The 115,343-nt window shown below is 44.3% G+C and carries 109 protein-coding genes (2 of these 109 only partly in view); 61 read left to right on the forward strand and 48 right to left on the reverse strand.

Annotated elements, in window-relative coordinates:
- The 3 genes in view from K5609_RS15260 to nrdR are tightly spaced (each overlapping or abutting the next) and all read right to left on the reverse strand, a layout consistent with a single transcriptional unit that may run on beyond the window.
- On the reverse strand, positions 1-619 hold the 5' portion of the coding sequence (locus K5609_RS15260) for a riboflavin synthase (RefSeq protein WP_221074394.1). The gene continues 38 nt to the left of window position 1, outside the view; only the first 619 of its 657 coding nucleotides appear in the window; the start codon lies at positions 617-619; its stop codon lies beyond the left edge, outside the window.
- A complete protein-coding gene (gene ribD, locus K5609_RS15265; RefSeq protein ID WP_246611868.1) occupies positions 619-1,752 on the reverse strand; it encodes a bifunctional diaminohydroxyphosphoribosylaminopyrimidine deaminase/5-amino-6-(5-phosphoribosylamino)uracil reductase RibD in 1,134 nt (377 codons plus the stop codon). Before ribD ends, K5609_RS15260 begins: the two co-directional genes overlap by 1 nt.
- Entirely contained in the window at positions 1,753-2,202 is a 450-nt protein-coding gene (gene nrdR / locus K5609_RS15270; protein ID WP_016402688.1) for a transcriptional regulator NrdR, read from the reverse strand.
- 354 nt (positions 2,203-2,556) lie between these two features.
- On the opposite strand from nrdR, the gene K5609_RS15275 reads away from it, so the two are divergent.
- Both K5609_RS15275 and K5609_RS15280 read left to right on the forward strand, forming a co-directional pair.
- A complete protein-coding gene (locus K5609_RS15275; protein ID WP_221074395.1) occupies positions 2,557-3,117 on the forward strand; it encodes a DJ-1/PfpI family protein in 561 nt (186 codons plus the stop codon).
- A 74-nt stretch (positions 3,118-3,191) separates the two neighbouring features.
- Positions 3,192-3,524, forward strand: a complete 333-nt coding sequence (locus K5609_RS15280) for a ribbon-helix-helix domain-containing protein (RefSeq protein WP_221074396.1) — start codon at positions 3,192-3,194, stop codon at positions 3,522-3,524.
- Positions 3,525-3,877: 353 nt separating this feature from the next.
- Here the strand turns inward: K5609_RS15280 and glyA are convergent, their stop codons facing one another.
- Positions 3,878-5,131 (reverse strand): serine hydroxymethyltransferase, encoded by a 1,254-nt coding sequence (gene glyA / locus K5609_RS15285; RefSeq protein WP_016402684.1) that lies wholly within the window; start codon positions 5,129-5,131, stop codon positions 3,878-3,880.
- Positions 5,132-5,434: 303 nt separating this feature from the next.
- Between glyA and K5609_RS15290 the strand changes: the two genes are divergently transcribed.
- Both K5609_RS15290 and K5609_RS15295 read left to right on the forward strand, forming a co-directional pair.
- Complete coding sequence (locus K5609_RS15290) at positions 5,435-6,430, forward strand: ChaN family lipoprotein (RefSeq protein ID WP_221074397.1); 996 nt, start codon at positions 5,435-5,437, stop codon at positions 6,428-6,430.
- A 248-nt stretch (positions 6,431-6,678) separates the two neighbouring features.
- Complete coding sequence (locus K5609_RS15295) at positions 6,679-6,945, forward strand: Lpp/OprI family alanine-zipper lipoprotein (RefSeq protein ID WP_016402681.1); 267 nt, start codon at positions 6,679-6,681, stop codon at positions 6,943-6,945.
- A gap of 46 nt (positions 6,946-6,991) precedes the next feature.
- Here K5609_RS15295 and K5609_RS15300 read toward each other — a convergent pair whose 3' ends face one another.
- Complete coding sequence (locus K5609_RS15300; protein WP_221074398.1) at positions 6,992-7,903, reverse strand: L,D-transpeptidase family protein; 912 nt, start codon at positions 7,901-7,903, stop codon at positions 6,992-6,994.
- Between the two features lie 275 nt (positions 7,904-8,178).
- Between K5609_RS15300 and ettA the strand changes: the two genes are divergently transcribed.
- Complete coding sequence (gene ettA, locus K5609_RS15305; RefSeq protein ID WP_221074399.1) at positions 8,179-9,843, forward strand: energy-dependent translational throttle protein EttA; 1,665 nt, start codon at positions 8,179-8,181, stop codon at positions 9,841-9,843.
- Positions 9,844-9,897: 54 nt separating this feature from the next.
- Here the strand turns inward: ettA and K5609_RS15310 are convergent, their stop codons facing one another.
- The 5 genes from K5609_RS15310 to K5609_RS15330 all read right to left on the reverse strand — a co-directional run bounded on the left by K5609_RS15310 (position 9,898) and on the right by K5609_RS15330 (position 15,927).
- Positions 9,898-12,690 (reverse strand): tetratricopeptide repeat protein, encoded by a 2,793-nt coding sequence (locus tag K5609_RS15310; protein ID WP_221074400.1) that lies wholly within the window; start codon positions 12,688-12,690, stop codon positions 9,898-9,900.
- Positions 12,691-12,835: 145 nt separating this feature from the next.
- Entirely contained in the window at positions 12,836-13,591 is a 756-nt protein-coding gene (gene xdp1, locus K5609_RS15315; RefSeq protein WP_221074401.1) for an exosortase-dependent surface protein XDP1, read from the reverse strand.
- A gap of 242 nt (positions 13,592-13,833) precedes the next feature.
- Positions 13,834-14,571, reverse strand: coding sequence for a ferredoxin--NADP reductase (locus K5609_RS15320; RefSeq protein ID WP_221074402.1), 738 nt, complete (start codon positions 14,569-14,571; stop codon positions 13,834-13,836).
- 25 nt (positions 14,572-14,596) lie between these two features.
- Positions 14,597-15,136 carry a lipocalin family protein gene (locus K5609_RS15325; RefSeq protein ID WP_221074403.1) on the reverse strand — a complete coding sequence of 180 codons (540 nt, stop codon included), beginning with the start codon at positions 15,134-15,136 and terminating at the stop codon, positions 14,597-14,599.
- Between the two features lie 32 nt (positions 15,137-15,168).
- Complete coding sequence (locus K5609_RS15330) at positions 15,169-15,927, reverse strand: sulfite exporter TauE/SafE family protein (protein ID WP_221074404.1); 759 nt, start codon at positions 15,925-15,927, stop codon at positions 15,169-15,171.
- 154 nt (positions 15,928-16,081) lie between these two features.
- Here K5609_RS15330 and lhgO point away from each other — a divergent pair, with 154 nt between their 5' ends.
- From lhgO to K5609_RS15355, 5 genes are all read left to right on the forward strand, one after another.
- Positions 16,082-17,287: an L-2-hydroxyglutarate oxidase gene (lhgO, locus tag K5609_RS15335; protein WP_221074405.1), complete on the forward strand. Its 1,206-nt coding sequence runs from the start codon at positions 16,082-16,084 to the stop codon at positions 17,285-17,287.
- A gap of 289 nt (positions 17,288-17,576) precedes the next feature.
- Positions 17,577-18,050 carry a peroxiredoxin gene (locus tag K5609_RS15340; protein ID WP_221074406.1) on the forward strand — a complete coding sequence of 158 codons (474 nt, stop codon included), beginning with the start codon at positions 17,577-17,579 and terminating at the stop codon, positions 18,048-18,050.
- A 116-nt stretch (positions 18,051-18,166) separates the two neighbouring features.
- Positions 18,167-18,865 (forward strand): S1/P1 nuclease, encoded by a 699-nt coding sequence (locus K5609_RS15345; protein WP_221074407.1) that lies wholly within the window; start codon positions 18,167-18,169, stop codon positions 18,863-18,865.
- Positions 18,866-18,937: 72 nt separating this feature from the next.
- On the forward strand, positions 18,938-19,897 hold the full coding sequence (locus tag K5609_RS15350) for a YbgA family protein (protein ID WP_221074408.1): 960 nt from the start codon (positions 18,938-18,940) through the stop codon (positions 19,895-19,897).
- 210 nt (positions 19,898-20,107) lie between these two features.
- Positions 20,108-21,082 carry a DUF4382 domain-containing protein gene (locus K5609_RS15355; RefSeq protein ID WP_221074409.1) on the forward strand — a complete coding sequence of 325 codons (975 nt, stop codon included), beginning with the start codon at positions 20,108-20,110 and terminating at the stop codon, positions 21,080-21,082.
- Between the two features lie 82 nt (positions 21,083-21,164).
- Here the strand turns inward: K5609_RS15355 and K5609_RS15360 are convergent, their stop codons facing one another.
- Entirely contained in the window at positions 21,165-22,067 is a 903-nt protein-coding gene (locus tag K5609_RS15360) for a carbohydrate kinase family protein (protein WP_221074410.1), read from the reverse strand.
- Positions 22,068-22,268: 201 nt separating this feature from the next.
- Here K5609_RS15360 and sigZ point away from each other — a divergent pair, with 201 nt between their 5' ends.
- From sigZ to K5609_RS15380, 4 genes are all read left to right on the forward strand, one after another.
- Positions 22,269-22,808, forward strand: coding sequence for an RNA polymerase sigma factor SigZ (gene sigZ, locus K5609_RS15365; protein ID WP_221074411.1), 540 nt, complete (start codon positions 22,269-22,271; stop codon positions 22,806-22,808).
- A gap of 72 nt (positions 22,809-22,880) precedes the next feature.
- Complete coding sequence (locus K5609_RS15370; RefSeq protein ID WP_221074412.1) at positions 22,881-24,371, forward strand: glutathione synthase; 1,491 nt, start codon at positions 22,881-22,883, stop codon at positions 24,369-24,371.
- Between the two features lie 186 nt (positions 24,372-24,557).
- Positions 24,558-25,616, forward strand: a complete 1,059-nt coding sequence (locus K5609_RS15375) for a MalY/PatB family protein (RefSeq protein ID WP_246611869.1) — start codon at positions 24,558-24,560, stop codon at positions 25,614-25,616.
- A 221-nt stretch (positions 25,617-25,837) separates the two neighbouring features.
- Positions 25,838-26,533, forward strand: coding sequence for a hypothetical protein (locus tag K5609_RS15380; RefSeq protein WP_221074413.1), 696 nt, complete (start codon positions 25,838-25,840; stop codon positions 26,531-26,533).
- Positions 26,534-26,633: 100 nt separating this feature from the next.
- Here the strand turns inward: K5609_RS15380 and K5609_RS15385 are convergent, their stop codons facing one another.
- The 3 genes from K5609_RS15385 to K5609_RS15395 form a co-directional block, all read right to left on the reverse strand.
- On the reverse strand, positions 26,634-27,470 hold the full coding sequence (locus tag K5609_RS15385) for a CvfB family protein (protein ID WP_221074414.1): 837 nt from the start codon (positions 27,468-27,470) through the stop codon (positions 26,634-26,636).
- 90 nt (positions 27,471-27,560) lie between these two features.
- Positions 27,561-29,477, reverse strand: coding sequence for a methyl-accepting chemotaxis protein (locus tag K5609_RS15390; protein ID WP_221074415.1), 1,917 nt, complete (start codon positions 29,475-29,477; stop codon positions 27,561-27,563).
- Positions 29,478-29,659: 182 nt separating this feature from the next.
- Positions 29,660-30,553 (reverse strand): AraC family transcriptional regulator, encoded by an 894-nt coding sequence (locus tag K5609_RS15395; RefSeq protein WP_221074416.1) that lies wholly within the window; start codon positions 30,551-30,553, stop codon positions 29,660-29,662.
- Positions 30,554-30,682: 129 nt separating this feature from the next.
- Here K5609_RS15395 and K5609_RS15400 point away from each other — a divergent pair, with 129 nt between their 5' ends.
- The gene (locus K5609_RS15400; protein WP_221074417.1) at positions 30,683-31,846 is read left to right on the forward strand and encodes an aminotransferase-like domain-containing protein; all 1,164 of its coding nucleotides are present in this window, start codon (positions 30,683-30,685) and stop codon (positions 31,844-31,846) included.
- A gap of 72 nt (positions 31,847-31,918) precedes the next feature.
- Here K5609_RS15400 and olsF read toward each other — a convergent pair whose 3' ends face one another.
- Complete coding sequence (gene olsF / locus K5609_RS15405) at positions 31,919-33,646, reverse strand: bifunctional ornithine lipid synthase OlsF (RefSeq protein ID WP_221074418.1); 1,728 nt, start codon at positions 33,644-33,646, stop codon at positions 31,919-31,921.
- Between the two features lie 120 nt (positions 33,647-33,766).
- Here olsF and K5609_RS15410 point away from each other — a divergent pair, with 120 nt between their 5' ends.
- Complete coding sequence (locus K5609_RS15410; RefSeq protein ID WP_221074419.1) at positions 33,767-34,213, forward strand: DUF6942 family protein; 447 nt, start codon at positions 33,767-33,769, stop codon at positions 34,211-34,213.
- Between the two features lie 207 nt (positions 34,214-34,420).
- Entirely contained in the window at positions 34,421-34,972 is a 552-nt protein-coding gene (locus K5609_RS15415) for an acyl-homoserine-lactone synthase (protein WP_221074420.1), read from the forward strand.
- Here K5609_RS15415 and K5609_RS15420 read toward each other — a convergent pair.
- Positions 34,969-35,415 (reverse strand): DUF4902 domain-containing protein, encoded by a 447-nt coding sequence (locus K5609_RS15420; protein WP_221074421.1) that lies wholly within the window; start codon positions 35,413-35,415, stop codon positions 34,969-34,971. The two genes, K5609_RS15415 and K5609_RS15420, sit on opposite strands and share 4 nt — an antisense overlap.
- 155 nt (positions 35,416-35,570) lie before the next feature.
- Here K5609_RS15420 and K5609_RS15425 point away from each other — a divergent pair, with 155 nt between their 5' ends.
- Together K5609_RS15425 and K5609_RS15430 are read left to right on the forward strand one after the other, a co-directional pair.
- A complete protein-coding gene (locus K5609_RS15425; protein WP_016402653.1) occupies positions 35,571-36,275 on the forward strand; it encodes an autoinducer binding domain-containing protein in 705 nt (234 codons plus the stop codon).
- A 91-nt stretch (positions 36,276-36,366) separates the two neighbouring features.
- Positions 36,367-37,038 carry a trimeric intracellular cation channel family protein gene (locus K5609_RS15430; protein WP_221074422.1) on the forward strand — a complete coding sequence of 224 codons (672 nt, stop codon included), beginning with the start codon at positions 36,367-36,369 and terminating at the stop codon, positions 37,036-37,038.
- Here the strand turns inward: K5609_RS15430 and K5609_RS15435 are convergent.
- Both K5609_RS15435 and K5609_RS15440 read right to left on the reverse strand, forming a co-directional pair.
- The gene (locus K5609_RS15435; protein WP_221074423.1) at positions 37,035-38,213 is read right to left on the reverse strand and encodes a 3-phosphoglycerate dehydrogenase family protein; all 1,179 of its coding nucleotides are present in this window, start codon (positions 38,211-38,213) and stop codon (positions 37,035-37,037) included. The genes K5609_RS15430 and K5609_RS15435 overlap by 4 nt on opposite strands.
- An 81-nt stretch (positions 38,214-38,294) precedes the next feature.
- The gene (locus tag K5609_RS15440) at positions 38,295-39,410 is read right to left on the reverse strand and encodes a phosphoserine transaminase (RefSeq protein ID WP_221074424.1); all 1,116 of its coding nucleotides are present in this window, start codon (positions 39,408-39,410) and stop codon (positions 38,295-38,297) included.
- A gap of 414 nt (positions 39,411-39,824) precedes the next feature.
- Here K5609_RS15440 and K5609_RS15445 point away from each other — a divergent pair, with 414 nt between their 5' ends.
- From K5609_RS15445 to glgC (K5609_RS15470), 6 genes are all read left to right on the forward strand, one after another.
- Positions 39,825-40,232: an NUDIX hydrolase gene (locus K5609_RS15445; protein WP_221074425.1), complete on the forward strand. Its 408-nt coding sequence runs from the start codon at positions 39,825-39,827 to the stop codon at positions 40,230-40,232.
- A gap of 132 nt (positions 40,233-40,364) precedes the next feature.
- On the forward strand, positions 40,365-41,831 hold the full coding sequence (locus K5609_RS15450) for a multiheme c-type cytochrome (protein WP_221074426.1): 1,467 nt from the start codon (positions 40,365-40,367) through the stop codon (positions 41,829-41,831).
- Positions 41,832-41,880: 49 nt separating this feature from the next.
- Positions 41,881-42,447 (forward strand): NapC/NirT family cytochrome c, encoded by a 567-nt coding sequence (locus K5609_RS15455; RefSeq protein WP_221074427.1) that lies wholly within the window; start codon positions 41,881-41,883, stop codon positions 42,445-42,447.
- 118 nt (positions 42,448-42,565) lie between these two features.
- Positions 42,566-43,108 (forward strand): acyl-CoA thioesterase, encoded by a 543-nt coding sequence (locus K5609_RS15460; RefSeq protein WP_016402645.1) that lies wholly within the window; start codon positions 42,566-42,568, stop codon positions 43,106-43,108.
- Between the two features lie 108 nt (positions 43,109-43,216).
- Positions 43,217-43,942: a substrate-binding periplasmic protein gene (locus tag K5609_RS15465; protein WP_221074428.1), complete on the forward strand. Its 726-nt coding sequence runs from the start codon at positions 43,217-43,219 to the stop codon at positions 43,940-43,942.
- A gap of 321 nt (positions 43,943-44,263) precedes the next feature.
- Positions 44,264-45,517 (forward strand): glucose-1-phosphate adenylyltransferase, encoded by a 1,254-nt coding sequence (glgC, locus tag K5609_RS15470; protein ID WP_221074429.1) that lies wholly within the window; start codon positions 44,264-44,266, stop codon positions 45,515-45,517.
- A 27-nt stretch (positions 45,518-45,544) separates the two neighbouring features.
- On the opposite strand, the gene K5609_RS15475 is transcribed toward glgC (K5609_RS15470), so the two are convergent.
- The 5 genes from K5609_RS15475 to K5609_RS15495 all read right to left on the reverse strand — a co-directional run bounded on the left by K5609_RS15475 (position 45,545) and on the right by K5609_RS15495 (position 51,500).
- Positions 45,545-46,789 carry an EAL domain-containing protein gene (locus K5609_RS15475; protein WP_221074430.1) on the reverse strand — a complete coding sequence of 415 codons (1,245 nt, stop codon included), beginning with the start codon at positions 46,787-46,789 and terminating at the stop codon, positions 45,545-45,547.
- Between the two features lie 88 nt (positions 46,790-46,877).
- Positions 46,878-49,544 carry a nitrate reductase gene (locus K5609_RS15480; protein ID WP_343212480.1) on the reverse strand — a complete coding sequence of 889 codons (2,667 nt, stop codon included), beginning with the start codon at positions 49,542-49,544 and terminating at the stop codon, positions 46,878-46,880.
- Positions 49,545-49,919: 375 nt separating this feature from the next.
- Complete coding sequence (locus K5609_RS15485; RefSeq protein WP_221074432.1) at positions 49,920-50,282, reverse strand: hypothetical protein; 363 nt, start codon at positions 50,280-50,282, stop codon at positions 49,920-49,922.
- 3 nt (positions 50,283-50,285) lie between these two features.
- Positions 50,286-51,056: a ribonuclease H family protein gene (locus K5609_RS15490; RefSeq protein WP_221074433.1), complete on the reverse strand. Its 771-nt coding sequence runs from the start codon at positions 51,054-51,056 to the stop codon at positions 50,286-50,288.
- 210 nt (positions 51,057-51,266) lie between these two features.
- On the reverse strand, positions 51,267-51,500 hold the full coding sequence (locus K5609_RS15495) for an HP1242/YdcH family protein (RefSeq protein WP_016403794.1): 234 nt from the start codon (positions 51,498-51,500) through the stop codon (positions 51,267-51,269).
- 289 nt (positions 51,501-51,789) lie between these two features.
- Here K5609_RS15495 and K5609_RS15500 point away from each other — a divergent pair, with 289 nt between their 5' ends.
- From K5609_RS15500 to arsJ, 5 genes are all read left to right on the forward strand, one after another.
- A complete protein-coding gene (locus tag K5609_RS15500) occupies positions 51,790-53,019 on the forward strand; it encodes a putative glycoside hydrolase family 15 protein (protein WP_221074434.1) in 1,230 nt (409 codons plus the stop codon).
- Between the two features lie 218 nt (positions 53,020-53,237).
- Positions 53,238-54,032 carry a metalloregulator ArsR/SmtB family transcription factor gene (locus tag K5609_RS15505; protein WP_221074435.1) on the forward strand — a complete coding sequence of 265 codons (795 nt, stop codon included), beginning with the start codon at positions 53,238-53,240 and terminating at the stop codon, positions 54,030-54,032.
- A 9-nt stretch (positions 54,033-54,041) separates the two neighbouring features.
- On the forward strand, positions 54,042-54,536 hold the full coding sequence (locus K5609_RS15510; RefSeq protein ID WP_221074436.1) for a phosphatase domain-containing putative toxin: 495 nt from the start codon (positions 54,042-54,044) through the stop codon (positions 54,534-54,536).
- A gap of 11 nt (positions 54,537-54,547) precedes the next feature.
- On the forward strand, positions 54,548-55,558 hold the full coding sequence (locus K5609_RS15515; RefSeq protein WP_221074437.1) for an ArsJ-associated glyceraldehyde-3-phosphate dehydrogenase: 1,011 nt from the start codon (positions 54,548-54,550) through the stop codon (positions 55,556-55,558).
- 270 nt (positions 55,559-55,828) lie between these two features.
- Complete coding sequence (gene arsJ / locus K5609_RS15520; protein WP_221074438.1) at positions 55,829-57,034, forward strand: organoarsenical effux MFS transporter ArsJ; 1,206 nt, start codon at positions 55,829-55,831, stop codon at positions 57,032-57,034.
- 65 nt (positions 57,035-57,099) lie between these two features.
- On the opposite strand, the gene K5609_RS15525 is transcribed toward arsJ, so the two are convergent.
- The 4 genes from K5609_RS15525 to K5609_RS15540 all read right to left on the reverse strand — a co-directional run bounded on the left by K5609_RS15525 (position 57,100) and on the right by K5609_RS15540 (position 62,025).
- Positions 57,100-57,843, reverse strand: a complete 744-nt coding sequence (locus K5609_RS15525) for a metallophosphoesterase family protein (protein WP_221074439.1) — start codon at positions 57,841-57,843, stop codon at positions 57,100-57,102.
- Between the two features lie 167 nt (positions 57,844-58,010).
- Positions 58,011-58,886, reverse strand: a complete 876-nt coding sequence (locus tag K5609_RS15530) for a carboxypeptidase-like regulatory domain-containing protein (RefSeq protein WP_221074440.1) — start codon at positions 58,884-58,886, stop codon at positions 58,011-58,013.
- Positions 58,887-59,579: 693 nt separating this feature from the next.
- The gene (locus K5609_RS15535; RefSeq protein WP_221074441.1) at positions 59,580-60,593 is read right to left on the reverse strand and encodes a linear amide C-N hydrolase; all 1,014 of its coding nucleotides are present in this window, start codon (positions 60,591-60,593) and stop codon (positions 59,580-59,582) included.
- A gap of 163 nt (positions 60,594-60,756) precedes the next feature.
- On the reverse strand, positions 60,757-62,025 hold the full coding sequence (locus K5609_RS15540) for a DEAD/DEAH box helicase (protein ID WP_221074442.1): 1,269 nt from the start codon (positions 62,023-62,025) through the stop codon (positions 60,757-60,759).
- 244 nt (positions 62,026-62,269) lie between these two features.
- On the opposite strand from K5609_RS15540, the gene K5609_RS15545 reads away from it, so the two are divergent.
- Positions 62,270-64,720, forward strand: coding sequence for an EAL domain-containing protein (locus tag K5609_RS15545; RefSeq protein ID WP_221074443.1), 2,451 nt, complete (start codon positions 62,270-62,272; stop codon positions 64,718-64,720).
- 88 nt (positions 64,721-64,808) lie between these two features.
- Positions 64,809-65,579 (forward strand): class I SAM-dependent methyltransferase, encoded by a 771-nt coding sequence (locus tag K5609_RS15550; RefSeq protein ID WP_221074444.1) that lies wholly within the window; start codon positions 64,809-64,811, stop codon positions 65,577-65,579.
- Between the two features lie 61 nt (positions 65,580-65,640).
- Here the strand turns inward: K5609_RS15550 and K5609_RS15555 are convergent, their stop codons facing one another.
- A complete protein-coding gene (locus K5609_RS15555) occupies positions 65,641-68,625 on the reverse strand; it encodes an ExeM/NucH family extracellular endonuclease (RefSeq protein ID WP_221074445.1) in 2,985 nt (994 codons plus the stop codon).
- Positions 68,626-69,107: 482 nt separating this feature from the next.
- Between K5609_RS15555 and K5609_RS15560 the strand changes: the two genes are divergently transcribed.
- The gene (locus K5609_RS15560; protein ID WP_221074446.1) at positions 69,108-69,638 is read left to right on the forward strand and encodes an SHOCT domain-containing protein; all 531 of its coding nucleotides are present in this window, start codon (positions 69,108-69,110) and stop codon (positions 69,636-69,638) included.
- An 11-nt stretch (positions 69,639-69,649) separates the two neighbouring features.
- Here the strand turns inward: K5609_RS15560 and K5609_RS15565 are convergent, their stop codons facing one another.
- Positions 69,650-70,867, reverse strand: coding sequence for an MFS transporter (locus K5609_RS15565; protein ID WP_221074447.1), 1,218 nt, complete (start codon positions 70,865-70,867; stop codon positions 69,650-69,652).
- 104 nt (positions 70,868-70,971) lie between these two features.
- Here K5609_RS15565 and K5609_RS15570 point away from each other — a divergent pair, with 104 nt between their 5' ends.
- The 4 genes from K5609_RS15570 (at position 70,972) to K5609_RS15585 (ending at position 74,095) form a co-directional block, all read left to right on the forward strand.
- Positions 70,972-71,856, forward strand: a complete 885-nt coding sequence (locus tag K5609_RS15570) for a LysR family transcriptional regulator (RefSeq protein WP_221074448.1) — start codon at positions 70,972-70,974, stop codon at positions 71,854-71,856.
- A gap of 83 nt (positions 71,857-71,939) precedes the next feature.
- Complete coding sequence (locus tag K5609_RS15575) at positions 71,940-72,773, forward strand: ion transporter (RefSeq protein ID WP_221074449.1); 834 nt, start codon at positions 71,940-71,942, stop codon at positions 72,771-72,773.
- A gap of 67 nt (positions 72,774-72,840) precedes the next feature.
- Positions 72,841-73,548, forward strand: a complete 708-nt coding sequence (locus K5609_RS15580; protein WP_221074450.1) for a glycerophosphodiester phosphodiesterase family protein — start codon at positions 72,841-72,843, stop codon at positions 73,546-73,548.
- Positions 73,549-73,597: 49 nt separating this feature from the next.
- The gene (locus tag K5609_RS15585) at positions 73,598-74,095 is read left to right on the forward strand and encodes a TetR/AcrR family transcriptional regulator (RefSeq protein ID WP_221074451.1); all 498 of its coding nucleotides are present in this window, start codon (positions 73,598-73,600) and stop codon (positions 74,093-74,095) included.
- A gap of 8 nt (positions 74,096-74,103) precedes the next feature.
- On the opposite strand, the gene K5609_RS15590 is transcribed toward K5609_RS15585, so the two are convergent.
- Entirely contained in the window at positions 74,104-74,640 is a 537-nt protein-coding gene (locus K5609_RS15590; RefSeq protein WP_221074452.1) for a GNAT family N-acetyltransferase, read from the reverse strand.
- Between the two features lie 6 nt (positions 74,641-74,646).
- Positions 74,647-74,991: a DUF2956 domain-containing protein gene (locus tag K5609_RS15595; RefSeq protein WP_221074453.1), complete on the reverse strand. Its 345-nt coding sequence runs from the start codon at positions 74,989-74,991 to the stop codon at positions 74,647-74,649.
- A 171-nt stretch (positions 74,992-75,162) separates the two neighbouring features.
- Here K5609_RS15595 and K5609_RS15600 point away from each other — a divergent pair, with 171 nt between their 5' ends.
- Positions 75,163-76,383: a uracil-xanthine permease family protein gene (locus tag K5609_RS15600; RefSeq protein WP_221074454.1), complete on the forward strand. Its 1,221-nt coding sequence runs from the start codon at positions 75,163-75,165 to the stop codon at positions 76,381-76,383.
- 62 nt (positions 76,384-76,445) lie between these two features.
- Here the strand turns inward: K5609_RS15600 and K5609_RS15605 are convergent, their stop codons facing one another.
- The 3 genes from K5609_RS15605 to K5609_RS15615 all read right to left on the reverse strand — a co-directional run bounded on the left by K5609_RS15605 (position 76,446) and on the right by K5609_RS15615 (position 80,635).
- The gene (locus K5609_RS15605; RefSeq protein ID WP_221074455.1) at positions 76,446-77,792 is read right to left on the reverse strand and encodes a DUF1501 domain-containing protein; all 1,347 of its coding nucleotides are present in this window, start codon (positions 77,790-77,792) and stop codon (positions 76,446-76,448) included.
- Positions 77,793-77,801: 9 nt separating this feature from the next.
- Positions 77,802-79,691, reverse strand: coding sequence for a DUF1800 domain-containing protein (locus K5609_RS15610; RefSeq protein ID WP_246611870.1), 1,890 nt, complete (start codon positions 79,689-79,691; stop codon positions 77,802-77,804).
- A gap of 350 nt (positions 79,692-80,041) precedes the next feature.
- Entirely contained in the window at positions 80,042-80,635 is a 594-nt protein-coding gene (locus K5609_RS15615) for a LysE family translocator (RefSeq protein ID WP_016403820.1), read from the reverse strand.
- 119 nt (positions 80,636-80,754) lie between these two features.
- On the opposite strand from K5609_RS15615, the gene K5609_RS15620 reads away from it, so the two are divergent.
- The 6 genes from K5609_RS15620 to K5609_RS15645 all read left to right on the forward strand — a co-directional run bounded on the left by K5609_RS15620 (position 80,755) and on the right by K5609_RS15645 (position 85,548).
- A complete protein-coding gene (locus K5609_RS15620; RefSeq protein ID WP_221074457.1) occupies positions 80,755-82,140 on the forward strand; it encodes an aminotransferase-like domain-containing protein in 1,386 nt (461 codons plus the stop codon).
- Positions 82,141-82,248: 108 nt separating this feature from the next.
- Positions 82,249-83,091 (forward strand): 23S rRNA (adenine(2030)-N(6))-methyltransferase RlmJ, encoded by an 843-nt coding sequence (locus K5609_RS15625; protein WP_221074458.1) that lies wholly within the window; start codon positions 82,249-82,251, stop codon positions 83,089-83,091.
- 206 nt (positions 83,092-83,297) lie between these two features.
- Positions 83,298-83,438, forward strand: coding sequence for a hypothetical protein (locus K5609_RS15630; RefSeq protein WP_221074459.1), 141 nt, complete (start codon positions 83,298-83,300; stop codon positions 83,436-83,438).
- A 252-nt stretch (positions 83,439-83,690) separates the two neighbouring features.
- Entirely contained in the window at positions 83,691-84,185 is a 495-nt protein-coding gene (locus K5609_RS15635) for a DUF2798 domain-containing protein (protein ID WP_221074460.1), read from the forward strand.
- A gap of 65 nt (positions 84,186-84,250) precedes the next feature.
- Positions 84,251-84,565, forward strand: coding sequence for a DUF3861 domain-containing protein (locus tag K5609_RS15640; RefSeq protein WP_221074461.1), 315 nt, complete (start codon positions 84,251-84,253; stop codon positions 84,563-84,565).
- A gap of 137 nt (positions 84,566-84,702) precedes the next feature.
- Positions 84,703-85,548, forward strand: a complete 846-nt coding sequence (locus K5609_RS15645; RefSeq protein WP_221074462.1) for an SDR family oxidoreductase — start codon at positions 84,703-84,705, stop codon at positions 85,546-85,548.
- Here K5609_RS15645 and K5609_RS15650 read toward each other — a convergent pair.
- Complete coding sequence (locus K5609_RS15650) at positions 85,545-86,354, reverse strand: phosphotransferase (protein WP_221074463.1); 810 nt, start codon at positions 86,352-86,354, stop codon at positions 85,545-85,547. The two genes, K5609_RS15645 and K5609_RS15650, sit on opposite strands and share 4 nt — an antisense overlap.
- Positions 86,355-86,400: 46 nt before the next feature.
- Here K5609_RS15650 and thiB point away from each other — a divergent pair, with 46 nt between their 5' ends.
- The 4 genes from thiB to K5609_RS15670 all read left to right on the forward strand — a co-directional run bounded on the left by thiB (position 86,401) and on the right by K5609_RS15670 (position 90,069).
- Positions 86,401-87,384 carry a thiamine ABC transporter substrate binding subunit gene (thiB, locus tag K5609_RS15655; protein WP_221074464.1) on the forward strand — a complete coding sequence of 328 codons (984 nt, stop codon included), beginning with the start codon at positions 86,401-86,403 and terminating at the stop codon, positions 87,382-87,384.
- A gap of 3 nt (positions 87,385-87,387) precedes the next feature.
- Positions 87,388-88,962 carry an ABC transporter permease family protein gene (locus K5609_RS15660; protein WP_221074465.1) on the forward strand — a complete coding sequence of 525 codons (1,575 nt, stop codon included), beginning with the start codon at positions 87,388-87,390 and terminating at the stop codon, positions 88,960-88,962.
- Positions 88,946-89,647 (forward strand): thiamine ABC transporter ATP-binding protein, encoded by a 702-nt coding sequence (gene thiQ, locus K5609_RS15665; protein WP_221074466.1) that lies wholly within the window; start codon positions 88,946-88,948, stop codon positions 89,645-89,647. Before K5609_RS15660 ends, thiQ begins: the two co-directional genes overlap by 17 nt.
- Before the next feature lie 83 nt (positions 89,648-89,730).
- Positions 89,731-90,069: a hypothetical protein gene (locus tag K5609_RS15670; RefSeq protein WP_221074467.1), complete on the forward strand. Its 339-nt coding sequence runs from the start codon at positions 89,731-89,733 to the stop codon at positions 90,067-90,069.
- A 3-nt stretch (positions 90,070-90,072) separates the two neighbouring features.
- Here K5609_RS15670 and K5609_RS15675 read toward each other — a convergent pair whose 3' ends face one another.
- Positions 90,073-90,831, reverse strand: a complete 759-nt coding sequence (locus tag K5609_RS15675) for a type 2 periplasmic-binding domain-containing protein (RefSeq protein WP_221074468.1) — start codon at positions 90,829-90,831, stop codon at positions 90,073-90,075.
- A gap of 254 nt (positions 90,832-91,085) precedes the next feature.
- Here K5609_RS15675 and K5609_RS15680 point away from each other — a divergent pair, with 254 nt between their 5' ends.
- The gene (locus K5609_RS15680; protein WP_221074469.1) at positions 91,086-92,582 is read left to right on the forward strand and encodes a hypothetical protein; all 1,497 of its coding nucleotides are present in this window, start codon (positions 91,086-91,088) and stop codon (positions 92,580-92,582) included.
- Between the two features lie 54 nt (positions 92,583-92,636).
- On the opposite strand, the gene K5609_RS15685 is transcribed toward K5609_RS15680, so the two are convergent.
- The gene (locus tag K5609_RS15685) at positions 92,637-93,413 is read right to left on the reverse strand and encodes a GGDEF domain-containing protein (protein ID WP_221074470.1); all 777 of its coding nucleotides are present in this window, start codon (positions 93,411-93,413) and stop codon (positions 92,637-92,639) included.
- A 146-nt stretch (positions 93,414-93,559) separates the two neighbouring features.
- The gene (dapA, locus tag K5609_RS15690; protein WP_221074471.1) at positions 93,560-94,432 is read right to left on the reverse strand and encodes a 4-hydroxy-tetrahydrodipicolinate synthase; all 873 of its coding nucleotides are present in this window, start codon (positions 94,430-94,432) and stop codon (positions 93,560-93,562) included.
- Between the two features lie 316 nt (positions 94,433-94,748).
- On the opposite strand from dapA, the gene rsmC reads away from it, so the two are divergent.
- The 4 genes from rsmC (at position 94,749) to K5609_RS15710 (ending at position 99,065) form a co-directional block, all read left to right on the forward strand.
- A complete protein-coding gene (rsmC, locus tag K5609_RS15695) occupies positions 94,749-95,780 on the forward strand; it encodes a 16S rRNA (guanine(1207)-N(2))-methyltransferase RsmC (protein ID WP_221074472.1) in 1,032 nt (343 codons plus the stop codon).
- A 116-nt stretch (positions 95,781-95,896) separates the two neighbouring features.
- Positions 95,897-97,138: a glucose-1-phosphate adenylyltransferase gene (gene glgC / locus K5609_RS15700; RefSeq protein ID WP_281423349.1), complete on the forward strand. Its 1,242-nt coding sequence runs from the start codon at positions 95,897-95,899 to the stop codon at positions 97,136-97,138.
- Between the two features lie 92 nt (positions 97,139-97,230).
- Complete coding sequence (glgA, locus tag K5609_RS15705) at positions 97,231-98,709, forward strand: glycogen synthase GlgA (RefSeq protein WP_221074474.1); 1,479 nt, start codon at positions 97,231-97,233, stop codon at positions 98,707-98,709.
- Positions 98,710-98,786: 77 nt separating this feature from the next.
- A complete protein-coding gene (locus K5609_RS15710; protein WP_221074475.1) occupies positions 98,787-99,065 on the forward strand; it encodes a late competence development ComFB family protein in 279 nt (92 codons plus the stop codon).
- A gap of 163 nt (positions 99,066-99,228) precedes the next feature.
- Here the strand turns inward: K5609_RS15710 and K5609_RS15715 are convergent, their stop codons facing one another.
- On the reverse strand, positions 99,229-99,441 hold the full coding sequence (locus K5609_RS15715) for a hypothetical protein (RefSeq protein ID WP_221074476.1): 213 nt from the start codon (positions 99,439-99,441) through the stop codon (positions 99,229-99,231).
- A gap of 328 nt (positions 99,442-99,769) precedes the next feature.
- A complete protein-coding gene (locus K5609_RS15720) occupies positions 99,770-100,657 on the reverse strand; it encodes an EamA family transporter (RefSeq protein WP_221074477.1) in 888 nt (295 codons plus the stop codon).
- A gap of 276 nt (positions 100,658-100,933) precedes the next feature.
- Here K5609_RS15720 and K5609_RS15725 point away from each other — a divergent pair, with 276 nt between their 5' ends.
- Positions 100,934-101,947, forward strand: coding sequence for an AraC family transcriptional regulator (locus tag K5609_RS15725; RefSeq protein WP_221074478.1), 1,014 nt, complete (start codon positions 100,934-100,936; stop codon positions 101,945-101,947).
- Positions 101,948-101,950: 3 nt separating this feature from the next.
- On the opposite strand, the gene K5609_RS15730 is transcribed toward K5609_RS15725, so the two are convergent.
- Positions 101,951-102,358: a GFA family protein gene (locus K5609_RS15730; RefSeq protein WP_221074479.1), complete on the reverse strand. Its 408-nt coding sequence runs from the start codon at positions 102,356-102,358 to the stop codon at positions 101,951-101,953.
- 141 nt (positions 102,359-102,499) lie between these two features.
- On the opposite strand from K5609_RS15730, the gene K5609_RS15735 reads away from it, so the two are divergent.
- Together K5609_RS15735 and K5609_RS15740 are read left to right on the forward strand one after the other, a co-directional pair.
- Complete coding sequence (locus K5609_RS15735) at positions 102,500-102,970, forward strand: WbuC family cupin fold metalloprotein (protein ID WP_221074480.1); 471 nt, start codon at positions 102,500-102,502, stop codon at positions 102,968-102,970.
- A 138-nt stretch (positions 102,971-103,108) separates the two neighbouring features.
- Positions 103,109-104,236 (forward strand): DUF481 domain-containing protein, encoded by a 1,128-nt coding sequence (locus tag K5609_RS15740; RefSeq protein ID WP_221074481.1) that lies wholly within the window; start codon positions 103,109-103,111, stop codon positions 104,234-104,236.
- Positions 104,237-104,285: 49 nt separating this feature from the next.
- On the opposite strand, the gene K5609_RS15745 is transcribed toward K5609_RS15740, so the two are convergent.
- The gene (locus tag K5609_RS15745; protein ID WP_221074482.1) at positions 104,286-106,484 is read right to left on the reverse strand and encodes a malate synthase G; all 2,199 of its coding nucleotides are present in this window, start codon (positions 106,482-106,484) and stop codon (positions 104,286-104,288) included.
- Positions 106,485-106,780: 296 nt separating this feature from the next.
- Between K5609_RS15745 and K5609_RS15750 the strand changes: the two genes are divergently transcribed.
- Together K5609_RS15750 and K5609_RS15755 are read left to right on the forward strand one after the other, a co-directional pair.
- Positions 106,781-107,698, forward strand: a complete 918-nt coding sequence (locus tag K5609_RS15750) for a hypothetical protein (protein ID WP_221074483.1) — start codon at positions 106,781-106,783, stop codon at positions 107,696-107,698.
- A 38-nt stretch (positions 107,699-107,736) separates the two neighbouring features.
- A complete protein-coding gene (locus tag K5609_RS15755) occupies positions 107,737-108,042 on the forward strand; it encodes a 4a-hydroxytetrahydrobiopterin dehydratase (protein WP_221074484.1) in 306 nt (101 codons plus the stop codon).
- A gap of 34 nt (positions 108,043-108,076) precedes the next feature.
- Here the strand turns inward: K5609_RS15755 and K5609_RS15760 are convergent, their stop codons facing one another.
- The gene (locus K5609_RS15760) at positions 108,077-108,556 is read right to left on the reverse strand and encodes a YHS domain-containing (seleno)protein (protein WP_425514825.1); all 480 of its coding nucleotides are present in this window, start codon (positions 108,554-108,556) and stop codon (positions 108,077-108,079) included.
- A 107-nt stretch (positions 108,557-108,663) separates the two neighbouring features.
- Between K5609_RS15760 and K5609_RS15765 the strand changes: the two genes are divergently transcribed.
- Positions 108,664-109,494 (forward strand): AraC family transcriptional regulator, encoded by an 831-nt coding sequence (locus K5609_RS15765; RefSeq protein WP_221074486.1) that lies wholly within the window; start codon positions 108,664-108,666, stop codon positions 109,492-109,494.
- A 4-nt stretch (positions 109,495-109,498) separates the two neighbouring features.
- Here K5609_RS15765 and K5609_RS15770 read toward each other — a convergent pair whose 3' ends face one another.
- Positions 109,499-110,095: a uracil-DNA glycosylase family protein gene (locus K5609_RS15770; protein WP_246611871.1), complete on the reverse strand. Its 597-nt coding sequence runs from the start codon at positions 110,093-110,095 to the stop codon at positions 109,499-109,501.
- Between the two features lie 11 nt (positions 110,096-110,106).
- On the reverse strand, positions 110,107-111,147 hold the full coding sequence (locus K5609_RS15775) for an NADP(H)-dependent aldo-keto reductase (protein WP_221077283.1): 1,041 nt from the start codon (positions 111,145-111,147) through the stop codon (positions 110,107-110,109).
- Positions 111,148-111,362: 215 nt separating this feature from the next.
- Between K5609_RS15775 and K5609_RS15780 the strand changes: the two genes are divergently transcribed.
- Both K5609_RS15780 and K5609_RS15785 read left to right on the forward strand, forming a co-directional pair.
- Positions 111,363-112,724, forward strand: a complete 1,362-nt coding sequence (locus K5609_RS15780; protein WP_016402940.1) for a pullulanase-associated domain-containing protein — start codon at positions 111,363-111,365, stop codon at positions 112,722-112,724.
- A 117-nt stretch (positions 112,725-112,841) separates the two neighbouring features.
- The gene (locus tag K5609_RS15785; RefSeq protein WP_221074488.1) at positions 112,842-113,504 is read left to right on the forward strand and encodes an HAD family hydrolase; all 663 of its coding nucleotides are present in this window, start codon (positions 112,842-112,844) and stop codon (positions 113,502-113,504) included.
- A gap of 199 nt (positions 113,505-113,703) precedes the next feature.
- Here the strand turns inward: K5609_RS15785 and bfr (K5609_RS15790) are convergent, their stop codons facing one another.
- The 3 genes from bfr (K5609_RS15790) to mtgA form a co-directional block, all read right to left on the reverse strand.
- Positions 113,704-114,171, reverse strand: coding sequence for a bacterioferritin (bfr, locus tag K5609_RS15790; RefSeq protein ID WP_221074489.1), 468 nt, complete (start codon positions 114,169-114,171; stop codon positions 113,704-113,706).
- Positions 114,171-114,650: a bacterioferritin gene (bfr, locus tag K5609_RS15795; RefSeq protein WP_163130670.1), complete on the reverse strand. Its 480-nt coding sequence runs from the start codon at positions 114,648-114,650 to the stop codon at positions 114,171-114,173. The genes bfr (K5609_RS15790) and bfr (K5609_RS15795) overlap by 1 nt, the downstream gene beginning before the upstream one ends.
- A 450-nt stretch (positions 114,651-115,100) precedes the next feature.
- A protein-coding gene (gene mtgA / locus K5609_RS15800; RefSeq protein ID WP_246611872.1) for a monofunctional biosynthetic peptidoglycan transglycosylase crosses the window boundary here: on the reverse strand, positions 115,101-115,343 show its final stretch. The gene runs 417 nt beyond the window's last position; only the last 243 of its 660 coding nucleotides appear in the window; its start codon lies beyond the right edge, outside the window — the gene reads right to left on this strand; it ends in the stop codon at positions 115,101-115,103.

The raw sequence follows: 115,343 nt of genomic DNA on the forward strand, positions 1-115,343 counted from the left end.
TTATTTTTGAATCGTTAGTGTTCTCATCAGCATAGCCGATTAAACGCTCCACATAGCGAGCGATAACATCAACTTCTACGTTAATTTTTTGCCCAGGCGACCAAGCACCAATGGTTGTTTGCTGGGCAGTATGGGGAATAATGGTTAAACGTAGCTGTTGCTGCTGTACTTCGTTCACCGTTAAGCTAATGCCATCTACGGTTACGGATCCTTTATGGGCTATGTAACGCGCCAGATCATTAGGAACCTTTAGCCAAATATTAATCGCACGAGCGCTGGGGCTAATGCTTACTACCTCTGCTAAGCCATCAACATGGCCACTGACAATATGACCACCAAAGCGATTAGTCGCAAGCATGGCTTTTTCAAGGTTAACCTTGTCACCTTGTTTGCATTTAGCCAGTGAAGTTAAACTTAACGTTTCGGTAGATACATCGGCGCAAAAGTGCTCATTGCTGAAGTCGACCACGGTTAAACATATACCATTTACCGCGATGCTATCGCCAAGCCTTACATCCGACATATCTAGACCAGTGCTGGCGATGTTTAATCGTACGTCACCGCTGCGTTTTTCAATGCGAGAAATCTTGCCTAGGGCTTCAATTATTCCAGTAAACATTAGTGTGTGCCCTGTGCTTGCGGGATCCAGATAGTTTTAATGTCGGGGCCAATTCGGCGAGTTTCAAGGCATTGCCAAGAATTTAACGCACTCATCGACTGATACCCCTCTAAGCCCACCAAACTGTATGCATCGGCTCCCATCAATAAACCCGCTTGATAACAAATAAGTTGATCAACTAAGTTGGCTTGAATTAGAGCCGCAGCAAAGTTTGCCCCAGCCTCAACCCAAATATCATTTACTTCTGCTTCAGCTAGCTGCTGCATTAATTGCGGCAAAAAGCTTGGCGTGTCTTCAATCACCAGCTGTTTTGCGGCTGGCAGTTGCGTTTGTGATTGATGGCCAGCCAACCACAAAGACTCACTATTTTTAAAAATATTAAGGTCTTGAGCAGCTTCTGCTAAGCGTTGTTTACGGTCAATAATCACCCGTAATGGCTGACGCAGCAGTGTTTCATCAAGTTGCTCTGCAAGGCTGCCCAGCTCATTAAATCTCACGTTTAGGCTGGCATTATCGCGAATAACCGTAGTAGCGGTGGATAAAATAGCATGACTGGCTGCTCGCTCTCGTTGCACATCGCTGCGAGACTGAGCGGAGGTAATCCACTTACTTTCACCATTGGCCAAGGCTGTTTTAGCGTCTATGGAACCCGCAAGTTTTAAGCGTACAAAAGGACGCTTGCGCTCTACACGACTGAGAAACCCTGGGTTAAGTGCGCGCGCAGCCTGCTCCATAAGACCAGTTCTAACCTCAATACCAGCCTCCGCTAAGCGCTTAATGCCACGCCCAGCAACCTGTGGATTGGGATCTACCATAGCAATAACTACTTCGGCCACTTGCTGCTCAACTAACATAGTGGCGCAAGCTGGCGTTCTGCCTACATGGCTGCAGGGCTCAAGGGTGACATAACAAGTTGCCCCTAAGAGGCTAAAACCGCGTTGCTTAGCGTCTGCCACAGCATTCACTTCAGCGTGCCCTTCGCCGGCTTTACGGTGAAAGCCTTCACCGATAATCTGACCGTCTTTCACCAATACACAACCCACATTTGGATTCGGTGCCGTGGTATATCTTCCGCGCTTGGCAAGAGCAATGGCCTTTGCCATAAACTGGCAATCTTGAACACTAAAGCTCACTTACTTTTCCAACTTAGCAATTTCGTCACTAAATTCTTTGATATCCTCAAAGGAGTGATAAACCGAAGCAAAGCGCACATAGGCAACTTTATCTAAGCCAATCAATTGCTCCATTACAATTTTCCCAATGAACTTAGTGGCGACTTCGCGTTCGCCAGTCGCCCGCAATTGCGATTTGATTTTATTCACAGCCTGTTCTACTTGATCCACACTCACTGGGCGTTTTTCCAATGCTCGCATCATGCCTGCACGCATTTTCTCTTCGTTAAAGGGTTCTCTAATGCCGTTGCCTTTAATCACTCTTGGCATCACCAACTCAGCTACTTCAAAAGAGGTGAAACGCTCATGGCATTCTAAGCATTCACGACGCCTTCTTACTTGATGACCATCGGCAACCAAACGCGAGTCAATAACCTTGGTTTCATGAGCAGAACAAAATGGACAATGCATGGGCGATCCCTTATTCGAATATCCGGCAATTTTATCTGCTAAACCGCCAGAGGTACAGGTTAGCTAAAGCGTAACTATCGAAAATACCAATAATTCCCTTGATAGAATGGGGTCTTGGCCAAAGAGAATAGCGCCAGCTCAGTGAAGGGAGAAAAAATGAGAAATAGCTCTCACTTTAGCCACAACGCCAAATACTTATCGTTTGGCAATTAGCCTGTTAAGCGCCTGATTAGATTAACCTTAAGCTCATTATATCAATCTACAGCGCTTGCGTAGTAACCAATTACTACCGCTTAGCTCACAGCTCAAGTTAGGCTGCACTTTAAATGTAAATAACTTGTTAAGGAAAGCATCATGGCGAAGGTACTAATTATTGCAGGTGATTTTGTTGAAGATTATGAATTAATGGTGCCCTTTCAAGCACTGCAAATGGTAGGTCATGAAGTTATCGCTACTTGCCCAGAGAAACGCTGCGGTGAACAAATTAAAACAGCCATTCATGACTTTGAAGGCGATCAAACCTATACCGAAAAACCGGGGCACAACTTCACCCTAAATGGCAATTTTGCTGACATCGATACCGAGAAGTTTGACGCGCTATTATTGCCCGGCGGACGGGCCCCGGAATACTTACGCTTAAATGCTAAGGTATTAGAAATAATTCAAGCCTTTGCCGCTAAACAACAGCCGATAGCGGCAATATGCCATGGCGCACAACTATTAACAGCGGCAGGTATTGCCTCTGGCAGACACATTTCTGCCTACCCGGCTTGTGCGCCTGAAGTGACAGCCGCTGGCGGCGACTATGCCGATATAGCCGTTGACCAAGCCCTTACCGATGGGAACTTGGTCACCGCGCCAGCTTGGCCTGCCCACCCGCAATGGCTGGCTCAATTTAATAAGTTACTGGCTTAATACTAAAGTGAAACGGCAAAAGTTGATTTTATATACCATGATTAGACTTCGGTTTAATCATGGTGGGATTGGCTATGTGTGAAATTTATTCTGGCACCGAAGCAGAGCTGTTTGAATTGAAATCTCGTTCAGTGCGTTTAGATGGGGTAGTCACCAGTATTCGCTTAGAAGCTATTTTTTGGCAACTACTGGAACAAATAGCCGAAGAGGCCAACCTTAGTTTGGCAGGCTTTTTAACTCAAATTTACCATGAGGTATTACAACGAGAAGAAAAGGTAGGTAATTTTACATCTTTACTAAGAGTGGCTTGCACCACCCACCTTAATCAAGGCAAGCGATTATCATTAACTAAGCCCTCACTTAATCAAGCAGATTCAGGCAAATCCGTTGCCCATAGTTTTGTTTAATGCGCGCAAACTAAGCAATGATGAACAACATAAAACTGCCCCATATTACAAACTGCATTATCATCAATCTTTTTGCACTAGCCACAGGATTCATATCCATGGTGATTCTCTCTTGTTAGTAATTACCTTCTACCGCTGGTAATTTGACTTATCAATTAGGTCTTAAAAGCTGAGCAATTTCAGTACCAACTGTATATTTCTCATGCTAAGACCTAGCCTATCCCTCCCTGGTTTGTGTTCCTATTCACATTTAGTCTTAAATATCCGTAGTTTGACTAGCAAGCAAATACAAAAAAGGAGGCTTAAAGCCTCCTTTCTATTATTCCGTCAATCCCTGACTTTTACATGCTTACTTAAGCGTAGACCGGGAAACGTTGGCAAAGTTCTAACACTTGGCCTTTAACACGCTCGATTACCGCTTCGTCTTGTAAATTATCTAATACATCACAAATCCAGCCAGCTAACTCTTTAGAAGCAGCTACATCTAAGCCACGACGAGTAATCGCTGGAGTACCGATACGTAAGCCACTGGTTACGAATGGTGAACGCGGATCGTTTGGAACCGAGTTTTTGTTCACGGTGATGTTAGCGCGGCCTAAGGCTGCGTCAGCGTCTTTACCAGTAATGTCTTTGTCGATTAAATCAACCAAGAACAAGTGGTTTTCAGTACCATTAGATACAATTTTGTAACCACGCTCTTGAAGCACAGCTACCATTGCTTTGGCATTGTCTAATACGTTTTGCTGGTATTGCTTGAATTCTGGCTCCATAGCTTCTTTGAACGCTACTGCTTTAGCAGCAATAACATGCATTAAAGGACCACCTTGACCACCAGGGAATACCGCAGAGTTAAGTTTCTTCTCTACTTCTTCGTTGGCACGCGCCAAAATCAAACCACCGCGTGGACCAGCTAGGGTTTTGTGTGTGGTAGTTGTTACTACATCGGCAACAGGCACTGGGTTAGGATACAAACCAGCAGCCACTAAACCGGCAATGTGGGCCATATCTACGAACAGGTAAGCACCTACTTCGTCTGCGATATCGCGGAAGCGCTGCCAATCAACCACACCAGAGTACGCTGAGAAACCAGCAATAATCATTTTAGGTTTGTGTTCTTTAGCTAAACGCTCTACTTCTGCATAATCTAGCTCACCAGTTTCAGGGTTAATCCCGTACTGAACGGCGTTGTAGATTTTACCTGAGAAGCTAACGCTTGCACCGTGAGTTAAGTGACCACCGTGGGCTAAGCTCATGCCTAGTACCGTGTCACCTGCTTTCAACAAAGCCATGAAAACAGCAGAGTTAGCTTGCGAACCAGCGTGTGGTTGCACGTTTGCGTAGTCGGCACCAAATAGTTGCTTGGCACGCTCAATGGCTAGCACTTCTGCTTTATCTACATACTCACAACCACCATAGTAACGCTTACCTGGGTATCCTTCGGCGTACTTATTAGTAAGGTAAGAGCCTTGCGCTTCCATTACTCGTGGGCTGGCATAGTTCTCAGAAGCAATCAGCTCAATGTGCTCTTCTTGACGAACTTCTTCTTTAGTAATGGCTTGCCATAATTCGGCATCGTAATCGGCGATATTCATATCACGCTTTAACATCAGTATCTCCTGACTCTTTTGTTACATGTTGGTGGGTGATTTTTCGAAGGCGCATTCTAACCTGAGTCCTTTTCAGATCACAGCAAAATTTTTCACCATTAACACTATTCAAATGAACAAATGTAACAATAAAACGCTAGCTGCCTTGGAGGCTGTAGTGTGCGTTTAGCCTATTAAATTTGCAATTTTCTCACTAGCTGCTTTGATCTTTATGAAATAAATTCACGTTAATTTAAGCATTACATCTCAGCCCAACAAAGGTTAAGATGATAATGATTATCATCTACAATTAGAGTTTATATTATGTCACTTCGCCTCTCAGGCCTCATGTTGTCACTTTTCTTTCTATCGGCTTGCAGCGCTACTCCACCTATAGAGCAAACAACGCCATCTGCAGATATTCAATTGCAGACTTACTATGACTACGCATTGTACAACCCAAACGACCAACAAATTGTTGAAAACACCCAATCACTTGCCAAGCAACTGGCTGATTCTCAGGTGATACTGTTTGGCGAATACCACAGTCACCCCGCGATCCACTTAGCGCAGCTGCGTTTATTGGAAGCCCTATATCAGCAACAAAACCAAATTAGCTTATCGATGGAGCAATTTAATCGCAGCCAACAAGCTTTATTAGATAGCTACCTAGCCAACGAAATAGGTGAAGAATGGCTTATCAAACAAACTAAAGCCTGGGATAACTACCGCTCTGATTATCGGCCGCTAGTTGAATTTGCCAAAGATAAACAACTTACGGTAGTAGCAGCCAATGCGCCTCGCGAGCATGTTCGCTGTATTGGTCAGCAAGGCTTAGGCTATTTAGAGGGCTTAGAAAAATCTGAACGCAGCAAACTTGCCCAAGACTTTACAACTAACGATCCAGCTTACCAACAGCGACTGTTTGGCAACGCCCACCATGGTGATAGCGAACAAAGCAAAAATCACTTTTTTGCCATGTTAGCTTGGGACGAAACAATGGCAGAATCTATCGCTCTACAACTGCAGTCTCAAACAACTCAACAGGTGATGCACACTGTGGGCAACTTTCATATTGAACAACGACAAGGCACCTACTCAAGAGTAGAACAACGCCTCGAAGGTAAAAAAGTTAGTTCTTTAGTGGCGATAAACCACAGTGAGTTTGTTGAGTTAAGCGAGCAACAAAAACAAGCATTGGGTGACTACTTAATTGTGGTAAAAAGCCTGCCTGTGCGTTATCAAAACAAAGCCAATCAGCAAGCAGAATTTAAACATATTAAGAAACAATCTAGTAAGCAGTGTAAAAGCGCTAACTAACAATTAGCTAGCGGTTATTTTAAATGTCTCTAGGCGGCGACGCCATTTGTTAAATAAATGTTAACAAATCAACTTAAATAACTGTATTCGCCTTATTTTTTTTTGGTTTTACTAACAAACGCTTGCAGCTTGCTCATATTGAGCCATAATCATACCAGCGGCTCACTCAATTGCAGTGAATAGCTTTGCTTAAACGAATCAACGATTGCTAACAATCGTTAGAATTGAATATAAAGGACGGACTTACCATGAATAAGTTTTTAGTTGCAGGCGCTATTGCTTCTACCATTTTACTAGCGGGTTGTTCTTCAAACACTACCGCTTTAGAAAACAACGTACAATCTCTAAGCGACAAAGTTGATGCACTATCAAACGAAGTTGCAGCTCTTCGTGCAGAGCAAAGCTCTTTGAGTGGCGACATTAAGTCAGCTCAAATGAGTGCTGACCAAGCTAAAGCTGAAGCGATGCGCGCTAACGAACGTATCGACAACATTGCATCTTCTTACACTAAGTAAGTTTAAAGCGATGTGAAAAAAGGTGATGCTAAGCATCACCTTTTTTTTATCCTTGTTTTTCTCCTACCGACAAAGCAATGCCTTGCTGGTTTTTCAGCGCTTGATTCACCACCGACGAGTCAACCCCTGCTTGAGTAATAAACTTAATATCATCACGACTCAATTGTAAGGTAGTTGCTTGGGTCACTTCTTCTTCAGAGCGATTAAGCGGCTGGTGCACTTCTAACAAGTACTCCCCACTAGGTTCAAGCGAATGTTTAATCGATTGATTAATGATCCTCACTGGCGTTTTCAGATTAACCTGCGAAAACAGGTATTCGATATCATCGGGAAACAAGCGTATGCAACCAGAGCTAACACGCAGGCCAACACCAAACTCTTTATTGGTGCCATGAATTAAATACTCACCATTACCGTAAGCCAAACGCAGGGCATATTCACCCAGTGGATTTTCTGGCCCTGCCTGTACAACCGGTGGCAAAACAATCCCCTTAGCTGCATATTCATTACGAATATTTTGAGTAGGTGTCCAAGTAGGTTGCTCACGTTTTTGACTAATGTAAGTGCTCATCTCTGGCGTTTCGCGGCCAATTCGGCCAATGCCAATGGGTAACACATCTACTTCGGTGCTATTTGGTCGGAAGTAATACAAACGCAATTCCGCAAGATTTACCACCACCCCTTTGCGCTCCACATCGGGCAGCAAAATTTGAGTGGGAATAAGCAGCTCGGTATCTTCTTCTGGTAAGAAAGGGTCTACCCCTTTATTCGCCGCCATTACCGCTAAAAAACCTACACCATAACGCTCGGCGATAAGCGCAATAGTTTCGCCTTTTTGCACTCTGTGCCATTGGTTTCCGCCCAGCAGGCGACTTCCATCTTCGGGTAAATCGTAAGTTAAGGCTGAAACTGAAAATGCCATAGATAAGGCAACACAGGCCAATAAAATCTGTTTCATTTAATCTGCAGTGTCAAATAGTGATGATTCCAACATACCACTATTACTTTAGAAATTCGACAAGCCCTGATGGCTATCTCTGTTAAAAACAAGCAGATAGTACCGCTTTATGCTGCTTCACTAGGCAACATCAAAAAACCACCGCATAAACTGCCTAACAACGCTAGCTTCCGTCTACGAAGCCAGTATCATAGCGGTAGATAACTTTTAGCGGATTTGCGTGTATGCTTTAGCGACATGAAAATTCGAAGGTAGACCTTTTAAAGGAACGGCAAATGGCCCAATTTATTTATACGATGAACCGCGTTGGTAAAATCGTTCCCCCTAAAAAACATATTCTTAAAAACATTTCTTTAAGCTTTTTCCCTGGCGCTAAAATTGGCGTACTCGGTTTAAACGGCTCAGGTAAATCTACCCTACTACGCATTATGGCGGGTATTGATACCGAGATTGAGGGGGAAGCACGTGCTAACCCAGGAACCAAAATTGGTTACCTTGCCCAAGAACCTCAAATGGACTTAGACAAAACGGTTCGCGAAGTGGTTGAAGAAGCAGTAGCTGTGGTAAAAAATGCCCAAACTCGCTTAGACCAAGTTTATGCCGAATACGCAGAACCCGATGCAGACTTTGACGCCTTAGCTAAAGAGCAAGGCGAACTCGAAGCGATTTTAGCTACTCATGATGCACATAGTTTAGAGAATCAACTAGAGCGTGCAGCCGATGCCTTACGCCTACCAGAGTGGGACCAAAAAATTGAGAAGCTTTCTGGGGGTGAACGTCGCCGCGTAGCGCTGTGTCGCTTATTGCTTGAAAAACCAGACATGCTGCTACTTGACGAACCAACCAACCACTTAGATGCAGAATCTGTAGCTTGGTTAGAACGCTTCTTACATGATTATGAAGGTACTGTTGTGGCGGTAACCCACGACCGTTACTTCCTCGATAACGTAGCAGGCTGGATTTTAGAACTAGACCGCGGTGAAGGTATTCCATGGGAAGGTAACTACTCTTCTTGGCTTGAACAAAAAGAAGACCGCTTGAACCAAGAAGCCTCTCAAGAAAAAGCTCGAATGAAATCAATTCAGAAAGAGCTGGAATGGGTTCGTTCAAATGCGAAAGGCCGTCAGAGTAAAAGTAAGTCTCGTATGGCTCGCTTTGAAGAGCTTAATACTCAAAGTTTCCAAAGCCGAAATGAAACCAACGAGCTATTCATTCCAGCTGCGCAACGCCTAGGTGATAAGGTTATTGATGTTAACAACCTAAGCAAGGCTTATGATGGACGAGTACTAATCAATGACCTGTCATTTAGTATTCCTAAGGGAGCGATTGTAGGTATTATTGGTCCTAACGGCGCGGGTAAATCGACTCTATTTAAGATGATTACTGGAGCAGAGAAAGCAGACTCTGGTAGCGTAGAAGTTGGCGAAAGTGTTCAAATAGCTAGCGTTGATCAGTTCCGTGATGCGATGGATGATAAAGCCACCGTATGGCAAGAAGTGTCTGGCGGTTCCGATATTCTAAAAATTGGTAATATCGAAGTACCAAGTCGCGCTTATGTAGGTCGCTTCAACTTTAGAGGTGGTGACCAACAAAAACGTGTTGGAGAGCTATCAGGTGGTGAACGTGGCCGCTTGCATTTGGCTAAGTTACTTCAAACTGGTGGCAACGTGCTGCTACTAGATGAACCAACCAACGACCTAGATGTTGAAACACTACGAGCGCTAGAAAACGCACTCTTGGAATTTGCTGGCTGTGCCATGGTCATCTCGCATGACCGCTGGTTCTTAGATCGTATCGCAACTCACATTCTAGATTACCGCGACGAAGGGCAAGTAAACTTCCATGCAGGTAACTTTACCGAGTACGAAGCTTGGTTAAAAGAAACCATTGGTGAAGAAGCCGCTCAGCCTCATCGCATAAAATACAAACGTATTAGCTAAGTATGAGCGACAAAAAAGGCCACTTATGTGGCCTTTTTTATTCCTCCAAGGAGCTTAGCCTAAGCTCTCCAGTAATGCTTTAGTGTCTTCATACTCAGAGAACTGCTGATCTAACTCCACTGCTGCTTCTGCTTCCGCTTTAGCCTCGGCCTTACGCCCCAACTTACTAAGAGCAAATGCCAAGTGATAGCGAATTGCGGCATCTGATGCGTTCATTGTGTAGGCTTCTCGTAAGTAAACTAAACCCTGGTCAACATTGCCACGCTGTACTTCAATCCACCCAATAGTGTCCAAAATAGCGGCGTTTTTAGCACCCTGCTCTACTACCTGTGCGACAGTTTGATAAGCTTTATCTAAGTCTTGGCCGGAGTAGATATTTGCTAAATTATTCAAAATACCAGGATCTTGCTTTAATGCAGGTAAGGTCAACAAATCTTCATAGTGTTGTTGAGCTTTATTCAGCTGCTTATGGTGTAAATAGCTGTCTGCCAGAATACGTTTATGCCAAGCCAGCTCAGCAGCAGTTGTGACCAAACCTTCCATCTGTTGGTGAAAAGCATCATCGGCAATGTCTTGTTTGGCCAGTTGATACAAACGCACCACCGCTTCTCGATTGAATGCATTCAGCTCCACAGCTTTACTGTATTTTTGCTGCGCTTGTTCCTTTTGGCTTTTGCGCATCTGAATATCGCCTTGCAAGAGAAACAACTGGCTACTTTCACCAAATTTGTTGGCTAAATCTGCCACCGTCTTTTCCGCAGCTTCCAAGTCATTTTGTTCCAGTTCTATTTTAGTTAACAGGATCAAAGTTGACATATTTTCCGGTGCCAACTGGTGAGACTTCAATAAAGAACTCTTAGCATTTGCTAACTGCTTGGCTTGGGCTTGCATTCTGGCTAAGCCTATTAACTTATTTGGCTGCTCTTTCCAAATACTGTCCAATAAGCCTAAGGGGTAATCTGCGTCTTCATATCGCTCTAATCGAATAAGAATTTCTGCATAAACACTTAAGTAACGCTCATTCAAAATATACTCTCGATTTAGCTTCTCAACTTCGGCTAAGGCATTCGACCATTGTGCTGTTTGCATATATGTATCAAGTTTTAGCTCTCGCGCCTGGCGATTGTCTTGTTCGTATAACAAAACTTTATCAAGCTGTTCAGTCGCTTCTAGATAGCTTTTTTGCTCAAGGTGAATGCGAGCAGCCAAAAGGTGACTTGGCGTGTGCTGTTTGTTTACTGCTGACAAGGTGTCTAAGATTTGTAGCGCTTCTTTAGTGCTGCCCTGCGCTCTCAAGACCACCGCTTTGTTAAAGCTAGCGCCTACATTATTGGGATTGTTTGCTAACACTTCATCAAGATAACGCAGTGCCAATTCTGCCTGTTCTGTCTTGATGTAATAAGCAGCAATCAAGTTTTGAGCATTGGCATTGTTTATGTTTCTGGCAATTAAACTCTCAATTACCGGGCTAGCTTGGTCAAACTTGTTCAGTTCTAAAGCTAATTCGCCTTTCAACTGTAACCACTTTATCGGCGCGTTATCCTCGGTAAAAGGAAGCTCGTCCAACAAACTTAAGGCCCGCTCGGACTCTCCACTCGCCCTAGCCAATTCGGCGTCCAAAATCACCATGTAATTAGAGTCACTATGGTAGGCACGAATTTGTTCGAAAGCTTGCTGGGCAGCTCGTAACCTACCGGAATCGATGTACAAATAAACCAATTGAACCGACAAAGCTAAGTCGCGAATAATGTAGTCAAAATGATCTTGCAAAAGTAGCTGCAGCTTGTAGGACTCGTTGTTGCGAAAATACAGTTTAGAAAGCATTCGGGTAGCCCCGAGATCACTTGGCTTTTGACGCAAGTACTGGCTCAAGTACTGTTGGGCTTTTTCGTCGTTTTCTAGAATAAATTCCGAAGCACCCTGAATGAACAGCAAGGTATTAGCGTCGGTTAGCTCGTCAGTTTCTGCCGCAGAAACCTTTTGGGATAAATCCGCTAAGGCCTGTTCTGCCATTTCGGTATTGTCTTCACCCGCAAACAAGGTTGCGCCAATTAATATTGCAGTTGGGTCATTGGGTGTTTGTTCTTGAATTTGCTTCAAGTAGCGCTTAGCTTGCTCTGTTTGATTAAGCTTAAGGTGAGTCATCACTAAGCTGCGCAAAATTTTGGGGTCTTGAGGGTCCAGCTTATAGGCAGTTTGATAATGTTCTAAGGCAAGTGTTAGGTTTTTCTGGTTCGCAGCCAAATCCCCTTTCAATAACCAAGTTCTCTCATTGTTCTTAGCTATTTGTAAGGAACGTTCTATCCATTGCTCAGCAAGTACATACTCTTTTTGTCTCAAATATAAAGTGGCCAAGGTATTCATAGCGCTAGGTTTATTTGGTATAAGCTTGGTTGCTTGCTCAAATTCACTACGTGCTAATTCGGGCTGAGATTTCTGTAAGTAAATTCGACCGCGCAATAACTTCCATTCAAATAGTGTAGGTTTTGAAAACTCGTTGATTCGCTCTTCAAAGGCCAGCAACTCGTTAGTTTTACCCTGCAACATCAGAATATTACCTAGAAGTGGCAATACCAAGTTAATGTCAGCGCCTAAAGCTAAGGCTTCTTCTAACTGCTTTTCAGCAGAGCCTAAGTTATTCGCGTTAAAGTATACTTTTGCGAGTAACAGTTTTGAGGAGAGATGTTCGGGGTTAGCTTTTAGTGCATTTTTTAAATGGATGAAGGCTTCATTCTCTTCTCCACTATGGAAAGCTTTAACTGCAAGTTCGTATTCATTAGCCTGCTGATCAGCAAAGCTAAGATTTGTGGCACACAGTAAACACAGGGCTACCAAAAATTTGTTCATTATCAAAGCTAATTCCTTGTTGCTTCAAGGGCTAGTCAATTAAGCCTTAAACAGTATCTAATGAACAGGTGGTAAAAAAAAGACAAAAAAATACGAAATACACAGTATTTCGTATTTTTGTTTATACAGGAAAAGGAAGTATTGCTTAAGCTTGGCGCTTTCTGCTGCGTAATGCGATTCCAAATAGGCCCGCTGCAAACATTAGTACAGTGCCTGGCTCAGGTACGCTTGTTACTGGTACTTGCGGGCTGTTAGTTGATACACCTGCCAGCTTAAAGCCATCATTGTTACTAGACCAACCCAAATTTCCGAAGACTGGGTTGTAAGCACCAATCAACCAATATTTTGAAGCCGCACTAGAGCTAATAGCTTGATAAGCAAAATCATCTGCATTGCTAACCTCTGCTTCAGTGGTCCAACCCAATCCGGCTAAATCAGCCCAGGTATTGTTGTACAAAGCAGGAGCGTCATTGCCAGAGTATGCTAATACTGATACATCAGCATGGCTTGATTGACTGTTAGTGCCATAGTCTTCGCTAGCCCAACCTAAGGTAAAGCCAGCTAGGTTAACTGCTTCATCAAAGCTTAGAAGCACCATGTCAAAGTCATTGCCATAGCTATCAATTGAGTGCTGAGGTGTACCGCTTTCATTATCGCGGTTGTAAGACATTAAACCCCAGCGGCTACTATAAGTTAGTTTAGTTGTTCTTAAGGTTGAATCTGCAGGACGCCCTGTATCAGACCAGCCTTGAACACTAAGGCCATCTAGGTCAAGCGTGTTGCCATAACCGTTACGGTTGCCACCGTTTAATGTGCCGTCATCAAAATCCCAAACTTGTTCAGCTGAGAACGCAGACAACGAAACCGCGCAACTTGCTACTAATAAAATTTGTTTAAACACAGTGCCCCCAAAATAGCAGTATGTATATCTTTAATATCACTAAGCAGATTAAAGCAAAAAGCAAGCCAAGATAAATAACTCTTTATATACAGCAACTTAAATAATATATTTAAATTATTATTGTCATATTGTAAAAAATACCGACAACAATTGCTGAGTTTTTGTGCTTATTGCTAATCAATGCATCAAATAAGTGACAAAACTTCTATACGAAAGAGTAACATTTGCGCTCAAAAAACACACTACCAATAGCGTTCTACCGTCACTTGTCCTGGCTTTCGTCGAAGGTTTTTCTTTAAGCCTTTATTCTCAAGTATGCTTTGAGCATCAGTGATCATTTGCGGATTGCCACACATGATCACCTGAGAGTCTTGTGCATTAAGACTAAGCCCTACTGCATCCTCTAGTTGATTCGCTTCCAGTGCAGCTGGGATCCTGGCCCTGAGCGCGCCGGCGCAATCTTCTCTGGTTACCATTGCTTGAAAGACAATTTTATCCGCTTGCTCCTTTAAGTACTTATCAATCAGCTCTTGATAAGCAATGTCCTTAGCTTTTCGTACACCGTAAACCAGCACAATTTTTTCGAACCGCTCCCAAGGCTCTGGAGTTTCTAACATTGAGAAAAATGGGCCTATTCCGGTGCCCGTGCCAATTAACCAAAGGTGCTTAGCCAGAGGGACTTCGTCTAGTACCATAAAACCTGCTGCTGCGGTTGAAACTTCAATGCTATCGCCAGCTTGCAACAAGTGTAGATTGGGTGACAGCAGCCCATCTTCCACCTTAATAGCCAGTATTTCTAAATAGCCTGTGTTGGGAGGGTTAACCAGCGAGTAAGCACGGGCAATACGCTTTTCGTCTCGCATTTCAGACAACTTGATAAACTGCCCCGCCACAAAAGGATCTATCTCTGCTTTAATGCGCAAGGAAAACAGTTCATCGTTCCAATCAATACGTTGAATTACTTTACCTTCAGTCCACATAGTTGCTCCTGTTGTAAAACGTCTTTCACTCTTTTGACGCTATCACATCACCGTGGTGTTCTACAAAAATCAGTTCACTAGTATCAAAGCCGAGTGCTTTAGCTTGATGTACTAAATCGGTACGAATGGCGTGTGATAGCTCGGGGCTTCTGGCCAACAACCACAAATAATCTCGGTTTGGCCCTGCCACTAGAGCATATTGATAGTCTTTTTCATCTAAAGCAAACACCACGTAAGCGCCGTAAAATGGCCTAAAAAAAGAAACTTTGAGATGAGCTACGTTTGGCTCGCCGACGAACTGCGCTACACCTTCTGCTTCAAACCATTGGTGGTCTTGCTCGGAAAAGCCTTTATTGAGAACCGATACTTTACCGTCATCACGCAGGGCATAAGTCGCGGTAACATGGCTCATGCCGCGTTCAAAAGAATGATCCAAGCGCGCTATTTCGTACCAAGTGCCTAAGTACTTATCTAGATTGAAATTCTGAACAGGTTCAATCCCTTCAGGCTTAGAACTGCAAGCACTCAATGCTAGCATAGCAATGATAATTAACACTTTTTGCATACAACCTTCCTTTCAGTTTGGCGCTTTAAACCCTAAAACCACAATGCGGCTACGCAGCCTACTAAGGTCATCACAAACAAAAACCACTTAAGTGTATTAGCGGCAGCTTTTATGGCAAATTTAACCGCGTAATGTGCGCCAATAATGTAACCTATGGCCAATACCAACCCCGGTAGCCATAACACTTGGTCCCGTGCAATAAACACCACCAAGGCCACACTAGTAAAGGCGATGGTACATACTAATTTAAGCGCGTTAGCCCTGACTAAATCGTAGCGCAAACTCCCAGCCAACGCGGCGACCAAAATAAACCCCACCCCAGCTTGTACAAAGCCGCCGTAAAAACCGGCGATAGCCAAACTCCATTTAGCCGAGGGAGTATCTTTCATTTTACGCGCTTCAGTTCCTGCCTCGGGAGCAACAACACTAGGTTTAATCAGCATTAATGCCGCCATCGCCAGCATGGCGCCAAGCAACAAATATTTAATGATCCATGAAGGAGCATAGGAGGCCGCTACTGCGCCAACCAAACCACCCACTAAGGTTGGCCATAAAATGGGAGCGACATCATCAGTATCCAATTTACCGTGTTTTTTGAAGCCCAATACCCCAGTTAAACACTGCAAAAAAATACCCACCCTATTAGTTGCATTTGCAACCTCTGCTGGAATCCCCATTACCATTAACGCAGGAAGTGTTAGATTCGATCCCCCTCCCGCCAAGGTATTGATAACTCCAGCAAATAATCCTACTGTGAGTAATAACAATCCATGATAAATTGTGAAATCCATTTAGCGCCTCATTAGCCCTTTGGTAAGTTTGACCTTATCACTGACGCAAGCTTTATTCAGTAGCAGATTTTTATCTTTAGTCTAAGCTGAGATTTTTCTATGCCAGAATTAAGCTTAACGTTATATGGATATAAGTAGTAAAAGGAATGGTTCAGTGAACTACGATTACAGCATTATTGGTGGAGGCATCGTAGGCCTTGCCAGCGCTTTAGAACTGATTAAGCGAAAACCTAGCGCCAAAATAGTGCTACTAGAAAAAGAATCCTCACTCGCCTTTCATCAAACAGGCCATAACAGCGGCGTAATTCATGCTGGCGTTTACTACCAGCCAGGCAGCCTAAAAGCCGAATTCTGTAAGCAGGGTTTATTAGACACCATCAGCTTTTGCCAACAGCACGACATTCCCTACTTGCAATGCGGCAAGCTACTCGTGGCCACCAATCAACAAGAATTGAGTGATATGCAGGCGCTCGCCACACGCTGTGAGCAGAATGGCATTGAGGTAAAACCGCTTAACGCCAAACAACTGCAGGAAATAGAACCTAACATCGTTGGCCTAGGTGCTTTGCAAGTAAAAGACACCGGCATCGTTAGTTACCCTCAAATCTGCCAAAAACTGGCCGAGTTATTTCAACAAGCGGGCGGCAAAATTTTGCTGTCTCACCAAGTGACAGGCTTGAGCGAACAAGCCGACAAGATATTGATCGATACGCAGCATGGTCAAATAAGTAGCCAATACCTTATAGCCTGTGGCGGGCTTATGGCAGATCGGCTATGCAGCATGCTTAAGCTAGATATCGACTTTCAAATTGTTCCTTATCGTGGCGAATACTATCAATTACAACCTCGTCATAACCAACTGATTAAACACCTTATCTATCCCATTCCTAATCCCGACTTACCGTTCTTAGGTGTTCACCTCACCAAGATGATTGATGGCAGCGTGACCGTTGGCCCCAATGCCGTGCAAGGCTGGTCAAGAGAGGGTTATAACAAGGGTTCCTTTAACCTTGCAGATACCAAAGAAATGCTCGGATTCAAGGGGTTCTGGAAGGTGGCTAAACAGCATTTTCGTAGCGGCCTTAGCGAAACTAAAGACTCCATGTTTAAATCTGGCTATTTGCAGCGGGTTAGAAAATATTGCCCTGGCTTAAATATTCATGACCTTCGCCCTTATCCTAGCGGCATTCGGGCTCAAGCAGTGTTAAGAGATGGAACCTTGGTTCACGACTTTTTATTTGCAAGCAGCCCGCGTAGCTTACACGTATGTAATGCGCCCTCGCCTGCGGCAACTTCTGCTTTTCCTATAAGTCGCTATATTTGCGACAAAGTGGAACAAGAGTTAGAGGCCAAAGCTTAGCGACTTAATCTAGTTAAAACGTCATTGCGCCTAATGTTGGCAATAAGAATCACCGAACAGGCAGCAGTATTGAGTCGATAACTAAACTCCACGGTACTTCAACAATCAGAATCAAGCGAGGCCGTTTACCCACTTAATAAGCGGCCTTTATTGCATTGCTGCTACCTGCCAAGAGTTACGCTCCGCCCACACCACAACTAATACCCGCTTGCGCTAAGCCCTATTCCACTCTAGGCTAAAACCTCCAACCAAGCGGTGATACCGTTTACTCATTACTAGGAAGTGCGAAATGATAGAAGTAGGACAAACAATCCCTGATGCTCCGCTGTCTGAGCTAAGTCAACAAGGGATGCAAAACCATACTAGCCACCAGCTTTTTGCTGGCAAAAAAGTGGTGCTATTTGCGGTGCCTGGCGCATTTACCCCTACTTGCTCCGAAGCTCACCTGCCGGGTTATGTGGTGCTTGCAGACGAAATAAAAGCCAAAGGCGTAGATCTTATAGCCTGTGTTTCGGTGAATGATGCCTTTGTTATGCAAGCTTGGGGCGAAACCCAAAATGCTGAGCATATTCAGATGCTAGCCGACGGAGATGCAAGCTTTACCAAAGCACTTGGCTTAGACATGGATACCGCTAGTTTTGGTGGCGTACGCTCCCAACGCTATGCGATGATTATTGATAACTTAACAGTCACTCAGCTAAACGTAGAACCGCCGAAAACCTTTGAGGTGAGCAAGGCCGAACACATCCTTAGTCAACTATAAACGTCTATAAGCCAGCAATGCTAAGTCGCCTAAATACTCTACATCTAGCCGCTCTGCGATTTAGTATTGTTTTGGTCTGCCTATTCTCTCTTTCACAAAGCTGTTTCGCCTTTGGCATGAAAGGGCATCAACTGATTGCTTTTTTAGCTCAGCAGCAGCTCGAGCCGCAAAGCCAACAACACATAGATCAAATACTTGATGGGAAAAGCATGTTGGTACTTGCAACATGGGCAGATTATGCAAGAAAACAAGATGCTTGGAAGCACACAGGTCCTTGGCACTATATTAATATTCCCAATGGGCAGTCACTTGAACAGAGCCAGAGAAACCCTAAAGGAGATGTACTCAGCCAACTGGAGTATTTTGAACAGCAGCTCAAACAAGCACACCTCAGCAAGCGGGAACGCCAACAAGCCCTAAAATTCTATATTCATTTTGTGGGTGATATTCATCAGCCCTTACATGTAGCTTATGCCAAAGATCGCGGCGGTAATAAAGTCAAAGTAAACTGGTTTGGAAAAACTACCAACCTGCACCGGGTGTGGGATAGCCAACTGCTTGATAGCAACAAGCTATCTTTAGGTGAATATGCTGAGCAACTTCAGCGCCGATACCCAAGCAACGACCCGCTTTATCACTATGATGAATGGTTGAATCAAAGCCGCGCCCTATTGCCTGCCATTTATCAACTTGGCGATAAAAACTTATCTAATGACTACGCAAATCAACATCGCCCCACCCTAGAGCTACAAATAGTTCGCGCCGGCCAGCGCTTGGCTAAAAAGCTAAATCAAATATTTAGTAGCAGTCCTTAAAACGGCTCCGTTGAAGTGATCCTATTTCGCTGAGCAACGTTATACTCTATATAACGCAAAGGAGCTGACAGCATGAATAAATTTTCTAGTGACAAAATTTCTGTAGGGATTAGTAGCTGCTTATTAGGCGAAGAAGTACGTTACGATGGAGGCCACAAACAATCTCGCTTTTGCCGCATAGAATTAGCCAAATATTTCGACTTTGAACCCACCTGCCCTGAAATGGCAATTGGTATGGGTACCCCTAGAAAAACTATTCGATTAGTTCAGCAAGACGACATTATTAGCTTGCAAGCCAGTGATGGCAGCTTTGATGTGACCGAAAAGATGCAAGAATATGCAAAACGCCGCTTGCCTCAACTAGCCCACCATAGCGGTTACGTGGTATGTGCCAAATCGCCCAGCTGTGGCATGGAAAGGGTCAGCGTATATTCACCAGCTAAAAACAATGCTACCAAAGATGGCGTAGGCACTTTTACCGCAGAGTTAATTAAGGCTTATCCCTTACTGCCTATTGAGGAAGATGGTCGTCTCAACGACCCAATTCTGCGCGAGAACTTCGTCAATCGTGTATTTGCTTATCACCAATGGAAAACGCTTGAGCATGAAGGCTTTACCGTAGCAAAAGTGCAAGACTTCCACGCCAAATATAAGTACTTATTAATGGCGCATCACCCAGCCAAATACCGCGAGCTTGGCCCTCTTTTAGCCAATATTAAAGGCAATGATGATAGCCAAGGTTTCGCTAGCTATATCGAAGGCTTCATGGGCATTTTGAAGCACAACTGCAGCCGCAAAAACCACTGTAATGTATTGCAACACTTGCAGGGCTATTTCAAACGCGAAATTACCGCCCAGCAGCGTGAAGAATTAGCCAAGCGCATTCATGAATACCGCGAAGGTTTATTGCCTTTGCTAGTGCCTATTAGCCTTATTCAGCATTATTTGCGTGAGCACCCTAATCACTACGTTGCCAAGCAAGCTTACTTGGCCCCTCACCCCAACGAACTAAAGCTGCGCTACAGTTTATAAGGTTTCCTTACTGCAATTGTTTGCCCAATCATTACTGATTGGGCTTTTTTAGCTAACCCAATCAATACAAGACTCAATTTACATATTGTTACTCATTGCCAGTAAATACTGTGCTAAATTAGCGGAATTCGCCATAAAAACTATACTAGAAGGCGAAATACTAAAACTAGACGACGCAAAATTTAGACTAAACGCTAACAAGAGAAAAATATGCATAAATTATTTAAGTTATCACTAATTGCTTCGCTAACCCTTGGACTTACCGCCTGTGGCAGCGATGACTCCAGCAGCCAACCCTCTACAGCATTGGTATCCTTTTCCATCGCCGACGCACCTGTCGATAGCGCCCAAGAGGTAAATGTAAGCTACGCTTCATTAACCTTACAGCGCGCTGACCAAGATGATATTGAGCTGCCGATTGAAGACGAAAATGGTAACCCTATATCTATCAATCTACTTGACTATCAAAATGGTGATAGCTTACTGGTGTTAAGTGATGCAGAGTTGCCAGTTGGTGAATACAGTGAGCTAATCATAAATACTTATGAGTGCCCGCAAAATCAAAACGGCGATACTCAGTATTGCAACGTAGTAGAAGATTCAAACGCGGTATTACCTCTTAAAACCCCCAGTAATAAACTCCGCTTAGGTGGCTTTACAGTAACCACCGAGGGAACGCAGGCCTATACTATCGACTTCAATTTAAGAAAATCTTTAGTGAGCACCGCTGGTGGCGCTAGCTACAACTTAAAACCTCATGGCGTAACTATTATCGACAATACCACGGTTGGCAGCGTCTCGGGCACCGTAGACCCGAATCTTCTCTCCGCTGGTGAATGTGCCGCTGACACAGGTAATGTTGTTTACCTTTACACAAGTCCTATAGCTGAAGAGTCGCTGCTAGGTGATGAGTTTGATCCAGAAATAGACACCGAGGTTCCCGCTAATGTCGTTCAGCCTTACGCTTCGAAAATGGTTCAACTAGATAGTGAAACAGGAGAATACGCTTACAGTTTTGCTCACTTACCCGCTGCAGATTATTTATTGGCATTTAGTTGTAGTGCCATAGATGATGATCCAGAAATTTATGATGCTGTAATGATTGCAGACCCAAGTGAGCAGCAGGCCACTATCTCTGTAGTATCAGGCGAAACAGCAGAGTATAACTTTGTAGAAAACATCTAAACCCCAAGAAATGCACTTATAAGCTTCACCGAGGCTTGTAAGTGCACCGCAATTTAGCGACTGACCTCCAATAAGCTTTAAACTACTGGGTTGAGATTAACTCTTCTAATTGCTGATGGCTTAAAAAGCCGCAAGCAGCACCTGCTTCACCTATTTTGTAAGAGGCAAAAGTTATTGCCCGCTGCAACGCTTGTTCAGCATCCTTGTTAGCTACATAGTAATGTAAAAAGCATGAAAACAAGGCGTCTCCTGCTCCAATGGTATTCACAATTTTACGTGTGCTTATGGCCGAAAAATGTTGAATATGTCCAGACTGCTGGGTATACAACAGAGCGCCATTGCTGCCTAAACCCATTACAATTACTTGGTTTTGATAGCGCTCTACCAGCTGCCAGATGAACTGGTGATAATCTCCTTCTACCTGCTCATCACTGAGAAACAATACATCAGCCGCAGTTAGAAACTGTTGGTTGTACTCATCCTCAATACTCCCAAGCGTATGCACATCTGTGGCAATCAACTTTCCTGCTTGCTTGGCTTGATCCAGCATCGGTCGCGCGAAATTAATGTTACACATTACTACTGCATCAGCCTGCGACAGGCTGTGAATTAGTAGCGGAGATGAATAACTGAGTTGCTGTATATCTTTAAGATCAACATGAATTTGCCGCTGCCCTTGTGGATCATACAAAATCACTGACTGCGGCGTACTTTGCATGCTCATATCTAAACAGGCATTTATTCGCGGTATTTTTGCTAGTGCTTGCTGTACTTGAACCCCGGCCATATCCGGCGCTAACAGGGTACATAAGTCTACTTCATCACCCAAGATTGCTAGGGCTTTAGCCACATTGTATGCCACCCCGGAGACACCGCTCTGAATGCCGTCAAAGGGATAAGTCACTGGGTAATAGTGTTGGGGAAAGCCTTCTATTTTAAGTGTGGTTTCTATATTCACTAAACCCGCAACTAGAATATGTGCCATAAAGCTAACTCATTGAATATGCATGATGAATAACGCTAACACATCAATAAGCAACAACAAGCTTAAATGCTCGATAGAGCGACCCGCGTATTTTTTATTGCCTGCAGGCTTAATAAAAATCAGAAAGTTTTGCGTCTTTTAGTGAATTGCTTAGTCTTACTAAAAGTAATCAAAGATTTTAAACCTTGAGATCCTGTTTGTATGATATCTGAATGGCAAAACCACAAAGCCCAGCTTAGAAGCTATGTTAGCAAGCGGATAAATGACACTCACGCTGTCGATGACATCTTGCAAGATGTTTACATCAAGGCCAGTAGCAATTTGCATCAACTTAAGTCAAAGGGCAGCCTAAAAAGCTGGTTATACCGTATCGCCCATAACACCATTATGGATTTTTATCGCCAGCAGAAAGCTTATGAAGAATTGCCTGAAGACTTGGTCGCAGAAGATCACGATAGTGGTAACCTCGCTCGTAAAGAGTTAGCAGAGTGCCTGCGCCCTCTCATTGATGAACTGCCCGAAAAATACGGTACACCGCTTCGTTTAGCCGAGTTAGAAGGTTACTCACAACAACGTATCGCAGAACAGCTAGGTTTATCGCTCTCTGGCGCTAAAAGCCGAGTACAAAGAAGCCGAGTGAAATTTAGAGAACAAATGATGGCTTGCTGTGACTTTGAAGTAGGACAAGAGGGCATCACCGACTACTCACCAAAAAAGACAAGCTCATCAAGTAAATGTTAAATGCTGTTTGTCTGCAACAAAGCGGTTATCAAACAAGTTAATGCTCACTCCCACGAGTACTCTGGAGAATACATGCCCAATACAACGCGCCCTATTATTTCAGCTCAAATGATTCAAGAAATAACTGAATGGGCCCTTATGCATGGCGTAGCTTTTCGTCAAACTGATAACTCTGCCAGGCATTGTCCGTTTAGTATTGCGCCAATAACCATGCCGCGTGAAGTATTCGAACACTTGCGTAGAGCCACATCTCTTATTACAAGGCTAATTAACAATGTGTCAGAAGATCACGACTTTCTTCAGTCGTCGCTCGCTAAAGTGGCAAAAGCGGAGCCCTTTTTTGAACGTTTATTAGCCCTGCACCACCAAGCCCATGGTGACTCAACACATCGCTTATCACCTGCTAGAAAACCGTTGCTAATAATGCGTACCGACTTTATGGACGATCGACAACATGGCCCAAAAGTTATCGAATTTAATGGTATTGCTGCAGGCATGGCGCCGTTTGGCCAACGCGCAACAGAGCTACATGCTTTTATACAAAATCAATGGCCTCAGCTTTACCAAACCTACCTAGAAGATAAGCACGCCACACCAGCAGAAAACCAAGCCATTGAGCAGCTCGCCCTTGCGATCGCTAAAGCAGCCAACAGCATTAAAGCAAGCTTTGAATCACGTGCTCAAGCATCTTTAGACGGTTTAGCGAGTAAACCAACCTTCTTAATGGTGGTACAAGAAAATGAAGACAATGTGTACGACCAACACCTTCTGGAACTAGCTCTACAGAAACAAGGGATTCGCACCCTAAGGCGCACCTTCGAGCAACTTAGTACCCAATTATCCAGCGGCGATAATCAACGCCTACTGTTAAAGGACGTAGGCGCTATTGATGTGGTATATCTTAGAGCCGGTTACCAATACGCTGACTACTACTCAACAACACGCAGCGAAAGAGTTTGCTGCGAAACCCTTAGCCAAACTAGGCTATTTATCGAGCAACACAAAGTAGCCGTAAACGCCACGTTTAGCCAGCAACTCGCCACCAGTAAAACCATGCAAATGCTCCTAACAAGCATGCCAGCAGAAGACTATGCCCGCTGGGGGTTAAACCTAGAAGATGCCAAGCTAATCAAAAGTGTCTTGGCAGATATGAAGCCAATAAACCAAGCAACCATCGGCTGGTTTAATAGGCAGGCAGATAAGCAAGAATGGGTACTAAAAAACCAAGGAGAAGGTGGTGGACATTGCGTTTTTGGTGAAGAAATAGGTAATAAACTTCAACAGTTAGCCCCTCATGAGTATGACGCTTGGGCTTTAATGCAGCGCTTATATCCACACGAACGCGAAGTCCCCACCATCGCAGTGCGTAATAGCACTCAAACCCACGTCGACGATCTGGTGAGCGAGGTAGGCTTATTTAGTGCTTATTACGATGAAGAACCAGCAACACCGCTAAACGGATATGCTGGCTATCTTATTCGTAGTAAACCCGCGAGTGAGAACGAAGGCGGGATCCACAGCGGTAAAGGTATTTTAGATTCCTTGGTTTTAAGTGATGCATAAGCTAAAAACTTGCGTCTTTTTTGTTAAGGCTGCGTCCTAACACTATCAACCTAAATCGATGGAAAACTTAATGTTTCAAACCACCCCGAGCCACCAAGGTATTAGCGACAAATTTATTAAGCATGATAGTAAAATGCTAAAGCAAATTTATGGCAGCGACCAGCTGACACCTTATTGGATGCTGATATGGATTTCCCCATTGCCTATCCAATCAGCCAAGCTATGCAGCAATTAGTAAACCGTGAGCAATACTCTTACGAATTTGATTCAGAAACCGTATTTAAGGCGATTGCTCATTGGAATCAACAGCGCCACCGGCTTGACCTAAACCCCAAACATTTTGTGCAAGTTCCTGGGGTACTCAGTGCAATAGCATTGCTAATTCGCGACTTTACTCAAGAAGGCGACGGCGTATTAATTCAAACTCCGGTGTACCACCAATTTTGCCGTTTAATTGAATCTGCCGGGCGCAAAGCTGTGACTAGCCCGCTTAAGCTAGAGGGTGATCGTTACCTATTTGATTACCAAGATTTTGAGCAACAGCTAAGCAGCGGCGAAGTGCGCATGGTGTTGTTATGTAACCCTCATAATCCGGTAGGTAGAGTGTGGACTAAACAAGAGTTGCAACAGTTAGTTACCATTGCCAAAAAGTACCAGGTAATGATTATAAGTGATGAAGTTCATGCCGATATCGTGTTTGAAGGTGCAAGGTTCACCAGCATGGCCTCGTTAAACTACGACAACAGCCTCACCATTATTGGCTCCCCCGCTAAAAACTTTGGCTTAAATAGCATTGCTAATGGCTATATCTATAGTGATAACCAAGCCTTACGAGAAAAAATCAAAGCAAGCTCGGTGTCTATGTCACTCGACCACGGCAATGCATTTAGTTTGTATGCCACCATTGCAGCCTACCAGCATGGCAAAGAGTGGTTCGAAGAGTTTTTGGCTTATACCCAAGAAGTAAGAAACTGGATTATGGCATTTATGGCCAAGGAACTCCCCCAAGTTAAAGCCTTTCTACCCGAAGGTACCAATCAAATATGGTTTGATTTCTCCGGCTTAAACTTAGCCCCAGAGCAATTAAAAGAGCTATTAAGCCAGCATGCTAAACTCGCGCTAACACCCGGCACCTGGTTTGGTGAAATAAACGAAAATTATTATCGGATGAACTTTGCCTCACCGTTAGAAAAAGTCCAAGCGTCACTGCAGCAACTCAAAACATCAATTAGCCAATATCGCTAATCATTTAGATAAAGGCAGAGGCCGGCGATTAAAATTACCAAGCTCTGCCTTTATGATGACTAAATAGCCAAACTGGCAAACTGGCAAACTGGCAAACTGGCAAACTGGCAAACTGCTAGAGAGGAAAGCTCTGAGCGTTTAAATAGTATTTTCTTTTTAATTAATAGCTTAGTGGTAGCTTTATTCACATAAAAAAGACGCAAGCTCACTTAGGAATGAAAATGGAAGAAAGCAAACTCTTCAAAAAAATATGGCGATTTAATGCCATTGTAATTATGTTAGTTGGAATTGTAGGTCTAGCGCTAAGCCTATTCGCTGCCATTACAATCTACCAAGACATTACACGTGATAGAAACGTAAGAAACATTGTTAATATTGAAGAAACACAGGAAGATAAAGAAAAGTGGCGGCTAGGAAATCTAATAAGCATTAATGGATCTAGCGTAATAATGGTCCCACTCTATTCAGAGCAAAATATAAGCACAGCGTCATACAGCAAGTCGGCATCGTCAACCAGAAACTACCTCTTCATTAATGTAGAAACAAATAGTAAGTATTGGTTATTTGATAAAAATGACTACTTGATAACAAGCATTCATCAGTTACCAAATACCTCTTATTCAGAGCAAACCAAAGAAACTAAAGCCATTCTTTATTACGTGGTTAAGTCGGACACTAATAACAATAATTCGTTAACATCATCTGATCTAAAAACCGTAGCTATATCGAAGCCAAATGGCCAAGAGTACCTTGAATTACTAAAAGATATCGACTTTGTAAATGGATACAAAACTGTCGGCGAGCACTCTGTAATCATCGTATTTCAACGCGACAATATCGCTTATTCGGCAACTATTAATTTAGACAATTTAACAATCTCTAACGAGGAGCCATTGCCTAGCATGGAGCCCAAGTAGAACCCATCTTCGTATAAAAAAATACTTTTGCTCAACGCTATATGCCAGCTACAAAAAAGCCCGCTAAGTGCGGGCTTACCTGACTAATGAAAAACGCTCACTATTCTTTGTCGTTTAACACTATGCCAGTTTTACTAATGGTGATTAAACCTTCTTTATAAAGCTTACCAATGGCTTTTTTAAAGGTACCTTTACTTACACCAAAGATAGCAGAAATGGCTTGCGGGGTACTTTTATCACTCAACGCCAAGTAGCCTTGCTCTTCGCGAAGCTTAGCTAAAATGGTGTCGCCAATATCAATGGCTTTTTGTATGCCGATGGGCTCTAAACTTACGTCTAGCTTTTGGTCTTCTCGTACTTTTTGAATATAACCAGTACCTGCATAACCCGCGCGAATACGCTTAAACACTTGATCGTAATACACTACGCCCCAGTGCTTGTTATTTACCACTGCTTTGTAACCTAGCTCGGTACGCCCAGCGACCAATAACTCAACTTTGTCGCCACGCTTATACTTGTGGTCTGACTTATCGATGTAACGATCAAGCTTGTTGCTGGCGGTAATGCGTTGCTCGTTGTCTAAGTAGACATACACTACGTAATGACGATCAACTTCCATTGGCTGCTGTTGCTCACCAAAAGGTAAGAACAAATCTTTGTCTAGGCCCCAATCGAGGAAGATCCCCACATCATTAATGTCTTTTACCTGCAAGTTAGCGCACTCGCCAACTTGCACTAAAGGTTTCTGCAAGGTGGCCAGCAAGTTACCTTGGTTATCGCGGTAAACAAATACTTCGATTTGTTCGCCAATACTCAACTCAGCCGGGAGCTCTTTGCTCGGCAGCAAAATATCACCAAACTCGCCACCTTCTAGGTAGGCACCTAAGTCAGCCATTTCAATCACGGCTAGTTGATTAAGGCGTCCAATTTCTAGCATTTTCTCTCTCTTCTCACATTCGATAAGCTCAGCATGAGCTAATGCGCGAGTATAACATGCTAAAGTCAAGATGCGCTTGGCTTAATTGGCTTAGGCTGGTTTTAATGCGTTAACAATAGTAGAGACTTGCTGGCTTACATCCGATTCAATTTTAGTCGCTAATTTGTAGGCCGACTCTACTTGCGTTTTCACCGTGCTCATTTTGGAAGTGAAGCTACCTACATGCTCACTTTGTTCGCGAATATACTCACTGGCTTGATGGGCAACTTGGGCTGAGGTTTCAGCCTGCTCACGCACTTGATGAGTGGTTTCCATTAGCTTAGAAGAAATAGTCTGTTGGTGCTCACTGGCTTCTGCTATGCCACCAATGTTTGATTCTAGGCTAGTAGAGGATTGCTTTAACTGATTAAGAATACCAGTAATCTCTTCTAAAGAACTTTGGGTGCGCATTGACAGTGTTCTTACTTCATCGGCTACCACGGCAAAGCCGCGACCATGTTCTCCGGCGCGGGCTGATTCGATAGCAGCATTTAAGGCGAGTAAATTAGTTTGCTCAGCAATGCTGCGAATCACATCCAAAATTGCGCTTACGTCTGTCACTGCTGTTACCAAGGTCGCCAGTGATTCTCGCCCTTCGGTAACGGCGGTACTGGTGCGCTTGCTGGCATTCATTACCTGCTCTACATTTTGCTGCGATTCATTCATCGCGCTCTGGGTAGCGTTGGCATTGTGCTCTACGTCGCTAGATACCTGATTAAGCTGCTCTGTTAATGAACGCAGTTGTTCCATCAGCAATTGAGATTCAGCTACTTGGTGATCGGTTTGCTCTGAGGTTAAGTACACTTCACGTACCTGTTTAGTCACCGAATCGAGTGAATTAGATACAACAGATAACTGCTTGTTCTTAAGCTCTTCTAAGTCTTCTTGCTTGGCCAATAGCTGGTTGAAAAAGGTAGCAATTTCGCCGATCTCGGTATTATTTCGGCGTACTTTTAATCGCTCGATGCTGCCGTTTTCAACCAGTGAGGCAAAGCCATTTCGCAGTTCACGAAGCGGTTTTAATACGGTGCTTTGCATCACAACTTGCATTACGATGGCAATTAGCAAAATTAAGCCCGCAACACTGTATAGGGTGATTTTAACCGTTTGAGTAACCCCATCTCGCTGCTTAATAACACCCTGCTCTGCTTGAGATATTTGCTGGGTAAGTAACTCAATGTCGGCCGCTAATGCGCTGCGTAATACCATCCGTTGTTCGATTAAAGCATTAGTCGATTGCAGCTCCCTTGGGTAGCGCAGAGTTAAACTTACTAGTTCGCTCTTTATCTCTTCGGCTAAATCGACAGCTTCTTCAGGGTCGCCTAAAGCAAACTCATCAACTTCAACTTCGCTCATCACCCCCAGCAATGGTAAAGCATCAATTGCTTTTGCATGTTTGTTTACCCGCAAAAATGCATCGTCGTAAGCAGATTTGCTGTTGGCACTAGGGTCTGCAAAATAGCGACTTCGCTGCATCGACAAGTTAACTAAAGCATTAAGTAGTTCTGTACCTTGTTGAATATAGTCACGTGAACTGGCTGCTTGAGCGCTTAAGCCGTAGTCAACGGTACTGTCTGCCCAACCAAGCATTTCACGCTCTGCATTTATCAACAAGCCTTGCTCATTACCGCTGAGTTTGCCCAGTGCTAAATAACGATCTTGCAAGGCACTATGTAGCTGATTTAACAGCTCAGCCAAGCCAGGCAAATGCTGCTGATTGGAGCGCTCTACCAGTTCCAGCAGCAAACGCTCAGCTTCACTAAGCTCTAACGCATTACCGGTATTTAAGTAATTGTTTACCTTAGCCACCAGCTGGCTATTAAATTGAGATTTGAGAGATTGATAATTTTGTAGCTGCTGATTGGAGCTCGACAACTCAACTAAAGAAAAAAATAAGGCTGCAATTAACACCGCACTTACGGCAAATAATGCTATCGCAGATAGTCTAGAGAATCGTGATACTCGCATAAAAACTCCATTCGCAGATTAGCTAAAGCTAGCTCTGCGGCAATCCCTAACAGGCCTATTAGGCGCTAATTTGGGCGAAGATTTTATGACTAAAATATGACAATAATATTACATTGATAACTGTATTAAAAATAGCAAAGCATTTGATATATAAATGAAAACCAATAATTACAGCAACTTAACTACAATGTTATCGGTATACAAAGCTGTAACTCAAAGCGTTCATTTTGATCCATAAATTGACATCGAGAGTAGCGCACATAAGCGGGCGTATCTCCTAAACGATAACCGCTATTGGGCAGCCATTGCATATAAAATTTATGCAATATTGGTAACAAATCCCCATATTCTCCAGCGGCATGTAAGGTTGCATGCATGCCTTCGGGAATCGTTAAGGCACTAACTCCACCCCGACGCACTATTGGACCATCTACCGCTAAACAAGCGACATAGTGACAGAGCGGAGCCGGAACAATATCAGGATTAGAATGATACAAACCTAATAGCTTGTTTACTTGCCACTCCACACCTTGGCTATCAGCCCAAACATGCAGTTTTTCATAGGCTTGGCGAATAGAACGATCGTAGCCTTGGTGCCTCACATAAGCGACTGGTTGGGCAGGCAAGCGCTGCACCTTAACCTCAGGCATATGCAGCGCCTTGGCATTTAAGATTCGCTGTTGTAAGTCATCGCTCCAATGCTGCTGATAATTGGCTTGGCTAAACTGACTATATCCTTTGTCTCGCCACTGGCTAGGTGAACAAGCAAAGTGCTTTCTAAAGGCTTGAGAGAAAGATGCGGGAGACAGAAAACCACAACAGTGTGAGGCTTCTTGAATAGTTAGACCGGGCGAGAACATCAATAAATTAGCACAGCGTTCCAAGCGCGCCCTACGAATATATTCATTCACATTTTCTCCGGTAACCTGCTTAAAACAACGGTGAAAATGATGGGGCGAATAAGCAGCTACTTTGGCTAATAACTTGGCATTTAAAGGCTCAGCAATATGCTGATGAATATAATACAAAGCATCGTTGATTCGATTAACTCGCATTCCATCTGAGCTTAAAGACATTCAGTACCTTAAAGGCCTACCATCAATTCCTCAAAATAGCACATATGGATAAGTCATTGCACATAAACGCTAAAGCATCCCCGTAGTTGTTTTTGCAATGATAGTCAGCAGTTTTCACTAAGTAGGTAAATGACCATGGTAACGGTGAGTAATCGAGTACAGCAAACTAAACCCTCGTACATACGCAATATTCTAAAGGTAACTCAGCAATTCGATATGCTCTCTCTTGCAGGCGGTTTACCCGATGCAGAACTGTTTCCCTTAGATATACTGGCACAGGCAGCTGCCGAGTTGGCTCAATCTCCTAGCATATTTCAATATGGTGCTACCGAAGGCTTAACTGAGCTTCGCCAATGGCTACTTAACGACGACAACTTAAACGAAGATGTATTGATTACTACGGGCTCACAACAAGCCTTAGACTTAATAGCCCGCAGCTACCTTAACCCAAGAGATAAAGTACTCTGTGAAGCGCCCAGTTATTTAGGCGCCTTGCAAGTGTTTGATTTGGCTGAAGCCGAGATACATACAGTGATAGCGGAATCTGACGGGCCTAATCTAGCCGAGCTTGAGCAACAACTAGCCAAACACAAAATAAAGCTTTTTTATGCAGTGCCAGACTTTCAAAACCCTAGCGGCCATTGCTGGAGCCTAAGCAAACGCAAGGCCGTTGCCAGCCTCTTAGCCAAGTATAAAGTCGCGCTGATTGAAGATGCCCCCTATCGCCAACTTCGCTATCAAGGTGAGCCCCTTCCCACGGTGAGTGAGCTATCGAGTTATGCAGCATTTTACCTCGGCTCTTTTTCAAAAATAGCCACACCTGGAATGCGTGTAGGCTATGTAAGAGCCAATCAAGCCTTGCTAGAACCACTAAAAAAAGTAAAACAAGCAAGCGACTTACACTCTGCCCAGCCCATGCAAATGATGCTATTAGCCACCGTTCGCCACCCATTGTTTGCTGAGCACTTAACGAAGTTGACCAATACTTACCGAGCGCGGCGCGACTACTTAGCAGCGCTTTTAAAGCAGCAACTTAAGAATGAATTAGAGTTTGATGTGCCCGAAGGAGGCATGTTTATCTGGGCAAAACTCACCCGCCACAAGGCAATGCCTTTAGCGGAGGCGGCATTACAGCAAAAGGTAGCGGTAGTGCCGGGAGATGAGTTTTGGCCAAGCAATCACACTGTTGACTACCATGCGATTAGATTAAACTTTACAGCCTTAACAGAAGCACAGCTAGAGCAGGCAGTTGCCCGTTTAAAAAGGGCGATTAAAAGCTGTTCGCCAAATTAGCAGGGTAAAGGTTAAGCGATTTGTAAGCTGCATGTTCAAAGCTAGGAGGCGGTAGAATTCCGCCTCAACTAGCTACTTTTCATCAAGCATATGGGTGTCTATGTAACGGGCTTTTTTCTTCTCTTTTAACTGATGTAAATCGACTAATACCAAGCCATCGATACACTGGTTAAATTCTGGGTCTACGTTGAAATCAATAAACTGAACGCCACCAGCCTGACATAGCTCGGTATACTGCTTATAAAGCGTTGGCACCGCGGTGCCCATTGCTGCTAATGCGCTTTTTAGTTGGGCAAAATCAGCTTTATAGTCATCACCGCTGAAAGACATATGAATACTGTTTTTGATTTGCTTGGCTAGCTGGTAGGGCTGACGCGAACGCGCATAACTGTTGTTCGAAGGAAAGTAAGTTTGATAAAAGTGAATCAGCAAGTCTCTGCCAGCCTCTGGCATTGCGGCGCTAATGCTCACTGGGCCAAACAAGTATCGATAATGTGGATTGCGCGCTAAAAAAGCGCCAATACCCAGCCACAGGTAGTCTAAGCTGCGTTTGCCCCAATATTTCGGCTGCACAAAGCTGCGCCCTAACTCAATACCCGAAGCTAAAAAGTCACAGTTTTTCTCATCATACTCAAAGAGTGACTGGCTATACAAAGCGCCAATACCCTTGTCTTTTATTATGCGTTTGGTATCAGCAAAGCGATAGGCGCCAGCAATCTCAAGTTGCTCTGCGTCCCACAATATAAGGTGCATGTAGTTTGCATCGTATTTGTCGGTATCGGTGCGTCGACCAGTGCCTTCACCTACGGCACGAAAAGCTAATTCTCGTAGGCGACCAAGTTCAGATAAAACTAAAGGTTGGGAGTTACCATAACAAATGCAAATCTGCTTTCCGTCTGGCGTCTCACCTATTTTCTCTAACTGCTTAATCGCCTTTTTTAAAGCTAGACGCTGCTCTGGATGAGCAATCGCAGCCTCTGTTTGGAACAGACCTTTTTTGTTACTACCAATACGATAAAGGTGCTTTTTGATTAATTGAGCTTGGGTAGAGCGGTCAAGACCACTTAAACCAAAACTCTTTACTGGGATCTGCTCGCCCACCACCATCGAGAACACTTTATTGCGATGAAAGAATAACTCTTTAACTAATAACAAGGTGGATAAAGGTCGATAAACAAAAGAGCAAAAGTAAAACAACTTGCTGTTTTTAGCCTTCACACAAATGGGCAATAAAGGAGTATTGGTTTTCTTGGCAATGCTAACAAAACCCTTGGTCCACTTTCCGTCTTTTACCTTAACGCCTTTTAAACGAGAGACTTCACCAGCCGGGAAAATAATCACCGCCCCTTCTTCATCTAATAACGCTTTAATGGCATTAAGCTGCTTACGCTGACTATTACCATGCATGTTGTCTACTGGCAGTAAAAGATCGTCAAGCGGCTTAATTGCGGAGAGAATTTCATTAGCAACAATTTTCACGTCTTTACGTACCTGGCTAACCAGGTGCAGCAAAGCAAGGCCATCTATCGAACCGATTGGGTGGTTAGCAACAATAATCACTCGGCCTTCACTAGGAATGCGCTCTCGCTCATTTTGACTGACCCGATAACTAACATTCAGCTCCGTGAATACTTGATCGATAAAAGCCACCCCTTTTAAGTGAGGATGCTTTTCGCCGAAGGCTTGAAATTCGTCTTCAAACAACACTTTAGAGAAAAACCATTTGGCCAAGGAATAACGACGCGGATGCTGTGCTAGGCTGGGGTAATGTTGGTTGAGTACCTGCTGTGCTGAAATCATTGCTCTCTCCCTGTATTCGCCGTTAGGCTAGAAGCAGAAGATGACAAATAAGCAACAATTTTGTGTCAGTTGCATGACACACCCACAGATCTGCAATGGATAAATAACAAGGATTATTAAGTGCAAATAGGCAGCAAACACCCACAAATAGTGCTCTACCTCAATACCCAGCCCCCCTCGCTACCAAACAACTATCACGATCTAAAGGGAGCCGAGTTAAGCCACGCTATTTTAGACAACAACAATAATAATTGGCGCAAAGTGCTGACTATATTCGCCAAGCTTTGTGCGCCTGATGAAGATTGGCGAAGCTATTTACATCAAGAATTACTACTTAAACAGCAAATTAATTTTAAGCAGGTTTTAGTCAAATCTGCACAATTTCACTTGGTTGCGGGAAAAGCGAACTGGCAACGGTTTGACGTAGCACGTGGAGAAAACAGTGCCTTAAATCAAAAAAAATGGATTTATTTAAGACCAAATATTTTATTTACTCCTTACCCAGACTACCGACAATTCCCTAATAGCATGATTAGCGAATGTAGAGAGCATTTTCATCAAGGTTAACTAAAAGTTCAGCTAGTTAACTGAATTACAATAAGTTTATTTTTCGAGCAGCGAGATAAGAACTAAAGCCAAGCCTCAATTGATAAATCCAACAAAAACAAAGTCATAGCTGATTATTGCTGCCTTAGCTAGCTGTTAGGTTTAACAGTTTAAAAACTATGCGCACTGGATTGTACTCATAGCATCATCACTAAGGGAGAGATGCTAATGGACTTTGTTAACGGCGTTGCAGAACAACTTTCACCTACTACATTCCAGCACCTAAACAACTACCGTCATCAAGTGTTTGTAGAAATGCTTGGCTGGGAACTCGATACCCCTGATGGCATAGAGCAAGACCAATTTGATCGCGACGACACCGTTTATGTTATCGCTAAAAACGACCAAGACCACATCAGCGGTTGCGCGCGTTTATTACCCACCACCGAACCTTACCTCTTGGAGGAAGTATTTCCGGAGCTACTAAACGGTCTTCCCTGCCCCAAACAACAGGACATTTGGGAGCTTTCGCGCTTTGCAGCGGTAGACTTTGATAATCATAATCAAGCGCCAACGCAACTTATGTCGAGTGAAGCCTTAGCCTTGCTCACCGCCTCAATCGAGTGCGCCAAAAAACAAGGGGCTAAGCGCTTAATTTCTGTCTCACCACTAGGTATAGAGCGCATGTTACGCAATGCAGGCTTTCGCTATCATCGTGCCGGCCCACCTAAAATTGTGAATGGCTACGCGCTATTTGCCTGCTATATAGATATTACTTAACTCATTACCATTGGCGACTCGCGGTAGCGATTTTTTATCGCTCCCGCCGTTGTTGCTTGCCAAGCCATCGCTTCAATAGCCTCTAGCAACAACTCATCGTTGCGACGCGGGCTCACATCAAAGCCCTCTTCTTGCAACTGAATATTACTGCGTGGCAGGCCTTTTACTCGGCATTGCATCCGACCATTATGCCATTGCCAATGCCAGTCCCACCCTAGGGTGATAGCGCACACATTTTCAAATAGCCATTCGGTATAGCCACTGAAAATAGCCTGTTCACTATTAAATTCTTCACTACTAATATTGTCTAAGCCAGAAATAATATGGCTAAAAGCGAGCACATTAAGCTGCTCAATTGACAACCTCACCAAACCATCACTACAGGGAACAACCTGATAGCGATGTGATTCGATTATATTCTGTACACTTGCCTGTGTTTTCATAATTTTATTTTTTAATTATTTGAGCTTCCCCTCAATGAAAGCATTGTGAGGTCTAAGCATCAATTGTCAACATTAACAGTTGCGCTATACTGGTAATTCTACGGGAAAAATGATTATGCGCAGTTTTTGCATAACTAGGAGAAGATAAAGCTGTCATGGAAGCTTGGTTAGAAGAACAGTTCTGTTTGTTGGAAACCCAAGGCTCTAGTGAGGCCTTTTTCCAAGAATTATCTAAAATCACCAACGCTTTAGGGTTTGACTTTTGTGCTTATGGCTTGCGAGTTCCATATCCCTTGTCTGCTCCTCGCACCGAAATGCTCAATAACTACCCCACCATTTGGCAACATACCTACCAAGAGAAAAACTACTTGGCGGTTGATCCTACGGTGCACCATGGGATGACCTCCCAACTGCCGATTGTTTGGAGTGACCAAGTGTTCTCCCAAACGCCAGAGCTAATGGAAGACGCCCGCGCCTTTGGCCTTGAGTATGGCTGGGCGCAATCGTCTCGCCAAGCCAATGGCACGGTAGGCATGTTAACCCTAGCGCGTTCCTCTGAAATGCTAACGCCAGCCGAGCTAGTGCGTTATCGCTATCAATTACTATGGCTAACCCAAGTAACTCACCACGGTCTTGCATCTCGAATTACCGAAGAGAAGCTTGAGATGCCAGAATTAAGTTTACGAGAGCTAGAAATGTTGAAATGGACAGCCGATGGTAAAACTGCCGATGAAATAGCTACCATTCTCAATATCACCGCGCGTACAGTAAACTTTCACATCAGCCAGGCGATGCGTAAGTTAGATGTTGTGAATAAAACTGCTGCTACCGTTAAAGCGGCACTTATGGGGTTAATCTAAGCCCCAAAAAAAGCAGCTCAAACGTTAGAAATCAAAGTCTCAAGGCTAATATGCACTATAATCTAGCAGTCTCTCACCAGCCTTAACTAGCATGACTCTTGATTTAGATTTTCACTCCACTTTATATCTAATAGGCTTGATCGCAGTATTTGTTTTTGCGCTAACAGGCGCGCTGGCTGCAGCTAAGCGCGAGCTAGACATCCTTGCTTTTGTATTTGTTGGCATTGTCACTGGCATAGGCGGCGGCACAATTCGCGATTTATTGCTTAGAACTGATCAAATCTTCTGGATTGCCGATCCCAACTACCTAACGGTGTGTATTTTCGCCTCAGTGATGACCTATTTCTTTGCTCATTGGGTGATCAAAATTGACCGAATACTATTGTGGATGGATGCGGCGGGCATCGCCTTGTTTGCAGTGCTAGGCACCAGTAAGGCCTTAAGTTACGAGGTAGCGCCGCTTATTGCTATTTTAATGGGGGTAATTAGCTCCACTTTGGGCTCGGCTATTCGCGATTTAATGTTACAAGTGAAGTTGGTGATATTTGAGCCTGAGATATATGTAACAGCTTGTTTATTAGGAAGCTTGTCTTACGTAGTGCTAAGTCACTTTGGCATTAACGAGGTCTACAATATCTTGTTATCCAGTGGCGCGGCTTTTCTATTACGGGTACTCGCTATAGAACTCGATTTGAGATTTCCCAGCTTCACACTTAGCAAGCTACAAAACCGGGAAATTCGTAAACAACAACATAAATCTTAAGCGTGTTCACCAATGGCGTTCACATGAAATACATGCTCTACATTGGCAATGGCCTCTAGCAACTCGGTGGTGGCTGGAGTGGCGATATCCATTAAAGTATAGGCAATATCGTTACGGCTCTTATTAAGCATATCGATAACGTTGATATCCATGTCGGAGAGCAGCGCCAACACATTACTTAGCACCTTAGGCACGTTATCGTTAGCAAAGGCAAGACGAAAGCCCTCCGTTCTGCTTAGCTTGATATTGGGGAAGTTAACTGAATTATGAATGTTGCCATTTTCTAGAAAATCAATAAGCTGGCGCGCCGCCATTACTGCGCAGTTTTGTTCAGCTTCGTTAGTGCTCGCACCCAAGTGTGGCAAACTAAGCACTTTAGGATGCTTTAACAATGCAAGGCTAGGAAAGTCACTCACATATTGGGACAACTGTTGTTTAGCTAAAGCCGTGAGTAAGGCATCTTCATCAACAATGCTGCCACGGGCAAAGTTTAAAAGCACAGCCCCTTGTTTGATGGAGGCTAAATTATCGCTATTGATGAGGCCTAAAGTGTGTTTATTGGCTGGCACATGAATGGTCACATAATCACTGGTCGCTAATAAATCTTTTAGCTCGTCAGCGCACTCCACTTCAGAAGATAAACGCCAGGCGGCTTGTACACTTAATGCTGGATCAAAACCCACCACATTCATGCCTAAGCTAAGTGCGGCGTGCGCGACTTCTGCGCCAATTGCACCTAAACCAATTACCCCGAGCGTTTTGCCAGTAAGTTCAGAGCCAACAAAACGCTTTTTCTCGGCTTCAACTTTAAGCTGCAGTGCCTTAGCTTCCAAATCATCACTCAAGCCTTCAATAAAGCTTAAGCCAGCTGCAATATTACGCGCGCTTAACAGCATACCACCCAATACCAACTCTTTTACCGCATTGGCATTAGCGCCCGGTGTATTAAACACAACAATGCCTTGCTCACTGCAACGCTGAATTGGGATATTGTTTACCCCTGCACCACAACGAGCTAAGGCTTTAACTTCACTTGGAAAATCGTAGTCATGCAAATTGGCGCTGCGCAGCATAATCGCATCTGGCGCGGCTTGTTCTTCTGCCACTTGGTAACGCGAATTAAAACACGCCAGTCCTTGCTGATGAATGTTATTAATAGTCCGAATATTCGGCATACAGTTTCTCCCTAAACAACAATTACGGTGTTTTCGTGACAAACTGCAGCACGAAAATAGAATATTAAAATCAGGTCAAATTTATAAGCACACCTGTTTATAAGCCCAGGCTAACCAAGGCATAAAGCGCTCTAGATCTTCTTTCTCAACAGTGGCACCACACCAAATACGCAAGCCTGCTGGTGCATCTCGGTAAGCGCCAATATCAAAGGCCACTTGCTCTTGGTCTAACAGGCCAATAATGGTTTTAACCTGATCAGCCGAGGCATCCAAAGTTAAACAGACACTGGTGTTTGATAGGGTTTCAGGCTGCTTAGCCAAGAAGTTGATCCACGCGTTGTCGGCAACAAACTGTTTTATGACTTCGAGGTTTTGTTGGGATTTGCTGATGCTTGCCGAGACTCCGCCCAGCGATTGAACCCATTTGAGGGCGTCGACATAGTCCGCCACACATAACATCGACGGCGTGTTAATCGTTTCGCCTTTGAATATACCTTCAATGAGTTTCCCTCCTTGGGTTAATCGAAATACTTTAGGCATTGGCCAGCTAGGTTGATGACTTTCTAAGCGTGCTACAGCGCGCGGGCTAAGAATAATTACGCCATGAGCTCCTTCACCGCCTAGGGCTTTTTGCCAGCTGTAAGTCACTACATCAAGCTTTTCCCAAGGCATTGGCATGGCAAATACCGCAGAAGTAGCATCACAAATGGTTAAACCGCTGCGTTGCGAACTAATCCAATCGCCATTTGGCACCGCTACGCCAGAGGTAGTGCCATTCCAGGTGAAGATGCAATCGTTATCTGGGTTAGCTTGGCTCATGTCTGGCAACTGGCCGTAATCGCTGCTGTAGTGATTAACCTGCTCGAGCTTGAGCTGCTTACTCACATCAGTGAACCAACCTTTACCAAAAGACTCCCAGCTAAAAATATCTAATGGCTTAGGCCCTAATAGAGACCACATCACCATTTCCATCGCTCCAGTGTCAGAACCCGGAACAATGCCCACTCTGTAACCTTCTGGTAACTCTAATAATTGCTCGGTAAGTTGAATCGCTTCGCCTAGTTGAGCTTTACCAATTTTGCTGCGATGAGAGCGCCCCAGCGCATCAATGTTCAGCTGGCTAAGGGCATAGCCCGGACGTTTTGCACAAGGCCCAGATGAAAAGTTTGGACAATTGGGTTTTAACTGCGGTTTCATTAACGATCCTTGTAAGTAGCTGCCTAACTAGGCAATTGAATAATAACTAAAAGCAGTATATGCGAGAGAGCTAGACCATAAAATGACCTGACACCAATTTTAAACGCTGACGAAAACTTCAATACAAACAAAGGAAAATCATCTAGTACGCAAGATAATTGCGGAGTATATGCAGTTAGCTATAACGCTTAAAACTAAATGGCAGCACTAATCCACCATATAACTCCAAGACCTAAAGCCTTGACTTCATTTAAGCCTTAAAGCTGGGTAGTATTTAACTAACTCTCACCCTTAAAAAGCGAACATAGCTTGCCAACTCTTAGTTATTGCCCCCAATGCGCTAGTACAAAGTTTAAGCAAATAGATGTTAAACAATGGGCTTGCGAGCAATGCCAATTTAGCTACTTTCACAATATGGCTTCTACCGCCGGCGCCCTACTCATTTATAAAGGAGAACTATTACTGGTCGAGCGCGCTATTAATCCGCAAAAAGGCTACTGGGACTTACCGGGTGGGTTCATCGAATACGGCGAAAGCTTAGAACAGGGCTTACAACGAGAGCTAAATGAAGAACTTGGGCTTGAATTGGTGGCCGAAAACTTTCGCTATTTTGGCTCGTTTGCCAATCAATACTCCTACAATCAAGTGCTTTACCACACCTGCGACAGCTTCTTTATTTATCCATTGAGCAGCAAAGTATCACTACAAGCGAAAGACGACGTTGCCGCTTGGCAATGGCACAGTCTAAAAAACATCCCTTTTGAGCAGATTGCTTTTAAGTCAGTAAAACAAGGGCTTATTAAGTTATCTCAACAACTCTAAAACACCATTCACAAATAAATCACATAAAGTTGATATAGAACATGCCCTTTTAACCATATTTTTACTATGGTTAATTTGCTTAAAAAGCGAACAACAAGAACTTCTAGCAGGAAGCAAACAGAGGGTACAAATATGGATAACCATCCCCGTAGTTCTAGTGTTATTACCGCAATACTCACCATGGCAGCAGCTTTGTGTTTGATCCTGTCATTTTCGAGTAGCGCAGAGCCAAAAGCCTTAGTGCTAAAACCCTTCAAACAACTCAGCCAAGAAAGCGCCGAGTGTGCCGGGTGTCATAAAGATAAAAACCCATCTCTTTATGCTCAATGGGGACGCTCTAAGCACTACGGAGCCAACGTTGGCTGTTACGAGTGTCACCAAGCAAATCCCGAAGATAAAGATGCCATCACTCACGAAGGTCACACCATTTCAGTGATTGTCTCACCTACCGATTGTGCCAATTGTCATACTCAAGAAGTGGATGAGTTCGCTAAAAGCCACCATGCAAAAGCAGGTCAAATTATTGGTTCGCTAGATAACTTCCTAGCCGAAGTGGTTGAAGGTGCACTCACCTTTAATGGTCAGTCTCCTGCTGCGGTTAATGGCTGTTGGCAGTGTCACGGTTCAGAAGTGAAGGTGCTGGAGAACGGGGATTTAGACCCAACCACTTGGCCAAACACAGGTATTGGGCGAATTAACCCCGATGGCTCGGTAGGTGCATGTACAGCCTGTCACCAACGCCATGAATTTTCTATGGTGCAGGCTCGCAGACCAGAAGCCTGTGGTAAATGTCACCTAGGCCCAGACCACCCTCAAAAAGAGATTTACGAAGAGTCTAAACACGGCATTAACTTCTACGCCAACGTTGACCGGATGAACCTCGACTCGGCCAAATGGATTGTTGGTGAAGATTACGATGCCGCGCCAACGTGTGCTACTTGCCACATGTCGGCCACTCGCGAACTACCCGTTACTCACGATGTGGGCAATCGGATCTCATGGACATTGCGTCCCGCCATTTCTGAAAAAATAGATGCCAAAGCTAAGGCTCAAGGCAAAGAAGTTAAGTCGTGGGAAGCGCGTCGCGCCGACATGATGAACGTCTGTGAGTCTTGCCATACTAAGTCAATGATCGACAGTTTCTACCAGCAATTTGATTCACTGGTTGTGTTATACAACGACAAATTCGCCCGTCCCGGTAAAGATCTAATGGATGTGTTGAAGAGTGAAAAAATGCTCACCGAAACCGCCTTTGATGAAGAAATTGAATGGACCTGGTTCTATCTATGGCACCACGAGGGTCGTCGAGCTCGCCACGGCGCCGCCATGCAAGCGCCAGACTACGTGCAATGGCACGGCATGTATGAGGTGGCAGAACGCTTCTATATCGAGTTAGTTCCACAGTTCTTAGAAGTGGTAGAAAAGGCCGAGCACAATGGTAATACCGAAGGAGCAGAAAAAGCTCGGGCTATTCTGGCAGAAATTTTAGACCGCCCAGAGCACGCCTGGTTTAGCGGCAACGAACCAGAAGAAGTGAAAAAAGCCAGAAAAGAAGCACAAGCGGCCTTTAAAGCCCGTTACCTAAGCGAAAGTAAATAGCCACCGATGGGAGCAGTAATGCTCCCCTCTTTTAAAAGAGGATGCTGATATGACAAATAACCAGCAGAAAACTCGGTGGCAAAAGCTATGGGCTTGGCTTAAAAAGCCACTCATCGTTGGAATCCCCATTGGTGTATTTGTATTGGTGTTAGGATTAGCGACTGTGCAAGGCAGCTTGGTAATATCGAGTACTAACGAATTTTGTTTTAGTTGCCACCTAAAAATGGACACCATAGTGCAGGAGTACAAAGCGTCTAGCCACTACGGAGACGGCAGCAACATCGCCGCCACCTGTGCTGACTGCCACGTGCCACATCCATACTTTGAAATGCTACAGGTGAAAATTGCCGCCACCGCCGATATTTATCACATGATGGTGGGCACCATAACCAAGGAGAATTTCGAAGAGCACCGGCCGGCCCTAGCGGAAACAGTTTGGCATGATATGCAAGCCAATGACTCGGCCAACTGCCGACACTGCCACCAAGGTGACAACTTTGATTTAAGCAAACAACCACAGCGCGCGCGATTAAATCACCAGCAAATAGCCGCCCGCGGAGAAACCTGCGTAGACTGCCACCAAGGCTTAACCCACAAGCGGATCGTAATCGAATAAGACCTTTACTATTAGATATAAAGTCTTCAAAGTAACTGCTTTGAAGACTTTTGTTTTTCTACCCTTTACTCATCCGACCTCTCATGTTAAAAACTTGTAAAAAACCACAAAGCAAATTATGAATCACTACTTCCGCCTATTAAGCATGTTTATCCGCCATTGGTTTAGTGCCAAAACTCACCTAGATCCCACGGGAGATTTTGTTATTAAGCTACGTGCCTTACCCTTTGATTGCGATGCCAACATGCACCTTACTAACTCTCGCTATTTTAGCTTTGGTGATTTAGGGCGCATCGATATGATGTTAAAAACCAAACTGGGCTCGGTGGCACTTAAAAAGCGCTGGTTAGGCGTAGTGAATGCACAGTCAGTGACTTATATTCGCCCGATTAAGCCTATGGCCAAGGTGGAGCTTCACAGCAAGCTATTAGGCTGGGATGAAAAGTATTGGTATTTTGAACACCGCTTTATTGGCAATAATACGTTGTACGCCACCATCTTAGTGCGAGGAGTATTTTTAAAAGGTAAAAAGCCAGTGCCAATGAGCGAGCTACTGTCTTTGGTGGATCATGACCATCCTTCTCCAGAGTTACCGATGCGGGTAGCTCACTGGAAGCAACTACTGTCGACTAAAAAGCAAGAATCTCCGGTGCTAAGCTAATTGCCTCACTTTGCTGGAAATCTGTAAGCAATAAAATATCCGCCAATGGGTAATCAAAAAGTCGTTCTATCTGCCATAATTTAGATAGAACGGCGACTTGGTATACCCATGAATAAACACCCAAAGCCTATTTGGCTTACTGCTTTATTAACTCTTCTTGTTAGCTACATGGGCTTCACCCAAGCCCAAACCATTACCTTGGCCACCAGCAAATCTATCCCACCTTATATCATCGAAGAACAACAGTCTGGCATTCAGCTAGATATTATTAAGCAAGCTTTTAGCAATGCAGGCTATCAAGTAAAGCAGGTTATTTTCACTTCTAATTTACGTGCAGAACGGATGCTAGAACAAAATGCCGTAGACGCCATTGTAAATGCCCCCAACAACGGCACACACGCTCACCTATCAGAACCTGTTATCTTCTATCAAAATGTTGCTATTAGCCTGTCTGTTCGTCAGCTAAACATCCAATCCATTGATGACTTAACTAAGTTTCGCTTGATGGCTTTTCAAAATGCTAAGAAGTACCTTGGTGAACACTTTGCCAAAGCTACTGAGCAAGCCAAATTCTATACCGAAGTGGCTAACCAAAGTGCCCAATTAGAGCGTTTATACCGCGGACAAGTGGATGTAATCGTTTTAGATAAGCGGATCTTCCACTATTTAAATCAACAACTTATTGCCCAAAAACGCCCTACAGCGCCAGTGACCAAGCACCTCATTTTTCCAGAGTCACCGCGACTATTAGGCTTTCATGACCCAGAGCTTCGCGATAAATTTAACGCAGGCCTGAAGCAATTGAACGATCAAAAAGTAAAGCATTCGGAATGAACTAACTGGCTAAACCAGTGAAAACAGCCATTTTGTGTTACAAATTATATCAAGCAGCTATTTTCGATAGTTTTTACAAGAACAATTGGGCTTAACACTGATAACAAAAATTTAACAGTCCACTAATTGAGCAGCTTTAAAATAGTAGCAATGCCCACTTATTCAGGCCTACTAGCTGTTTAAGATCACTTTTTAGAAAAATCATCTTTTTTTTACCTAGCGAATAAAAGATTTAAGCCAAAACTGTCATAAATGACAGTTACATTCAGCATGAAAACGCTATCATAGACTTTCTATTACGCCCATGAGGAAATTTTCGATATGTCCGAAAACCGCTATTCCCACACTTCCAGTAATCGCTTAGTAAGACGTTCAGTTGCTTTGGTTCTTGCTGGAGGAAAAGGCACTCGTTTAAAAGAGTTAACCAACAAGGTTGCCAAGCCAGCTGTTTCTTTTGGTGGCAAATATCGAATTATTGATTTCACCCTATCAAACTGTATCAATTCAGGGGTGCGTAACATTGGGGTACTCACGCAGTACATGGCACATGACTTAATCATGCACCTACAGTCAGGCTGGCAAATTCTTAACCCTGCCTTAAACGAGCGAGTCTCAATTATTCCTGCCCAACAACGAACCGGTGAAAACTGGTATCGTGGAACGGCTGATGCGGTATATCAAAATCTAGATATCATTGACCATGAACATTATGACCGGGTACTGATTCTAGGTGGCGACCACATTTACAAAATGGACTACTCTCGCATGATTAACTTCCATGCAGAGAACGATGCTGACGTTACCGTAGCTTGTATTCGTAAACCTTTGTCTCAAGCTTCTTCATTTGGCGTAATGGGCTTAGATGAAGAAGGGCGCATCGTTGATTTTGAAGAAAAGCCCGACAACCCAAAATCAGATCCCAGCAATCCTGAAAAAGCGCTAGTATCCATGGGCATATACATCTTCAACATGGATGTATTAGATGACGAACTGCGCAAGGGCTTATTGAAACCGGGTTACTCTCACGACTTTGGTCACAATGTTATCCCTAGCATGCTAAAAGACCGCAAAGTTTATGGCTATGTATTTGCCGACAAAGGTCACCCCGGACGCACCGCTTACTGGCGTGATGTCGGTGATATTGATGAGTACTTTGCCGCCAACATGGATTTGGTAGACCCAAACCCAGAGCTTGATTTATATGACCGAGATTGGCCAATCATTACCGACCAAAAGCAGCGCCCCGGCGCTAAGTTTGTGTTTAATGAAGAGGACCGCAGAGGCTATGCTACCGACTCCTTGCTTTCAGCAGGCACCATTGTATCGGGCGCTAAAGTGAATCGTTCATTGTTGTCTTTAGATGTGCGGGTAGAAGAGCACTCGGAGCTTGATCAAGTTATCGCGCTTAATGGTTGCAGTATTGGCAAAAACTGTAAAATCCGTAAGGCAATTATTGCGGAAGACTGCGTAGTGCCAGATGGCACTGTAATTGGCTATGATGAAACCGAAGATAAGCGCCGTTTTACCGTATCGGCCGGCGGCGTTATTTTGGTCTCTTGTGAAATGCTAAGTTAATTCGAGAGGGGCTAGCTTGCTAGCCCATTATTCCACCAACAAAGTATCGTCTGCGACCTTACAGTCTATTAACAACACCAAGTCTTTGGTTAGGTAGGTACTAAAGGTTTTACACATTTCTTTACTACTGGAGTCGCGATAAATTTTCGACAAAATGAGTTGTTGTGGCTTTACCGAATCCAAGGCAATTAAGGCGTGAAAGTAAGGTCGAAAGCTCCAGTTAAAGCCGACAAAATTGTCATCTTCTTCGATACCTAAGCCGGTCACTTCAAAATTTGGGGAGACCTGAGTACCATCAATGCGACACAAAAAGTATCGCAGTATGCCCACACTCGTTAACTGCTGTTCCAGACTTAAGGCATTACCGCCATTTTGCAATTGATGCTTAAGTGCCAATACCGTGGTTTTAACCGAAACATTGTGTTTTACCGTCGCTAAAGAGCGCTGACTCTTGCGCTTTAAATAACTGGCTAACAGAGTTTTAACTTTGGCTTGGCTAGATTGGGCTGATAGAAACTCCCTCTCAGCTTTATAAAACAACCAGCCCTGCATATAACGCGCACCACACTCCACACCAAAGTGAAACTCTTGCTCGGTTTCTACACCTTCACAGATCAGTTCACAGCCGGCGCGCTGTACCAGTTCAGAAATAGACAACACCACATCGGCGGGCAAGCCTCCTTTGGTGGCGTCTTTAAACAATCGCATATCTAACTTAATGATGTCTGGCTCAAGAGCGATAATTCGATCAATTTGCGAAGCGCCAGCGCCAAAGTCGTCGATCGCTACTTTTAAGCCAGCTTGGTGATACTCTTTCACCACCCGCTGCAAATTGTCGATATTGCCACTGGCTTCGGTGATTTCCATCACTACTCTGCTAGGGTCAATGCCGATTTTTTCGATCATCGAAATGGTGGGAGTGCAGATGTCATCAGCTAACATGTCGACCCAGTCGGGCACAATGTTTAAGGTAAGAAAGCCTTCTTGCTGAGATTGAGCAAATTGCTCTAAAGCTTGCTGCCTAACATAACGGTCTACTTGGCGACGGTTGCTCAAAGAGTACTGATGATTAGCAAACAACTCGCCAGCACTAATAGCATCTCCAGCGGGGTTATTTCGACGCGCCAAAGCTTCGTAGCCAGCAATTTCACCAGTGGGTAAGTAAACAATCGGTTGATAATGTGGAAAGTAGCTAAGCGGGTTGAGTTGTGTCCGCTTAGCTGCCAATAAAGCTTGATTTAAGCTCACCACTTTTGAAGGGTTCTTAGTCAAAGCATTTGTTGTCCATATATATACTACCAGCGCATAGCTAAAAATTAATCACTAGATGAATGCACAAACTACGCCATGAAAACCTTAACTACTCTATGGTTACAGTTTTAATCATTCGTTTTATCTCAGGAACACAAGATCCACAATTGGTTCCCGCTTTACAATGCGTGCCAACTTGTTCTGCTGTCTCACAAGCGTGTTCGCTAATCACATCGCTAATGGTTAGTTCACGAACCTGATGACAAGAGCAGACTATTTTACCGAGATCAGGCGCTGGGCTGGTGCCAGCTAACACACCGCGTCGAATGCTGTCAGACATAGGTTGCTGCAACAATGACTCCAACCAAGAGCTTGCATTAAGCTCGCCCTTAGCCGCCACGCTAAAGCTAGAGAACAGCTCGCCCTCAATCACCAAAGCGCTGCGGAAGTTCTGTTTGATAGGGTCGGCAAAGTCTAAACTTTGCAGCTTGGTTTGCGACAGCAAAAAGCCCTTTAATTTGGCCGCTAATTCGACAGGGCTAGAGCCATCTGCCAAACGATATAAAAAGCCATCGGCCAAACCTTGTTTCACCCAATAATCCGCAGGTAAGGCTTGGCATTGCGCTTTAGTTAAAGGCTTAGCTGTAAGCAAAACCGCCTCACTGGCATATTCCCAAGCCGCCAATTTAACTGGCGTATACTTTGACTCAGGCTGACCAGAAAGAGGATCCACAGCGCTATCAACCACTTGGCTCACTAAGCCATCACTTGAATATTGTTCGGTCCAATGAATAGGCATAAATACGTGGCCGGCTTTTTGCCCTTCACTTACTTGAATTCGCACTTTTAGCTGGCCAACATTGCTAGATAAGCTCACTATGCTGTTATCACACAAACCTTGGTTAGCTGCATCTTGTGGGTTCACTTCCAACAAAGGCTCTGAGCTATGGCTGCTTAACTGTGCAGCCAAACCGGTGCGTGTCATGGTGTGCCACTGATCTCGCATACGGCCAGTGTTTAATACCAAAGGAAAAGCATCGCTAGTAACTTGCTTAGTTGCTTGGTTAGTCACCGCAATAAGTTGTGCCTTACCAGAGGTGGTAGAGAAACGACCATCACTGAACAAACTACGATTATCGCTACCCTGTTTACTTACAGGCCAACGCTGCGGCTCAATCGCATCAAAGGCTTGCTGATCTTTGCCCGACAACTCACTAATGTTAAATAAGCGCTCACCACTTTCTGCTAACAGGCCAGATAACGCTGCGTGTTCACTAAATATATCAGCAGAGCTGGTGTAAGAAAATGCTTCAGCAAACCCCATTTTTTGCGCTACTTGGCTTAATAAATACCAATCAGGCTTAGTATCACCCTGCGCCTCTACAAAGGCGCGCTGGCGAGACAACATTCGCTCCGAGTTAGTCACTGTGCCATCGCGCTCTCCCCAGCCAGCTGCCGGTAACAGTACATCGGCATAACGGGTTGTATCGGTTTCGGCAATACAATCTGACACCACTACCATTGGGCAAGACAACAACGCTTCGCGTATTTTTGCAGACTCAGGCAAACTTACCGCTGGGTTCGTGCCCATAATCCAAATAGCTTTAATCTCGCCTTTGGCAACTTTATCAAATAAATCAACGGCTTTGTGGCCAGGCTTTTGGCTTAAGTTGGAAGTATTCCAAAAGCCCGCTAAGGCTTCTAAATGCTCGGGTTTGTAGTCTAAGTGGCCGGCTAATAGGTTAGATAAAGCGCCCACTTCGCGCCCACCCATAGCATTAGGCTGACCGGTAATAGAAAATGCGCTAGCACCAAGCTTACCCAACTTACCTGTAGCTAAATGGCTGTTAATAATTGCATTAACTTTATCTACGCCTTGGCTACTTTGATTTACACCCTGGCTGAACACTGTCACACAGCGCTCGTTATTAGCAAACAACTGGAAGAAACGAAGTAGCGCTTCAGGCTCTAAGCCACAGGTTTTGGCTAAGGCAGCTAGATCACCAGCGTCTTCTACAGCGCTTGCCACTGCTGCTTCAAAGCCTTCTGTAAACTTGGCGATGTAATCGCTATCTAATTTTCCATGTTCACTTAAATAGGCCAATAAACCATTGAACAGCGCCACATCGGTACCGCCGTTTAGTGGCAGGTGTAAATCTGCAATATCACAGCTATCGGTTCTACGTGGGTCAATCACTACCACTTTAAGGTTGGGGTTGGCTTGCTTAGCGCGCTTTAAGCGTTGATAAACAATGGGGTGACACCAGGCCAGGTTTGAACCCACTAAAGTCACCAGCTGGGCATGCTCTAAATCGTCATAACTACCAGGTACAATATCTTCACCAAAGGCGCGTTTATGGCCAGCAACCGCAGAAGACATACATAAACGAGAATTCGAATCGATGTTAGAGCAACCAATAAAGCCTTTAATTAGCTTATTAGCTACGTAGTAATCTTCGGTCAATAGCTGCCCAGAAACGTAAAAAGCTACCGATTCAGGGCCATGTTCAGCAATGGTTTGGCTGAAGCGAGAGGCAACATAACTTAATACTTTATCTAAAGATTCTTGATGGCCTTTAATATATGCATGCTCTAAACGGCCTTGTTTAATCACCGTTTCACCCAGCGCTGAGCCTTTAGAACATAACAAGCCTCGGTTGGCCGGATGGCTCGCATCACCGCGCACTTCTACCGCTCCATTACTTGCTACTTTTGCTTCAACGCCACAGCCCGTTCCACAATATGGGCAGGTAGTCTTAATCCATTGTTGAGACACCACGTAAACTCCTCACCTTATTCTTTGCTGGGCTTTTATTGCCCGCATTTATGCTTAGATACAAAGCAAAAGGCGAACCAATAAAATCCCGCAAAAACCTATTACTTAAGGAGTATAAAAAATCGATAAATTGGCAGAAAAAGCCGAATTTTGAGCGCTGAAACAAAATAGCGCACAAGCATGGTGCAACACGTCCCGAAATTGGGCTTTATTGAAATAGCGGCAAGCATCTCTTTGTAGCTATTTAAACCTCAATTCTTAAACGAACAGATGCAAGCGCTAAATGGAGAAGCTGTTAAACTAACCGCCTTATTTAAAACAATGGCTAACAAGATATTAAACACAACACCAGAGCCTTAGCTCTGGTTTCTATGCTTAGTTTACAGCTGGAGAAAAGTAAGATTTTATCCAATCGTAAAGTACTTGTTGGTTAAACTCGGCAAAAGCGGTTTGGCTAAAATCCCCCGCAGGGTCTTGCTCTTTAAAAGCAAATTTATACAGCACTTGCTCTGGATTTTGATCATGTAAAATCACAATAATCCGCTTGCTGGTTTTTAAGCAATCAATGGTCATCACATCAGCCGGTACGCCATTTTTACGCATGTTACGACTAATGCCGATAACCGGATCGATTTGCGCAAAATCTTGCTGAATTCTTAAATGAGCAGCGTTCGCCATATCAGACAATTTTATTAAGCGCTGTTCACTTGGGCTATTTTCTGCGGTTTGATTTTCCATTTACTAACCTGCCCGTAGCGCTAAAATAGCGGAAATATTTAAGGCCTTGCTGTAAGCAACAAAAGCTTGTTTTTTCTCGGCAATGGCCACTATCGACATCCGATCTGCTAGCTCGTTGCCCTCTACCCCAACATGGCCATTTACATGCAATATTTGCAGTTTGTCTTTAAGCTGTTGGTAGCGTTCAAACATTTCCTGAATCAACTGCAGATTCTTAATCTCACCACCAGATTTCTTCCACCCCTTCTTCTGCCACCCTGCAGCCCATTGAGTAATACATTGAATGGAGTATTTAGAGTCACACAAAATCGCCACTCGTAAGCCTTTTGCCAGCTCTTGCTGGGCCATAATCATTGCTTGATTAAGGGCATTTAACTCTGCGGTATTGTTAGTGCCCATGGGGTTATATAAGCCATACCAAAGCTCGGCCAAACGCTCATTGCGGTACAAAGCTAAGCCCGAGCCAGCCTCTCCTGGGTTTGGCTCGCAGCCACCGTCGGTATAAATTTTCACTTCTGCGGCTAATTTATTGATCTCCGCAGCGGTATAGGTTTTAACCGTTTGCCCCGACGCTCTTTTACGCGCTGGCGCAGCACCAGAGGCTTTTACACTAGCACTGGCCTTACCGCCAAAAGCAGCTTCAGCCTCAGCTAAAGTGGGGAAAGACTTATAACGCGCGCCAGCAAACTTATCAATGCTGCGCTTACAAGTGGGCCAATCGTTAAAAATGCCGGTGTCTCGCCCTTGCCATACCACGTAGTACTTTTTAGCCATGTTTGATTCTCTTACTTATTTGCTGGCTAATATAACCAAGCAAGCGGCTGAACACGAAGGAAAACTTAGAATTAATCCGGGGCTACTGCTTAGCAGAATAAATGAGAGCTTGCGATACATGACCAGCGAAACGCATAGAGCCCCACTACTTTGGTGGGGCTCTTCACTAAACTAATCAAGCAATGGCACTATTAACGAATACTAGTAAACCTACTTAAGGCGATGATATAGGGAGTCTTTAAGCTCTGCCCTATCATGTTTTAGCTGGTGCATTGCCTCGTCATCTATCGGGCCGCCGCGCAGCTCCAATACACGAATTTCTTTATCTAAGGCATTGTAGCGTTTGGTGTCTGCGGCAAACTTCTCATCGCTGCCAGTTAAGGCAGTAATTTTATCTAGTAGCTCTGGAAACTCTTTTGCCAAAGAATGATCTTCACCTAACATAAAAACTCCTTCCCATTTAAACCCGATATGTTGTTTCAGCCTTAGCCAAATTTGGCTAGTTCTTAAAACTTAGCAAATCCCTTGTAAAACAACAGCCGAGATTGTCAGCAAATTTGCCAAAAATACACATGAAAGAAACCAAATCAAAATCAATCACAACTAAAAACAATATATTTGGCTAATTTTTAATGCATAGGCAGTTGATAAGTTCACACACAACACCTAATGTGCTGAAAAAATGAAAACCTAGACTAATCACAGTTTTATTCATTATCAGGAAAACACATAAATGAAACACCTTACACTTGCGCTAATTAGCACTGCACTTTTAGCCGCATGTGGTGGTGGAAGTGATGGCGGAACAAGCCCAACAACTACCTACACTACTGCTGAAAAAATTCAAAATAAGCCTACCGTTCCGGTATTTTCACCTTGGGGCGCCAATCAAGCCCCCAACAGCAACTGTGGGCAAGACACACTTTGGATGGATTGTGATACTACTGAAACACCCTATGCAATGGTTTGGGTTAATCGCGAAAGTCACGGTATGAATAGCAACTGGAAAACCGATGTTGCTAGCCCTTTAAGTGGCATGAGCGCTGAACAAATACAACGCTACACAACCGACCCAAATACCCTCTATATCGTTGCGCCTATGTGGAACTATTGGTTTGAACAGTGGAATACATTAGCTCCTAATATTTCTTATTACATGGATGAGCTTTTTCAACCTCATGAAGGCGATGATCTATGGGCGCGAGCCTATAACCTAAACATTCTAGATCCCGAGCTACATAGCTCGCTAGTTGAGAAAGCGACAAACATCAAAGCCGATGGTGGTAACGGCATACTGTTTGATTGGTGGCACAACGGTGCAGATGGACGCTGGGCAGGAGCAGAAGACGACCTTTTCACCGATGAAGAAGTGCAGCAAGCTCGCGTTGAGATTGCCCAAAAAATCCGTGCGGCCGTAGGCGAAGACTTTATTATCATGGGTAATACTAACTGGGCGATAAACGATCCATCGGCCGAGTACCTCTCAGGCGTATTCCTTGAGTTAGCAAAATCAACAACAGATACGCGCTACCCAACGTATAAAGAAGATGGGTCTAGTTCAATCGAAGAAATTGAAGAAGTAATCAGCTATTGGAATACCGCCTTATCGGGCCTAAAAGTCATTGCTGTAGAACCCTGGAATATCGGCGGTTATGAAGAGCGCCTAAGTGATGAGAATATACAACTAGCAGAGTTATTTACAGCAATGACGCTAGTGATTGCTGACAATGGCTATATTCTCTACCCCGACCAAAGTATTCACTCACACCAGTATTATGATGTTTTTCACACCGATTTAGGTAAACCAATCGGTGAGCAAATTGAAGTATCGGAAGGTGTTAGCTACAAAGAGTTTGAACAAGGCTATGCCATTTACAACCGAACAGATCTTGTATCTACGTTCGAAATTAATGGTGAAAACATTACGGTTCAGGGCTTATCTGGCCTCTTCTTAGTCAACTAATTCCGACAATTCATCACTCTTTAAGCCATCGTTAAGTTCACTACTTCGATGGCTTTTATGTTGCTAAAAGTGACCTTCCGCTAGACAAAATACCCAATTAACACCTTCTATCGACGTTGATTAGATGAAACTGAGTACTAGATTTTCGAAATATCGCTTGCGCAACCACAATATATGAAATATCGTATATATGCTTTTACGTATATTTGGTTACTGTAATGTTATCTGTATTGTTTTTATGTACCGCAAATGCTGCTCGCTCGCAGTTAGCCGAAGCCTTGGTTAACCAACGTTATGCAGAGCATTTTGTGGCTTATAGTGCTGGCACTCAGCCTAAGGGCATCGACCCTCGCACAGTTAAGCATTTGCAGGCTCAAGGCTTATCTAGCAGCGGCTTACGCAGCAAAACCATTGCGGAGCTCGAGCAAGATATTCAGCAGCAAACTCAGCGCCCTGCTCTGTTTAATTTCATCATTACCTTGTGTGACAGCGCCAAGCAAGAGTGTGCCTTACTGCCAAACGGCGCGGCCATTTTACATTGGAATTTACCTGATCCAGCCGAGCAGCAAGGCTTAGCCTTATTTGAACAAGTATTTTCAGACTTAGAGCTGCGCTTAGCCGAGTTTGTGCGCTTTAATCACAACCCACAGGCTGCGCTGCAAATAGAGCCCATCGACGTATTTAAGCAATTTAGCGACAATACTCGCTTGCAAATTTTAATGCTGATTGAAGACGAGCAACGCTTGAGTGTTAATCAGCTATGTACTGCCCTAAAAGTAAGCCAACCCAAAGTTTCACGCCATTTGGCGCTACTTCGCGAATGCCAATTATTGTCTACTACGCGCCAAGGCCAGCAGGTGTTTTACCATTTAAATCCACTGCTGCCCGAGTGGGTTGCGCAAACCCTCTCTACTACGCGCGTAGCCAACCCCAGTTACATTAACCAGCCGCTAACTCGAATCAGGCAGCCAGTTAATACCCAACTACAATCCCAATTAGTTAAACAAGATTAAGGTACGTTTATGTCTTCACATCCTATTTTTGCCGTTGATGTTAGCGATAATGCTCAACTACTGTTAACACCATGCCCTGGCACCAAAGGTGTCGATCTTTCTACCTCACTACAACAGCTTTGCTACAAAAACAGCCCTGCGCTCATTACTTTAATGACCAAGCAAGAGCTAGCCGACAACGACTTAAATGACTTACCCAAGCACTCGGTAACCTACGACATGCAGTGGTTCCACCTGCCTTTGGCCGACGACACCGTGCCAGATGAAGAATGGGAAGCGCAATTTCAAACACTGTTACCACGCTTTTTGCAGCTACTAAACAATGGCATGAACCTAACCATTCACTGTAAAGGTGGTAGCGGTCGCACTGGGCTATTAGCTGCACGCATTATGCTAGCAATGGGTTTTGATCTAGACGATGCCATTTCTAAAATTAAAGCAGTGCGCCCTAACGCGTTCAGCGTGCCCGCTCAACAGACTTACATTCAACAATTTGCCAAATAAGAGACCTTGCAATGACCATTAAAGTAGGAATTAACGGCTTTGGCCGTATTGGCCGCCTTGCCCTGCGCGCAGCTTTCGACTGGCCAGAGTTAGAGTTTGTAATGATTAACGATGTGGCAGGTAATGCCGAAACCCTAGGTCACTTGCTCGAGTTTGATTCTGTACAGGGGCGCTGGCACCACAGTGTTGAGCACAACGCCGATGGCATTGTTATAAACAACAAAACCATTAAATGCTACCAAGAAAAAGACGTAAGCAAAGTAGATTGGTCGGGCTGTGATGTGGTACTTGAGTCTACCGGTGTTCACCGCTCTAAAGCCAAATTAGCACCCTACCTAGCCCAAGGCGTTAAACGTGTTGTGGTATCCGCCCCGGTTAAAGAAGACGGCGTGGCCAATATTGTAGTGGGTGTGAATGACGATATTTTTGAGCCTAGCCAGCACCAAATTGTTACCGCCGCATCTTGCACCACCAACTGTTTGGCGCCAGTAATTAAGGTGATTCAACAGCACTTGGGCATTGAGTCTGGCTGCATGACCACCATTCACGACTTAACCAATACCCAAACCATACTCGATGCCCCACATAAAGATTTACGCCGTGCCCGCGCTTGTGGCATGTCGTTAATTCCTACTACCACTGGCAGCGCTAAAGCGATTTGCGATATTTTCCCAGAGTTAGACGGCAAGCTAAACGGACACGCTGTGCGCGTACCTTTAGCTAACGCTTCACTCACCGACATGGTGTTTACTCTAGATCGCGATAGCACCGCCGAAGAAGTAAATGGCCTATTTAAGCAAGCCAGCGAAGGTGAGCTAAAAGGCATTCTGGGTTACGAAGAAAAACCGCTTGTTTCTATTGACTACAAAGGTGACCAACGCTCTAGCATTGTAGATGCACAATCCACCATGATGGTGGGCAAACGCATGCTTAAAGTGTACGCCTGGTACGACAACGAAATGGGCTACGCAACCCGCACCAGCGAGCTTATTCGCAAAGTTGGTTTAGCAGATAAAAGCTAGGACCTGTTGAACCTTGCTGATGTTTTTTGCAGCAATTTATGAGCCATTTAGGCAAGGCAGTGAGTGTGCCGTTAAGTGGGCTTAATAATCACTCGCTAACGCTGAATAAATGGCTAATAAATGCTGCCCGAAGGGTTCAGATAAGCGAACTTTACTCTTTGTTGAGCACTTCTCGCTTAGCCCACTAGGCTTCAAAGTGCTCGCCGCAATTAAAGCCCGCTTATCTCGAACAAAATTTCAACACCAAAGATCAACAGGCCCTAGGCAAACATGATAAAAGCACTACCCCAACAGCTAAAACAGTACCTATTAGTTACCTTTAACTATTGGAACTTCACCATTACCGACGGCGCATTGCGCATGTTAGTGGTGCTGTATTTTCACCAGCTAGGTTACTCGGCGATTGCGATTGCCATGCTGTTCTTGTTTTACGAGTTTTTTGGGGTAGTGACCAATTTAATTGGTGGCTGGTTAGGGGCGCGTATTGGTCTTAACCACACCATGAACATTGGCTTGGCCATGCAAATTGTTGCCTTGTTGGCATTGGGTTTGCCCTCTGAGTTTTTATCTATTCCCTTAGTTATGGCAGCGCAAGCCTTGTCGGGCATAGCTAAAGATCTAAATAAAATGAGCGCTAAAAGCTCGATTAAGGGCTTAGTGAGCGGTGACCAACAACATAGCTTGTACAAATGGGTGGCCATTCTTACCGGCTCAAAAAACGCCCTAAAAGGCTTTGGCTTTTTTCTAGGTGGTGCGCTGCTTAACTTAATTGGCTTTCAGCTATCGATGCTGGCTATGGCGGCGGTATTGTTTGTGGTGCTGCTATTAAGCTTAAAACTGCTGGAAAAAGACTTAGGCAAAGCCAAGAGCAAACCTAAGTTCTCGCAAATATTTTCTAAAAGCCCACAAATCAATATTTTAGCAGCAGCCCGTTTATTCTTGTTTGCTGCCCGCGACGTATGGTTTGTAGTCGCGCTACCAGTGTATTTAGGTGCCAGCTTAAACTGGTCGCACATCGAAACCGGCACCTTTATGGCCGCGTGGGTAATCGCCTATGGCGTAGTGCAAGGCTTGGCTCCCAAAATCACCGGCAGCCAATCGGGCAAAGTGCCGGGACGAGGTGCAGCCTTAATCTGGGCACTATTGCTTAGCATTATTACTGGCATCCTCGCCTACTTAGTGCAACATGGCTGGCAGCCACAAGCCACTATAATCGTCGGTTTAATGCTATTTGGCATCGCCTTTGCCATTAACTCCTCACTGCACTCTTACTTAGTGGTGAGTTACGCCAGCGAAGACGGCGTATCCATGGACGTAGGCTTTTACTACATGGCCAATGCCATGGGGCGATTAGCGGGTACAGTACTGTCGGGCGTAGTATTTCAAATGGCCGGCCTTGCTGCCTGTTTATGGGTAAGCTTTGCCATGTTAGCGATATGCTGCGTGATTAGTGTAGCACTGCCGAAAGGTAGCTAGGGGCAAGTGAGTTTAGCAAGATAAAAGCATGCATTTGCATGCATGGCGCGTTTATAACTTGTGGGTTATAAGCCCCGTCCCGTGGTTAAGAAATGCACCCAATCCAGCCTATTTCTTTTCTTGGCTTCACGAGCCGCCTTATCATATGCGTAATCAACTTTTATGTGCTGAACCGACCAGCCTTCTTTATTATTTTCAACGATCGCATAAGTCGCATGATGGGAGAAACTTTCCATTGAATGAACGACCGGTTCATCGTCGGTATAAGCAGGTAGGCCAACACTCCCAGGGTTTACAACAAGCTGTTTTGTACTGGTTTTAACGGCCCTAGGTGTATGAGTATGACCACAAATAACAACGTCAGATTGAATGGTGCCGAGTAAGCTAACTATTTCGTTATCCGAACGAACAATTGCCCGACCACTATCAATGTTCTCTAAAAGGTAAGTTAAGTCATCATTGGGCGTGCCATGGCAAAGAAAAACATGCTCATTGAGTTGCAGATTGAAAGGCAAATTCCTCATCCATTTAAGCGGCTCAACACCAAGATCAGCAAGGATGAACTGCATTGTAGGGTTTGACGCGATCTCAACTGAGCTGGCTTCATATATCTGCCGATCTTGGTTGCCACGTACAGTAACAAGATCGTTCTCCATAAGAAGCTCAAAGGTAGACCTGGGAGCTATTGGTCCATAGAGAATATCACCGAGATTAACAACGACATCTGCGCCCCGCTTTCGAATATCGGCTAAAACGGCATCCAATGCATAAACATTGCTGTGAATATCTGATATGGCTGCTAATCGCACAAATTATCCTTAGGGTAACACTCTGAATTCAGGCATGAGCTACCCTGAAAACTAAACCATGGCTCCTTCAACGTCTACATCGTTATCTACAATGATAGATGAATCAGGCTTGATCTACACCCGAATAGGGTGTCGGCTGCACGACACCTTATTTTATAGACACACTTTTACTCAACAATTTCGAAATCAAACTCAAAGTGTTCTCTGTTTGTATTAGAAAGGAGACTTCCTTTACTATTTCTAGCCTCAACTTCAAAAGCATAGAAATAGCCGGGCTTTAGCTCAATCTCATACTGACTCAAATCCAATTCCGTTAAGGCAACTTTAGGCCTCATTGGCCAAATGAATAAGTTTGAACTTTTCCAAGAATTAGCATCAGCCTTTTCATATACTTGCACCGTATACTCGGCGGCTTCTGGATAAGGTTCCCATTTTAGAGTCACTTTTTCATTTTTGGAGTATTGGCTTTTATCTGATTTTTTGACAATTGGATCAACAAACCTGAATTTAAGCCCGCTACCTTTTTGACCTTCGACAACCTGAAATTGGTTTGTGGAATTCCTGTTTTCTGGATGTTCTATTTTGTTAGGAAGTACTTTATTAGCTACTAAATAATCTAGCTCGTAACCATCAATTCGATATTCTCCATAAGGAACGCTTACACGATAAATGCCATTCTCATCCGTAACAGCCCATTGACTCAAGACACTGCCGTTTAATGCCAAGCGTAACTTAAAACCTTTAAGTGGCTGACCATTTACCAAAGCCTCCCCTTCAATAACTCCTTGCCCGCTAGATAGCTCCCCACTTTTGTTATCTAAAAAACCACCTGAATAGGATCCACTAGAGCCTAGAAACCTTCCTGAGTTGCTTAGTAAAGGGGCTTCATCAACTATATGTTTGTTTGATTCTACAATTTCTTTTTCAAACCTACTTTCCAAAACGCTAGGTAGAATGAAATATATAGCGATAACCCAGATAGCCACGAAAGCTATACCAAATCCCGTACCAAAAACTACTCCGTTAAACAATTTTCTAAGCATCCCTTCTTCCTTTGAACTTAACACTTTATTATTGCTACCTTGCAAATTTGGCTATCTGGGCACTATAAAAATAAGAGCTAGCAACCTTCAAAAATCTAAAACAATCATACCCTAACAACACTTACAAAAATAACAACAAACTCAATAATTGAGTTTTCTCATGTTTGCTCTTCTCTCCCTTTCATTATCGCCGAGTCACGCAAGTACCAAGCGATTAAGCCGAGCAATGTTTGAGCGTAGCGAGTTGCGCAGGCACGCTTGGCACTGAGTAACGAGGAAATAAGATAATGCAGGGCAGCCTTTCTTTTGCTTCGTTTTCTTTGGCTGTTCAAAGAAAATGACGTCGCCGACAGGCGAAACTAACCACTGTAGTCTATTGTCAGCTCCCCTTCATTATCGCCGAGTCACGCAAGTACCAAGCGATTAAGCCGAGCAATGTTTGAGCGTAGCGAGTTGCGCAGGCGCGCTTGGCACTGAGTAACGAGGAAATAAGATAATGCGGGCGACCTTTCTTTTTGCTTCGTTAAGCTTTAGCCGCCAAAGCTTAATGAAGTCGCCGAAAGGCGAAATAAAGCACTCCAGCTAAAGCTTAATAACGTTGCCAACAGACGAAACCATCACCCTTTGTAGACAAACGAAACCAACAAAAAACGGGCCGCAGCCCGTTATAAGATAAACCCTGTTTCACAACACTTAATTGCTTAACTCATTGGTAAAAGTTGTGTTTGGCATTGGATTCTCACCTAGTACCACACGTTTGGCTTCACCTGCATCAAACATATCAAAGCTGTAGCTTTCTACCGCAAAGGTATGGGCGCGATCTAACATCATGGTTTTGTTAGTGCGGTCGGTGAATACTGTCCAAAGCGTTGGGAAAGTTGCGTTATCGGCATAGGGATCTTGCTGGTTGTAGCCAGAGAACGCTGCCGCTTGGGTGGCTTTCATTGAGATAAGCGCTTGCTGGCTATCAGTAATATTACGTTGATATAAATCTTCGGTACTTAGTTTGGCGCGTAGGCGACGGTCGGCTGCACGAATAGTGGCATTAGGTTCTACCTGTTCTTTATCTAGGTTTAAGTGAAAGTCAAAGGCTGGGTCGTTGCTCATATAGCTAGCACCGTGCTCGTTATACACTTTCATTTCGCCACCAATGTATTCCACAACTGCCACATCGCCCGATGCATCTACCAATTGAAAATGAACTGGCGGGTAAATAGCTTCGTCTTCATGGCCTGGAATACCGGTAATACCGGTAGGAATTACCTCTACTACTTTTAAGCCTTCTAGCGCTTCTGCTACCGTAGCGAAGTTATCTAATACGTAGTTTGGTACTTCGCCTGCATCTACGTTAGGCAGTTCGGCAGTATCGTCTTGAAACTGCGTTCCCGCTGCCGTACCTAAATACAAGATGCGCGCTTCTAAGCCTTTTTCATTGATGCCTTCGGCAACAGTTCCATGAGTAAATGATTCAATTTTAATGGCTGCATATTTTGCTTTGCTGCTTACGCCGTCGGTTTCGCTGTAGCTGTTGTTTATGCCACGGCCTTTGCCTACTACGGTAGCGTTGTCGTAACCGTTCCAGTCCATGGTGCGCATAGTTACTTGCGCTTCGCCATTATGATAAGCGGCAGTAGTGCATGCCTTAGCGGTTTGCATAAGGCCGAAAGTGCTTGCTGCAATGGTAAGTGCGATAAGTGTCTTGTTCATAATGTTAGCCTTTATTGAGTAACAATCTGTTGCGTTGATGGCTGTAGATTAACGCGACTAAATAAAAAGGCTGAATCAACAGCTTAAACCCAGGCTTACAGGTGAGACAAAACAAGCTGCCATTTGCGGCTTTACGCCACAGCGTCCCCTAGTCTGAAGCAGCCTACCTACGCCTATTGCCTTTTTTAGTTGATGACTTAGCACTGCGACCGCCCCGCCCTTTGCCACGGCCTTGTGGCTCTGGGTCGGGTTCGAAGTTTCCATAATCGTCATCATCTGCTGGGTGTGAAACCGCTTTGGGCTTGGGAGAAAAACCACGAATGATCTCCCCTTCAAGCTTGCGACCCATCAGCCGCTCTATGGCTTGTAGCCGTTTTTCTTCATCGTTGCTATACAGAGAAATTGCCAACCCCGATGCACCAGCGCGGCCGGTTCTGCCAATACGGTGTACGTAGTCTTCGGCCTCATAGGGAAGATCAAAGTTAATCACACAGGGAAGCTGGGCTACATCAATGCCGCGTGAGGCAATGTCGGTGGCAACCAGTACCTTAACGCTGCCATTTTTAAAGCCTTCTAGCACTTGAGTACGCGCATGCTGAGTTCGGTTAGCATGAATAGATGCTGCGCTAATTTTGGCTTTTTCTAGTTGAGTAACCAATACATCGGCACCCACTTTAGTGCGGCTAAATACCAATACCTGCGACCATTTGTTTTTTCTAAACAGATGAATCAGCAGTTCTGTTTTACGTGCTTTATCTACTGGGTGAAGCTTTTGCTTGATGTTGTCTAGCTTGTTTTGTTGATTGGCCACTTCAATCAACTGCGGATTATTTAACATGCCTTTAGCCAGCGATTTAATCTGCTTAGAAAAGGTAGCGGAGAATAGTAAAGTTTGGCGCGTTTTAGGAAGTAATGATTGGATATGGCTAATTTCGTCAATAAAGCCAAGATCTAACATGCGGTCGGCTTCATCCAATACCAATATCTCTAGCTGGTCAAAGCTCACTGCTTGTTGCTGATAAAGATCGATTAAGCGACCCGGCGTGGCCACCAACGCATCGGCACCCTCTAACAGCTGGGCTTTTTGCGGCTCGATTCTCACGCCGCCATAAACGGCAGCCACGCTAAGCTTCATATATTGGCTATAGTTTTTAACACTCTCGGCCACTTGAGCGGCTAACTCTCGAGTTGGCGTAAGCACCAAAGCGCGAATTTGTTTTGGCTGTGGTTTAGTGCCGTTTGCCAATAGCTGCAACATAGGCAAAGTGAACCCGGCCGTTTTACCGGTACCGGTATCGGCTACAGCCATTAGATCTCGCCCGCTAAGTGCTAGGGGTATGGCTTTAAGCTGAATTGGAGATGGCGTGTTATAGCGCTGCTCTTGCACCGCTTGTAACAACTCATCACACAAGCCTATTGCGTTAAATGACATACACACCTTTTAAATATTAAATACGCCGCCATGATACCCCGTGTGGGAGAGCAAAAATCAGTTATTTTTTGGCAAAGGTCTATTAGCAGCAAAAAAGAGCAAATATGAGCTAGCGCAAACCATTGGTAATAATGGCACCAGTTTGTCAGTAGCTTAACTCAAGGTTTGCTAGAGTTTAAGTGAGTAATCTAATTGTTATTTGTAATGACAAGCACAAACCTAATGCATCACTGAGAGCTGCAAAATGATAGTTGATGAATCTTCATTTCAAAAAGTTAAAGGTTTTGCTCCACAAGCATGGTCAATTGACTTACAAAACAACAGCTTTACCTGCCCGCATCAGCTTATTGCGATGTTAGGCTATCCTACTCAATCAGTATTAACGCTTTCCCAGCTATTTGCAGCCTTTGAAAAGACCCAACTTGCGCTGCTTAAAAAGCACATTAAACAAGTAATGGAAACCGGTAAGCCGATAATTCAAACAGCTATTCTGAACGCTTATCAGCATCGCTATATCGCCGAAATAGTCATTAATGCCCTACCAGCCAACGACAAAGTAATTACTGGCACCATTGAATTAAAGCAGTATTTCCTTACTAAACAACAAGAACTGGCATTTTTAAAACAGGTTTTTGCTCAGTCTAATGAAGGCCTAATGATTGCAGATTTAAATCACACCATTTTGCTGGTGAACAAGGCATGGTGTAACAACACGGGTTACCAAGAGCATGAGTTATTAGGCCAGCCAGCCTCGATACTTAAAAGCGGCCGCTATACTAAACCGTTTTATCAGAAACTGTGGAGCCACATAGATGAGCATAAAATTTGGACTGGCGAGCTATTAGCAAAAACCAAACAAGGTGAGGTATACGCTCACGAAGCGCGCATTCAACGGATTGATTTGCCAGGCGAAGAACATGTTTATGTTTCATCGAGTCACCGCCTTGATACCTCTACCGATTTATGGGACGAAGACGATCCCAATGCTAAATCAAAAGTGCATGTTCCCGACAAGAACGCGTTCAACAAAAAGTTAAATGCCGAATACAAACAGCTTAATAATGAAGTCACCATTGTGGGGCTGGTATTTAGCGTTAGCTTAGCTCAATCCACCAGCGTAATGACGCGCCAATGGTTGGTGGCGCAGCGTTTTAGTCAGCTTAGTCAAAGCGGTCACTTGGGCATACTAAACGAGAAGATGTTTGCAGCCTATTGGGTTGTGCCCAAAAAAATGGAAGACATTGAGCACACCTTAAAAAACGCTTTAAATGTGCTTGAAGGCCACAATAGCTATGAAGATATTGGCCTATCAGCCACGGTGCACGGTGGAGCATCGGTATTGCAAATTGATGCTTCATCGCCTTCGCAAATGCTCGCACATGCTAGCCAAGCACTGATTGCTAATAGCCAAGGTGACGAGTCGTCTTTGTATTATTTTGACCGGCGCTTATCTAAACGCTTTAATCGCAAAGCCACCTTAGCTACCTTGCTTAGGCAAGCTCTCGCCGCCAACCAAGTTGAAGCCTACTACCAACCCATCGTTGCCCTGCCCGAACTAAAGATTGTTAAATTTGAAGCATTATGCCGAGTAAAATTAGATACCCAACTGCCTTATAGCATTCAAGAACTTATTGAAATAGCGGAAGAATACAACTGGATTGATCAAATAGATGCGGCGGTCACTAAACAAGCCTTACACGATTTACCCTTGCTGCAACGCCACTACCACAACGACAACATTGGCATGTCGATTAATCGCTCGGTAGTTAATGATAGGGTTTCTCACTGCTGCCTGGAAGATACCTTGAAAATCTTTGAAGCCAGCGATATCGACTTAGGCCTTATTACTTTAGAGCTTACCGAGTCAGCCTACTTTGATGATTCTTACTACCACGCGGAGTGGCTGGAAAAGCTTAAGGCCCGCAACATTGCCATTGCGCTGGACGACTTTGGTACTGGCTACTCTTCGTTTTCTTACTTACGCCAAATACCGGTGAACATCGTAAAAATTGACCGCTCCTTTGTCTCGGGGCTCACGGAAGAATCTAATGAATACGCAATGATAGATATGCTGTGCAAGCTCACCCATAAAATGGGGGGAAAAGTTATCGCAGAAGGTGTAGAAACCCAACAAGAGCTTTACCTACTCTCCAAGATGAATGTTGATATGCTGCAAGGCTATATTTTTAGTAAACCTCGCAGCCTAGAACAAATTCTAAATAGCAATAACGACCCTGTGTATAGGCAGCTCTTACAGAACTTATACCAAGACAACGTGGTAAATGCACAAACCATTATGCGCCGTGACTTTCCAAAAATTGGTCCAGACCAAAAACTCAACATTGCTCTAGAAAAGTTTGAAATACACAACTCGAGACATTTGCTAGTAATTGAAAATAGCCACTGCTTGGGCGTGCTGCACCAAAGCGGTGTGAGTGCTGCCATTAGCCCCTACCTTAATACCAAAGGTGAGCAAAATCGCGACTTAATGACTCTAAACAAGCGCGCCCATCAGGTAATGAGCAAAGACTTTTTGCAAGTAAGTTTAGATACTTCCTTCGACCAACTATTCGAGCAGTTTGTTAATCAACCCTACACCGTGGTGGCGGTAACGGGGCCCAATGGGGTTTGCTTGGGCTTAATAATGTTAGAAGACATGTTGCTTAAACACCGTGAGCACCAAAACAGCCACTAGAATTGTAAATTTGTCAGCCAATGATGCTTTAAACTGATGCTTTGCGGTAAACTTTTGGCATATTCACTTTACTAAGATAGTGGCGAGCATGGACTATTTAGCACTAAACAAAACCGCTTGGGATAAACGTACCGAGCTGCATGTAGACTCTGATTTTTATGATGTAGACGGATTTCTCGCCGGCAACAGTTCACTTAAGTCGATAGAGCGTGACTTAATGGGCGATGTAAACGGCAAAAAGTTATTGCACCTGCAATGTCATTTTGGCTTAGACAGCTTATCTTGGGCGCGCCTAGGTGCAGAGGTAACCGCGGTAGATCTATCTAGCGAAGCGATTAAACGTGCCAACGAACTTGCCGAGAAAACTGGCTTAAGCGCCGAATTCATTTGTAAGGATGTTTATGGTTACGCCGAGCAAAGCCAAGCGATTCATGATTGGGTATTTGTCTCTTACGGCGCGTTGTGTTGGCTACCCGATATAAACCATTGGGCAGAAGTGGTAGCGGCTAACTTAAAAGCTGGTGGTAAGTTGTGCTTGGCAGAATTTCACCCAATTCATGACTTATTAAGTGGCTATGGCTACTTTCACCGTGAAGAGGCCGATCTTGATGAAGAAGGTACTTACACCGAAAACGACGATGGTGAAGAGAGCCCAATGCTAACTTGGGGACACCCTATTTCGGATGTAGTAAATGCCTTAATTAAAGCTGGTCTAAAGATTGAACTATTAAAGGAATATGACTACAGCCCTTATAACTGCTTTGAAGACTTAAAAGAGCGGAGCAAAGGTGAGTTTGTATTGGAGCATGAGCATTACGAGTCACCACTGGTTTACGCCATTGTGGCTAGCAAGAGCTAAACGCTAACACAGATGGAAAAAAGGCGAGCTAAGCGCTCGCCTTTTTATTTCCTAAAACTTACTAGTCGTTGTCGCTAATGTTTACCCAAGTGCTAGTAATGTTGCCTAGTTGAACAGGGAAGGCTGAGAACAAATACACTTTAAAGCGCTCGCTGCCCTCTTTGCGATTGTCGTCAACAATTTTGGCACGCACATGTTTAACGCCGCTTTCACCTTGAGTCCACTTCACTCGCTGAATAAACGGCGCGCGGTAATCAAACCAGTTTGCTGAAGACGGTAAAACCAAAGCCCATGCAGTGATAGTGCTGTTGGCTTCCCCATTTAATACTAATGGAATGTTAATGTTGCCGGCAGATTCATCGACTTCTATTTGCTCAAACCGCATCGCCACACTTAATGGCGTATTGTCTTCAATCAGCAGCTCTACCTGCGGAGCCGCGACACTGGCGCCACCTTGCTCAATGCTTAGTTGCAAGTAGGCACTCTCGCTACCTTCCACTAAGTCATCGGCATAAGCAGCGATGTTTAGCTCGCGGCTGCTCATATCTCCATCCAACCAGCTTAACTCACCACTGATTAGCGGTAGATCTTGCTCATCGGCCGAACCTGCAATCACTTGAAATTTAAGCACCACGTCACCGTAATCTCCGTCTAAGCGCTCAATTACCAGCGGGCTATTGCTACCCTCAACAATGCTAAGTTGAGAAACCGAGCTAATACTGCCAGCACTGCGCATATCTAAGGCCACGATCACGGGGTCATGATCAGAAGCACGGTAGGCATCAGGAGCGTAAAAGTTGGTGATTTGTGCGTCAGACTTATACTCGGTGTTGTAGTCTAAACCAGTAGGCTCGTCAGCATTAATGTGCCAATCGGTAGCATCAAGTACTCGTGATGTTAAAGCAGCGTCGGCTAATGCGTGGTCTAAACTACCGGCCTCTTCATCGTAATAGTAAGAGTAGCTATTGGCTTCAAACTGCGGCACTAGGTTAGTAAAACCAGCACTTTCGAAGGCCAACATTGGGTCTTCTTTAGCGTAAGCGTTAAAGTCACCCAGCAGCAGTACATTTTGTTTTTCTACAAAAAACTGGCTAAGGGTTTGCGCTGCTAAAGTACGCTGGCCATTACAGTTTCCTTGACCATCGCCCATGTCTGGGTCACCTAAGGCATTACAATTACTGCCCTTAGATTTAAAGTGGTTCACTGCCACATAAAGGCTTTCGCCACCTGCTAGCATGCTGAACTTTTGCACTAAAGGAACACGGTGCTTAGCGGTTGCTTGATCAAAGGGATAGGCATTAATCAGCTGGGCATCACCGTCTACCAACACTACACCAGGTTGATAAATTAGCCCTACGGTGATCATGTCTTCGCCAATCCGCTCTGTTAGCGGCTTAACCACCGCATAGCGTTGCTCCTCTGGCAGCTGAGCATTTACCGCGTCAACCAAGTTTTGAATAGCACTAGTTTGCTCAAAGCCATTGTTTTGTAGCTCCATTAAACCCACTACATTGGCATTCATGGCAACCATCGCAGACACTAATTTAGCACGCTGACGCTCAAACTCTTCGGCGGTGTCAGCACCACGAAAATCTGTTGCATTATCAATGTCTAGATCGGTGAAAAAGTTAAGCACGTTAAAGCTTGCAACGGTTAAATTACCTTGCTCACTTAACTCTGGCTCAGCAGTTCGTGGGTTAGCGTCGATAAAAGTCGGTATTTGAGTAGGCTGCACTCTAAACTGACCAAAACTGTAGTTAATCACCCCTTCTACATTGCTTACTTGCGAGCCAGCACGCAGGCTATTTAAAGCCGAGAAGTTAGGGAAGTAAGCTATATCGTCAGGGTTCTGCGAGCTTAAGCCATCGTCTAGCACCAAACGGTTTAGCTGGTTAGCTTGGGCTAAGGCTTCGGCTTCTGGCGTATTGGCTGGATGAACTTGGGTAGACTTAAAGCGCTTACCTAGCGATAACACCGTTTCGCCATAACGATTAAAGGTGTAGGCAGGTGTGGCGTGCAAGGTTTGTGGTAGCACCACTCGCATACCTTCTAGGTGATAAAGGTCTGCGTCGGCTAAGGGCAGGTTTAAGCTGGTAGCGCTAGGCAGCGCTTCTTCGCCACACACAATTAAGCCGCTTACATCTTTAAGCTGATTACCACCGCTATAGGTGGCTAAGGTTGCTTTTACTCGCACTCGTTGGCCTAGCTCAACCTCGTCGGCATAGTGATAAACAAATATGCCTTCTGAGGTTTGTTGGTCGGCATCCCAGTTAGCATCGGCATGTTGCACAAAGAATCCTGACAACTGATTATTGCTTGCGTCACCTTGGAAATCACCAACCACTACCGCTTCAACCACCACTTCTTGGTCAAGCAAGTTAGCACTGCGAATGCTATGAATAGCCGTGCTTGCATCGCCACATTGGCCAATTTCTGAGATTGGCGGATCAACTGGACCACCATCATCCTCACAAGTTTCTTGGCCAATACAGCCTAAGCCATCAACAGTGTTTGTTGCGTAGTTAAACCAGCGAGATGAAATAACAAACTCTTGGCTATTGTCATTATCTGGGCTACTTTCTGCTAGGCGACGTAAGGTTTGATCTTTGGTTGAAGCACCGCCGTCAGTCCAAGTTTGGCGAACGCCAATTTGACCAATGCGATCCAACAAGACATCGTTGGCGTACAGACCTACTGCGTCATCGCCGTTAAAATTAATCACGCTTGATTCTATGCCAACACCAGGGGCGATAAGGGCGTTGTCGTTATTACCAATCACTGCGTTGCTATTTACCAATACTAAGGTTTCGCCTGGCACTAAGTTGCCACTTAAGGCTTGGGTATTGGTAGCAGTACTTGCACCGTTAGAAAACAAGCGCAGCTGATAGTCGCCAGCTGCTAGGTCAACACTTTCGCTGCCATAATTGGCAATTTCAATTGCCTTATTAAAGCTACTACCTTCTATATATTCACTGATTAGTACATTAGCTTGAGCACTAGCACCTAAGGCACATAAGCCCATTAAAATTGCATTTTGGGGTTTCATTATACTCGTCCCTGAGACCATAAGAATGCCGCATCTAGCGGCGCCATTAACTGGTCTAGCCTGACGAAACTTAATGACAAAAAAACACAAAAATGGCGAACAAAATGTGACAACTCAGTGACAGTTTTTTGAAGTGAAAGCTCTAATTTCGATTTGCCAAAGTTAGCTAAATTAACTATTTGGGAGAAGTATTGAACAGAAAGAGTGAACTATTTAAATCTACAGTATTGGTTTTGGCTAACTAGAAACAGCCGCTCTAGAAGCTAGTGAGTTTAAAAAACTTCATATCCCTAAATTTTGAAGATGTAGTTCCCGCCCATGGCGACCCAATGATAGGCCAGCCAAACAACATTACGGTAACACAACCAACAAATTGTGAGTTTTAACCCCCAAATATGGCCTTAAGCTGAAAAAGTAATTGCGTTACCTATAAACAATTATATCCTATGCAAAAATTTGAGATATCAAGGAAGAAAGTTCAAATGTCACACCGAATATACACGCTGCTTTTGTTAGTTCTATTTCCCTTTGTAGTTAACGCCAAAGTATATACCACCTCTTTTAAAGTAGATGCGCCAAATGCTTCAAGTGAGGCTGTTAAAGTCGCCTTATATGACTCTTTAATCAGGCGAGGTTGGACCGTTGATGAACAACTTGAATCCCAAACCATAGCCCACCTTCATAAGCGTAATACGAAGGCAAAAGTAGTCATTGATTATAGTGATACTCACGTAGATATAAATACAACAGGGTCGCGAACATATACAACACCGGGCATGAGCCCAAGTGAGCCAGTAGTCGAAGTTGATAGGCCATTTAACCCAAGAGGATGGATTAAAAATATCGTAAATGACACTAAACGACTTTTACCTCAGGCGATTAATCAGGTTTCGAAGAAAGCCTCCCAAGAACCTAGCCTTACCGTTCAACTAAAAGAACTAAAAGCGCTACATGAGGACGGGCTAATTAGCGAAGAAATCTATTTAGAAAAACAACGATTGTTACTTCAGTAAGCAAAACGTAGCTATAGAGCCTTATGATACAGGGCTCTATTCACTGGTTCTGAACGGAGATAACGCTGCGCCATAAATGCTACCACCGACAGTGAGCAAACACTTACCAACACTATGCCCTGCCATCCCCACGCACTAAAGAAGGGTTGCATTAAAGCGCCACCACTTGCCGCACCAATGTAATAGCTGATGGTATAAAGCGCTGAAGCACTGGCCTTAGCTTGAGTAGCATGCTGGTTTACCCATGCACTGGCTTGCGCATGGCAGAAAAAGAAGCCCATTGAAGACACCACCATTGCCAATAGCAATATCCAAAGTTCGCCAAACAAACTTAATAAACTGGCAATAGTCATCACCAATAAACCCAATACGATACAACGTTTACTACCATATCGCTGAGCAATTCTTCCCGCCGAGCTCGCGGTAAACGTGCCGCCTAGGTAACTAAGAAACAGTAGCGAAGTAAGACTAGCAGGCAAAGAAAATGGCGCTTCTGCCAAAATAAAGGTTAAGTAAGAAAACTGATTAATGAACACACCAAAGCCTACTCCCCCCACTAAGTAAGCGCATACTAACTGCGGGTTGCGAATGTGCCGTTTGTAGTTAGCCAGGCTTTGGCATAAACGCCAGCGACCTAAAGTTTGTTGTTGTTCGGCGGGCAATAGCAAGATAACCAACACCGCCATCACCATGCTAAGTATTGCTACCAGCATAAACGACATTTGCCATGAGCCCAGCAAGTCGGCGCTCCAACCTCCGAGTAAGCGCCCTCCAATTCCACCTAAAGAGTTTGCCGCAATAAAAATACCCACCGCTTTGATTAAAGCACGAGAGTCCAACTGCTCAGCTAAGTAAGCAATCGCTACGGCTGGTACACCCGCTAGGCATACGCCTTGAAAAAACCGTAGCGCAACAATGGCATAAAACGACTGGGGATGCGCCAAACCAATCAGCAAGCTTAAACATGGCACCAACGCGATAGACAACAGCAGAATCTTGCGTCTGCCCACGGCATCCGACAAAGAGGCGAGCAACAACAAGCCTAACGCCATGCCTAACATGGCAGCCGACAGCATCGCGCTTGCCGCCAAGGGAGAAACTTGATACTCACTGGCAAACATAGGTAGCAAAGGTTGCACCAAATACAAATTGAAAAAAGTTACCAGTGAAGCGGCCGATACCGCTGCGGTGACTTTCCAAAAACCTTTACTGTTTTGCTGATACTGCATAGCGTGCTCGACATCGTGGAATAGTTAAATCCTAAGCTTCCACTACCAATAAATAAAATATATTAGTATTATCACTGCTATAAATTTTATTTATGGATAAAGCAATGGAGCTCAGACAGCTACGCCAGTTTGTCAGCGTTGTGGAACTCGGTAGCTTCACCGCTGCAGCCAAACAACTAGGCATCGCTCAACCGGCAATTAGTGCCACCATAAAAAAGTTGGAACAGCAGCTCTCCATTCAATTGCTACAACGCAATGAGCGTAAAGTAAGCTTAAGCGCCGAAGGCCAAGTTCTTTACCAGCACGCAATACAATTGCTTAAACAAGCCGAAGACGCCGAACAAGCCATGCAATCTTTAAAAGGCTTAGAAAGCGGCACGGTAACCATTGGTATTCCCAGTATGATGGGCTCTTACTTCTTCCCTCCCCTACTAATGGGCTTTAAAAGCCTCTATCCACAACTTAACCTCTCGGTGGTAGATGCTGGCACAGAGTTAGTGCGAAAAAAATTACTAAGTGGCGAGCTAGATTTAGGCATAGTGGTTACTCACGATGTGCCCCCAGAGCTGCATTGTGAGCCAATTTATAAAGGTGAATTACTGGCCTGTTGCAGCCAAGACAATCCCCTAAGCCAACAAACCAGCATTAGTCATCGCGAATTTTTAGAACATGAGTTGGTATTGTTTAGAGAGGGTTATTTTCACCATAAAGTGATTGAGCAAATAAGCCGAGAGCAACAGCAAGTGCCGCAGGTCTCTTTTCAAACCAACCTAATCCCCTTAATCAAATCGATTGTTGCCAGAGACTTCGGCATCACCACCTTGCTTAGCATGGTGGTTCAACCGGGCGATGCACTGCACTCACTCAGTTTTAATCCACCGTTTTTCCTAGAGTTAGGTTTAGCCTGGCGACGCGATGCCTACATGTCTCGCGCCAACCAACGATTTAGAGAGTTTGTCTTGGAGAATTGCAAACTGACTCAAGCATAACTAAGAGACCAGAAAATACTGCAACTGCCATTACACATTTTTCTCGATATACTTAATGAAGAACTACCAGCAAGGATGACGGCGTGTCTAATCAACAACCCCAGCAAAGCCCTTTTCAACAAAGGCTGTATAACGTTATTTTTGGTTACCAAAGCAAAGCTGGCAAACGCTTTGACTTATTATTGGTGATTGCCATTATTGCCAGCGTAACAGTAGTAATTCTCGATTCGGTCAGTGAATTAGAACAGCTTTACCATACCTGGTTTATCGCCATAGAAGTGGTGTTTACGCTGTTTTTCACCCTTGAATATATCGCCCGCTTGTATTGTTCTCCGCAGCCAAAAGAGTACGCCAAGAGTTTTTACGGGGTGGTTGATCTGCTGGCCATTTTACCTACTTATCTGGCGCTGCTTTACCCTGCCGCCCAAGTGATGTTGTTGTTCCGTTTACTGAGAATACTGCGTATTTTACGGGTACTAAAACTGGTGCGTTACATGAGCGAGGCCAATGTATTGCTACGCGCACTGATGTTGGCAAGACGCAAAATTTTAGTCTTTCTGTTTTGCATCTGCTTAATGACCACCATTTATGGTGCCTTAATGTACGCCATTGAAGGGCCCGAAAACGGCTTTACCAGTATTCCTAAGAGCATCTACTGGGCGATTGTTACCATTACCACCGTGGGATATGGAGATATCTCGCCAGCTACTCCACTTGGACAAGCGCTAGCAGCCCTTGTGATGATCACCGGCTTTGCCATTATCACGGTGCCTACTGGCATCGTGGGCGCAGAGCTAGTGAATGAAATGCGCCGTGAGCAAAGTGAACACCGCTGCCTACATTGTGAGCGCGCCGGTCACGACCACGATGCAGATTACTGTAAACACTGCGGCGCAAGCCTGTTAGAAGAATCATAAATCTGTATTATTCAGGCATTAGTCTGCTGGGCTACACTGAATTAGACAACTTATTAACGGTAAATCTATGGCGATTATTGTAGGGCATCGCGGCGCAGCAGGTAGCGCACCAGAAAACACCTTAGCCGGTTTGGACCGAGCTGCAGAGCTAGGTTTAAGCTGGGTTGAATTTGATACATTTTTGGCAAGCGATCACCAAGCTATAGTATTTCACGATGAAAACTTAGACCGCTGCACCCACAGCAGCGGCAAAGTGGCTGAGCACAGCTTAGATCAATTGCTAACCATCGATGCTGGAGTTAAGTTTGCGCCAGAGTTTATTGGCCAACAAATCCCCAGCTTGCGCCAATATTTAATACACGCCAAACAATTAGGTTTGAAGCTAAATTTAGAGCTTAAGTATCACCAACAGCCCCGCCAACAGCTTGCCGAAGCAGTGCTAGAGGAGATTGAACACTGTAATTTTCCCTTAAGCGATTTGCTGATATCCAGCTTCGATCATCAAATTTTGTTGTTTTTACATAAACATGCCAAGCAATTAGAGCTCGCCCAGCTTTATGAAGCCCCTCCAGAAAACTGGCGACAACAGCTCGCAGACATTGATGCCGTTGCTTGCCATTGTAATTATCAAAAACTGAGTGTCGCCCAAGCTAAACAAATCAAACTGGCGGGTTATCGTTTGTCTACATACACTGTAAATGAGCCCACCGAAATCACCGCATTGTTGCCATGGCTGGATATGGTTATTAGTGACTTTCCTGAGCGATTTTTATAGACCCTAAGCGTGCGTTATGGATGTGCGCTTAATTCGCAGGAAGCGAACCATGACGCCAGTAAACTTATCACCCGAGCAACAGCTCAAAGAACGTATTCTCGATCAGGTATTGGCCTTTTTATTAGAGGGCGATTGGCAGCAAATTGAGATGAAAAACATCGCTAGCCAATGTGGAATTAGCGACGCTGAACTGAATGAATGCTTTCCAAGTTTGCAGTCAATTACCTCTGCGGTAAATAGCCGACTAACCCAAAATTTTATTCAGCATTTGGATTTAAGCAGCCGTGAAAGTTTACGCCTAACTTGGTTAGACAGCTTAGAGTCACCACGCTTTCGCGCCATTGTTCATTTGTTTATTGATGCTTCTCAGCAAAAAAGTGTGGCGTGGCGATTAGCCAATGTTGGTTGGAACCAGTTCACTAACCATGTGGCCAGCCATTTAGGCTATCAAGCGGTAAACCAAGACCTACCCTGGTTGCTTGGCAAATCGATGCTCAAATTTATTAACCAGCGGGGACGTATTCCCCTCAAAAGCGTAGACAGTTAGCTGATTAGCTATTCTAAGTCCTCGGCAATAATTGAATAAACCGCCGCATGGCAAGGTTTGCCATAATCCAATACTCGCGCACGAGCTAGGCATTCAAACTGAGCGCCAGCCTTTTCGGCCACTCTGCGGCTGGCAAAGTTTTCTTCGGCTATCACTAGCTCTAGGCGATTAAGCTGCAAGGCATTAAAGGCATAGTCGGCCATTAAACGCACCGCTTCTGAGGCAATGCCTTTGCCACTCGCACTGTCTTTTATCCAATAGCCTAAGTTGGCTGAGCGGTAATTCCATTCGATGCGATTAATTGCAATAGCCCCTAAAAACTCGCCACCTTGGCAGGCAAAGATCCCCATATCAAAAGCAATGTTCTTGGCAATGGCTGCTTGGCTTAGGGCCAGCCATGAACGGCTTTCGTCTTCAGGGTAATCCTCTTCCATCCAATCTAGCCAGCGACAACCGCTAATAGCGGTTTCGCGCACTGCCTGCGCATGAGCGCTAACATCACTGGGTAGGTAAGGGCGAATAAGCACGTGCTTGCCTCGCATCATTAGCTCCTAGGCTGGCAAATTACTATAAACATAGGCTGCAAACCCTATCCACGACAAGCCCAGCAATACCCAAGGTAACGCCTGCGGCTTACTTACACTTTCCGTTTGCGACTCATCATGGCTTTCGACTTGATTATCACTTTGCTGGCGAGCCTGCTTTTTACGGGCTTTGTCGGCTTCACGCATTTTAGCTTTATGTTGCTTTTTGTATTGCTCAATCCCTTTTTGAATACCCGCCGATATCAATTTGGTTTGATCTTTGGTTTGGCCCGGTCGCTGATTAGCTTTTGCTATTGCATCCGCTGTTGCTACCGTTTCTTCCGAAATTTTTTGTTTCTGCTGCTTTGCCACATTACCCCCTAGCGTAGAATGCTACTTTGAACTATCTAGCTACATAAGTCTAAAAGATCACGCAACTATAATAAAACAAAGCCTTTTTTGTAGAGTAACAACCTTGATCATTTTTTTATAACAGCCTTCGGCTTACACTAAGCAAATTTTTTTGTTCAGGGAGAATAACGGATGAACACCCCACTACTTGGGGCACAAATGTTACTTGTTGCATTTGGCGCTACCACCCTAGTACCTCTATTAACGGGCATAAGCCCTAACCTCGCACTGTTGGGTGCAGGTATTGGTACTCTAATTTTTCAGATTTGCACCAAGCGACAGATTCCTATTTTCTTAGGAAGTTCATTTGCCTTTATTGGCCCAATTATTTTGGGTACACAACAATTTGGCCTGCCGGCAACCTTAAGCGGCTTAATGGCTGCAGGCTTAATGTTCATAATTATTAGTGCCGTGGTAAAAGTACGCGGCGTTAAGGTAATTGAGCGTTTTTTACCGCCAGTTGTTGTTGGCCCAGTGATTATGGTGATTGGTTTAGGCTTGGCACCGGTTGCGGTAAACATGGCACTGGGTAAAACCGGTGATGGTTCAGCGGTATTGGTTGAGCAAGACATAGCGCTTCTTATCTCACTGGCAGCCTTATTCACTACCATTGTGATATCGATTTTTGCCAAAGGCATGTTAAAACTAATGCCGATTATTAGCGGTGTTGCGGTAGGTTATATATTAAGCTTGTTCTTTGGCTTGGTGGATTTTACTGCAGTAAGCGAAGCGGCTTGGTTTGCTATTCCAGAGTTTGTTACGCCAGAATTTAACTGGCAGGCCATTCTATTTATTGCCCCCATTGGTTTGATTGTTACCATTGAACACTTTGGCGACATCTTAGCCATCTCCAACGTAACCGGTAAAAACTTTGTAGAAAAGCCGGGCATTCACCGCTCATTATTGGGTGATGGTTTAGCCACCATAACCGCCGCCAGTTTTGGTGCGCCGCCGGTGGTAAGTTACGGCGAGGTAACTGGCGCAGTAAGCCTGCTTAAAACCTACAACCCTATCATCATGACTTGGGCTGCGGTATTTGCGATTGGCCTAGCTTTTGTGGGTAAAACAGGTGCCTTATTACTATCGATTCCAGTACCGGTGATGGGCGGCATTATGTGTTTGTTATTTGGTGCTATTGCCGCCATTGGTTTAAATACTCTAATTAGCAAACAAGTGGATTTATCGATTCCACGCAACCTTGTGATTGTTTCAGTGACCTTAGTATTTGGCATTGGTGGCATGGCGGTTGGCGTAGGTGAGTTCACCCTAAAAGGTGTGGGTTTATGCGGCATCGTAGCGATTATTCTTAACTTGGTATTACCACAAGAAGAGAAAGCTACTGACGCTAAATAGGCTTAGCTCAATACTAAAAAGGCCAGCATCTCGCTGGCCTTTTTTATTACTTATTTAAAGGGTTAACTAAACATCGATAGATGAGTTTGATCAAAGTTGCTCAAGCTTGGGAACAACTCAAGCACTTCGCTATCACTTAAACCAAACCAACGGGCTAAACTGGCAAAATATTGCTCATTGGCCACTTGTGGGATCATTCGACCGCCGCCCACATCATAAGCGCTGTCTAAGGCTTGCTCGATAACCGAGCCATAAATCTCGCCACCATTTACCGCGCCGCCCATCACAAGTTGATTACCCGCCCAGCCATGGTCGGTGCCGTCGCCATTAGAGCTTAGCGTTCTGCCAAAATCTGACATGGTAAAGGTGGTTACTTGGTTAGATAAACCTAGAGTGGTCATCGCACCATCAAATTCAGCCATAGCTTCGGCAAGCTGCGCCAATAACGCTGGGTGATTAACATTTTGATCGTCATGAGTATCAAAACCGCCCATGCCTACAAAATAAACTTGTCGCCCTACCCCAAATTGCGATTGCACAGATAAGGTTTTGGCTACTGCAAGCAATTGCTTAGACAAATTGCTATCACCAAATACATCGGTGAATTCTTCGGCGCTGCCAAGCGCGTCGTTTAGCTGTTCGGTATTGCTAATCGAGGTGTCTAATTTATCACTGTAGCTTTTTGCCAAGGGGTGACTAGCACGACTAAACATTTGCTCGAGTTGTTGCCTAAAATCTTGAGTACGTTGCGAAGTACCGTTATATGCATGCACTCGAGTAATACCCGATTTATTCATGGCAAAAGGAATTGAATTTGGGCCAGTTTGCCACAGGTTATTTCCAGATAAAGATATGTTTGAACCAAAGCTGTCATGTTGATTGAGCAGCTCTAAAATGCGCCCGCCCCAACCATAATTAATGCTTTCTTTTTCTCGACCTTGCATCCACGTAGCTTGCTGGTCGTTATGTGAAAACAAATTGCTAGGTATCGCAGCACTTTTGGCTTTGTACTGCTCCAAGGTAATAGGAGCAACTAAACTCCCTACGCCTGAAACTACAGCAAGTTTCTGATTGTTAAACAAGGGCTCAATGGCTGACAAACCCGGATTTAAGCCAATGCCACCATTAACGGCGGTAACTGGATTAATCGCTATTGAATCTCTCACTGCCAAGTTTTGTCGGCTATTCAAATAAGCAGCTAAAGGGTCGCCTTGCTGCGGAATCAGCATATTAAACGAGTCATTTCCGCCTTTCAAAAAAATACATACTAAGGCTTTAAATCCATCAGCGCTGGCCGCGGGTGTAGCCAAACTTGTCATCGCTTTTAATTGCATACTGGTGAGCGCTGCCATCGACACCCCACCTTTTAAGCACAGCGATAAAAACTCTCGCCTGTTTTTATAAGTCATCTCAGGCTCCTAAAGCTGAACTATGTAGTCGGGAGACACCGACACGGTAAACAACAAAAACGCAACTTGCTGATAAGGGGTCCAACTCGACCAAATATCTTGCACTTCGCGCAGAGTTTGACGCAGGTCACTGCTCATGCTGCCGCTATAAAACAAGGTATCGTAGTAATCGAGCAACGCTTCTAAACCCTGTTGCTCAAGAATATCCACGTGAGCTTGTAGGCTCAGCATAATGCGTTTATCACTTGGCTCAGAAACCAGCTCTTTTATGTTCCATAGAAAGCCGCTGTACTGGTTATTGAACTGACCAATTAGCGCTGCGTCATTAGCAATTTGGAGCTCTGGTGCAACAATATCTAGCTCCAACAAATCGGCGGGTTGATAATCTGGCCTAAAGAAATTAAATACCGATGGCGATCCCAGCGGGGTTTGTCCGTGGCTATCGTTTAGCGACCAAGTGAAGTACCAATTAGCAGGGCTAGCGGCATCTAGTTCACGCCAGAACTGAACGGTTCGTAATAAAGGTTCGCGAATTTTTCCGTAGTAACTTATTACACCTGAATTTTGCCTGGCTTCATCATCAAGCAAAATAGCGCTTACTACAGCCGCTAAATCACCGCGCTCTCCACTGCCATTGTCATCAAATACATTGGCTACACGCTCTACATATTGTGGTGTAGGGTTAGACGTCACTAAACGTTGAATAAGCTGTTTAGAGATAAATGGTGCAACATTAGGATGCTCAAAAAGATTATCTAGTGCATCACGCATGTCATCTTCTGCGGTTTGCCCACCTGCTAGCACCACACCATTTAGCAGTGTTTTGTCTTTTTGCGAGTGATAATCAGGATAAGCTTCCATAGGGATAGTGAAATTACGGCTTGGTCGCTTCCACCGGGCGCTTGCACCAAAGGTCCAACCGGTGAAAACTCTCGCAAAACCTTCAATTTCCTCTTGCCCATAGGTGGCAATGGTATTGCCTTCACCATCGCGTTTAACACTACCATCTTGATTCAGCTCTGCTAAACCAATGGTAAATAACTGCATCACTTCTCGGGCGTAGTTTTCATCTGGACGAATATTAAGTTCTTCGTCAGCTTTTTCGTTGCCTAAATGACTTAAATAGGTGCCCATTACTGGTGATAAGGTTACGTCTTCCAAAAGCTCACGAAAATTACCAAAGGCACGGGTCAGCAAAATATCTTGATAATGTGCCATGCCTTCGGGCTCGCCGCGCAGGGCATTGTTGCTATCAGATACAACAAAAATCTCACTTAAAGCAAAAGCCACCCGCTGTCGCAGCTGGTCAGGAGCATTAAGAGAGGCCTTCCACCATGCATCGATTCGGTTAATTTGGTTTGGCTCTTCACGGTCTGGGTAATTAGCCACTAGAGGTAAGTGCTTGGTTATTGGCAACTGCATTTGCTCTGCTAACCACTCTTGCTCGCTAATACCTGTTGCCTCGTCAATTTCGCTGCCTTTAGGTCCTAAAGTAGCTTGATGCAGCAATCGCGCGGCTTGAGAGCTGCTCATTGCATTTTGCACCTCAAAACTCAAACGCTGGCGAGTCACTTGATCTTGGTCGTTAGTAATAGCAACTTCAAAAGTGTAAGTATCAGCGCTAAGGCTGGAGTTGTTATCTGGAACAATTTCCAACTCTAAGCTGTCGCTTTGAACAAAGTTAATGCTAGGACCCGATACTTGGCGCCATTCAACTTTACTAATGGTGCCTAAACCAGTTGCTTTCGCTCTTAGGCTTACCGGTTGTCCCTTGCGGGCGGTTTCGCTTAACTCTACTTCTACATTGGGCTCTTGCGGTTGAGCGGGCGCAGACTCAGAGCCCCCGCCGCCACAAGCAAACAATGACAAAAGCAAAGCCATACCAATAATACTTCGCATTAACACGTCCATGTTATTAACAAATAAAAAGATAGAGTGTCTAGAAACCAAACCTACAAATCAACAACTTGCTAACATCTGGTTTATATATACCTGTTAGCGCTACTTTACACCAACAATATGATTAATAAGCGCACAAGGCTCCAAATATGACCAAAGTAGTCTACGGCTAGTTTACAGGTGGGATACTCAGCACAATAGACAAGTGGGCTTTGATAAGTGAGTAGTTGAGCATAAGCAAGCACTCATATTATTGGGAGATAACAATTCGTTAAAATCAGTTAAATGACCAAACAGCGAAGGACAAGGTGCAATACTGAGCACATCGAATACCTAGTATTGCTAAAAACTTACACCCACAACAGCACTACGCAGCCAGCAGTTAAGAATGACATGGTAATATTAAAACGCTGTCGTGCGATAGGTGCACTTAACCAGCGGGCAATAAACTTTCCAAAGCTCACCCAAATTGAACCGGTAACCGGATTCACCAAGAAAAACGTAAGAACTAAAGCCCAAATAGACTCCCAGTAAGCTTCACCCGGTAAGGCAAAACTGGCCACGGCAGAAGAGGTCATCATCCACGCTTTAGGGTTTAAGTATTGAAAACCAAGTGACTCAAAAAAACTCAGCGGTTTTGCCATCTGCTGCTTAGCTAACTGACTTTGACGCAAAATACGCAAAGCCAAATACAGCAAGTAAGCACTTCCTAATATTTTTAAGGTCCATTGCAAGCTTGGATACTGCTGAAATACCCAGCTAAGCCCCAAGCCCATTAATAAGATCATCGTGGCAATGCCAGTGGGTATACCTGCCATTTGCGGCACACTGCGCTTATAGCCAAAATTAGCACCCGAAAATGTTAACAGCATATTGTTGGGCCCAGGTGTACCTGCCATTACAAAAGCAAATAACACCATCGATGAAAACAACGCGATATCCATACCGTCCTCCCAAATTAAAATTGTATCGATACAATCAAGCAAAATGATTAAAAAATCGTAGTTAACTCTCATTACTCACGCTAATATAGCGGTAACAAGAGATCAAAAGGTTTATTGTCATGATGACAATTTGGCAGAACTTAGATAGTAGCAATAACAAAGCGACTCAGATTGTTGAACAGCTCCGCCTTCACATTGAGCAACAGCAACTTAAACCTGGCGACAAGTTGCCGCCTCAGCGACAACTGGCAGAGCACCTCGCTGTTACGGTAGGTACCATTAGCCGCGCCTACGCCCAAGCAGAACTGCAAGGTTTAATTGAATCGAAAACCGGCAGTGGCAGTTATGTAAAAAGCCCAACCAATTATCAGCAGCAATGGGGAAGCTTAAAGGGCAATAATCAGCATATTGAGCTTTGGCAAAACACCGCCTTTACCCAAGCGCGTGCGCAGCAGTTGGTGCCCTTGCTGCAAAACTATGCTCAAGCAGGAGAGCAGCTCGATCAGTTATTAGACAATGACCACAGCCAAAACTTAGTGGCGCAGCGTGAATCGGTGTGTGCTTGGCTTAATCAGAGCAGCAGTTGCTTTAAACCTGAACAACTTTTTTTTAGTTATGGTGCCCAGCATGGCTTAAATCTATGTTTAATCGCGCTTGAATTGGTGAGTGAGCGGGTACTGTGCGAGGCTTTGTGTTATCCCGGCTTAATCACCCTCTCTAAACAATTAAAGATAGAGCTAAAAGGTGTTGCCTTAGATGAACAAGGCATTTGCCCAGATAGCCTGCTAAGCCATATCGAAAAATATCACCCCAAAGCTTTATACCTTACGCCAACCCTGCAAAACCCCACCACTGCAATCATGCCTGAGGCTCGGCGCCAGCAGATCATCGATATTTGCGCCGCTCACCAAGTAATCATTATTGAAGATGATGTATGTGGATTGCTGCCAGATCAGCGCCCACCCGCCATGGTTGAAATGGCGCCGCAACAGGTTATTTACTTAAACAGTTTCTCTAAAGGCGCTTTTAAAGGGCTTAGGTTTGCCTACTTACACACGCCGGCTCACTTGCAAACCGCCTTTAATAGCGCCATAAGGGGCAGTGTTTGGAATATTAGCCCTTTACTGGTTGATGTGGCGATCCAGTGGATACAAGCCGGTTTTGCCGACAAAGCCCTAATAGAGCAACGGCGCTTAATTGGCCAACGGGCCCAGCTACTTCACCACCATATGGCGGGCATGGATTATAGTTACCAAGAAGGCGGTTTACATTGCTGGCTGCGCTTACCCGCTAACTGGCGCTGCAGCCAGTTTGTTGCTGCAGCACAGCAACACGGTGTAGAGGTCGCTTCTGCAGAGCATTTTGTGGTAGATAATCAAGCTAGCCCTAACGCAGTGCGTTTATCTTTAGGCCAAGCTGAATCTAATCAACAGCTCGATCAAGGCTTAGCAATTTTAGCTAAACTGCTCAAAGCCACACCCGAGCCCAAACGGCAATTATTCTAAGCGACTAAACACCGATAAACTTGCATCTGCGCTAGTCTCTACCTAGACTAGCGCAATATTGCCAGCCTTGGCTGAGCCCTCATATTTCTTCAATGTCGAGACAACACTTTGTTAAGCTATCGCCACTCTTATCATGCAGGCAACTTTGCCGATGTACTTAAACACTTAGTGCAACAACGCATCATTTCTTACCTTACTCAAAAAGATAAACCCTTGTGTTACATCGACACCCACGCAGGCGCTGGGGCGTATAGCCTTAATAGCCCAGAAGCTAAGAAAAAGAGTGAGTACGAAAACGGCGTAGGTAAACTTTGGGATGCTGAAGACTTGCCCGAGTTAGTTAAAAACTACCTAAAACTAGTTAATCAAATTCATCCAGAAAAAACTCGCCAGCACTACCCCGGTTCACCGTGGATAGCCAAAATGATGCTACGCCGTGAAGACCGCTTATTTTTGCACGAGTTGCACCCAAGTGAACAAGCGCCGTTAAACAGTTTATTCCAGCGTGACCGCCGCGCCAAAATTCGCCAAGAAAATGGTCATCAAAGCCTTATCGGATTAATGCCTCCCAAAGAGCGCCGTGGCTTAGTATTAATTGATCCATCTTACGAAGTTAAAGACGAATACCAAACGGTAGTTAAAACCTTGAAAGAAGCTCACAAACGCTTTGCCTCTGGTACTTATGCACTTTGGTATCCAGTGGTAGACCGCCACCGCATCGACAAACTAGAAAAGCAGCTGAGCAACAGCGGCATTAGCAATATTCAATTGTTTGAATTAGGTATTCGCCACGACAGTGAAGAGTTTGGCATGACCGCCAGCGGCATGATCGTCATTAACCCACCGTGGACCTTGATGAAAGAAATGCAAGAAGTACTGCCCTATTTAGCAGAAACCTTAGGCGAAGAAGGCGAAGGTAATTGGCGCGCCGAAGTACTGGTAGAAGAGTAAGCTAACACATCCAACTGGCGCACCTTGCGCCAGTTGGTTCTGTTCAATACCGCGCTCTCAAGTTTAGTGAGTTAAAAATGGAATTAGTGTCACTATTATTGGTTTTAGTTCTTCTAAACATCTATGCAACTTACATTTGCGTCACGAGAATCTACTCAGAACCCTCTCAAATAGTCTCACAAGTAGTAATTGTTTGGCTGCTGCCTTTGATCGGCTCTATTGGATTATTGGTATTTCATCGAACAGAAAGCAACACAGATAGTAAACGAGAAGAGTTTGGTGGTGGAGAGCAAGAAAGCATGGATGTATGGCGTGGACATGGCAGTTCAGAGGGCAGTGAAAATTAAGCATTCATAAATTCTTCAAGGCAATTTAACCACTCATCTAAAGCTGCTACTTCATTCAAGCTAGCTCCCTTCGCTTCAAAGCCATAACTAGCTAACAACAAAACCTTTGTATTTATAATCAAGTCACAGCAATTCTTAAATAACGACTCTTTAGCACTTCAAGCATAACCAAAAGAATAAACATATAGTTGACAAAATCAACCAATGTAAATATAGTTGACATATTCAACCAATTCTAATCTGGAAAAAGCCTTGAATGCACAAATGAACCCTGCACTAACTGCAGAACTTCAACCCAAAAGTCCTCCTTTGTTTCAAAAGGTGTTACTAGTAATGGTAATGATGACGGTGATGGGAGGCTCGTTAACTGGCGTAATGACTTACCTAAACCTAGGTTATAGCCCGTTATTTTTTGGCCAATGGCTATCAGCGTTTCTGTTAGCAGCTAGCACCATTATGCCTATTGGTTTCCTGCTCATGGCTGCAATCAGCAAGGCTGCTGAGAAATGCTTACCTGAGATGCAAGTACAGCAACGCAATATTATGGTAGGTGTGGTAATAGCCGTAATTATGGAGTCTGGGCTGGCCTTTAGCACCACACTAAACAACCTAGGTTTAAGTAATGCCAATGACTTTTTAGCGACTTGGTTACAAACTCTATTAACAGCACTGCCCTTTGCACTGGTGTTAATTATCACCGTTTCATTAACCATAAAACCTAGAGTGGAACGCTTTTTAAAAAGCTAACAGCCAGACTCCGTTTGCCCGCTGCAGACCGCTCTGTAAACAAGCTAAACAACATAGGAAACAATATGATGTCTACATTAAGAAAAGATAAACACTACCAAATCACTATTGAAGAATTAGCTAGCGATCAACAAACCACTAGAACCTTGCAGTTTAACTACCAAGACCGAGAAGACTTATTCAAGGCGGTAGAGCAAATAACTAAAGGTAGCGAGCTGGCAAATAATGATGCGAAAAGACTGGCAGTATCGTTGCGTTTATTAGGCCCGTTAATGATGCAAAACCGAAAACACTCTCTATTCGCTGAGTTTTTTCCACACTTTAAAACCTTTATGCAGCAACTTAAATCAACGGTAAAACAAGCCAATAATGCTCACTAATTGCCATTAGCCATTGCCTAGCGGAAATCTCGTTAAACTATAAATATCTTTTGGTTGCGCGAGTTAAACCAGCAGCTTTTAAATTCTCATCTAGAATTTTTCTAAGCGCAGAGCCATAGCCTACAGAGAGACAAACCATGAAAATAGCCGTAACAGCAGCCAGCGGACAACTTGGAGCCGCCATTGTAAAAGCCACTGTAGCTTTAACATCCAAGCAAGATGTAATTGCCCTAGCACGCACCCCAAGCAAAGCTGAGCATTTAGGCGTAGAGGTTCGTGCAGGAGACTACAATCAGCCAGAACAACTGGAACAATCTCTGCAATCTGTAGACGCATTACTGTTGGTGTCTGGCATGGACGCCCCGGATAAACGCATTGGCCAACACCGCAATGTAATTAATGCTGCAAAAAAAGCGGGCGTGAAAAAAATTGTCTATACCAGTGTGCAAGGCGCTGAAGAAAACACCGCGTTTTCTCCTGTAATTCAAAGCAACCGCCAAACCGAGCAAGACCTAAAAGACAGTGGCTTAGCATGGGTTATTGGGCGCAACGGCATCTACATAGAACCAGATATTGAATACATCGAGAATTACAAGAAAGCTGGCACAATAACTAACTGCGCAGGCAATGGAAAATGTGGTTACACAAGCCGTGGCGAGCTAGGTTACGCCTACGCAAAAATGCTAAGCGAAGACAAACATAATGGGCAAACTTACAATTTACACGGACAATCGCTAACGCAGTACCAGCTGGCCGATTATTTAAACCAAGCCTTTGATACCGATTTAAGCTATCAGCCAATGAGCGTTGAAGACTACCGGAAAGACCGCATTGAAGAACTCGGCGATTTTATCGGAACCGTTATTGCCGGCATCTATCAAGGCATCGCCGAAGGGAAATCGGATAATCCTAGTCAATATGCGCAAGCAGCAGGTAGAGAACACATCAGCTGGAAAGATTATTTTAATAAGTTAAAGCGTTAAATGTGAGTGAGTAACCAGCGCTCTGTGCGCTGGTTAAGCTCAGCTAAATTGGGTTGATATTGCCAGTACCAAGCCAGATCTAGTAGCTCAACAGCAGCTTCTAACAAAGTAAACTCAGCTTCGCTTAATTGAGAGGCGAGCACTAAATCTTGGCGCTGCTGCCTGCTTACTGGGCAACGTACCGCAACACTGGCAGCATCCCAGCCTTGCATAGAACTGGCAGCATACTCCCAATCCAATACAAACAACTGCTGCTTAGGGCTAAGTAGCAAATTGTCTAAATGCAGATCATGATGATTAAAGGCGAAACCGCTTGGCCAAAGCTGTTCCTTAAGCCATGCCAAAGCCAGTTGTCGAAAACGCTTTGCTTGAGCTGCGGTAATATCCCCTACATAACGGCTTAGGTAGTGGATCATATCAAACTTGGGTAAGCCTTGGCCTAAACGTGGCAAGCTAATAATTATCGACAATAGCTGTTGCCAAAGCGCGTCAGAAAAACCGCTTACGTCACTAAGTACTTCACCAGATTGGTAACGATAGAGTAGAAACTGCCCCTTAAAACTTAGCGGGTGCAAATCAATAATCCACGCTTGTCCTTTAAGCTGTTGTAATACTTCTCTTTCGCGTTGATAATCCAAGCCATAACAAGGCTGTTGTTGATTAAGTCGCAATACCAAGCGTTCGTGTTCGGTTGTTAATAACCAAGAATGCTGATGTCCACCCGCAAAACGGTCTACTGTTAGAATATTGCCCAAATGCTGTTGTAGATACGTGGCTATCGATTCTGGCAGTGGAGAGTTAGGCAAAGTGACGTCCGGCGGTGGTCTTAAATCTATTATCAAGGAGTGTAAGATGAAAAAATTGCTATGGCTAGCTTGCTGTACTCTTAGTCTATTTGGCTTAAATGCCCAAGCAAACAGCGAGCTAACAGTTTATACCTACCAAAGCTTTGTCTCTGACTGGGGACCCGGTCCAGCCTTAGGCAAAGCCTTTGAAGCAGAATGTAACTGCAGCATTAACTGGGTAGGTTTAGACGATGGCGTAGCCATTTTGAACCGCTTAAAGCTAGAGGGAAAACGCAATAAAGCTGATGTTATTTTAGGTTTAGACACTAACCTTATCCCAGAAGCGGAAGCAATTGGTGCAGTGCAAGCCCACCAATTAAGCCTTCCTAAGCTGGCCATTGACTGGCAAGACAACAACTTTGTGCCTTATGACTACGGTTACTTCGCGTTTATTTACAATACCGAGTCATTAAAAAATAAACCTAGCTCAATGGAAGAACTGATTAATGAGTTTGATGGCACCATTCTTTACCAAGATCCGCGAACTAGCACTGTAGGCCAAGGTTTAATGCTCTGGCTAAAAGCGCTATATGGTGATGATACCGAGCAAGCTTGGAGCAAGTTAAAAGATAAAACGGTTACCGTAACCAAAGGCTGGAGCGAAGCTTACGGCATGTTCTTAAAAGGCGAAGCCGATTTAGTGCTAAGTTACACTACCTCCCCGGCTTACCACATGGTAGCCGAGCAAGAAAACCGCTACCAAGCGCTAGGGTTTAGTGAGGGGCACATGAGCCAAGTGGAAGTGGCTGCAATAAGTGCAACCAGCCAACAGGTAGAGCTGGCTCAGCAATTTTTGGCTTTTTTGGTTAGCGCACCTGCTCAACAGGTTATTGCCACCACCAACTGGATGCTGCCAGTAAACCCAGAAGCTGAGCTGCCAGAAGCCTTCTCAACACTTGTAACACCAAAAGCCTTAAGCCTTGACCAAGCTACTGTTAGCCAACAGCGCAAAGCGTGGACTAAAGAATGGCGTAACACGGTTAGCCAATAATAAATGATGAAGAAACTGGCGGCCATTGCGGGTTATACCGCCAGTGCGTTCCTCGCTTTGGTGGTATTGGCCGCCTTTTGGGGCTTAGCCGAGCAAACCAAAGAGCTAAGCTGGGGCGCCTTTAACGACCCCTATTTATGGCGCGTACTGCGCTTTAGCCTGTGGCAAGCCCTATTGTCGGCCTTGTTAGCCTGCGCCGGCGGTATATTAGTTGCCCGAGCATGGTTTTACTTGCAACCCAAAAGCCTTAACTGGCAACTTCGCCTCGCCAATTTGTGTTTTGTTTGCCCGGTGATTTTGGTGGTTTTGGGTTGTGTAGGCAGCTTTGGTTTAAACGGATTTTGGCAACATTTATCGCCATTTTCTTGGAAGATATATGGCCTGCCCGGCATTTTAATCGCACATACCTTTCTAAACATGCCACTTATAGCGCGCTACTGTTATTTACAATACCAAGCCATACCTGCCAGCTATTGGCGCCAAGGCAAGCAACTTGGGTTCAGCCAATTTAGTTATTGGCGCTTAATTGAATGGCCAATGTTGTGCTCTCGCTTGGCAGGTTTGTTTGGCTTAGTGTTTTTATTGTGTTTTGGTAGCTTTACGATTGTGCTGGCACTAGGTGGTGGGCCGCAAAGTACAACTCTTGAGGTGGCTATCTATCAGGCGCTTCGCTACGATTTTGATCCCTTATTCGCACTTCAATGCGCCTTATTACAACTGCTTATTGCAACTAGCCTTGGCTGGTTATTACTTGGGCGAGAACAACAAGATAGTATTCGCCACCAACAAAGCTTAACTAGCATTCATCAACATTCCACCCTGTCACTTACCTGGCACCGTCTAATTATTACCAGCTATTATCTGTTTATAAGCTCAGTTGTCTTAGGTATGTTTAGCCCGCTGTTAGCACTTAGCTGGCAAGCCTTACCTTGGCAACAATGGATAGAAAGCAGCTTGTGGTCGTTAAACATTGCGCTGCAAAGTGTGGTTTGGGTATTAACATTGGGCAGCGCTCTTTTGTGGCAATACAGCAGCAATTTAAGCCAAAACAAAGGCGCGAAAAGACACAAAGGCCAAGAATTACTTGCGTCTGTGATGCTATTAGCACCTGCCATGGTGATTACCACCGGATTGTTTTTTCTATTGCTTAGCCGCACCGACATTAGCCGCTATACAGTACCCTTAGTTGCGTTAATTAACGCTTTAATGAGCCTACCGTTTTATATGCGTAGCCTAAAACCAGCCCTCAACGACAGCGTAAAGCAATACGCCAAACTTAATCAAAGTTTAGACCTGCCAGCGCTTAGCCAAGTCCGTTTTATTTATTGGCCTTTAATGCGCAAACCCTTAAGTGTGGCGATTAGCTTGTGCATGGTTTTATCTTTGGGTGATATGGGAGTGATAGCGCTAATCGGCAGTGTTGAAGTCACCACCCTACCACTCTTGCTATTTCAACAACTAAGTAGCTATCAATACGCTTTAGCCAGTGCCACAGGGCTAATCATGCTACTGCTATGCGGTGTTATATTTTACTTACTCGATATTAGCCTCGGACGAGACAATGCTGAACATATCTAAGCTACAGTGCCAACGCCATCACCAGCACTTTAGTTACTCTCTAGAAGTAAAGCCCGGTGAAGTGGTGGCCTTGTTGGGTGCCAGCGGAAGCGGCAAAAGCACCTTGCTGGAGCTTATCTCCGGGTTTGTTCAGGCTAGCTCGGGCAGTTTAAGCTGGCAAAATGAAGACTTATTAACACTGCCGATCAATCAACGACCGGTAACTTCACTATTTCAGCAGCATAATTTGTTTCATCATTTAAGCCTCAAGCAGAACATCGCTTTGGGTATAAGCCAGCAGCTCAAACTCAGTGCTGCCCATCTACAGCAAGTAACCGAGATAGCCGACAACCTAGGCATTTCTTCTATCTTAGATAAACGCCCAGATCAGGTGTCTGGTGGTCAACAACAACGCGCTGCGCTAGCTCGCTGCTTAATTCGCCACCGCCCTATTCTACTGCTAGATGAACCCTTTAGCGCACTTGACCCAATGCTACGCCAGGAATGCTTAGAGTTAGTTAAACAACTCGCCGAACAATATCAGCTAGCAGTATTAATGGTGACCCACCAATGGCAAGATGCCCTGCGTGTTGCTCAGCGAGTGGCCTTTATCGAACAAGGCAAGACTCAGCAGTTTGCCAGCCTTAAGCAGCTTGAACAATCGCCTGCCAACCAGCATATAGCCCACTACCTTGCTTGTAGTTAAACTTCAAGTTAGCGGTAAAGTTTTTTAAGCTTCCGCCGATAACAGTCCAATGGTTAAAGTCAAATTTGGGTTAGAGCTTAGTTATGCAGGTGAATAATAATCTACAAGCCGCCTCCTTAGAGTCGACCTATCAGGCGCGTCAGCGCATTGAGGGCACAGCTCCTCGCCAAACAATCACCGAATACTCGGCTCAGCGCCAAATGACCAACCCAGGTACTGCAGTATTTGGCAATAACGATGTTCAACCAGGCTTAAGCGCGACCCAACTGCGCGATAGTGATGACGCTAAACAAGCCAATCGAAAATCGATCCGTGAAGCCATGGGCCGCAGTGTGGATCAATCTGCAACCCACATTCGTTTGTACTTTCAGTATATGGAAGATAAAGGCAAGCGCGGCCCACAATTACTGGCTCGCGCGTAAGTGCTAGTTGGCTAAAGCCAGCTGATATTTGTTCAATATTTGTTGTAAGTGCCCCGACAAACTCAACTGCTCAAAAAAGACGTTAAGCTGCTCAACACTGAGTCGAGAGTCCTTGTGAACTAAGGCATGTAAGCTGTACACCGGGCTAAAGTTTTCTACCTGCTTAAGTGACTCTAATATACTCGGTCTTTGCCGAGTAAGCGGCAAATAGTAGCTCTCGTTGACCATGGCAAAGTCTACCCTGCCCTTCAATACCAACTTAACGCAGTTCATCACGTGAGAGCAGGTTCTAACGGCAAAACCTTCATCGGAAAGATGCTCACGCTGGTGTAGCTCATCAAACAGTACCACGCTGTATTGATGCTCCGGCAAGAACAAGCCCTTCTGTTGATAATCATGATCTTGCTGGGTGAGCAACAAGTTTCGATCCAATACTAAAGCAAGGCTTTGTTGTACATTGAACTTCTGCCAGCCCCATTGTAAATTCTCAAATAAGATTAACTCAAAGCGTTGCCGGGAGAACGCGGCATGGCGGTGGTGCCGTGAGGTAGAAACAAAACGAAATGAATAGTCATCTTGCAGATGGTTAAGCGCCCTTATTATATCTAAGGTAACGCCGCTGGAGCGGTTGCTAGATACATCATGAGTTACATAGGGAGGAAAATCATAACCGCCAACTTTAATCTCTATAAGTTGCTTAGCGCTAGAAAACAGCGGCCACAGTAATACTAAGCCCCATAAGTACATCCTTGTTTGAAACATTTACCACACCCCAAGCATTCATCAATCAAATATAAAATAAACACAAACAGCACTAAACAATCGTCATTCATAAATGCCTTATCAAGCACACTTTTATTCAGACAGATGTTGAGGGAAGCACCTATCAATCAGCAAATAATTCTAAAAAACCTGTAAACACTAGTATTTAAATCCCTCAAATAGACAAAAAGGCTTGATAATTGCTTTATAAACCACAGCATCAATATTTTGACTCGCAGTTTGAGGACTTTTAAGTGAATAAAGCTTTGTTACCCAGTTTGGTTGCCACCCTTGTGTTAAGTGGCTGCGGAGGAGGTGACAGCTCACCTTCTACTCCGAGTACCCCTAAGTACAATTGGCAAATAATCCAATTGCATACTCTAAAAGAGAGCGATGTAAAGTCCGGCTGTATTATTTATGGCACTTCAGAAAGCGATCCTAGCCGAGTAATTACCGCATCGGTCGCCAATGCTGGATACAATGTTTTGTTCCACAATGCAGATGGTTCGATTATTGATGAACACACTATCCCAGCAATAGATGTTCCTAGCAGCGGCATTGTGACCATAGATAGTGGCTTAGTGCCAGATGACGGCTATGTATCTTTAGAAGAGGTTGATAGCAACTTAAGCGGTAACCCTGACGTATACATGTTTAGTGTGGAAAAAGACCTATTAAGCCACAAGGTGTTAAATGTACGCTCAGCACAAACTGGCAGCGAGTGCTACAAGGGCAAAGACTACCGCTCAATCAGTGATACCGCCGATTCAGCCGCATTAACAGTACTTCAAGAAAGTGGCGTAAGTTACTACCAAACTAGCTATTCTGCGGATGCGGTGTCGGGCAGAGAGATCGCCTCCCACATTCCGGTAATCTCGCCGCTTCCCGCTGCCCGAGATACCCTAGTTACCGCTTTTTACACCAGCAACAACGACCAACATACAGACCTAGCTTATTATGGCTTTATTGAACCTAGCTTTGTTTACGACACTGCAGACTACGATGAAATTGTAGCTGCTAGTTTGAGCAATCAAGATCTCATGCCAATGTATTGGCAAAGTGCCGCTAACCTAGATCTTGACGAAGGCAGCGCCATCTTGGCAATCCACAACAATCAAAGCTATCAATGGCAAACCCTTTATCATGATGTTGATGAGTTTACGATTGCCGCTAACTACAACGAGGTTAGCCACTGGTTAGGTTTATTCTCGGGTATCAGCAATGATAGCTCTTGGCAATTTGAGAGCGTAATGGCGATAGACGAGCAAGATAGCAACCTAGAGGTAAGTTTACCTGAGTTAGCGCCAATAACTGGTGCAGATATTCAGCAGCAATGCCCTACCGCACTCGATAACGCTAAGTTCTGTATCGACAATGCTGGCAGCTTCTCTGAAGAGGACTTTGCCCTGCAACGCAGCCACGTAAAAGTGCTAACCAATAATAATCGCGCCTTCTATCAAAGTATTTATGCTCAGCCAAAAGCGCAACAACCACTTTTAGAGAGCAGCGCTATTGAACTATCGATTCAAGATCTTGAAGGCCTAGAGCTGGCCTTAATAGATGGCGAATTAACAAGCTCGCAACAAGATTACTTTATGGCTAAATACCTTGATAGTAGAAGCATCGCAGAAACAGGTCAGGGTGGCACCTTTAGTGATGCCAATGGTTTCATCATCACTCCCGATGACTACCAAGAGCTGTATTTAGATATGCTGAAAAGCAGTACCACGGTGGTGCAGCAAGCTAAATAAAACGTAGAGACGTGCTCCTACTGGCGATAAAGCTAGGAGCATTCTTGCCTTTGCCTAAGAAAGACGCAGCGCCTCTACTGCGTCTAATCGATGGGCCAATAAAGTATCAACATTGTCACCGTGCTCGGGGTAATAGGCCCAGCCCATCTTTAAGCTATCTAAAGCCACACCTTCTAATTGTCGCTGCAATTCGCTGGTGAGTTTACTGGCAACGGTACTTACCGCTCCCCTGCTGGTGCCATATAACAAAGCGATTAATTCACCTTCTTTAAACTGAGCAATACTGTCTGAGCGGCGTAGTTGCTCTTGCAAGACTTTGGCGACAATAGCGCAAACTAAAGAGCTATCGTTACTGGCGTAATGCAGGGTAAGAATGGCAAAGGGTTCGTGATTGCGCTGGCTTAAGCGCATAGCTTGAATAAGTAACTCGCGAAATAGCGACGCCGAGAGCAAACCACTTTGCGGATCGCGCAGCTTAGCCTCATCGTTTATTACTGGCATGGTTAAGGGCAATACACTCGCTAGTAAATACTGCTGTTGCTGAATTTCAACCGGCATCCCGTGAATACGTAGCCACTCATCATCGCTGTGGCAATAGTGACAAAAAAAAGCTTGTTGGCTTTGTAGGCTGGTATGTAAGGCTTGCTGAAAGGCGGCGCGGCAACGTACGTCAATGCGTTCCAGCCATTGCTCTAGATTAAGCTGCTCAGTACGGCCATCTTGCCAAGGATAGCGCACCGACACTTGGCCGTTATCAGGCTGCAGTAACCAATATCCACTATCGGCTTCTACGATGCCATGAAAAAAACTCACCAGATCTATTTCTGCCACTACTACGTCCCTGAAGTTTAGGTGATTATCAGTATAGCAGAGTTAAATCATAGGCTTAGCTTATGCGAAGGAAAGCTGTAAGCGAATAAACGCTAAGTAAATAAAAAGGCCGAGCAAGCTCGGCCTTATCAATATTTTTATTATTACTAAATGAGTTCTAAGTTCTGCATTACATTGCGAATACGTGTCTTAGTTGAGTCTGACAATTCAGTCACCGGTAAACGGCATTCTGCTTGGCATTTATTAAGCAAAGACATCGCGTATTTAGCGCCCGCAGGGCTCGGCTCTGCAAACATAGCTTGGTGCAAAGGAATGAGTTTGTCTTGAATCTCATTGGCTTTAGCGTAGTCACCATCTAGTGTGGCTTGTTGCATTTGAGCACACAGTTTTGGCGCTACATTGGCGGTAACCGAAATACAGCCTTGACCACCACTCACGTTGTAAGACACTGCTGTGGCATCTTCACCGCTTAGCCAACAAAAGTCTTGCTCGATTAATTGACGTTCAAACAATGGGCGAGACAAATCACCAGTGGCATCTTTAACACCAACAATGCGTGGCAGCTGAGCCAGCTTGGCAATAGTGCTAGGGCTTAAATCGACCACTGCGCGTGGTGGAATATTGTATAAAACAATCGGAATGTCGGTGGCGTCATGCAGCATTTTAAAATGCTGGTACAAGCCGTCTTGATTTGGACGATTGTAATAACCCGCCACATGCAAGGTAGCATCGGCACCAGCTTGTTGAGCAGCCTTAGTATATTCGATGGCTTCAATCGGGTTGTTTGAACCAGCACCAGCAATAACAGGTACTCGCCCTTTCGCTTGCTCTACTACCGCTTTAACTACAGCAATATGCTCATCGTGAGTTAAGGTTGGGCTCTCACCCGTTGTACCTACAGGCACAATACCGTGAGTACCTTGGCCAATATGCCACTCAACTAACTCGCGAATCGCCGCATAATCTACTTCACCTTCAATAAAGGGAGTAACCAACGCTACTATCGATCCTTTAAACATGCCCGCTCCATCACTTACTTCAAAAATAAAAAAACCCGGTCACAGTGGCCGGGTTCAAAAACGTTTTTTCGATTTAGTTACACCCAGCCGTTAACCACCCGCGTTTTAATTCGGGCCGTTTATACTTCTTCAATTCTAAAGAAAATGGCAACAAGGTGTTGTCCTTAACAATCAAAATTCTTGCTAGCTAGTTTCCTTAGCACGCGGTAAAAGTCAAGTAACCTGAAAAATAAATCCGCATAAGTTCTCATGAGATAGCCTTTTCCTTTAAAACTTTTTATTATTGCGGGCAACCACGCCCCAACCAAGCCAGATTATGAATACCTCTCCACACGCTACCAGCCAAGTTCTTGCTCGTCATGATGACTTGTTCACTCAACAGCATTTAGTAGTAGCAGGCCAATTGGCCGACAACTACCCCTTGAGCTTGCTGGAACAGGTGGCTTCGTTGCAGGTATGTTGTAGTCACTTTGGCCACCATCAATATTTAGCAAATCAACCAAGCAGCAAGCTCTCCAGTCAATTTAGCGCAGCACCAAGCTTAGCCAGCAACAGCAATGCTTTGCTGCTATTTATGCCTAAGGCCAAACAAGAAGCCGCCTATTTATTTGCCTGCATTTTGCCGCAGCTTGAAGTTGGCGCCGAGATATTTGTAGTGGGCGAAAACCGTGGTGGAGTTAAAAGTTGTGAAAAGCTACTGGCTGAATTTGGTATTAAGGTAAACAAAATTGATAGCGCTCGCCGTTGTGGGCTCTACTTTGGTGTGCTTAATCAAACTGCGCCCCAATTTGATGCCAACCAATGGCAAAACAACTTTGAGGTAGCACTTCCTAATGCCTCACTCAAAGTGAAATCGCTTCCTGGGGTATTTAATCACGGTAAACTCGACGAAGGCAGCCAATTGTTATTGGAACACTTGCCCACTTTGCACGGCAGTGTGCTCGACTTTGGGTGCGGCGCGGGCATTATTGGTGCAAGCCAGGCACTATTACACAATGTAGACATAAGCCTGCTCGATGTGAGTGCATATGCCATTGCTAGCAGTAAGGCTACTCTGAAAGAAAATCAACTCACTGGAACAGTAATTGCTTCGGATGGTTTAAGCGAGGTGAAACAGCGCTTCGATTTTATTGTAAGCAATCCGCCTTTTCATGCTGGAATTGATACCCAATATGAAACCACCGAGACGTTTCTTGCTCAGGCAAAACAGCACTTAAACGCCAACGGTGAACTGTGGTTAGTCGCCAATAGTTTCTTACAATATGAAGCACTAATAAAGCAGCACTTCTCCCGCTTTGAAAGTGTACTCGACAACAAAAAATTCAAGATTTTGCGTTGTTGTGTATAGAAAGAACGTTTTTTTAATGTGGAATTACTAAAACCCAGATTCTGCTATTTACATTAAGGTAAATATCTGGAAACTAAGCCAAGCCACTTTGAAAACGATTTCACGAAACTGACACAATTACAGAGGTACAAAGTCTCATGGCAGGAATTCTTACAATGATCCTCGCTGGTGGTGAAGGTACTCGCCTTTATCCACTCACTGATAGCCGCACCAAGCCAGCGGTTCCGTTTGGAGGAAGTTACAGGTTGATCGACTTTGCCTTAAATAACTTTGTTAACTCTGACTTCTTAAAAATCTACGTGCTAACTCAGTTTAAATCGCAATCGTTAAACATTCACTTGCGCCAAGCTTGGCACTTATCGGGTATTACCGACCGCTTTATTGATGCGGTTCCAGCGCAAATGCGAGTAGGCAAACGTTGGTACGACGGCACGGCAGATGCTATCTACCAAAATGCCCGCTTCATAGAAATTAACGAACCTGAGCATGTATGTATTTTTGGTAGCGACCATATCTACAAAATGGACGTACGCCAAATGGTAGATGAACATCGCCGCAAAGAGGCTGCACTTACTGTAGCGGCGATTAAAGTACCTAAAGAACAAGCCGATCAATTTGGCATTATTGAGGTAGACGTTGAAGGCCGCATGATAGGTTTTGAAGAAAAACCTAAAGTGAACCCTAAAACGATTCCAGGCGACCCTGACCACGTGTTAGCGTCTATGGGTAACTATGTGTTTGAGCGCGAAACCCTATTAGAAGCTCTTTACGACGACGCTAAAGAAGACAGCTCAACCCACGATTTTGGCCACGATATCATTCCAAAGCTTTACCCTAAGGGAAAAGTTTTTGCTTATGACTTCACCCAAAATACCATTCCTGGCGAATCGGTAAGTGGCTACTGGCGTGATGTTGGTACCCTAGATGCCTATTGGGCAGCCCACATGGACTTGTTAGATGAAGAGCCACCGTTCTCACTCTATAACCCCAAGTTTCCATTGCATACCCATTACCCACCGTTACCGCCGGCCACCTTTAAGGACGTTGGCGATAAAAAGGTAAGCGTAAGCCAATCACTCATTTCTGCAGGTAGCTTTATTTTAGGCTCTGAGGTTAACCGCAGTGTATTTGGTTTTAGAAGCCACGTACGCCCCGGTTCGGTGATTAGCGAATCAGTACTGATTGGTAACTGTAGAATTGGTGAAGGTTGTCAGATCCGCCGCACTATCATCGATAAAAATGCTGAAATTGCTCCAGGCACTATTATTGGTGAGAACCTCGAGGAAGATCGCAAGCGCTTTACGGTATCCCCAGAAGGGATTGTTGTGATACCGAAAAACGCCAAGGTAGGCTTTTAAGCTGCAAATTGCCTTGAAAACAAATAAGCAATTACTCTAATATTGTACCTCATAAGGCACCCTCTGGTGCCTTAATCGTTAAGGAGTGCTCTGTGACAGCCCATCCTGTCAAGATTCTGTTTGTAGCTTCTGAAGTAGAAAGCTTAGCTAAAACAGGCGGCTTAGCCGACGTTGCTAAAGCCTTACCGCTGGCTTTGAAGGAACATGGCCAAGACGTAAGAATTATTATGCCGTTTTATAAAACTATAAATCGTCATGATGAAGCCGAGAAAATTCTCGACTTAAGCCTTCAAACTAGCCATGGTTGCCAAGATATTGATTACGCAGTCTTCAAGCTGATGCTCGAAGATGTGCCCGTTTACTTAATTCAGCAAAATGACTATTTTGAGCGGGACCAATTGTACAGCGAAGGTGAGTTTGCCTACGATGACAACGGCGAACGCTTTACCTTCTTCTCTCGAGCAGTATTCCAAGTGGCCGAAGCCCTTGAGTTTAAACCAGACATTTTCCACTGTAATGACTGGCATACCGCGCTCATCCCTTACTTGCTCAAGCAAAAATTTGCTCATCACCCGTTTTTTTGCAACAGCAAATCAGTACTTACTATCCATAACGCAGCCTTCCAGGGCATCTTTGAGAAGCACCAGTTTCAGCTTCTAGAAGGTTTAGCTGACGGTTTAGTGGACCAAATACTGGATGGTTATAACTGCATAAACTTGCTTAAAGCAGGCATTCGCCATGCCGACAAGATTAATGCGGTTAGCCCAAACTATGCCCAAGAACTACTCACCCGCTTAGGCTCACACGGCCTTTGTGATTATTTTGAGCAGCGCCGCGGCGATTTAGTAGGCATATTAAATGGTTGTGAATACTCAGACTGGGATCCTGCAACCGACAAGTTTATTCCAACAAACTACTCTGCTACAGATATGAGTGGTAAAGCTGTTTGTCGCCAAGCGCTTCAAGTAGAAACAGACTTAGCTCAGCTAAACGTGCCAATTTTTGGCATGGTATGTCGCTTAACCGAGCAAAAAGGTTTCTACCTGTTGCTGCCTGCCCTACAACAGTTTTTACGTCACAACGTGCAAGTGGTGATAGTAGGCACTGGTGATAGCGGCATCGTGGCTGAGCTTGAGTCAATGCAAAAGCAATGGCCAGATAAGCTGCGGTTTATTCATGCTTATAGCAATGAGATGGCCCATTTGGTAGAAGCCGGCGCCGACTTCTTCTTAATGCCTTCGTTGTTTGAACCATGTGGCCTAAACCAAATGTATAGCCTAGCCTACGGCACCTTGCCTATTGTGCGCGGCGTTGGCGGCCTAAGAGACACGGTAAGTGATTACGATGAAGATGCAGAAAACGCCACCGGGCATATCTTCTATGATCCAGAACCAGCCGATTTGCTAAACATTTTGCGTCGAGCCTTGTTGCTTTATTTAGAACATCCGGAAGAGTTTCAGGCGATGCGCCATCGCGCAATGCTGTCCCGATTCCATTGGAAGGAGTCAGTTTGGCAATACGAAGCCTTGTATAATGACGCCTTAAATGTGAATCCGGTTCAACAACAATAAGATTAAACAGTCAGAGAGTGGCGACTCTGGCTTTTCTTATATAACCTGAATGTATACATTTACTTGAGGGAAAGATAATGCGCTTATCAGAGGAAATTCATAATTTTACTGAGTTCCTACTAGGTGAACAAATTCATGCCTTAGAGATCCACAAGCGCTGTGACCTAGATACTCTGCAAGATTTGTGTTGCTTGGTACTCAATCGTCTACCGCCGCGCTACATTCGCCATGACGTGGACGTACTAAGCGCCATTAGCGATACCGAAAGGGAGCAATTGGTAGAAAAGACCAAAATTGCGATTGAAGAAGGCCTAAAATTTTTGGAACAAGATCGTCGCCAAGCACCACGCGATTAGTTATACCAATCACACTAAGTAAGTAATCAGAAATAGCGCAGGAAAAATACTCGAGAATAAGGCAGCATTTTTCGATAAGTAGTTATTCTACAGTCAAAAATTCTAAGGCAATTATCGAGTATTTTAATCAGATAGAATGAACAGTTACTTAGTACGATTGGTATTATTTAGGTAGGCTAAGTTCTAGTTCTATAGCAGTACAGCCCTTGGCGCAATATACGCCAGGGGCTTTTTCTTGCCCTGGCAGCACTACAAACAATGGCTGCTTACAGTGTTCGCACAGCTTGGTTTTGCCTGCCAAAACTTGCTTAATTAGGTTGCGCTGCTGAGCATAGGCATTAGCACTGCGCTTATTGAGTTCTTTAAATTCCGACATACTTAATACTCATTCATTAATCCCGCTACTGTAGAGCTTGAGGCCTAGGCTTACAATCTCAAATTGACTTGCTTGGACTATTTGCTAGGGTCAGTTGACCTTTCGCGGTTAAATTTTGTTCGAAATAAAATCGTTTTAGGCGCGGCAAGGAGTGTGCAGCCTAGTTATTCTAAGCAAATACGCCTTAACAAAGCGTAAAACGATTTTAGCCGAACCCTTCGGGCAGGAATTTGTGGCTCATTTCTACTGCGTTATCGGCTTCGCATGTAGGCTAGCTACACATTAAAGCCTCTGCCTTGTAAAAATACCCCACAAACTGCTGCAAAAATCAGCTCGAAAGGTCAACAGACCCTAAAAACTTATACAAGTTTTGGCCAAATACACAAGATATCAAACCCAATAAAACTAAAGCTGCCCCAAGCCACTCCAAGTGAGTTAAGCTCTCATCAAAAACTAGGTTGGCAGTCAACATTCCCACTACAGGCACCAACAGGGCAAAAGGTGTTACAGCAGCGGCGCTATACTTAGCCAGTAGATGCCCCCAAATGGCAAAGGCAAGTAAGGTAGAAATAAACCCAACATAAGCTAAAGCTAACCAAGTTGAAGTTTGAGCACTTACTAGCAACTGATAAGGCGTATTGGTTTCAAATAAATATGAAAAAGCCAACAAAGGTAATGGAGGAATCAGACTCACCCACACCATAAAATGCAGCACATTAACGCCTTTCGCCTGCTTCATAAACAAGTTAGAAACGGCCCAAGACAAGGCCGCCAAAAGCAACAACAGCAAGCTTATCAAGCTGAGGTTCTCGGAGCTCAAGCCAAAAAACAGCGCAAAACCAAGGCTAGACAAGCTTATTCCCGCTAGCTGGTAAGTGGTAATTTTCTCTTTAAACCAAATAAAGCTGAGCAAAATAGTGAACATCACTTGTGCTTGCAATAACAAGGACGACAAACCGGCCGATGCCCCAACCTGCATGGCCACAAACAGTAAGCTAAACTTGATCACTCCCAAAAACACGCCCACGGCGACTACGTTGCGCACCGCTGTTTTAGGAAAAGGTACAAAGAACACCGCAGGTATTGCCACAATGGCAAAACGCAAAGCAGAGAACAATACTGGTGGAAGCTCCGTTAAACCCAACTTAATTACTGAGAAGTTCACTCCCCAAATAGTGGCTACGATTAAGGCAAACAGAATATCAATAGGCTTCATAGTATCCATGGGCGAAGACAGGAGTGCTTATCCAGCCTAACCGCAAGTGTTAAAGGCGTCAAAGCTGATTCAAGAACCCAACAACAAACCCCTTACCCTAACAACGAAGCTCCACCTCCCCAGCGGCAAGTTATAGCCACAGAAAAACCTTTAAAGAGCGAAACAAAAACCAAGGTATTGAGTAAACGAATATGAGAAGATGCCCTCAATAGATAGAAGTGACCATTTTATGAGACTTTTTGACGTAAAATGTAAATAGTATGAGTAGTAAATACGATGAAAGAATTTGATATTGGGTTTGTTCGGCTTAACTTCATTAAGCCCTTGCTCAATGGCTTATACGCAGAGTATGCGATTAAGCCTGATGAACTTGGCATTCCTTCGGCTTTGCTTGAAGAACCTCTCACACTTATCCCCGTAAACGTCGCCAATCGCTGGTTTGAACAAGCCGAACACTTAAGCCAAGACCCACTTTTTATGCTTAAGCTTACCCCGCATATTGGTTTTGAAAATGTAGAACTGTTTAACAAATGGGTTTACCACACACCTGATTTTGTAGTGACATTTCGCCGTATTAACTATGGTTGTTCGATGCTACAGTCAGGTTGCTCATTGAGCGGGTTACAGTCAGGAAATATTGTGAAATGGGCATACAATAACCCCTATGCAAGCCACCAAGCGCGCCTGCATGATAGCCTGCGTATGGCAATTATGATGTTCAACATGTTGCGTTATTACTTAGGTGAAGATTTCACGCCTTTGCAAGTAAACCTAACCGGTCCAACAGCAGACCTTAAACAACTGGAAGCTTTTTTTGGCTGCAAGGTTAAACAAAGTAGCGCTCAAACCGAAGTATGGCTTAATGCTTCAGTTACCCATTTAGACGAAAATAGCCAGTGGGAGAGGCATGCTCCACTGCGCTTAAATGACGCCCAGCTCGACGAATACATTAATATCCCTCAGCCTCACGACACGGTTAAATCATTATATTCACTAATAAACTTTTCCCGCTATTACGGACGCCCGAACGTAGACTTTTTGGCCGACTGCTTGAGTATATCGCGTCAACAATTACAACGCCGCTTATTGGCCCATGGCTGGAATTTTTCAGCCATGACAGCCAACGTATTATGTAACGAAGCGGTACAGTATCTATTTAAGGGCTATGACATTAATAACATTGCCCAGCGTTTATCTTATAGCAATGAGCAAAGTTTTTGCCGCGCCTTTAAACGCTTACGTGGTGTAACACCTTATCAATATTTGCAAAAGCTTAAGGCTAAAACCTAACACCTACTCACGCCCTTCTTGGTGTTGCGGTAAGTTATCGCAAATATCGAACCAGTTAGCTTTATAAGCTACAAAGATATGTGCGTCTGGTTTTAGCTTTATCTCATTATCAAGAGTAGCCAAGCTAAACTCTATAAAACGGCCATCATCATTGGCGGGAGCAAAGCTTAAGCTTGAGCCACACTCACTGCAAAATTGTCTTACAGTGCCATTCTCAGCGGTGAATTTCTTTAAGTATTCCAAACCGCTTGTCCAGCGAAAGTTCTCGGTTTTAGCTTCACCGTAGGTTGCAAAAGCAGCCCCATGAAACTTTCTGCACATACTGCAATGACAATGCCCCATTCGAGGCTCAAGTTGCTCAACTTGATAGCTCACTTTTCCACATAAACAACGCCCTGTCATTTTGCTCATAGCGAATTCCTTAACCAATAATGGGAATGAATTATCACCTTACACTGATGATCCCCGTTTGTTGAGCAGTCAAAAGTATGCCAAGATCAGGCTCTGTTACTATGACGTATTCGAATACCCCCAATTAAAGGACTCGACCTAATGTTGAAGATCATCAACAACAAGGACTTTTCAGACTTTAGCGATAAGGCTAAAGCAGCACCACGCCAGCGCAGCCATCACAATTTACATGAAAGCTTAGACGCAGGTGTGCAACGCTTGTTTATCGCCACCGAGCCCGATACCTACATGCGCCCACATCGCCATAGCGAAGCCCATAAATGGGAGCTATTTTTAGTATTAAAAGGTCAATTAGACTTACTCATTTTTAATGAACAAGGCGAACTTACCGAGCGCCATAGCCTGTCACCGGAGACCAATCGCGCCATCGAAGTGCCACCTAACACTTGGCATGGTTATGCCTGTATGCAGGCTGGTACTGTAGGCTTAGAGATAAAAGAAGGCGCTTATGTGCCCACACCTTCAGAAGATTTTGCCCCTTGGTCACCCGCCGAAGGTGAAGAAGGCGCAGATGCCTACCGTGAATGGATGCGTAGCGCTCAGGTGAAATAGCCAGCAAACGATGTTTAGCTGAGTACCGCTCGGCTAAACAAAACATCGAGTATTCTCAAGCGCTTATTCCGTATTACTGAAAAAGCCGCTAATATCAAAGCACTGTCATTAAATGTCTGATGGAGCAGCCACTACTTAATGCGCCTCTTAGCTGTTGTATTATTAGTCACCTCTTCTAGCCTTAGCCTTTTGCTTGCTGCAGAGACCTCTCTTCCCGAGGACGAGCAAACGCCACAATCTGTCGCTGAACAATTTCAACAAGACTACTTTAGTGCTCTAGATTTGGATGACGATAAAGATTGGATCCAATTAGACTCTGGCGAAGTTGTTCAAGGGGAACTAGAAGAGCTTTATCAAAAAGAAGTATTGTTCGACAGTGACGAATTAGACGACCTAAACATAGATATTGACGATATTCAGCGCCTACGCACAGCTAACTGGTTTCAAGTAAATTTACGAGGTTTAGGCGTGGTACGCGGCCGCCTAATGGTAGACAAAGACGGCGTTACTATTGTTGGCAAAGACACACATTATGCCTCTCGCCAAGATGTTATTTCTGTGTACCGGGTAGCCGAACGAGAAGCCGATCGCTGGGAAAACAAAGCCACCCTAAGTGCCAACATTGCCAGCGGTAATACCAATACCTTAGAGATTAATGGCAAACTTAACAGTGAACGAAAAACCGCACTTAATCGAACCATAATTACCTACCTCGGGGTGATTTCTGAATCCAATGATGAAACCACCGCGCGAAACCACCGAGTCACCCTCTCTCACGATTTATACAAACATCATGATTGGTTCTTTCGCCCTATATTGGCAGATTTCTACCACGCGCCACTGAAAAATATCAAACTGCAAAGCCAATTGGCCTCGCAAGTGGGTTACATACCAGTAGACGATGATGACAAAAAATGGGAGCTGTCTATTGGTCCTTCTTGGCAACAGACTCGCTTTGAAGAAGTCACCGAAGGCAGTTCTAACAAAGAAAGCAGCCTCGGTTTATCCTTTGGTTCTAACTTCGAAATAGACATCACCAAAGACATTGAGCTCACTCACGACTATCAAATGACCTTGTCTCAGACAAAGACCGGTGGTTACCAACACCACAATCTACTCAACCTAGCCATTGATATTACTGATGATCTAGATTTAGATATCGATTTTATTTGGGATTACACCGAGTCCCCCACAGCAGACTCCGATGATATAACACCGGATAGAAATGACTATCGCTTAGTGATAGGTATCGGTTTAGATTTCTAAACAAAAAAGCACCTGTTAAGGTGCTTTTTATTAATTGAAAACATTTACCCTATTGGGATTTAAATTCACGTCGCCACGCGTGTAACAAGGGCTCGGTATAGCCACTAGGCTGCTCACAGCCTTTAAATACCAAATCTAGTGCTGCTTGATAGGCACAACTGGTAGCAACATTGCCTGCCATATTCAAATAAGCGGGATCGCCACTGTTTTGCTCATCAACCAATGCGGCAATCACTTCGAAACGCTGCTTCACTATGTCTTCACTCACAATGTTGTGTTTTAACCAGTTTGCCACGTGCTGACTAGATATACGCAAGGTCGCGCGATCTTCCATTAAACCTACGCCATTAATATCTGGCACCTTAGAACAGCCAACGCCCTGCTCTACCCAACGAACAACATAACCAAGAATACCTTGGATGTTGTTATCTAGTTCAGCGATAAGTTGTTGCTCAGTCCACGTGGTATCGGTCGCCAATGGCGGCGTTAATAAGTCACCTAAGTAACGCTGATCGTCACTACTTAGCGCCTCTAATAGTTGATTTTGAATACTCGATACATTTACCTGGTGGTAATGCATCGCATGCAGCGTTGCCGCAGTGGGTGAAGGAACCCAGGCCGTGCTAGCGCCGCTTTCTGGGTGGGCTTGTTTAGCCTGCATCATAGCTGCCATCATCTCGGGCATGGCCCACATGCCTTTACCTATTTGTGCTTTGCCGTGCAAACCACAAGCAAGGCCGGCTTGAACATTGTTGAGTTCATAAGCTTTAATCCACACGCTTTCTTTTATATCACCTTTTGGCACCATAGCGCCGGCAGCCATGCTAGTGTGAATTTCATCCCCAGTTCTATCTAAGAAACCAGTGTTAATAAACACCACTCGCTGATGAGCTTCTGATATACACGCTTTTAAATTAACACTGGTGCGACGTTCTTCATCCATTATGCCCAATTTAATGGTGTTAGCTGTAAGACCGATAAGCTCTTCAACGGCTGCAAAAATTTGATTACTAAATGCAACCTCTTCTGGGCCATGCATCTTAGGTTTAACAATGTAAATCGACCCTTCGCGGGAGTTGCGATAAGGGCTATTTCCAAGCAAATCATGTTTAGCGATGAGGCTGGTAAACACAGCGTCAAGTAAACCTTCTGGAACCTCATTGCCCTTGGCGTCTAACATTAGGTTGTTGGTCATCAGGTGACCCACGTTACGCACAAACATTAACGAGCGTCCACTTAAGCTAAAGCCGTGACCTTGAGTATTAATGTATTGGCGGTTAGGCGCCAGCTCGCGAGTAATCTGTTTGCCGTTTTTGGTTAAGCTTTCATTCAATGTTCCGCACATTAAACCTAACCAGTTTTTGTAAACTTCCACTTTATCTTCGGCGTCTACCGCGGCAATAGAGTCTTCACAATCCATAATGGTGGTAAGTGCTGACTCCAATACAATGTCTTTTACATTGGCACTGTCTTGCGCGCCAATTTGGTGTTCTTCATCAAACTGGATTTCAATATGTAGCCCATGGTGTTGCAACAAAATCGCCGAAGGCTGCTCAGCATCTCCTTGGTAGCCCGCAAGGTGAGAGGCTTCTTCCAAGGTGGTATTCGAACCGTCTTTAAGACCTACCAATAAACCACCAGAAAGCACGCTGTATTTGGTTGCATCAGCATGGCTGCCATGAGCCAAGGGACAATGTTTATCAAGTAATGCGCGGCCATAAGCAATAACCGCTTCTCCACGCGCAGGGTTATAGGCAGAGCCGGGGGCAAGCTCACCACTTTGCTCAATCACATCGGTACCATAGAGCGCATCATACAAACTGCCCCAGCGAGCATTAGCAGCATTTAAGGCATAGCGAGCATTCATTACCGGTACCACCAACTGGGGGCCTGCTAATAGAGCTAGTTCACGGTCTACTTTTGATGTAGCAAGGCTAACTTGATCAGGCGCTTTAACCAGATAATTAATATCTTGTAGAAACTGCTGGTAAGCTTGAGTATCGATGGGGGCTGGATGCTGCTGATGCCATTGGTCAATTTGGCTTTGTAAGCTATCACGCTTAGCCAACAAATCTTGGTTTTTATTAATGAAGTGATCTAAATAGGCTTCTAGCCCAGACCAAAAGCTGTCTTGCTCAACACCAGAGTTTGGCAAAACATCCTGATTAATAAACTGATAAAGCAAATTCGATACTTGGTAGTGTTCCAGCTGATGATAGCTAGATGCGTTATTAGTCGGTTTACTCATCAAACGTTCCTTTATTTTATAGTTATTATGTAGTTAACGAAGTTAGAACTTCGCTAATTGGTTCATGTTACCCTTAACAGTGTTGCAAGCCCGACGAGTAACTCGACGCGCAATAGATTTCAGATTAGCATCCCATACTCGGCCCATGAATAACAATTGGCCAAATGTAGCATTTGCAATCATACATCTCTTTGCTAGTATTTTTCAAACACTCGTTTGAATCTGTTTCTAACTTGCGTTTCAATCTGTAAATAACACCGCGCTAGCACAGCGTATAACCAAAATGGGGCAAGGACTTGCTAAGGTTTATCACTCGCTACTCTACTCAGCTATTAGCCAGCTGTGTTTTCATCGGCTTTGCGCTGCCTAACTTCTCTAATGCCTTACTGCCTTTTTTACCGGCGGTACTGTTTGCTTTAATGTTATTTACCATCGTAAGTTTGAACATCAAAACCTTAGTTAAAGACTTAGCCCAAACATCAATTTGGCTTTACGCAATTTGGCATACGCTTGGTTTAAGCGCTTTGATCATGCTAATTGCTTGGTTTTTCAATGTTAACAGCCAACTCTACTTGGCCATTGCAGCCACTTGCGCTACCGGTTCTCTGTTTGCCAGTCCAGCGATAGTGCGCTCTATAGGCTTAGATGCTCAACGCTGTATGGCTATGACAATTGCGTCTACTTTGTTAATGCCTGGCGTATTACTGCTTAATAGTCATCTGTTTAGCCACTTTAGTCATAGCGAGCAATTGCAACTAGACATGCAGGTTTATGGCCAACGTTTAGCAATTTTCATCATATTACCTATTATTATCAGTTTGTTACTGCACAAACTGCTCAAGCAACAACTGATCGACAAGGCCCTTATTCAGGTCCGGCCGGTAACCATAGTATTGGTGTTTTTTTTCCCTTTGGGTCTAATGGGAGCATTTCGCGAGGTGTATAACACCAGCCCAGCAGTAGCCTTAGAGTATTTGGCCATTGCCAGTGCAGCCTGTTTAATTGCTTTTGTTGCTAGCTTTTTGTTGTACCTAAATAAAGGAAAAGAGCTCGCCATAATTAGTGGGGTAACTGCCACTAATCGTAATGTTTTGCTCACCTATAGTATTACCGGTAGCTTTTTAGGGATTGAATACATGATTTATATGGGGGCAATTCAGCTGCCAGTGTATTTGTTGCCAATGCTAGTAAAACTGACTTCACGCTCTCACTAAACTAATCTTATAGGTAATCAAACAAGTTAGAGGTAATTATGAGTGAGCATGCGCTAAGCCAACCAGCTATTCACCTAGCCTTAAAACACCTACCGACTTGGCAGTACCAAAATAACTTTATCGTAAACTCTTATCGGTTTAAAAACTTTGCACAAGCCTTTGAATTTATGGGAAGAGTAGCTGATTACGCAGAGCAGCAAAACCATCATCCAGATTGGTCCAACTGCTATAACAAGGTCGATATTTCATTAACCACCCACGAATTAGGCGGAGTAAGTGAACGTGACTTTAAATTGGCCACACTTATCGAAGACTTGTACCAACAATACTATCTCACCAAGTAGGCAATGCTAATTGATGAGATAGTGATAGATGCAATTAAAGTTTAGCGGCATCTACGGCTTTTATTTCTGGCCAATTCTGGTTGGCGTCCACAATCAATTCACCAGTGTTTTCTAACCAACGCTGTTGAACCTTTTTATCAAGGTTAAGGTAAAGCTTGCCGTCGACAATTTTCCATGCGGTTGGGTCGGTATCAAACTTCTTCTCCATGGCTACGCCAAAGGCACAATAACCACCGTATTGAGGCGCGTACTTAGCTGGGTCAGCTTTAAATGCATCACGATTGTCTGCTGATGCAAAATGGTAGATAGCATTATTGTGAGTGGCGGTATAGCTATTGTTACCTTGGGTTGGCTGACCACTGACAAAGTAAGCAACTGGATCATAGCCCTTAATGGCTAAATCATTGGCGTCTACGCTCATGCCTACATCGGCAGCAAAGCTAAAGCTGCTAACCGCTAGAGCAGCGGCAAGTAAGCTGGTACGAGTAAGTGCTTTTAGTGTATTCATTTTCATTCTCCAAATAGTTGTGTGCTAAGCGACAATGAAACATTAACGGCTTGCTCCGGTCTGTTGGGATACAATCGTTCAGCATTTAGTGCAAAAAGTACGGAATAACTAAAATGGACCAACTTTCTGGCCTACTCAGACAGTTTTCAATCAGTGCAGGTGTTTTTTATTCAGGGCAATTATGTGGCTTATCAGATGTAGCCACGGGGAATGAACTCGTTGGACACATTCATGTATTGCGCTCTGGCAGGCTAAGTATTCAAAGCAAGCAACAACCGTTAGAGGTAGTTGCGCCAAGTTTAATTTTCTTTCCTCAGCCACAAGCCCATCGACTTGTAGTGGATGACCAACAACCGGCAGAACTGGTGTGCGCGACAATTCAATACGACAATGCCAATCACAGTGCCTTAGCCAATGCCTTACCTGAGAAAATGGTGCTATCGCTCAGTCAACAGCCTCAATTCGCCCGCACCATTGAATTACTTTTTAGCGAAGCCTTTGAGACTGACCAGGGCTCGTTAGTGATTATGGATAAGTTAGTGGAAGTCCTTGTTACTCTATTGCTACGCCACAATATTAATCAACAAAGCAAACACTCTGGTTTAATTGCTGGCTTATTGCACCCCAAACTGTCGCAAGCTTTAGCAGCAATGCATCAACAAGCTGCTTCAGAGCATTCCGTTGAATGGCTAGCAGAGCAAGCGGCGATGTCACGCACTAGCTTTATCGAATGCTTTAAGCAAACCATTGGCTGCTCACCGGGTGACTATTTAGTGGAATGGAAAATCAATCAAGCCAAGCAGCTGCTTAAGCGAGGAAAGCCGATTGCTTGGGTTGTTTCAGAAGTAGGCTACCAAAGTGTCTCTGGTTTCACCCGAGCATTTAGAGCCAATACAAATATGTCTCCCAAACAATGGTTAGATGAACATAGCTCCAGCAAGTAGGCAGCTAAGCTAATACCTGCTTAACTTGGTTTTGCAGTTTAGGCACTAGATCTTGCTCAAACCATGGGTGCTTAGCAAACCAATGGCGATTACGCGGTGAAGGATGAGGTAATGGCCATATGCCTTGGGCTGCATAATGCTGATAACCAAGAACATTTTCGCTTAGCGTAGTTTTTGAATCGGTTGGCAAATACAGCGCCTGGGCGTATTGGCCAATCAACAAAGTAAGCTCAACCTTGTTGAGCTGTTCGATGATTTGTTGATGCCAGGTATCAAAACATAGCTTCGGTGGCGGCAAGTCTCCCTGTTTACCCTTGCCGGGGTAACAAAAAGCCGAAGGAACAATTGCCACTAACTCTGAGTTATAAAATGTCTCTGGTTCTAAGCCCAACCACTGACGTAAACGCTTACCACTGGCGTCATCCCAAGGCACGCCACTTTTGTGCACTTTAATGCCGGGAGCTTGACCAATAATCAACATCTTAGATTGAACACTAGCCTGCACCACCGGGCGTGGTTCAAGCTGTTTTTCACACAAACGGCAGGCGTTTATCCGCGCTAGCAATTGCTTAAGGCTTTCGGAACGATCTCCTATGATCATCGGCTCACGCATTAGGGGCAAGGGATCCTGTACTGATCACCCAGTTCTTGAATCCGCTGTTCCAATTGATCGGACATCAACACTTTAGTACTACTCAAGTTTTCTTTGAGCTGTTCAAGGTTCGTGGCACCAATAATATTAGCTCCAACAAAGCTACGTTGATTGACAAATGCCAAGGCTAACTGGGCAGGACTTAATTCAAATTCACGCGCTAAATCGACATAATGCTGAATCGCTTGTTGAGCTTCTGCGCCATAGCGAGCAAAACGCTTATATAAGGTGAGTCGTGCACCTTCGGGCCATTGATCATTCAAATACTTCCCAGTTAGTGCACCAAATGCTAATGGGGAATAAGCTAATAAAGGAATATTCTCGCGATGCGACACTTCCGCTAAGGCAACTTCAAAACTACGATTAAGCAAATTGTAAGGGTTCTGGATCGAGACGATCTTTGGCAAGTTATGCTTCTCAGCTAAATGAACATAACGCATTGCCCCCCAAGGTGTTTCATTAGAGATCCCCAGGTAGCGGATCTTTCCAGAATTAACCAGATCAGCTAAGGCTTCTAGCGTTTCTATAATAGGTGTTTGATCAGCGCCTTCTTGGTGCTGATAATTTAACTGGCCAAAAAAGTTAGTTGCACGATCTGGCCAATGAACTTGGTAAAGATCAAGGTAATCGGTTTGCAATCGATTTAAAGAGTCTTCTACCGCTTGATGAATACCATTCCAGGTAAGTCGCATATCTTGGCGAATATAACCACCGCGATCGGATTTAGAAGGTGCAGCAACCTTTGAGGCTAAGATCAACTCGTCTCGGCATTTTCGCCGTGTTAAGTAATTGCCAATGATGGTCTCAGTGTCACCTTGGGTGCTTTGTTGGGGAGGCACTGGGTACATTTCTGCTGTATCGATAAAATTAACCCCATGCGCCAAAGCATAATCAAGTTGATCAAATGCTTGATCTTGAGAATTCTGCTCACCCCAAGTCATTGTTCCTAAGCAAATTTCGCTCACTCGCAAATTTGACTCGCCTAATTGACGATATTTCATCATGCAATCCTCATAAGGTCAGACAATTTCTTTTTGACGTTAAAAACAATTAGCAGTAAAAACTGGACATTTTTTCTGCTAAAACCTTTAGCAATTGGAGCTAAGTCTATTTTTCTTTAAAATTTAACACCATATTGGTGATCTAGTTGCTACTTCTTTACTGTTTTTTTAGTTATTATGGGTTCATGCGACTTAAACAAGTTAATGGAGTAATTGTGCAGAGAGCATCCATATTTATATTACTTTTCTGGTGTATTAGTACAGTTGCCAGTGCAGATAGCGTAACTGTTCACTACAAGAGCATTAATAACAACTATGATGGTTGGGGTTTACATATCTGGGCCGGTGAAGAAATGGTGAATGGCAAACAAGTTGGTGCTAGAACCGATTTCCGTTTGCGTAAAGGCACCACCCCTGGCGACCCGTTAATGCCGAGCAAGTTTGACGACTTCGGTGTAGCCTTTACCATTCCTGTACGTAAAGATGCTAAACAATTCTCATACACGTTGACTAATGGTGAACTACACCATATGAACGTTGAAGAATGGAAGTGGATCAAAAGCAAGCATGGTTTAGAGATTTGGATTGTAGAAAAAGATCCGAAGATATACACCGGCGTGCCAAGACAGTTTGCTAAAAGTGCTACAACGCAAACGGCAAAAACCACAACTACTTCAGCTAAGCCTAAAGCAGTACTGCCACCGCCAGTGCCTAAAGCTAAAGCAACAACCACTACAGCCAAGGTCGCTGCCAAGCCTAAGCCTACTCCTAAACCGGTTGCGAAGAGTACAGGTCCAAGCCCAGAAATGACGCGTACTTTAAACTTGCTTAAGAACGATTTAAGCAAAAAGAATAAGACTATTAACAAGCTTCAGTCTGCGCTAAACGATACTCAAAAAATCAACCAGCGTTTACAAAACGACTTAAACAGCAAGTTGATTGATTACCAAGCGTTACTGCAACTTAACGACAAAATAAGCAACGAAAACCGCACATTAACTGCGTCTAACCAAAGCTTATATGCGCAAGTTGAACAGGCTGGTAGCAGCAATGCCGAAGCTCAGTTGTTAGAGCGAAATCAGCAGCTTGAAAAACAACTCGCTGGCGTTAATGAGCAAGTTCTTGGTTTACAGAAAACCATTGCTGAAAACACCGGTAACTCTGAGCAACAAAAACAATTGCAAGAGCAGTTTAACCAAATGCAAACGCAACGAGATGAGCTACGAGCAGACAACAACAAGTTAAGTGCTCATATTGTAGAACTTGTACAACGCTCGGAAAATGCTGGCCAAGCCCAAGAATCAGGCATTGCTTGGTGGTTATTCGGCGCGGTAGTTGCGGTACTAGTGGTATTAATTGGTCTAGTCTTCTTGGCAACCAGCAAGCGTTACAAAGATCTTCAGTTAGATATGGAAGATGCGCTTAAACGTAAAGAAGAAGAAATCAAAACCGAGAAAATTTACGCTGCAGCTGCTAACGAGAAGCTACGCAAGGTACTTCACGGTGAAGCGCAACAACGCAGTTGGGCGCCAGTACCAGATGGCTTACCAGAGAATCTCAAAAAAGATACTGCATAAAATAACAAGGCCAGCTCAGCTGGCCTTTTCTTTACCCTCAATAAAATTTAGCCATTGAGCTATCCTTCAGTTTTCCTTAGCATCGTCTTTAGTCGCTCACTCGTGAAAGAGGCCTTTGTGGAACTACATATATTCGATTTAGATGAAACACTGATTGCTGGAGACAGCGGCGTACTATGGCATCAATTTCTAGTACAGGAAGGAGTAGTTACCCAAGTAGGTTTTCTTGAGCAAGACGCTGCAATGATGCAGCAATATGCTTTAGGCGAGCTAGCCCTAGAGCAATACATATCTTTCAGTTTAACTCCGATAAAACACCTTAGTAGTGAGCAAGTTGACCGCTTAGTAAGTCACTTTGTTCGCCAGCAAGTTAATCGTATTGTCTACCCACAAGGCCAAGTATTAATCTCTCAGTTAAAGCAAAGCCATGAAGTACTTATAATCTCCGCTACAGTTAGCTTTATCGTTAACCAGGTTGCGCAATTACTAGGTGTTGAACATCATTTAGGCGTTGATTTATATGCCGATCAGGGAAAGTACACAGAACAAATACAAGGTGTTGCTAGCTTTCGAGAAGGTAAAGTCACACGGCTTAAGCAATGGCTCACTGATCAGTCAAGGCAGTACTCATCAATCAGCTTTTATTCTGACTCAATTAACGACCAGCCCTTACTAGAGTATGCGGACAATGCTTACACGGTTAACCCCTGCCCTAAGCTTAAACAGCTCGCTTTAGAGCGGAACTGGACGCAGTTTAGCTGGCAGCTCCAATCGTACTAAGTAACAGTTCACTCTATCTGGTTAAAATACTCGATAACTGCGTTAGAATTTTTGATTGTAGAATAACTACTTATCGAAAAATCCTGCCTTATTCTCGAGTATTTTTCCTGCGTTTTTTTGAACACTTACTTAGTGTGATTGGTATAAAACAAAAAATGAGAGCAATAGCTCTCGTTTTTAAATCAGTAGGAAGCAATTTTTACATTTGGCTTTGTAGGTAATTCTCTAAGCCAATTTTCTTAATTAACCCTAGCTGCTGCTCTAACCAGTAAGCGTGGTCCATCTCAGTATCGTCAATCAGGGTTTGCAAGATATTACGAGTCACATAGTCTTGCTTTAACTCACAAAGGGCCATTGCTTCTTTTAATAAGGCATCAACTTCATACTCAACCTCTAAATCATTCTCAAGCATGCTTGGCACATCACTACCAATACGTAAAGGCTCACGCTTACTTAAGTCAGGCGTGCCTTCTAAGAACAAAATACGTTGAATAAGCAGTGAGGCATGACCTTTCTCGTCATCAAACTCATGGTCGATACGCTCATATAACTTATTTAGGCCCCAGTCTTCATACATACGTGAATGGATAAAGTACTGATCCATTGCCGTTAGTTCATTCATTAACAAGCGGTTTAGCGCATCAATAACTTCATTATTACCTTTCATTAGTCATCTCCTTCGGTAATTTGAGCAGCTAAATAATTTTCTAGGCCCATTTTTTCAATTTGATACTGCTGAGTTTCAATCCAATCAATATGGTCTTCTTCATAATCTAAGATTTCTTCTAACAAATCTCGACTGACAAAGTCTTTAGCCTGTTCACAATCGGCAATCGCTTGTTTGATGATTGGTAATTGTTCCAGCTGGAAGTCCATATCACATTGCAGCATTTCCTCGGTAGCTTCACCAATGCGCAATACACCTAACATGTGTGCATGAGGCAAACCTTCAAGGAACAATATTCGCTCCATTAATTTGTCGGCTTGCTTCATATCCTTAATCGATTTTTTATAATTGCGCTCATTCAGCGCTTCTAGGCCCCAGTTTTTATACATTCTGGCATGTAAAAAATACTGATTAATCGAAGTAAGTTCTGAAACTAACACCTTATTTAACAAAGCAATTATATTTGGTTCGGCTTTCATTACTGCGCTCCAAGCTGCCAATTTTAGGTATCGAAAAAGTATACACCCTAACTCAGCACGCTGCATATTATATTTACATTTCATTAACTTGCGACAAGGGTAATGAAAACCCTTATCATTTACATTTGAATTTGGAGTCCAGTTCTACACCAAAACTAAAATCGAATTGACGGTCACACTCTTCAGCGATTGTGCAAAAAAACAGCGTTCAATATTGATCTAAAACAAATCCAAGAATTCAGCCTTTGCTCAATATTTAGTATAATTGCTCTGAATCGAACCCCAGGGATGGCTAAACTCAAGTGAGGTCATTATGTTCTTTGGATTCTTAAAAACACTCTCAAAAGCTAGCCTTATTGCGGTCTCAGTATTTGTCATATTGCTTTGTCTAAAGCTGTCATCACAGTTCGCTATAGGTCTTTTCCAAGCAGCGCTTTAATCAGCCGCAAGCTAGTAACGACTCAGCTCTAAAGACCCTAATTGGCGCATTTGTTGGCGAATCCACGAGACTCGCTGGCTCATAAATGCGCTTTTAGGACTTATCGAGTAACGGTAGGGACTTGGCAGCAAGGCTACCAAGCTAGCTGTCTGATGAGCACTGAGTTGTTCTGATGATAGATTAAAGTAATGCTGGCTAGCGGCCTCTACCCCATAAATACCTGGGCCAAACTCAGCAATATTTAGATAGAGTTC

The sequence above is a fragment of the Agarivorans aestuarii genome (assembly GCF_019670125.1).
Classification (GTDB): domain Bacteria; phylum Pseudomonadota; class Gammaproteobacteria; order Enterobacterales; family Celerinatantimonadaceae; genus Agarivorans; species Agarivorans aestuarii.

Excerpts from the sequence above, each read along its gene's own strand:
- nrdR (WP_016402688.1), bottom strand. The coding sequence starts at position 2,202 with ATGCATTGTCCATTTTGTTCTGCTCATGAAACCAAGGTTATTGACTCG.
- K5609_RS15275 (WP_221074395.1), top strand. The coding sequence starts at position 2,557 with ATGGCGAAGGTACTAATTATTGCAGGTGATTTTGTTGAAGATTATGAA.
- K5609_RS15280 (WP_221074396.1), top strand. The coding sequence starts at position 3,192 with ATGTGTGAAATTTATTCTGGCACCGAAGCAGAGCTGTTTGAATTGAAA.
- glyA (WP_016402684.1), bottom strand. The coding sequence starts at position 5,131 with ATGTTAAAGCGTGATATGAATATCGCCGATTACGATGCCGAATTATGG.
- K5609_RS15290 (WP_221074397.1), top strand. The coding sequence starts at position 5,435 with ATGTCACTTCGCCTCTCAGGCCTCATGTTGTCACTTTTCTTTCTATCG.
- K5609_RS15295 (WP_016402681.1), top strand. The coding sequence starts at position 6,679 with ATGAATAAGTTTTTAGTTGCAGGCGCTATTGCTTCTACCATTTTACTA.
- K5609_RS15300 (WP_221074398.1), bottom strand. The coding sequence starts at position 7,903 with ATGAAACAGATTTTATTGGCCTGTGTTGCCTTATCTATGGCATTTTCA.
- ettA (WP_221074399.1), top strand. The coding sequence starts at position 8,179 with ATGGCCCAATTTATTTATACGATGAACCGCGTTGGTAAAATCGTTCCC.
- K5609_RS15310 (WP_221074400.1), bottom strand. The coding sequence starts at position 12,690 with ATGAACAAATTTTTGGTAGCCCTGTGTTTACTGTGTGCCACAAATCTT.
- K5609_RS15320 (WP_221074402.1), bottom strand. The coding sequence starts at position 14,571 with ATGTGGACTGAAGGTAAAGTAATTCAACGTATTGATTGGAACGATGAA.
- K5609_RS15325 (WP_221074403.1), bottom strand. The coding sequence starts at position 15,136 with ATGCAAAAAGTGTTAATTATCATTGCTATGCTAGCATTGAGTGCTTGC.
- K5609_RS15330 (WP_221074404.1), bottom strand. The coding sequence starts at position 15,927 with ATGGATTTCACAATTTATCATGGATTGTTATTACTCACAGTAGGATTA.
- K5609_RS15340 (WP_221074406.1), top strand. The coding sequence starts at position 17,577 with ATGATAGAAGTAGGACAAACAATCCCTGATGCTCCGCTGTCTGAGCTA.
- K5609_RS15345 (WP_221074407.1), top strand. The coding sequence starts at position 18,167 with ATGAAAGGGCATCAACTGATTGCTTTTTTAGCTCAGCAGCAGCTCGAG.
- K5609_RS15350 (WP_221074408.1), top strand. The coding sequence starts at position 18,938 with ATGAATAAATTTTCTAGTGACAAAATTTCTGTAGGGATTAGTAGCTGC.
- K5609_RS15355 (WP_221074409.1), top strand. The coding sequence starts at position 20,108 with ATGCATAAATTATTTAAGTTATCACTAATTGCTTCGCTAACCCTTGGA.
- K5609_RS15360 (WP_221074410.1), bottom strand. The coding sequence starts at position 22,067 with ATGGCACATATTCTAGTTGCGGGTTTAGTGAATATAGAAACCACACTT.
- sigZ (WP_221074411.1), top strand. The coding sequence starts at position 22,269 with ATGATATCTGAATGGCAAAACCACAAAGCCCAGCTTAGAAGCTATGTT.
- K5609_RS15370 (WP_221074412.1), top strand. The coding sequence starts at position 22,881 with ATGCCCAATACAACGCGCCCTATTATTTCAGCTCAAATGATTCAAGAA.
- K5609_RS15375 (WP_246611869.1), top strand. The coding sequence starts at position 24,558 with ATGGATTTCCCCATTGCCTATCCAATCAGCCAAGCTATGCAGCAATTA.
- K5609_RS15380 (WP_221074413.1), top strand. The coding sequence starts at position 25,838 with ATGGAAGAAAGCAAACTCTTCAAAAAAATATGGCGATTTAATGCCATT.
- K5609_RS15385 (WP_221074414.1), bottom strand. The coding sequence starts at position 27,470 with ATGCTAGAAATTGGACGCCTTAATCAACTAGCCGTGATTGAAATGGCT.
- K5609_RS15390 (WP_221074415.1), bottom strand. The coding sequence starts at position 29,477 with ATGCGAGTATCACGATTCTCTAGACTATCTGCGATAGCATTATTTGCC.
- K5609_RS15395 (WP_221074416.1), bottom strand. The coding sequence starts at position 30,553 with ATGTCTTTAAGCTCAGATGGAATGCGAGTTAATCGAATCAACGATGCT.
- K5609_RS15400 (WP_221074417.1), top strand. The coding sequence starts at position 30,683 with ATGACCATGGTAACGGTGAGTAATCGAGTACAGCAAACTAAACCCTCG.
- olsF (WP_221074418.1), bottom strand. The coding sequence starts at position 33,646 with ATGATTTCAGCACAGCAGGTACTCAACCAACATTACCCCAGCCTAGCA.
- K5609_RS15415 (WP_221074420.1), top strand. The coding sequence starts at position 34,421 with ATGGACTTTGTTAACGGCGTTGCAGAACAACTTTCACCTACTACATTC.
- K5609_RS15420 (WP_221074421.1), bottom strand. The coding sequence starts at position 35,415 with ATGAAAACACAGGCAAGTGTACAGAATATAATCGAATCACATCGCTAT.
- K5609_RS15425 (WP_016402653.1), top strand. The coding sequence starts at position 35,571 with ATGGAAGCTTGGTTAGAAGAACAGTTCTGTTTGTTGGAAACCCAAGGC.
- K5609_RS15430 (WP_221074422.1), top strand. The coding sequence starts at position 36,367 with ATGACTCTTGATTTAGATTTTCACTCCACTTTATATCTAATAGGCTTG.
- K5609_RS15435 (WP_221074423.1), bottom strand. The coding sequence starts at position 38,213 with ATGCCGAATATTCGGACTATTAATAACATTCATCAGCAAGGACTGGCG.
- K5609_RS15440 (WP_221074424.1), bottom strand. The coding sequence starts at position 39,410 with ATGAAACCGCAGTTAAAACCCAATTGTCCAAACTTTTCATCTGGGCCT.
- K5609_RS15445 (WP_221074425.1), top strand. The coding sequence starts at position 39,825 with ATGGCTTCTACCGCCGGCGCCCTACTCATTTATAAAGGAGAACTATTA.
- K5609_RS15450 (WP_221074426.1), top strand. The coding sequence starts at position 40,365 with ATGGATAACCATCCCCGTAGTTCTAGTGTTATTACCGCAATACTCACC.
- K5609_RS15455 (WP_221074427.1), top strand. The coding sequence starts at position 41,881 with ATGACAAATAACCAGCAGAAAACTCGGTGGCAAAAGCTATGGGCTTGG.
- K5609_RS15460 (WP_016402645.1), top strand. The coding sequence starts at position 42,566 with ATGAATCACTACTTCCGCCTATTAAGCATGTTTATCCGCCATTGGTTT.
- K5609_RS15465 (WP_221074428.1), top strand. The coding sequence starts at position 43,217 with ATGAATAAACACCCAAAGCCTATTTGGCTTACTGCTTTATTAACTCTT.
- glgC (WP_221074429.1), top strand. The coding sequence starts at position 44,264 with ATGTCCGAAAACCGCTATTCCCACACTTCCAGTAATCGCTTAGTAAGA.
- K5609_RS15485 (WP_221074432.1), bottom strand. The coding sequence starts at position 50,282 with ATGGAAAATCAAACCGCAGAAAATAGCCCAAGTGAACAGCGCTTAATA.
- K5609_RS15490 (WP_221074433.1), bottom strand. The coding sequence starts at position 51,056 with ATGGCTAAAAAGTACTACGTGGTATGGCAAGGGCGAGACACCGGCATT.
- K5609_RS15495 (WP_016403794.1), bottom strand. The coding sequence starts at position 51,500 with ATGTTAGGTGAAGATCATTCTTTGGCAAAAGAGTTTCCAGAGCTACTA.
- K5609_RS15500 (WP_221074434.1), top strand. The coding sequence starts at position 51,790 with ATGAAACACCTTACACTTGCGCTAATTAGCACTGCACTTTTAGCCGCA.
- K5609_RS15505 (WP_221074435.1), top strand. The coding sequence starts at position 53,238 with ATGTTATCTGTATTGTTTTTATGTACCGCAAATGCTGCTCGCTCGCAG.
- K5609_RS15510 (WP_221074436.1), top strand. The coding sequence starts at position 54,042 with ATGTCTTCACATCCTATTTTTGCCGTTGATGTTAGCGATAATGCTCAA.
- K5609_RS15515 (WP_221074437.1), top strand. The coding sequence starts at position 54,548 with ATGACCATTAAAGTAGGAATTAACGGCTTTGGCCGTATTGGCCGCCTT.
- arsJ (WP_221074438.1), top strand. The coding sequence starts at position 55,829 with ATGATAAAAGCACTACCCCAACAGCTAAAACAGTACCTATTAGTTACC.
- K5609_RS15530 (WP_221074440.1), bottom strand. The coding sequence starts at position 58,886 with ATGCTTAGAAAATTGTTTAACGGAGTAGTTTTTGGTACGGGATTTGGT.
- K5609_RS15535 (WP_221074441.1), bottom strand. The coding sequence starts at position 60,593 with ATGAACAAGACACTTATCGCACTTACCATTGCAGCAAGCACTTTCGGC.
- K5609_RS15540 (WP_221074442.1), bottom strand. The coding sequence starts at position 62,025 with ATGTCATTTAACGCAATAGGCTTGTGTGATGAGTTGTTACAAGCGGTG.
- K5609_RS15545 (WP_221074443.1), top strand. The coding sequence starts at position 62,270 with ATGATAGTTGATGAATCTTCATTTCAAAAAGTTAAAGGTTTTGCTCCA.
- K5609_RS15550 (WP_221074444.1), top strand. The coding sequence starts at position 64,809 with ATGGACTATTTAGCACTAAACAAAACCGCTTGGGATAAACGTACCGAG.
- K5609_RS15555 (WP_221074445.1), bottom strand. The coding sequence starts at position 68,625 with ATGAAACCCCAAAATGCAATTTTAATGGGCTTATGTGCCTTAGGTGCT.
- K5609_RS15560 (WP_221074446.1), top strand. The coding sequence starts at position 69,108 with ATGTCACACCGAATATACACGCTGCTTTTGTTAGTTCTATTTCCCTTT.
- K5609_RS15565 (WP_221074447.1), bottom strand. The coding sequence starts at position 70,867 with ATGCAGTATCAGCAAAACAGTAAAGGTTTTTGGAAAGTCACCGCAGCG.
- K5609_RS15570 (WP_221074448.1), top strand. The coding sequence starts at position 70,972 with ATGGAGCTCAGACAGCTACGCCAGTTTGTCAGCGTTGTGGAACTCGGT.
- K5609_RS15580 (WP_221074450.1), top strand. The coding sequence starts at position 72,841 with ATGGCGATTATTGTAGGGCATCGCGGCGCAGCAGGTAGCGCACCAGAA.
- K5609_RS15585 (WP_221074451.1), top strand. The coding sequence starts at position 73,598 with ATGACGCCAGTAAACTTATCACCCGAGCAACAGCTCAAAGAACGTATT.
- K5609_RS15590 (WP_221074452.1), bottom strand. The coding sequence starts at position 74,640 with ATGATGCGAGGCAAGCACGTGCTTATTCGCCCTTACCTACCCAGTGAT.
- K5609_RS15600 (WP_221074454.1), top strand. The coding sequence starts at position 75,163 with ATGAACACCCCACTACTTGGGGCACAAATGTTACTTGTTGCATTTGGC.
- K5609_RS15605 (WP_221074455.1), bottom strand. The coding sequence starts at position 77,792 with ATGACTTATAAAAACAGGCGAGAGTTTTTATCGCTGTGCTTAAAAGGT.
- K5609_RS15610 (WP_246611870.1), bottom strand. The coding sequence starts at position 79,691 with ATGCGAAGTATTATTGGTATGGCTTTGCTTTTGTCATTGTTTGCTTGT.
- K5609_RS15615 (WP_016403820.1), bottom strand. The coding sequence starts at position 80,635 with ATGGATATCGCGTTGTTTTCATCGATGGTGTTATTTGCTTTTGTAATG.
- K5609_RS15620 (WP_221074457.1), top strand. The coding sequence starts at position 80,755 with ATGATGACAATTTGGCAGAACTTAGATAGTAGCAATAACAAAGCGACT.
- K5609_RS15640 (WP_221074461.1), top strand. The coding sequence starts at position 84,251 with ATGATGTCTACATTAAGAAAAGATAAACACTACCAAATCACTATTGAA.
- K5609_RS15645 (WP_221074462.1), top strand. The coding sequence starts at position 84,703 with ATGAAAATAGCCGTAACAGCAGCCAGCGGACAACTTGGAGCCGCCATT.
- thiB (WP_221074464.1), top strand. The coding sequence starts at position 86,401 with ATGAAAAAATTGCTATGGCTAGCTTGCTGTACTCTTAGTCTATTTGGC.
- K5609_RS15660 (WP_221074465.1), top strand. The coding sequence starts at position 87,388 with ATGATGAAGAAACTGGCGGCCATTGCGGGTTATACCGCCAGTGCGTTC.
- thiQ (WP_221074466.1), top strand. The coding sequence starts at position 88,946 with ATGCTGAACATATCTAAGCTACAGTGCCAACGCCATCACCAGCACTTT.
- K5609_RS15670 (WP_221074467.1), top strand. The coding sequence starts at position 89,731 with ATGCAGGTGAATAATAATCTACAAGCCGCCTCCTTAGAGTCGACCTAT.
- K5609_RS15675 (WP_221074468.1), bottom strand. The coding sequence starts at position 90,831 with ATGTTTCAAACAAGGATGTACTTATGGGGCTTAGTATTACTGTGGCCG.
- dapA (WP_221074471.1), bottom strand. The coding sequence starts at position 94,432 with ATGTTTAAAGGATCGATAGTAGCGTTGGTTACTCCCTTTATTGAAGGT.
- rsmC (WP_221074472.1), top strand. The coding sequence starts at position 94,749 with ATGAATACCTCTCCACACGCTACCAGCCAAGTTCTTGCTCGTCATGAT.
- K5609_RS15710 (WP_221074475.1), top strand. The coding sequence starts at position 98,787 with ATGCGCTTATCAGAGGAAATTCATAATTTTACTGAGTTCCTACTAGGT.
- K5609_RS15715 (WP_221074476.1), bottom strand. The coding sequence starts at position 99,441 with ATGTCGGAATTTAAAGAACTCAATAAGCGCAGTGCTAATGCCTATGCT.
- K5609_RS15720 (WP_221074477.1), bottom strand. The coding sequence starts at position 100,657 with ATGAAGCCTATTGATATTCTGTTTGCCTTAATCGTAGCCACTATTTGG.
- K5609_RS15725 (WP_221074478.1), top strand. The coding sequence starts at position 100,934 with ATGAAAGAATTTGATATTGGGTTTGTTCGGCTTAACTTCATTAAGCCC.
- K5609_RS15730 (WP_221074479.1), bottom strand. The coding sequence starts at position 102,358 with ATGAGCAAAATGACAGGGCGTTGTTTATGTGGAAAAGTGAGCTATCAA.
- K5609_RS15735 (WP_221074480.1), top strand. The coding sequence starts at position 102,500 with ATGTTGAAGATCATCAACAACAAGGACTTTTCAGACTTTAGCGATAAG.
- K5609_RS15740 (WP_221074481.1), top strand. The coding sequence starts at position 103,109 with ATGCGCCTCTTAGCTGTTGTATTATTAGTCACCTCTTCTAGCCTTAGC.
- K5609_RS15745 (WP_221074482.1), bottom strand. The coding sequence starts at position 106,484 with ATGAGTAAACCGACTAATAACGCATCTAGCTATCATCAGCTGGAACAC.
- K5609_RS15755 (WP_221074484.1), top strand. The coding sequence starts at position 107,737 with ATGAGTGAGCATGCGCTAAGCCAACCAGCTATTCACCTAGCCTTAAAA.
- K5609_RS15760 (WP_425514825.1), bottom strand. The coding sequence starts at position 108,556 with ATGAAAATGAATACACTAAAAGCACTTACTCGTACCAGCTTACTTGCC.
- K5609_RS15765 (WP_221074486.1), top strand. The coding sequence starts at position 108,664 with ATGGACCAACTTTCTGGCCTACTCAGACAGTTTTCAATCAGTGCAGGT.
- K5609_RS15770 (WP_246611871.1), bottom strand. The coding sequence starts at position 110,095 with ATGATCATAGGAGATCGTTCCGAAAGCCTTAAGCAATTGCTAGCGCGG.
- K5609_RS15775 (WP_221077283.1), bottom strand. The coding sequence starts at position 111,147 with ATGAAATATCGTCAATTAGGCGAGTCAAATTTGCGAGTGAGCGAAATT.
- bfr (WP_221074489.1), bottom strand. The coding sequence starts at position 114,171 with ATGAAAGGTAATAATGAAGTTATTGATGCGCTAAACCGCTTGTTAATG.
- bfr (WP_163130670.1), bottom strand. The coding sequence starts at position 114,650 with ATGAAAGCCGAACCAAATATAATTGCTTTGTTAAATAAGGTGTTAGTT.